Here is a 100,291-nt window from a genome sequence, read left to right as displayed (position 1 = left end):
TCGCTCCGCTGGAGCTTGTAGAAAGCTTTGGGATTGTTGCTATGAATAGTACGCTCCACTGGAGCTTTTGAAAATTAGTATTCTGCTGCCTCTTTTGAAAACGATTTGCGTGAGGGATAGCAGTGGAAAGCCCGGAGCCTGACGAAGGAAGTGCGAGGACTTGAAACGGATAGCCCGGCCCGGAGGGACACGCCCAAATTATTTTAAAAGTTAACATTTTTAATGTAAAAAGTATTTTTTTATTACAAATATTTACCTACTTTAGCATACCAGAACAGAACGGAACAGTATGCTAAACGAAGAAGAGGAAAAATTTGTATTTGTAATCAATCACGACAGTGATATTCCGAAATACCAGCAATTGGTTAACGGAATTAATAATGCCATTGCAGAGAATATTCTGCAAAAAGGAGATTTGCTTCCGTCTGTAAATTCGATTTGCAAAGAGAATCAGTTGTCGAGAGATACAGTTTTTAAAGCGTATTCAATTTTGAAAGATCAGAATGTAATTGATTCTGTTCCGAATAAAGGATATTATGTATCAGGTGAAACCAGAAAAGTGCTTTTGGTATTGGATACTTTCAAGGCATATAAAGAAGTTTTGTATCACTCGTTTGTAAATAATTTACCGGACAATGTGATTACAGATGTGCAGTTTCATCATTATAATATTGACGTTTTTAAAACAATCATTAATAACAGCGTTGGGAAGTATTACAAATATGTGGTGATGAATTTTGATCACAAAGAAGTATCACCAACATTATCGGCAATTTCGAATGATAAATTGCTTTTGATTGACTGGAATATTCATTCGAAAAAAGAGAATAATTATGTTTTTCAGGATTTCGGAAAAGCATTTTACAATTCATTGAAAGAAGCAGCTGATTTGTTTAAAAAGTATAAAAACATACAATTTATTTATCCGGATTATACGAATCATCCAAAAGAAACAGTGGAATCTTTTAAGAAATTTTGTGCTGATTTTCATTTTAAATATGACATCATAACAGATCCAAAAAAGTTCAATATCGAAAAAGGAATTGGGTATATAAGTGTTAGTGACAGGGTTTTAGGGCACTTTTTAGAACAATGCAAAGAGAAGGATTTAGAACCGGGAACCGATGTTGGTTTTTTATCGTACAATGAAACGCCTATGAAGAAATTTATTTATAAAGGAATCTCGGTGGTGTCGACAGATTTTAAAGAAATGGGAACAAAAGCAGCGGCTTTTATCACAACAGATGAAGCGGTGCAGCAATATATAGCAACAAGTTTAACAATAAGAGAATCATTATAGAGTATGTATTATATAGGATATGATATTGGAAGTTCTTCGGTCAAGGTTGCCTTGGTAGAAGCAGCAACAGGCAAAAAAATAATCGTTTTGCACGAACCGCAAAACGAAATGGAGATCGTTTCATTGCATGCTGATTGGGCAGAGCAGGATCCGGAAATCTGGTGGCAGCACATTTGCGTCGCGACAAAAAGAGCAATACGGGAAGCAAATATCGAAGCTTCTAAAATTCAGGGTGTGGGTATATCGTATCAAATGCACGGATTGGTCATTGTAGACGAAGCATGCAAACCATTGCGCAATGCAATAATTTGGTGTGATAGTAGAGCCGTTGCTATTGGCGATAAAGCTTTTGAAGAAATTGGAGCAGAAAAATGTTTCAGCCATCTCTTGAATTCTCCAGGGAATTTCACGGCTTCAAAATTAAAATGGGTTAAAGAAAACGAACCTGAAATATACAGTAAAGTCTACAAATATATGTTGCCGGGTGATTATATCGCTTACAAACTAACGGGCGATGTTACGACAACTAAAAACGGACTTTCAGAAGGAATGCTTTGGGATTACAAAGAAAACAAAGTAGCTGACTGGTTATTAGATTACTACGGAATTGATCAGTCATTAACACCTGCAATTGTGGAGAATTTCACAAATCAGGGAGTTTTGAATGAAAAAGGTGCAAAAGAATCCGGGCTTCCAACGGGAATTCCAGTAGTCTACAGAGCCGGTGATCAGCCTAATAATGCATTGGCTTTAAATGTATTAAATCCGGGTGAAGTTGCGGCGACTGGTGGTACTTCAGGAGTGTTTTATGCGGTTAGCGAAATGTCAGCTGGAAATAAAAGCACAAGAGTAAACAACTTCGTTCACGTTAATTATGAGGTAGCTAAACCAAGAATTGGGAAATTACTGAACATTAACGGTGCCGGAATTCAGTACAGATGGCTGCGAAACAATATGGGCGATGAAACCTATGAATCAATGAACCGCAAAGCATCAAAAATTGATATCGGATCTGAGGGCGTTGTCGTTATTCCGTTTGGAAATGGTGCGGAACGTATGTTCAACAATAAAAACATCGGAACTCACTTTTTGAATCTGAATTTAAATATTCACAGCAGTTCGCATTTGTTCAGGGCTTCTTTAGAAGGAATCGCTTTTTCATTTGTGTACGGAATGGAATGTTTGAAGGATGATAATGCGACGATTGGTGTAATCAGAGCAGGAAATGATAATTTATTCCGCTCAGAAATTTTCTCTAATACAGTGGCAACGCTTATTGGGCACGAAATCGAAATTTACAATACAACAGGAGCAGTCGGAGCAGCAAGAGCAGTTGGTTTGATCGATGGTGATTTTGAGAAATTTGGTTCAAGTATTACAACAAACGACCATGTAATGACCTTTTTACCGTTGCAAAATAAAGAACCATACGTTCAGGCGTACCAAAAATGGAAACAAGAATTAGAATTTATATTAACACAAAAAAAATAAAGAGATGATAGTTTTAGGCAATAAAGAATACTACAAAGGTATCGGTCAAATTAAATTTGAAGGCAAGGAGTCTGATAACCCATTGGCATTTAAATATTATAATCCAGATCAGGTTGTGGCTGGAAAAACAATGCGTGAGCACTTTAAGTTTGCAATTGCTTACTGGCATACTTTCTGCGGTCAGGGTTCAGATCCATTCGGACCAGGAACACAACATTTTCCTTGGGATCAGCCTACAGATGCTATCGCTGCCGCAAAAGAAAAAGCAGATGCAGCATTCGAATTCATTACCAAAATGGGATTTGACTACTACTGTTTTCACGATTATGACCTGGTTAATGAAGGCGCTACCTTCGCAGAATCAGAAAGCAGACTGGCTACCATAACTGAATATTTGAAAGAAAAACAAGCTGCTTCAGGAGTGAAATTACTTTGGGGAACTGCAAACTGTTTTTCTAATCCAAGATATATGAACGGTGCGGCTACTAATCCGGATTTTAATGTATTGGCAAGAGCCGGAGGTCAAATAAAACTGGCATTGGATGCTACTATTGCTTTAGGAGGAGAAAACTATGTATTCTGGGGAGGTCGTGAAGGTTATATGACTTTGCTGAACACAGATATGGGAAGAGAATTGGATCACATGGGAGAATTCCTGGCTCAGGCAAGAGATTATGCAAGAGCACAAGGATTCAAAGGAAATTTCTTCATTGAGCCAAAACCTATGGAGCCAATGAAACACCAATATGATTTTGACTCGGCTACAGCTATTGGATTTTTACATAAATACGGTTTAGAGAAAGATTTCAAGATGAACATCGAGGTGAATCACGCTACATTAGCGCAACACACTTTTCAACACGAAATGGAAGTGGCTGCCAAAGCTGGAATGTTAGGAAGTTTAGATGCCAACAGAGGTGATTACCAAAACGGATGGGATACCGATCAGTTTCCAAATAACATTCAGGAAGTTACAGAAGCAATGCTAGTTTTCTTAAAAGCAGGCGGACTACAAGGCGGAGGAGTTAATTTTGATGCTAAAATCAGAAGAAATTCTACCGATATGGAAGATGTATTCTTAGCTCACATTGGTGGAGCCGATACTTTTGCAAGAGCATTATTGACGGCTGACAAAATTATCACATCTTCTCCTTATGATAAATTAAGAACAGACCGTTACAGTTCTTTTGATTCGGGAAATGGAAAAGCTTTTGAAGAAGGAAAATTAAGTTTGACTGATTTGTATAAAATCGCCCAGGAAAATGGTGAATTGAATTTACAAAGTGGTAAACAGGAATTGTTCGAAAATATCATCAATCAGTACATTTAATTGATTGACAAAAGAAAAATAATTTTCGGTTAAGTTTAAATCGAAATCAAGATTGTTTTTTGTAGTTTTTTTGTCTCGGGCAAATATTTTGGTTAGTGTATTTGCCAGAGAAAATGAAGTGAATTATTTAGTAATTATGGCCGTTGATGTTGAAGAGATCAACGGCCATTTCACTAATTTCTTATTCAAAACAGATAGTTTTTCAAATTGTCTTCGCAGTGCTTTCTTTCACTGTTTTATTTATATTTCAAATTATATTTCAAATCATTTTACTTGTTTCTGATTCATTTGTTGAATTGGAATACAAGGCTATTATTTAATCAAAAATAAACTTAAACCAAAAACCAATGAAATTTTTTATTGACACAGCAAATTTAGAAGATATTAAAGAAGCCCAGACACTTGGCGTTTTAGATGGTGTTACAACAAATCCGTCTTTAATGGCTAAAGAAGGAATTACAGGAAAAGATAATATTTTGAAACATTATCTGGCGATCTGTACTATTGTAGATGGCGATGTTTCTGCAGAAGTTATTTCAACAGACTTTGACGGAATGGTTAGAGAAGGCGAGGAGCTTGCAGCGTTGCACGAGCAAATTGTAGTGAAACTGCCTATGATTGCAGACGGAATCAAAGCTTGTAAATATTTTTCAGATAAAGGAATCAGAACGAATGTTACTTTAGTTTTTTCAGCGGGACAAGCTTTATTGGCTGCAAAAGCCGGGGCGACTTATGTTTCTCCATTTTTAGGAAGATTAGATGATATCTCAACTGATGGAATGCATTTGATTTCAGAAATCAGGGAGATTTATGATAATTATGCTTTCAACACACAAATACTTTCAGCTTCAATAAGACATACGATGCACGTAGTGAATTGTGCCAAAGTTGGTTCTGATGTAATGACAGGACCGTTATCTTCTATTAAAGGATTGTTGAAACATCCTTTGACTGATATAGGTTTGAATCAATTTATTGAAGATGCTAAAAAGATGCAACTTTAATTAGAAAATTTAGAAGTAGTTTATAGCGCTATTTCCATACTTATTTTTAAATAAAATACTTTTCTGTTTGTAAAACTCCTTCTTTTTAGTAGGAGTTTTTTTGTTTTATAACAAACGATTGTGTAATTCCAAATTTGTAAATAAAAAATAATTTTATTGTTTCATTTCTTCCTTCTTAGTGGTTCAGTTATGAAAGTATTTGCTGCGTTTTAGTGTGTTCTGAATGAGAGAATTGAGTAATGATAACTTTTATTTTATAGTGATAGCTTCTTTATATAGCGTGCTTCATGTTGTTTTATCATTTTATTAGCTATTTTTTTGAATCAATTAATTTAAGACTATTTTTTTGTCTTTATTAGTGTATTTGTTGTGGTTTAAGCAATTTTTTAATTATAAAATTATAGTAACACTATTTTAATTCTGTATTTTTTTAGATATAAATAAAAAAATATTACGCAACCGATTGTGTGTTTTGGTTTTTTATTTATATTTGTTAAATGAATATTAAAAAAAGTGATCCAGACTGACTTATAAAGGAGTATACCAACTTCAATATTTATGCAATAAAAAAAAACTAACTCAACCATTACTATTAATTATCTAAATCAATTTTTATGACCAATTTTTTTACAATTAAAAGCAAATCAAAGCTCCTAAAGAGCTTGGGGTTTTTGTCCCTGATGTTTTTGTTTTCTTTGAGTGCCAGCGCTCAGACAACAGTTACGGGAGTGGTATCTGACGCTCAGGGACCTATTCCCGGGGCAAATGTGAATATTAAAGGAACCAAAACAGGTGTCGTTACAGGTTTTGATGGAAACTATACAATATCAAATGTTCCTTCTAACGGAGTGTTGGTATTTAGTTTTTTAGGTTTAACAACAAAAGAAGTGCCCGTTGCAGGTAAAACTAAGATTGATGCCGTATTACAGGAAAATTCTAATGCACTTCAGGAGGTTGTTGTTATTGGTTATGGAACTCAGCGAAAAGAAGCCGTAACAGGTTCTGTGGCTTCTATTAAAGGAGATATAGTTCGCGAAGTGCCATCGGCCAATATTACACAGGCTTTACAGGGGCGTTTGGCAGGAGTTCAGATGACGCAAACTTCATCTAAACCTGGTGCCGAAATGCAAATTCGTATTAGAGGTACACGTTCCTTAACAGCAGACAATAACCCACTGGTAGTATTGGACGGAATTCCTTTTGCAGGATCAATTGGTGATATCAGTCCGGACAATATTAAAAGTATTGACATCTTAAAAGATGCTTCGGCAACTGCTATCTACGGATCGCGTGGTGCTAATGGTGTTATTTTGATCTCTACCAATAAAGGTCAGAAAGGACAAAAAGCTACTTTTACTTATAATACGTACAGTGGTTTGAAAAACATTTTTGCCAAATTCCCAATGATGGACGGTCCGGAATTTGTGGCTTTGCGTAAAATAGCGACGCTACCGGGTTCTACAGCTCCACTTTATTCAAATGGTGTAGACGAAGCTGATAACGTAAATACAGATTGGCAAAAGCTGATGTTTCGATCAGGTATAGTAACCAATCATGATATAGGCGTTTCTAGCGGGACTGAAACCGGTAACTACAATTTTGGAGCTAGTTATTATAAAGAAGAAGCGGTATTGCCAGGACAGGATTACAGTCGTTTAACTTTAAGAGGTGCTGTTGATCAGGCAATTGGAAAATATTTTAAATTTGGTTTTACTACAAATAATAATTACTCTATTACAGACGGATCCAACTTAAGTTTGTACAACACATTAAGCACAACGCCAATTGCTAATCCGTATAATGCAGATGGTTCTTTGAAAAGAACGGTTAAAATGCCGTTAGATGAAAACTGGGTATATACCAGAGAAACGGTAGAAAATTTAGGAGATAAATGGATCGACCAGACAAAAGCATATAGTTCTTACAACAATTTATATGCTGAGTTAAAGATACCTGGTGTAGAAGGCTTAAAATATCATATCGATTTAGGCGGTAATTTCCGTTCTACAAGTGGAGGTCAATATACAGGTGAAGGAGTATTTAGTGTGAATCCAACAACCGTTTCTACGGCTCAAATTATTAACACGCTTAGTACGAATTGGGCAATCCAAAACTTGCTTTCTTACGATCGCAGCTTTGGAAAACATCAGTTGAATGCAGTGGCTATGTTCTCTTCAGAACAAACCAGTTATAACAAATCACAAGTTAATGCAAAAGATATTCCTTCTGATTCTTTTCAATTTTACAACTTAGGAAGAGCAGCAGGCGAAATTTCGATTAACCCGGACAATCAGGATTATTATAAAAGCGGATTGATCTCTTATATGGCGCGTGCGATGTATTCTTATGACAATCGTTATATGATTACGGCTACTATACGATCAGATGCCTCTTCAAGATTGGCAGAAGGACATAAATGGCATACTTATCCTGCTGTATCAGCTGGATGGAATGTGAAAAATGAATCTTTTATGCAAAATGTAAGCTGGTTAGATCAGTTAAAATTACGCGCAGGTTATGGAGAAACTTCTAATCAGGCAGTTGCCCCTTATTCAACACTTGGACTTTTAGCGTCCAGACCGTACAATTTTGGTGATACAACCACAACAGGATACTATGTGTCTAAGTTACCTAATCCTGAATTAGGGTGGGAATATTCTACAACTATGAACTACGGGCTAGATTTTGCTTTATTCAAAAATCGTTTAACCGGTACAGCTGAATATTATGTTACCGATACAAAAAATATTCTTCTGGATGTCAACCTGCCTCCAACAGCAGGTGTGGGCAGCTACACAGCAAATGTAGGACAAACTCAAAATAAAGGTTATGAGTTAACGCTTAACGGTGCAATAGTAGATAATGCTAATGGTTGGTCCTGGGATGTTGGGGTGAATTATTATTCAAATAAAAACAAACTGACAGCACTTTCGTCAGGACAAACCAGAGATGAAAACAACTGGTGGTTTGTAGGACATCCAATTGATGTAATTTTTGATTATCAAAAAATAGGACTTTGGCAACAGGGAGATGCAAATCTTACTAAATATGAGCCAGGAGGAAATGTAGGAATGATTAAAGTTAAATATGCAGGAGATTTTAATGCAGATGGTACACCTACAAGACAAATTGGACCTGCAGACAGACAAATAATAGATGTAAACCCTAATTTTCAGGGAGGTTTTAATACTCGTGTAGCTTACAAAAATTTAGATCTTAGCGTGGTAGGTGCTTTTCAGGATGGAGGAGTTCTTATTAGTACGCTATATTCTTCATCAGGTTACCTTAATATGTTAAGCGGACGTAGAGGAAACGTAAAAGTAGACTATTGGACACCAGAAAATACAGATGCAAAATATCCAAGACCTGGAGGTGCAACAAGTAATGACAATCCAAAATACGGATCTACGTTAGGATACTTTGATGCTTCTTACGTTAAAATTCGTACGATCACCCTTGGTTATAATGTCACAGAAAAATTTATCAAGGATTTAGGAGTTGATAGATTTCGTCTTTATTGTACCATACAAAATCCATTCGTAATCTATTCACCTTACCATAAAGAAACAGGTATGGACCCTGAAACCAACTCCTATGGTAATGAAAATGCAGCAACAACAGATTTTTACAAAAGACGTTTGCTGACATTGGGAACAAACACGCCTTCAACGCGTACTGTCTTGCTTGGCCTTAATTTAACATTTTAAAAAAAAGATAACGATGAAACCGATACAAATAAAAACTTTTATGGTAACAGCAATGATAACGCTGTTCCTGGGAGCCTGTTCTAATGTTTTAGAAGAAGAACCCCGCAGTATTTACACTCCCGAATATTTTAAAACCGAAAAAGGGGTTGTGGGAGGATTAACGTCAATGTATGCTCACTTGCGCTATATCTATGGGCAAGGTTACTATTACAATACAACCGAAACCGGAACTGATGAAGCAACTTACGCACAAAGTGCCGATGGAAACTTCAAGGATATGGACCTTTCAGGAGTAGGATCGATTACTCCTTCTTCGAGCCGTACTGATGCTTTGTGGCAACCTGCATTCATCAACATCAATACTGCCAGCGGTATTATCGAAAATGCTCAGGCAATTGGAACTATTTCAAACGCAATGATTTCAGAGGCAAGATTCTTTCGTGCATTTGATTATTTCCAGCTAGTTCAGACTTTCGGTGGAGTTCCATTAGATTTGGGTGCAGGAGAACTTAAATTCAACACAAGTCCATCAAGATTTTCTGTTAGAAACACCGTACCACAAGTTTATACAAAGGCTATTTTTCCTGATTTAGTAATAGCGGCAAATGAATTGCCTGATGTGGGAAGAGTAAAAGGAGGAGTAACTAAAACGGCTGCCAGACTTTTCTTGGCAAAGGCTTATTTAACGTATGCATGGTGGCTGAAAAATCCAAATAATATTCCAACTTACCCGGAAGCGACTCGTGTTGACCCGGACGGACATGATGCGGCCTGGTATTTTCAAAAAGCTTATGATGTTGCTGCAGCCGGAATCGATTCTCATGGTTCATTTGCTCTTCAACCAACGTATTATGACGTAAACTTAGGAAGCAATGATCGTAACAGTGAAATTTTATTGTACGCTGACCACACTGAAAAAAGCGAATTTTTTAATGCGAGTAGCTTAACTTATTCTAATGGTGCTGCACCAGAGAATTTTGCTGTCTGGATGATGACTCCTAATTATACTAATTTAAGAAGTTCAGGTGTTAGTTCTGTACAACGTGAAGCAGAACAACACTTAGGGCGTCCTTATATTCGTATGTGTCCAACAATTGGTGTAATTGCAAATACATTTGCTGACAAAACGAATGATTCGCGTTACGATGGTACGTTTACAACAGTGTACCGCGGTAACTGGAACAAAGCGGGCGTTACCAATGCAACATTGAATAATGCAAATGGCTTGCCAGTCGCTCCCGGAGGGGCAATACTTTCATTCCTTAATGCTGAAAATCCTTCGATTGTGTACAATGCATCAAATGGAGGTGTAGGAGCAGGAGTTTTGGCTGGAAGATCAGATTTTGTGATCGCACCAAGTGGTATTAGCAGAATTATATATCCTGGCTTATGGAAATTAGGTGTTTACCGTACTGATGGAGCGGGAGGATTAGGTCAGCCTAATGCTGCAAGTACGCGTCCTTACAATATCGCTAAATTGTCAGAGCTTTACTTAATAGCGGCAGAAGCTGCTGTAATGGGGGCGACTCCTCAAGGAGGGAAAAGTGCCAGAGAACTCGTAAATGTGCTACGCGCTCGTGCCGGAAAATGGAGATTTGATAATAATGGTAATGTTGCAAAATCAGCAGATAACAGTGCGGCAATGATTGCTGCAACACCTGCAACTATTGATATTAATTATATTTTGGCAGAACGTTCACGTGAATACTATGGTGAAGGATATCGTTGGTTCGATTTACTTCGTACTCAAAAATGGGCAGAGCTTTCAGGGTCTTACCAAATTTGCGGGACGGCATACGGAGATCATACTCCGGTTACTGTAGCCAGAGACATTAAACCATATCACTATTTACGTCCGATTCCTCAATCGCAATTCGATGCCATGATTATGACGGCTGAAGAAAAAGCAGCTTATCAGAATCCGGGTTATTAATATAAAACTAAATAGGGAAACAAACTTATTAGCTTTAAAGTTTAGTTAGTTAGTAAAGTGTAAGCAGTAGTTATAAGTGTTATTTTTAAACAATGCCTTATAACAGATAAGTTTGTTTCCAAAAAAAGCCGAGAGAGTTAGTCCTTTCGGCTTTTTGCCGTAAATTGATCGTTGATTCTTAAAAGAAAAAATTAAAAATGAAGAGAATAGTAATCCTTATTGCTTTGTGCTTTTGCAATGGCATTTATGCTCAAATAAAACTCCCGCGTTTAATTAGCGACGGAATGGTTTTACAGCGCGATATTCCTCTAAAAATTTGGGGTTGGGCGTCGCCGGATGAAAAGATCGAAATTAACTTCAATCAAAAAAAATATAAAGCTACAGCGGCAAAAGATGGAAATTGGATGGTTATGCTGCCGTCTCAAAAGGCGGGTGGACCCTACGGAATGACATTAACGGCAAGTAATACTATTGTGCTGAAAAACATTCTGATTGGAGATGTATGGTTGTGTTCCGGACAATCGAATATGGAACTTCCAATGGAACGTGTTAAGGATAAATACAAAGATGTAATTGCGAAAATTGATAATAGCAATATCAGACAATTTTTGGTGCCTGATCAATACGAATTTGCAAAAGAGAATGTTGATCTTTCTTCTGGAGAATGGCTTTCTGCAAATCCCGGGAACATTTTAAAATTCTCGGCGGTTGCTTATTTTTTTGCCGATGAAATCTATCAAAAATATAAAATTCCGATTGGGTTAATTAATAGCGCTTTGGGTGGTTCGCCTGCGGAATGCTGGATCAGTGCCGAAGCAGTCAAAAAGTTTCCGGAATATGATACTGAATACCAGAAGTTTAAAGATGGAACTTTAGGTAGTCAAATCGAGGAAAGTGATAAAAAAATAAGTTCAACCTGGTATTCAACAATTAATAAAGAGGACGAGGGTTTAAAGAATAAATGGTCCAATCCTGAATTGGAAGATACAGACTGGAAAAACATGAATATTCCGGGTTATTGGGCAGATACGGAATTAGGAAATGTAAATGGTGTAGTTTGGTTGCGAAAAGAATTTACTGTTTCAAATTTAAAGGAAAGTAATGCAAAACTTATTTTAGGAAGAATTGTTGATGCTGATTCGGTCTATGTAAACGGTAATTTTGTGGGTACAACATCGTATATGTATCCGCCAAGGATTTACTCTTTTGATGCTAAATTTTTAAAAGAAGGAAAAAATGAAATTGCCATTCGGGTTATTAATAATTCAGGAAAAGGAGGTTTTGTTGAAGACAAACCATACCAACTGCTTTTGGGTAATGAAGTTATCGACTTAAAAGGTTCCTGGAAATATAAATTAGGAATAAAAATGGCTGCTTTGCCTGGACAGACTTTTATTAGATGGAAACCAGTCGGATTATACAATGCAATGATTGCACCTTTGAAAAATTACGGTATAAAAGGCGTGCTTTGGTATCAGGGCGAATCAAGCACTAAAAAACCGGAAGAATATTCCGCTTTGATGACTACCCTAATTACGAATTGGAGAACAGAGTGGAAGCAAGGAGATTTTCCGTTTTTATACGTGCAGCTTACTAACTTTATGGCACCAAAGACAGAGCCGGGAGAAAGCAATTGGGCAGCCTTAAGACAACAACAAAAAAACACATTAGCTGTTTCAAATACAGGAATGGCAGTTACGATTGATCTTGGAGAGTGGAATGACATTCATCCTTTAAACAAATACGATGTTGGGAGACGACTTTCTCTATCGGCCCGAAAAATGGTTTATGGAGAAAAAAATCTTGTGGCTTCCGGACCACTTTTTAAGTCAATGGAACAAAAAGGAAATCAACTTGTTCTAAGTTTTACAGATATCGGTTCAGGTTTAATGGCTAAAGATAATCAGCCTCTTAAAGCCTTTGAAATTGCAGGAAATGATGGAAAATTTCTTTGGGCTAATGCCGTAATTCAAGGAGATAAAATTATCCTGTCAAATGAAACCATTTTAAACCCAACAAGAGTGCGATATGCCTGGGCAGATAATCCAAATCAGGCGAATTTATACAACAAAGAAAATTTGCCGGCTTCGCCTTTTGAAGGAAGCCTGTAATAATAATCAAACTAAAAGCTAAAAAAAATCGGGAGCTCTAAATGAAGCTCCCGATTTTTTATTAAATATAAGTTTTTTAGAATTTAAGTTGGAATTTGGTATCCCATTCTTGCAATTTGGAATTTATTTTTTGAAATTTTAATACTTAAGTTTTGGAATTTAATTCGTTATCGAACCGGAAGATAAATATCAAAAGTAGCCCCTTTGTTCTTTTCGCCGGTTGCTGTAATAATTCCGTTATGGTTGTCTACAATTTTTTTAACAATAGCGAGTCCGATTCCGGTTCCGGTATATTCTAATTTTCCATGTAAACGCTGAAAAACCTCAAAAATCTTAGCGCTGTATTGCTGTTCAAAACCAATTCCATTGTCAGAAATTTTAATATGACAATAGTCGGTACCTTCTTCCAATTTTTCATTATTCAAAAGTGCTCCTTTTTTAATTTCACTTTGAATCTTTATGATGATTGGTGTGTCAGGATTGGAGAATTTAAGCGAATTGCTCACTAAATTATACAAAAGCTGTCTAAATTGAAACGGAATAATATTGGCTTCGCAGTTTTCACAGTTTTCAATTGTGGCATTTTTTTGCTCAATTTCTTCTTTTAAATCGTCTTTTACTTCAGCAATAATTTTAGAGAGATCTGTTTTCTCAAAAACACGTTCCTGAACATTTGTTCTGGAGTAGGAAAGTAAATCATTAATAAGCGTTTGCATGCGCTGTGCCGCATTTTGCATGCGCTGAAACTTATCTTTTCCGCTATCAGTTAAATTTTCAAACTCTTTTTCCAGGATGAGCGTAGCAAAAGTTTGAATTTTTCTAAGAGGTTCCTGCAAATCATGACTAGAGATATAAGCAAAAGACTGTAGTTCCTGATTCATTTTCTCCAGTTCTGTATTCTTTTGTTCCAGCTCTAAGGCATTTAATTTTAATTTATCATCGGCTTTCTTTTTTTCTGAAAGATCATGCGTCACTTTTGAAAAACCAATGACATGACCTTTTTTGTTGTGAACTGCAGTAATAACGACACTTGCCCAAAAATAGGTTCCGTCTTTGCGAACGCGCCAGCCTTCTTGCGTTGCTTTTCCTTTTTCTATGGCAATATTCAGCAGTTTCTGAGGAAGATTGTTTTTTCTGTCTTCTTCGGTATAAAACTTAGAGAAATTTTTCCCTATTATTTCTTCCGCCTTGTATCCTTTAATTTTTTCGGCACCTAAATTCCAATTCTCCACAGTCCCCTGATGATCAAGATATATAATAGAATACTCTTGAACTTCTTCCACCATTAAATGATAGCGTTCTTCACTTTTTTGAAGTGATTCGTTCATTAAATTTAATTCTTTGGTTCTGGCCGCAACTTGTTGTTCCAGCTCGTGGGTAAATGCTTTTTCAGTATGAATATCGGTAAAGGCACCCACCCATTTTAAAATCTTATCCTCTATATCGAAAACAGGTTCGCCAATAACGGCATGCCATCTGTAATTGCCATCTTTTCTTCTAACGCGAACATCACAGCGGTAAGCTTCTCCTGTAGCCAAACTATGGCTCCATATTCGGGCATTTTCGTCAAAATCATCAGGATGAATCATAGCTCTCCATTCCGATTCACCGTCGGGATGAATTCCGGTATATTCGAACCATTTTCCTGATGCGAACAAGGCATTTCCTTTTTCATCCGTTTCCCAGATTAATTGTGGAATACTTTCGGTTAAAGAGCGGAATCGTTTTTCGCTTTCTTCGAGTTCGTGTTGATGGTTTTTTTCCTCAGTGATATCTCTGATAGTTCCAATTAACTTTTCAGGCGTATTTTCATCATCGTAGAAAAGTTTTCCTTTCCCTTCCATCCAATGAATAGATCCGTCAATCCAGATTGTTCTGGCTTCGTAATTTAAATAACCTGAAGCAAGAGCTTCTTTGAAAGCCTTGTTTCGAATGTGCATATCATCTGGATGAAGATGTGTGAGCAATTGTTCGTGGGTTAATTTTTCATTTTCTTTGTAACCGCCAACAATTTCCAGATAACGATGAGAATAAATTGGTTCACGGGTTTTTACATTTAATTCCCAAGTTCCTAATTCACTGGCTTCTAATATGATTTTTAGTCGTTCTTCGTTTTGTTCTATTACTTTTCGAACTTCAACTTTTTCACTAACTTCTGTAACAGTTACAATAATTCCTGAAATAGTTCCGTCTTCTTCTTTTAAAGGAGCATATAAAAAATCAAAATAAGAAGTCTCTAGTTTTCCATGACGCTTTATAGGAATCGGGACTTCGTATCCATGAAAAGGAATACCTGTAGTTAATACACCATTTAAAAGCGAGCTAACTGTTTCTTCAACTTCTGGCAAAGAATCAAATAGAGGCTTACCAACAAAAGTATTTTCTTCTCTGTCAACTAATCTCAGATAAGCTTCATTGGCCATTTCGACCATGTAGTTGGAACCACGTAAAATGGTAATTCCAACTGGAGCTTGTTTTACGGTATTTCTGAAACGTTTGTCACTTTCTTCTATTTTTTTCTTCGCAACATTCAAATCAGTCAGGTCTACTCCCGTATTCATTACACCGTATACATTACCATTTACGTCATATAAAGGCGTTAAACTGTAATTGAAATAATAGGTATGTAGTTTTCCATCAACCGTTAAATCAAGGGGCGTATTTTTTGTATGGAAAGATTGACCGGTTTCGTAAACAGTATTAATTTGTTCAAATACCAATTGATTATCAAGTTCCGGAACTACATCTTTAAAGGATCGATTTATAACATCATTTCCTTTCCCCCATATTTTGATAATAGAATCATTGGCCAATTCAACAATCATTTCTTTTCCGACATAAACGGCAATAGGGAAGGGTGCATTTTCTACTAATTGTCTTATTTTTTGCTCGCTTTCTACAATTTTTGAACGAGCTACAACTTGCGGTGTTACTTCAATTGCTACTGCTGCTACGCCAGAAATTGTGCCGTCTGAATCTTTGAGTGCTTCGTATACAAAATTAACAAAGATATCCGTTGTCTTTCCATTTCTGATTAATGCGACAGGCTGTTCGTCGGCAACAAATCTTTCGCCTGAAATAAAAACATTATTAAGTAAGTTTTCTATAGATTTTGATTGTGGTAGTACTTCAAATACAGGTTTGTTAATTACCTTTTCAAGTGTGGTTCCCCATAGCTGGATCATTTGATCGTTGGCAATTTCAACAATATGGTTTTCGCCTCTAAATACGCACATGGCCACTGGTGCCTGCATGATATTATTTATAAATCTTGCATTGCTTTCTTTTAAGGCTTCGGTTGCTTTTTTCTTTTCTGTGGTTTCAATTACGGTCACTAAGATACCGCCAACTTTTCCATCTTCTTTTTTAATTGGGCTGTAAGAGAAATCAAAATAACATTCTTCGTCAAATCCATTTCTATTTAAAACAACCATAAAGTCAGGAAAACTAACTGCTTTCCCTTCCATAACATCAGTAAACATAGGGCCAATTGTATCCCAAATTTCTGCAAATGTTTCGCGTGAACTTATGCCTAAAGCAACAGGATGTTTGGTTGCGCCTAAAATAGGGCGAAAGGCATCGTTATAGAATTGTGTATATTCATTTTCCCAGGCAATATACATTCCAAAGGGATTACTGAGCACCATCGCGACCATAGTACAAAGACTCTGTGGCCAGTTTTCAGGATCTCCTAATGTTGTTTTGCTCCAGTCTTTGGCACGAATCAATTCGCCCATTTCGCCACCACCGGCTAGAAAATAATGTTCCTTATTTGTACGGCTCATTCTAAAACTATTTAAGGTTGAAGAACAAAGTGTTCTCGTACAGGTTGTTTTAATTTATTTTTAGAAATTACATTCAGGGCATTGCCGATCACTTTTTTTAATTTAGAAAATTCGCCAGGTTTGCGAATATAGTAAGTCGCCCCTTTTTTGTACATCAAATCAACAATTTCTGTATCCAGAGATGTTGAAAAGATAATTACCGGCAGCGCATTAAGTTGATCAATTTCTTTTATTTCCTTTAAACATTCATGTCCATTTTTACGGGGCATATTAAGATCAAGAAATAACATATCCGGTAAGTTATTAGAAGAATTGCTGGCTAAATAATCCATCAGCTCGACGCCATCATTAACAACAGCAAGTGATACCGGAAGCGATAATTCGTCCAATGCTTCTTTAAAAAAAGCGCAATCGTCTTCGTCATCGTCCGCTAGTAAAAGATTGTAATGCTGTTTATTCATTTTATTATTAGTATATATCGGGGTTAATTCATTTTTCATTAAACGACCTCATCCTGTTTAAGTTAGATGCGGTCTTTACTGTTTTGATTCTGCTAAGATAATACTAATTACAAACTTAGGAATCAACAATATCGCAATAAATTTAACGATTTAAACTAGAATTTTATAATCTTTTTTTTGATTTAGCTTTTTTTTAAGTTATCAATAAAGGGATTTTTAACGCTATAAAGATTCTAAAAATAAAAACCTCCAAATCAATTGATTGGAGGCTTTTTGGTAATTATGTTTTAGAAGTAAACAGAAAGGAAAAAAAGTTTGAAATTAAACAGGCCACGATCCAGGAACGCATCCAAAAAAACAGAAAAACAGATTGATCTGTACAGTTTATAGAGGCTAATGTCAGCGTGATAAAAAATGTTGTTATACAATTTTTTAAGAATGGGGTTAACTTTTTTTTCCTGTAAAAGGGAATGGCTTTCACTTTAATTCAGATTAATCAATTGAGGACCAAATTCTTCATAAAAGATATTTTCCTGATTGATATTCAAATTAAGTAACGCTTCGTACTGTGTTTTAATAAACATTTCAGGACCATAAATATAAAATTTAGCTTCTTCCAGTAAAATGGCTTCTTTGCATTTATGAAGATCAACGCGACCTTCAATTATTTCATTTGAAAAAGCGACATCATTTTGTACTGAATCATAAAAAGTAAAGGTTTCTAACCATTCTGCTTCTTCTTTTAAAGTGGCGATTTGTTCTTTAAAGGCATGGACTGATTCGTTTCGGCAACCGTGAATCCAGACCGTTTTTTTATTTTGAAAAGCATTTAAATTAGTTTCCAGCATACTCAACATCGGCGTAAGGCCAACACCACCACTAATTAAAACCAATGGATTTGTAGCATCTTTTTCAAGGTGAAATAATCCGGCCGGAGCCGAAATTGAAATAACGTCACCTTCTGTTTTTGAATGTAAAGTATTGGAAACCAGACCGGATGGATTGGGTGCAATTCCGCTTTCTTTTTTGACTGAAATTCGATAATATTCAGGATTGAAAGCAGTAGATAAACTATATTGTCTTGGTTGTAAAAGACCTAATTCAGGAACATAAACCTGAATGCTGATGAATTGTCCTGCATGAAAATCAGTGATTTCTTTGCCATCTTCAGGATAAAGATAAAAGGATTTTATTTCTGTAGATTCTTCAACAATTTTTTTAATTACAAATTTTCTCCAATCGTTCCAGCTTCCGGCTTTGGCTGCATTTTCTTCGTATAAACCTTTTTCAAGATCGATCATTATTTTTGCCAATTGATAATAGGCAACTGTCCAGGCTTCTAACAGTTCAGGTGTTGCCGCTTCACCAACGACTTCCGCAATAGAAGCGATTAATTGCGTTCCTACAATTTTATAGTGGTCCGGTTGAATGTTCAAACTTCTGTGTTTGGTACCAATTCCTTTCAGAACACCAATTAAAACGCCTGGATCTTCAATATTTTCGGCATAAGCCAAAACAGCATTGGCCAAAGCTGATTTTTGTCTTCCGTTGGACTGATTTCCCATATTGAACATATTGCGCAATTCTGGATGTTCTCTAAACATTCGGGCATAAAAATAATTAGTCAGGTCTTCGCCACTGGCTCTTAATATTGGAATTGTAGCTTTGATCAGTTCTTTTTGATTTGAATTCATTTTGTGATATTTAGGATTTAATTTAAATAAATGCTGATACCAGAGCATTTAACGACAAATTTAAATCCCGGTCAAGTCTTCGTTTTATGACTCAAATCATAAGTGTTTAAAAAAATTATCTTTTTTATGAAATGATTCTAACTCTCCTTTTGAGAGTTAAGAATTCTAAATAAATCCTATAGTGTTGTTTTCCAATCTTTTGATGGTTGTTTGATTATGAAGTTTGATAGTAAATTTGCGCGTTCAAATTTTTTGATTCGATTTATAATCAAATACCACTTTTATGAAAATATTCCATTTAATCCTATTGCTATCCGTTTCAATTTTCAATGTTCCAAAATCTGTTGATGAAGTCCTTTCAGCTCCAGAAATAGAGCGATTTACTAATCATATGTCAGAAGTAAAAAACCTGCTTCATTCCAATCACGTTTATAATTCTAAAATTGCCTTTTTTGTTGATATGAAAATTAAGTCGGGCAAAAATCGCTTTTTTGTTTATGACTTAGTAAATAACAAAATTTTAGATGAAGGATTGGTAGCTCATGGCTCCGGGTCAGAAACAGGAATTCTGGGAGAATTAAAATTTAGCAACGAACCCAATTCTAATTGTACTTCGCTTGGTCGCTATGTCGTGGGGAAAGCCTATACAGGAATGTTTGGAAGGTCATACAAATTAACTGGCTTAGATGAAACAAATTGCAATGCTATGAAACGCGCTGTTGTGTTGCATTCGTATTCTGCAGTGCCAGAAGAAGAGCAGGATTATTATATCTCAAATAGTCACGGTTGTCCAATGGTAAATGAAAATTTCTTTAAAAGACTTCAGAAAATTATTGATAGTTCCAAATCACCTATAATCTTAAATGTTTATTATTAAAGAATATTCTTTTGGACTTAAATTTTAATCGCACAAATTTGATTTGAAGTTTTAATGAAAATTCTCAAAAACAACCAGACATACAGAAAAAAAGAATCCAAATACCGTAAAGACTCCGGCCAATTTTCCGCCGTGTTCATAAGCTTCCGGAATCATGGAGTTGGCCAACATCATTAAAATAGCGCCACCGGCAAAAGCCTGAATAAACGAAAGCCATTCCTGCGAGGCGCTGCTGAAAACGGAGAAACCGGCCAGCGTTGCCAAGGCACACAGGATTGCTATACCGGTCCATAATAATAAGATTTTTTTTGAACTCCAGCCTCCGGATTTCATTCCTGATGATCCTGCAATGGCTTCGGGTAAATTAGAAATAAAAACGGCTACCAACATGGTAAGGTTTCCTGACATTCCTTCAAAAATACCTAAACCGATAATGATGGATTCTGGAATACCATCTAATATAATAGCCAAAACCATTGGAATTATTAAACTGGAGCTTTTGCTTTCATTTAATTTTAGCCGATTCCGGGCTCCAAAATTGGCGATAAGTTTGTCTGAAAAATAAAATATAGAGGCGCCAGCAAAAAAGCCAAAAGCCGGATACATAGTGCCTCTTCCAAGTTTTACGGCCTCAAAGATTAATTCATATGATATCGCGGAAATTAATGTTCCGGCTCCAAAACCCATAATTACACCAATAGCACGATTACTTAAGGAATACCGAATTGCTAATATCCCACCAATAATGAGAGATGAAGTCGCTAATAAACCTGTAATAAAAGCCTGTAGCATAATAATGTTGTTTTAGTGCATGATCTTACTTTTGAATTGTTGACTTTAAGACTAATTGTCTTTTAGTAATATCCAATAACTCTCATCCATAAACCGCCAATTACCATGTAAATAAACAACATGACAAGTCCGGTCACCAAGCCTTTTACCCACCAACTTTTTAAGTCAACATAACCGCTACCAAAGAAAACCGGCGCTGGCCCGTGACCGTAATGTGTTAATGTACCGTATAAGGAACCTACAAATCCAAGCATGAAAGCAAGTAGTAAACCCGGAATTCCTATTGAAATTCCAACGCCTAATAATGCAGCATACATAGCCGCTACGTGTGCTGTTGCACTGGCAAAAAGATAATGACTAAAGAAATATACCAGAATAATAATTGGAAAAGCCATTTGCCAGCTTAAACCGCCAATTTCTGCTTTTACCTGATCACTAAACCAGCCAATAAAACCTAATTCGTTGAGTGAACTTGCCATCATTACCAAAACAGAAAACCAAACAATGGTATCCCAGGCACCTTTTTCGGCTTTAACATCTTCCCAGGTTAAAACGGAAGTTAATAACAGCACAACTAAACCAATAAAGGCTGTTGTTGTAGCATCGATAGAGAATAAATCACCTGTTATCCAAAGAAATAATAAAATAAAAAACGTTAATAGCATTAACCATTCGTTACGGGAAATAGGTCCCATTTCTTTTAGTTTCTGACTCGCAATTTGTGGAGCGTCGCCCGTACTTTTAAGTTCAGGAGGATAAATTTTGTACAGTACAAACGGAATCACAAAAAAAGAAACGATTCCGGGAACAATAGCCGCGGTTGCCCAGGACATCCACGAAATTTTGATTCCTAAATTGAGTGCAAATTTTTGACACATGGGGTTACTTGCCGTTCCTGTTAAAAACATTGACGATGCAATCAGGTTCATGTTGTAACTATTCAAGGTTAAAAACGCACCTAATTTTCGATGTGTTTCCGGCTGATCCGGCATCGAGCCAAAACTCATAGACATTGATTTCATGATGGGATAAATAATTCCGCCACCTCTTGCTGTATTACTTGGTACGGCCGGTGCCAAAACAACATCGGCAAGTCCTAAACCGTATGCTAATCCAAGTGAACTTTTACCGAACACTCTGATGAATAGAAAAGCAATTCTGTTTCCTAATCCGGTTTTAATAAAACCTCTCGCAATAAAGAATGAAATCCCGATTAACCAGATTACTTTATCTCCAAATCCTTTTAAGGCAAGTGTGATCGATTTACCAGCTTCTCCCGGTGCGAGAACTTGTGTAAAAGCTGTTAATGCAATCGCAATCATACACATGGTTCCCATTGGAGCGGCTTTCAGAATGATTCCAAGAATAGTAGCCACAAAAATGGCAAATAAATGCCATGCTTCAATTACAACACCTTGTGGAGCCGGAATAAACCAAATGATAAGGCCAACAGCAAATGTAATGATGGTCTGGATAATTTTTACTTCTTTCATAATCAACGAGAATTAAATTAAAACTAAAGTCGGCATTGTAGCTGAATTAAAAATAGATTACTGCTATATACTGACGTATCGGGTATGTCTTTTTCATAATTATCAAGAGTAAATCCTAACTCGATGCGGCCCGTATAGGCTTTGCCAAATTCAAGACTTATCATTGGTGTATAGGTTTGTCTTACGTTGGAATCGATTTTATAACTTGAATCAAAAGTTTCATATCGGCAGGAAATTTCTATAGAGGATAACCTGTTGTAGGCTATTGAATATCTTAAATTAGGTAAAAAATAAAAACCTCTCATTTGATAATCTGAAACACTTGCCGTTCTGCCGTCAACGGGTAACGAAAAATATAAATTGTGATTTGTTCCTTGTTTATATTCAGCCTGCAACTCTAAATGAAGTTTGTCGGCAAGTTTAAAATTGCTTGTAATATCTGCACCAACAGCAAAGACGTCCTGTGTAAAAACTACTCCCATTCCGCCGTTTAAACCCAGATTTATCTTGTTCTTTTTTGATAATCCGAAAACCCATCTTGTAAAATATTGCTTTCCGTTATCTTTATCTTTTTCCTGATCTTTTCCATTTCCATTAACAATAGTAATGGCGTAATCTATAGGTATTTTTCCGATTTCTGCTGATCCCAAAACGGAAGCTCCTAATTGAAAGCTTGTCCAGCCATTTTTTCCGAATTCATAATATTGGTTGGAGAAATCAAATGATTTGATGATATCTACAGAAACCTGATCTTCAATTCCAAATGGCGCTCTAAATTGACCACCGACCAAGGCAGCGTATTTACTAAACGTATATTTAGCATAGGCGTTTTCTAAAACTTTCCCTTTCGGATCCGATTTAAAGTCGGCTAAGTTTACTAAAACTACAACTTCCGTTTCCGGGCTGATTTTCGTATTCACACCAACACGCATTCTTTTAACATCAAACGAAGTCTTTGTGACTTCTCCTGTACTATGTTGTAAACCAAGAACATCGACATCATCTGTCATAGCAGCCAGAAACCGTCCCTGAAAAAGTCCTTTAAATTGAAACTGAGGATATTTTACTTCACTTTCAGGTTTTGGAGTTTCAGTAGTTTGGGCGTTTATTACAATCGGAAACAGTAAAAAAATAAAACCGATAATTAATGTAAGAGGCGTAGAGATACATTTCATAAATAAAAATAAGTTTTTATTATTGATCTTAATTTCAATGGTTTATAAAAGAAGTAGTATTGTAACTGTTTGTTTATCAGTGTTAATATAGTAGTACTAAAGTAGTAAAAAAAAGAATGTCTTGTAGCAAAAATAGCATTAAAATAATGTTAGCGTTTTTTTCGGAAGGAATAAATGAAATTATAAATTTTTATAATCTGTGAATCGCTTTAGGACTATCAATAGAAAGGTCTGAACATTATAAGATTGTTGTGCATTTTGAAACAGGTATTTTAAATTAAATAATATACATAAAAAAGAGGTTTACAGTTTCTTCTTAGTCATGCTCCAAAAGCGTTACGACCTTATTTTGTTTTTTTGAATAGCCAATTATTGCTCCGCCTTCGTCACAGCCAAAGCAAGTAATACTAATTAATTTAATTGTTTCGTCTGCTAACACTTCATTTAAAAAATCTTTATCAGTACTATCTTCTTCGAATTCTTGGAAATTTTCATCTTTATTATTTTCTATTGGGGAAATCTCACCAAAGAAGTTGGCAATGCTAGTATTAAAATAAGCCTGATATTGTTTTTGTGTTAAAGAGTTTCTGTATTTTTCGATATATTTTTCACGATCTTCCTGACTTCCGGCTGGTGTGGTTTCCGGCTCATCAATTTCTCTTAAAAAATAAAAAGCGTCAAAAGATTGTGTATAAATAATTTTATTGTCTGCTGTTATTATTTGCAATTTTGCTTTGGAGTTTTTAATCTCACCGGGTTCAATAATAAGCAGAAACAAGTCTTTTGAATCTGGATTTGAAAAGAAGTATGAATTTGATTTTTTTATTGTGTCTGCGATAGCGAATTTTAAATTTTTCCTGCTATTGTCATAAACCACTTCTGTGCTTGTATTTGGTAAAGTGTCAACTTGATGATTTGAAATTTTATTTTCTTTCTTGTTCGAATTGCAAGAGATCAAAGTAATTAAAACCACAAAAAAAAAATATTTAATTTCATAATCTTCAATAATTTATGTTTTAAAATTTATTATAACATTTTCCGATTTGGTGCGGTGTTGGAACTCAATTAAATTTGCTTAAATTCATTGTAATAGCTGTAAGCGACGCTTTTTTTATTCATCATCCGGTTCCATTTTTTTAATTTCAAAACTTTTAGTTTTAATATCGTAATAATGATTAAAATCAAAACAGATATCTGTTTCAGGCTTGCAGATTGTTCCCATAAAAATAAGTTTCCCATTCTCTGATTTTTCAAACCAGTAATTGTGAAAATTCGCAGTCTTGATAAATGATTGATCAATTTGATTTTTAAATAATTCTTTACGGAAAAGAGTATCAAGAATTACTTCTGATTTTTGGGTAATTTTTAAATGAATTTCATTATCCCGATACTTATCGATATGTTTGATATTCATTTCTAAAAACGCATTAATGACAAATGATTTCAATGAGGTTTTTGTTATAGCGATTTTAAAATTCCCATCAAGTATTGTATCGTGCGTTTCGGTCTCAATATTTTCGGGAAAAAATCTTTCAGCGGTTTTGGTTTTGTTACTGTGTGTTTGATCAACATTTTCTTTTTCCGCTGTTAATTTACTGTTTCTGTCAGAACAAGAAATTAAACTAATAAGCAAAATTAATCGTACTATGTTTTTCTTCATTTTAATTGAGCTAAGGCTACAAACACTGCACCTTTATTTGTTTTCAAATATATTTCAAATATTTGCTTGATTGTATTTCAAAACAAAATTCTTAACAATAAAATGTTGTTAATTTTTAGTTTTTACGCATAAACTCAAATGCGCCTTTTCGCAATTGTATTCCGTATTCAAGATAGGCTTTCATACAGGCAAGAAAATTGGCCCAGCCTTCTGTATTTCCAATGGCCCATTTCAGGTTTTTTTCATTGTATGTTTTTCCATCTTCAATTACTTTTACTACAGTACTTTTGTCGGGTTGTGTTTCCATCTCAATTTTTACTACAGTTTCAGGATCCCAAACATAGGAGATCGAACGATTCATTTCAATCTGAATATCTTTTATAGGAACTTCGTCATCGAATTCGGGAAATTTCCAAATCAATTCTTTTCCAGTTTCCATTCTTCCGCTACTTTCCGAGATGAAATAGTTTGTCATCTTTTGTGGATTTACAATTCCCTCAAAAACGTCTTCAATCGGTTTCTGAATTTGTATTGTTGCTTTGGCAATCAGCTCCATATTATTTCTTTTTTAATTTCTGTTTAAAAAAATCGATAGTTCTGGTCCAGGATAAGGTTGCTGCTGCTTCATCATATCTTGGCGTTGTATTATTATGAAAACCATGGTTAACTCCCGGATAAAAATAAGCAGTATTTTCGACCTTATTTTTTTTCAGGACTTCTTCAAAAGCCGGCCAGCCTTCATTAACACGCGTGTCTAAACCAGCGTAATGCAGCAGTAAAGGTGTTGTTATTTTTTCAGCTTCTTCTTTGGTAGGTTGTCCGCCGTAATAAGGAACGGCAGCAGCCAATGTTGGTATTTTTACCGCCATCATGTTAGAAATCCATCCACCAAAACAAAATCCGACCACGCCTACGTTACCATTACAATCTTTGTGGGCCTTTAAATATTCATATGCTGCTATAAAATCTTCCAGCATTTCTTCGCGGGTACGTTTTTTTTGCAATTCGCGTCCGGCATCATCATTTCCGGGATAACCGCCCAATGGCGATAAAGCATCAGGAGCGAGGGTAATAAAACCTTCTACTGCAGCTCTTCGGCCAACATCTTCAATATAGGGGTTTAGACCTCGATTTTCATGAACGACAATAATTCCGGGTAATTTTTTTTTGCTTTCAACAGACTGCGACAAAAGACCTTTAATAGATCCGCCGCCTTTAGGAGATTCATAAGTGATATAGTCTGATTTAATTCTTGGATCGCCCGGTTTAATAATTATACTGTCTTCATAATTAGGCATCATAAAACTTAAAAGCGATGGAAGAGTAAGCGTTCCTACTGCGAAAATGGATAATTTTTCGATGAACTGTCTTCTCTCAATTTTATTATGGGCATAATCGTCATAGAGGTCAAATACTTCTTGTGAAATATCTTCTTTGGTTAATTTCTGCATAGTATTTATTTTTTGAAACTAAATTTAGAAAATAAAATGATTCTTATTTTAGGATAATACAATTAATTGATCTTCAGTGAAAAAAAAATTAATTATTTTGAACTAATCCAATTCTCTCGATAGCCGCAACTATTTCTGTTACTAAATCTTCAGAAAGAATTAGGCCTGAAAGTAGTTGACGAATTTTGTTTGGCGAATCAGGCATTAAAGCTAAAAGTTTCGAAAGATATTTTTTTGCTTTAACATCTTCATTGATCAAAGATAATGTAGCACACTTCAGAAGCGGATCCATAAAAGTTTCTTCAGAATCCATTTTTTCGGCCCATAAAAAAGCGTTTTTATATTCTTTTTTAGACAAATAGTAGCAGCAAAAACCAATATTAATCCACCACGGAGAATACGGATTTTTTTCGATGGCATTTTTCATAATAGAATAGCCTTTATCAAAATATCCTGCAAAAACAAGCATACACCCAACTCCGCAAACGCGACCCGATGCATTAGGATTTATTTTAATGCATTGCTCAGCAGAATAGAGACACGTTTCCGGCTCTTTTTTAAATAAATTAATTGCAGTTAAAGTATGCCATGCATGTTGGCAATGAGGATCTATTTTTAAAGATTTCATTACACAACGATGAGCTTCCTCAATAGTATTTTCGTCATTGTCAATAGCAAACGCCACTCCGTAAAGATGAAATTCTCCCAACATCGCCCAGGTAGTTGCGTGATTTGGATGTAATTTTGTTGCCTCAGCTAAATTTCTGAAAGCAGACCAGTAATTCTCAAATGTACAGTCACATTGATATTTATAATAACCGTAAATTCCTTTCCAAATACTAAAATTGTCTGTAATTCTGGAAGGAGAAGTTTTAATGATTTCTTTAAAAATAATTCCATAATATCCGCCTATTTCACTTACAATACTATGTGTGATTTCATTTTGAATATGATGAATGTCTTTTATATCAATATGATCAAAAGATTTTGTCATGGCGAATTCTCCTGTTTTTGAGTTTAAAAGATTAACTCTTATTTGTAGTGTTCTGTCAATGCACAGAATGTTTCCGGTAATAATAAAATCGGCACCTAGTGACTTAGCTGCCTCCATAATATTTTGATTGATTTTTGAAATCATTTCTGAAGAAAAATTTCCTACAACAGAAATGTCATCAAATAATGAAAGTTGCGCGCTTAACTCTTCACAAAGCATTAGCGAAAAAAGATCTAAATTTTGATCAGTAGTGATTGATTTAAATGGGAATATGGCAATGATTGGATTTGTGTCGTCATGACGAGGCACGATGGGTCGCATACCTTCATTCCGATTATCATCCTTTCGAATAAACCGTGGAATATAACAGCCCTTCGGAATATCTATTATTAAAGAATTGTTTTGGCCGGTTGTTAAATAATATTCGTTGAGAATTCTCCTTAATCTTCCTGCATGAATACGCACAACGGCATCATCGTTAGAATTGAAATTAGCTGATCTGTTAAGCACATTTATGGCAATGGAATATTCCTTGATAAAATGCTGGTTTTCATTAAGTGTTTCCTCCACAATATATCTTAGAAATTTACTTAAGATAGGAGAGCTTTTTAATGATGTAAAGGTTAGAACAGATTCTAATTCGGTAAAAATTTCTTCATGGGTATTTTTTTTTACATTCTCCATGTAAGTTGCATTAAATGAGAATAATAGGATTAAAGTATGGTACTATAAAGTTAAATAATTTATTTTCATTTTATGATAAAATTAGCTTTTTTGTAAGAAAAAAGGTTTTAAAATAAGTTTTTTCCTTCATTTAACGGTTAAATTTAACGGTTTTTAACGCTTCTTCGATTATTGTGTTTTTTATATTTGACTGAATATCAGTATTTAATGAGAGGTAAAATGGCGATTCCCGAGAAATTATACAGCGAAAAACTTTTCAATTATCAAGAATCAATCAAAGTTTTGTATTTGGTTGATGATAATTTCAAAACTATATGCGATGATTATTGTTGCAGCAAAATCAATGTTGAAAAATACAGAAAAAAAATAGAGGAGGATTTTCATCTGAAAGTGGAGTACGAAAATCTGACTAAGGAACTTGAAGAGGAAATAGTACAATATATAGCAAAAAACATGGAATAAATTTTATGTAAAAGCAAGAAAACCCTTTAGAGCAAGTGGTCCATTTTAGTAAATAATCAAACAATTTTAAACCAATGTAATTATGAAAAGAATGTTTTTTCAAATGGCTAAGATTAGATATTTGGCCATTGTAATTTGTTTTCTTGCACTTAACTTAATTCAGGCTCAGGAAGACGAGGCTAAAAAAAGTATGGAGATCTATGGTTTTATCATGACCGATATTGGCTATAATTTTAATCAGATTCAGCCAGACTGGTATGATGCAGTTCGACCTACTAAATTACCGTCTTATGAAAACGAATATGGACCAGACGGCAATTATTATGCCTCTGTTCGTCAGACCAGATTTGGTATTAAAAACTATTTTGATACCGGAATTGGAGAATTGAAAACGACATTCGAATTCGAATTATATGGAACTGGTGTTGATGCAGGGCAAACCACTTTTCGTTTGCGTCACGCTTATGCCGAGTTAGGAAAATTTGGAGCCGGTCAGACGTGGAGCCCTTTTATGGATATTGATGTTTTTCCTAATACTTTAGAATATTGGGGTCCAACAGGAATGGTATTCTTCCGTAACATCCAAATACGCTATATGCCCATTCAGGGCGATACCCGTTTGACAATTGCATTGGAAAGACCGGGAGCAAGTGCTGATCAGGGAGTTTATGAAAACCGTATAGAACTTCAGGGCGTAAAAGGAAGGTTTCCGTTGCCGGATCTTTCAGCAGAATATCATCATGGATTTAACTGGGGATATCTGGAGTTAGCGGGTATTGTGAGAAAGATTGAATGGAAAGATCAAAATAACGATCAATTTGATTTATCCGGAGATGCTCTTGGCTGGGGATTGAACCTGAGTACCAATGTAAAACTTGGAAAGAGTACCGTTTTCAAAGGGCAGGTTGTGTATGGTGAAGGAATTCAGAACTATATGAACGATGCACCAGTTGATATTGGAATTGAGAATAATCCTGGAAATGCTGTAACGCCGGTAAAAGGTGTCGCACTTCCTTTGGTTGGTGTAGTTGCTTTTCTTGATCATTCGTGGAGTGAAAAATTCACCACCTCAATTGGTTATTCTATGATTGATATTGATAACTCTGATGGACAAACTCCTGATGCCTTCAAAAAAGGACAATATGTAGTTGGAAATATATTGTATTCTCCGGCAAAAAATTGTTTGGTGGGAGCTGAATTTCAATGGGGGGATCGTGAAAATTTTAGCGACGGATGGAGTACTTCTATATCAAAAGTACAATTCTCATTTAAGTATAACTTCTCGCAAGCATTCTACAGAAAAAACTAAAAAAAATAGCGCTCTAAAAGTTACCAAAAACTAAAAAACAAAATATCATGTGTAAAAAAATACATTATGTAATCCTCTTTGGATTATACATCAGCTTCCTTAGTGCTCAAACCCGAACTGAAAAAGATCTTTTGGGTGAGAAGCAAATTCCGAACAATGCTTATTATGGAGTTCAGACTGCGCGTGCTCTTGAAAATTTCCAAATCAGCGGAATGACAACACAATTTTATCCGGATTATGTAAAAGCTTTTGCGATGGTAAAATTGGCGGCTGCCCGTGCTAACGCAGAAGATGGCCGGCTTAAAAAAGACAGGCTCGCAGCTATAGAAAAAGCGTGTCAGGCTGTTATTGACGGAAAATATCACGATCAATTTCTGGTAGACTTGTATCAGGGTGGTGCAGGTACTTCGGCCAATATGAATGTCAACGAAGTGCTCGCCAATATAGGTTTAGAAATGAGCGGACATAAAAAAGGAGAATATCAATATTTAGAACCGCACGACGATTTAAATATGGGACAATCGACAAACGATGTTTATCCAACAGCGATTAAAGTGGCGCTATTATTACACAATGATAAATTGATAAAAGAAGCTGATTTGCTGGCCAAAGCATTTCATAAAAAAGGAGACGAGTTTAAAGACATTCTTAAAATGGGTCGCACCGAAGGACAGGATGCCGTACCAATGACAATGGGGCAGGAATTTCACGCTTTTGGGAATCAGCTTGACGCAGAAATTGCAGCTTTACGAAAAGTAGAAGTGTTTTTATGTGAACAAAATATGGGAGCGACAGCAATAGGAACCGGAATTACCGCTTCGCCAGGTTATGCTGAAAAGGTGGCCACGCATCTTGCTAAAATTACAGGAAAACCTATTGTGATGAGTAAAGATCTTATTGCTGCTACTTCTAGTCAACAGGGATTTGTACTTTATTCTTCAGCACTTAAAAGTATGGCAGTAGCCATGTCAAAAATAAGTAGTGACCTTATTTTTCTGGCCTCCGGACCACGTGCCGGGATATTTGAAATTAATTTGCCGGCACTTCAACCGGGATCCTCGATTATGCCGGGTAAAGTAAATCCTGTTATGCCGGAGTTAATGAATGAAGTTTGCTTTAAAGTAATAGGGAATGACCTGACTGTGACGCTTGCCGCGCATTCCGGTTTACTGCAATTGAATGCCTTTGAACCAGTCGAAGCTATAGCCATGATGGAATCACAAGGATTGTTTTTTAAAACATTTCCCTTATTCAGAAAAAATTGCATCGAAGGTATTACAGCAAATAAGTCAGTGCAAGACCATTATATGGAACGAAGTGTTGGTATTGTTACTGCTCTTAATCCGGTACTGGGTTACGAAAAAACAACAGAATTAGCAAAAGAAGCGCTTGAAACGAACAAAGGAATTCTCGAAATTATACGCGAGAAAAAATTGCTTACCGAAGATCAAATTAAAAAATTGCTTGACCCAGCTAGTTTAACCGGACAAAAATAAACCATCAACTAAAAATCTATATCATGAAATTAAACACAATTTTTTTTAAAAAAATATTGCTAATACTACTAATCTTAGTAAGTAATGCTATAATTGCCCAGGCAAAATCTAAAGTTCTAATTCTGGCAACAGGAGGAACCATTGCAGGATCTGCAGCAAGTGGTGTACAATCTGGTTATACTTCAGGACAAGTTACCATTGATGCGATGGTAAATGCAGTGCCGGATGCGATGAAGCTGGCCGATATCAAAGGCGAGCAGATTGCGAATGTAGGATCTCAGGATATGTCATTTGATATAATGATGAAAGTAGCCAACAGAATTAATGAACTGGCAAACAGCAAGGATGTCGACGGTTTTGTGATTACCCATGGAACGGATACTATGGAAGAAACAGGTTATTTTTTGAATTTGGTAGTAAAAACAGATAAACCAGTTGTACTGGTAGGTTCGATGCGACCATCGACTGCAATTAGCGCTGACGGACCTTTAAATCTTTATAATGCTATTGCTGTGGCTGCTGATCCTAAAGCAAAAGGGCATGGCGTACTTTTGGTTATGAACGACTGGATTCATTCTGCACAATCTTTAACCAAAGTGAGTACAACTGCTGTTCAGACTTTTATGTCCCCTATACGCGGACTGATAGGAACTACTTCCTACGGAGTGAATGATTTCTACCATTATCCTGATCAAAAATTTGGAAAAAGTTCTGAATTTGATGTGAAAGGGGTAACCACTTTTCCACGCGTTGATATTATCTATGCTGATGCCGATATGAAACCCGATTTAATCGATGCGTCAATTGAAAAAGGAGCAAAAGGAATTGTAATCGCAGGTGTTGGTAACGGAAATATGAATAAAGCTTCGCTTGATGCTTGTGCAAGAGCGAGTAAAAAAGGCATTATTATCGTGCGAAGTACGCGTGTTGCTACTGGATTAGTAGGGCGCAATGTAGAGTGCAATGATGACGAGTTAGGTTTTATTGCTTCTTATAATCTTAATCCGCAAAAATCCAGAATTCTATTGACGATAGCCTTACTTAAGCCTAGAAAACTGGATGAGCTTCAAAAAATATTCATGGAATATTAATACCTAAATTAATTTATTTTGAAAGCCAAAAAAGCGATATTATATTGTTTATCCCAACAGCAATTGCAGGTCGCTCTGATTGTTTTTGTAATGCTGCTTTTTCCTTGTCGTTCCTTCTGTCAGGATACACAAAAAACAGTGCCAGATGGAACCGAAGGCGACGTATTGCAAAAGGTAGATACAACCACGAAAAAAAAGTTGCCCTGGAATATGTTTGACACTAGTATTACAACAATCAAGTTGGGGGCCGGTTTTTTGTATGAATATGCTGGATATACCCAAAATGCAACAGCTAAAAGACAAATGGATTCGATTGGTAGTCCACTTAAATATGATTTTGATGTTCGTGATTTTAGGGTCCTAATAGGCGGCCAGCTCAAAACAAAAAGAACCATAACCTGGAAAGCCGGTTTTATGTATGATGGCGATGCGAAAGAATGGTACGTTCGGGAGTCAGGAGTTATGATTGCAACTCCAGAGATCTGGGGAAGTATTTTTATTGGTCGTACTAAAGAAGGTTTCTCACTTAGTAAAGTAATGAATGGTTACTCCGGAGAATCTTTAGAACGACATATGAATATTGACGCGATACCCATTCTAGGTGATGGTATAAAATGGCTTGGCTATCTTCCAAAACTAGGAATTGTGTGGAATATGGGGATTTTTGCAGACTGGCTTTCGCATAAGCAGGGATTTAGTACCTATAGTTGGCAATTTATAACGAGAGCTGCCTGGCTACCTATTCATTCAGAAGAAAAACAAACGACGCTTCACATTGGAGGTAATTTCAGAATTGGACAGCCGGAGGATAATATGATCAGACTTAAATCAAGACCCGAATCAAACACAGCTCCCATTTTTATAGATACAGGTACTTTTTCATCCAATCAGGGAACTTTTATTGGCTGGGAGATCTACTATAACAAAGGACCATGGCTATTTGGAACAGAATATAACTGGGAAATGTTTAATTCAAAAGAAAAAAACGATCCTGTTTTTCATGGGGGAGAAGTAATGATGAGTTACATTTTTACAGGAGCAAGCAGACCATATACAACGACAAGTGGTATTTATACCTTCATCCCGGTTAAAAAATCTGTTTTTCAGGGAGGAATGGGAGAAATCGAGGCTGCATTAAGATATTCGACCAATGAATTGAATGGGGGACTAATTGAAGGCGGGCGTTTCTGGAGAATAACGCCAACGGTAAACTGGTATCTCTCCGCAAACTTCAGATTTGAATTTGCTTATGGTTACGGAATATTAGACCGATATAGTTTGAAAGGGGCCACCCAGTTTTTTCAATCCAGAATTCAGATTTTATTGTAATAAATAGACATGTACTATTTAAAAATAAAGAAAAAATAAATCATTTCATTTTTAAAATTGTTTTTTAGTTGATATAGCGAAAGGGGTTTTATTGCAATAATGCTAATAAAGCCTATTTCGCTATATGTTTAGTGGTATTTGGGGATACCCTAAAACCTGTAAAGTTGCTGCTTTACAGGTTTTTTTTGGAGTTTAATAGTCCAAAAAAGCAGCTGCTATTTTTGATGTATTTTTAAAATATGGGTTTGATGAACTCTTGTGTTTAATTTCTTTCATATTTATTTATTATAAAAAAATTGAAGGATAAATTTTGAGATTACCATTTCGAAATCTTTTAAATATTTAGTAAGATTTCATACTCAAAATGTTGTGCTGCACCAAAAAATGAAAGACTACGCAACTTTTGATAAATCAGTTTTAAAGGCTGGTAAAAAATGATGATTGTGAAATTTGGCTTAACAAAATAATCTTCAATTTGAATAAAATATATTTGGCTGTTGCTTAAGATAAAACAATCAAAAAGAACTGAAGTTGTTGGTAAAGACCAAATTAAAAATATATGAATTATTTTATTATGTTTGCCGAAACATACCTTTTCAAAACAAAAACAATTGTCAAATTCGGATTTAAATTACGACTTTATTTTAATAGATCGCTTACGCAATGGTGATGAGTCAGCATTGACCGAATTGTATAATAAATTTTGGCAATCTTTATTCGTTTCTTCTTATAATGTATTAAAAGATAAGGAGCTGTGTGAAGATATCATTCAGGATATCTTTATGAATATTTGGCACAATCGCGAAAAACTTGAGATTAACATTTCCTTAAAAGGCTATATGTATGCCTGCGCCCGTTATCAGGTTTTTAATCAGTTCAAAAAGAATAAAGACAAAATTCATGTCGAATTATTTGATGATATTGATAAGCGTTTTCAGCATGCAACTCCTGAAACACAATTGATGCACGAAGAATTAGTGCAGCAGATTAATGCTATCGTGGATACACTTCCTGAAAAATGCCAATTAGTTTACAAATTAAGCAGAGAAGAGCAATTGAGTCATAAAGAAATTGCGGAACGTCTGGACATTTCTACAAAAACGGTCGAAAATCATATTACAAAAGCGCTTCACACCATTCGTTTATCAATGGGAAGTTCTGCCAGTATGGCTATGGTTTTATGGCTTTCAAAAAATCTCATTAAATAACTACAGTTTTTTAAGTTAGAAAAGGTTGGTAAAATTTAGGGTACTGTTTTTTGAATGGTAAAATGAATATTTTCCTATTTTTTTTGATGTTTTCAATAAAAAAAACAATAAAAATAAAAAAAAGTATCATCTCGACTAGGGGGTATATGCCTTTTTGTATACTTAAGTAGTATATCTCCCAGATTAATATTAAAGAAAAATGAAAAAAGAAGAATTTTTGGAATTACTAAACAGATACCTTTCTGGTGAAACCAATTTGGAGGAGAATAAAGTACTGCTGAATTTTTACGAAAGTTTCCAGACTAATGAAGAGTGGGATGAAACGTTAGGTTCTAAAGAAGAGTTGCAGAACAAAATGTTGAACCGAATTCACAATACATTGAAAGCTGAAGAGGTCAAGGTTATTCCGATGAAGCCATTCTATACCCGAACTAGTTTCAGGATTGCTGTGGCTGCTTCTGTGGCAATGCTTATTTCTATTTCTCTATTGTTTAATACAGATAAAAATGTAAAAGGAAATATACCCGCTGTTGCCAGCAAAAATATTTTGGTAGGAAGTGATAAAGCGACATTGACTTTAGAAGACGGTTCTGTTATTGCTTTGGAAAAAGGAAAATCGTATGCAACCGGAAATGTTTCAAGCAATGGAGAAAAACTAATCTATAATTCACAAAATAAAAATCAGGCAATTGCCAATAACTTTTTAACGATTCCGAGAGGAGGACAGTTTTTTGTGCAATTAGGAGATAGCACCAAAGTTTGGCTGAATTCAGAATCGCAATTAAAATATCCGGTTGCTTTTGTTGATGGAGAAACTCGACAAGTGGAACTACTTTATGGAGAAGCTTATTTTGAAGTATCACCAAGTACGAAACACAAAGGCTCAAAATTCAAAGTAAAAACACAATTGCAGAATGTTGAAGTTATTGGAACCCAGTTTAACATCAAAGCCTATAAAGACGAAACCAACATTTATACGACTTTGGTTGAAGGTAAAGTAGCGATTAGCAACGCAAAAAACAGAGAAGTTTTGGCGCCAAGCCAGCAATCAAAAATAAGTTTAAATAGTTCTGATATCAGTATTTCGACTGTAGATGTTTATAACGAAACTTCATGGCGAAAAGGTCTTTTTGTATTTAAAAGTATGACTTTAAAAGATATTTCAAAAGTATTGTCACGCTGGTATGATGTTGATATTGACTTTGCTGATCCGGCTTTAGGAAATGTAAAATTTAATGGAGTATTGAATAAAAATCAAAAACTCGAAGATATATTAACAACCATCAAGAATATTAATTTTATTACTGCCTATGAAATAAAAGACAACAAAGTAATATTGAAATAATAAGAAAAAGGGATTGAAGTTTAGACTTCCGACGGTACCGCACTTCATCCCTTTCTGTGTATTAATCAGTAAGTCAATTTTAACAACCAACCAACCAATTAACATGTAAATTTATGAAATTTAAATTAACCGACGCTCTTTTTTATTTTAGAAAAGGGCTAATTATTAACATTATGAGAACTTTTATTTTCTTGTTTTGCACTGCAATTTTTGGTTTTTCGCCGGCAAATCTTTTCTCTCAAAATGTTAAAGTTGTAATCAACGCTGATAAAACGGTAACAGTTGACGAAGTTTTTGACATTATCAAACAACAAACGAATTATACGTTTATTTATCAGGAAGATTTATTTAAAAAATTACCTAAAGTTCACCTGAAAAAAGGTAAAATCAGAGTAAACGAATTGCTTCAGGCGAGTTTTCCGAGTAAAGATTTTAATTTCAGTTTTACCAATGGGAATACCATTTTAGTAAAAGAAATTCCTGCGGAAAAAGTGGTTGTTTTTCAATCAAAATCGATCGAAATTAAAGGGATTGTGACTAATGCTAAAAAAGAACCCCTTCCGGGAGTTAACGTAAAAGTCAAAGGAACAAATGCAGTGGCTCAAACAGATTTTGATGGAAAGTATACCATTATAGCACCAAATGACGGAATTCTGTTATTTACATTTATTGGATACAAAGCTGAAATTATTGCTGTAAACAACAGACCAAATATTAACATTGTACTTGCGGAAGAAACCAAACAACTTGAAGGAGTTGTAGTAAATACGGGAGTTACAGTACGTAAAAAAGAATTAATTACCGGAGCCGTAACCATTTTTAGAGGAGAAGAATTAAGACAGGTTTCTACTCAAAATGCTGTTCAGGCTTTAAAATCTTTAGACCCTTCCTTTATTGTATTAGATAATAATTTAGTAGGTTCAAATCCGAATGTTTTGCCAACTATTGAGGTGAGAGGGCAAACGAGTTTAACTTCAAATCAGGTAGATAGCCAGTTTAGAGACGATCCGAATCAGCCTTTGTTTATTTTGGATGGTTTTCCAACAACGCTGCAGCAGGTTGTCGATTTAGATATAAATAGAATTGCGAGTATCACTTTATTGAAAGATGCGGCTTCTACAGCTTTATATGGTTCGCGTTCAGCAAATGGAGTAGTGGTTATTGAAACCAATAAGCCTATTCCGGGAAAACTGCAATTTTCATACGTATATAATTCCTCTTATGAAGTTGCAGATTTAAGTGTTTATCATTTAATGAATGCAGAACAAAAACTAGAATTTGAAAGACTTTCAGGTGCTTTTTATGCAGGCGATGGAGCGACTCCCGCTACGCAATACAAATGGGATCAAGTGTATAATAATCGTCTTGCAGATGTACGCCGTGGTGTAAATACATATTGGTTAAACGAGCCAATTCAAATGGGAATAACTTCAGGACATAGTTTGTCATTTGGCGGTGGATCAGAGGAATTTAGGTTTAATCTTGCCGGAAATTACAAAACAAAATCGGGTACAATGAAAGGCTCTGAGCATAACACCTGGGGATATAATGGTTCATTGACGTACAAGAAAAATAAACTAAGTTTTAATAATAATTTCTTTGTTTCGGGAGCAGACAATAATGAATCGCAATATGGTTCTTTTGAAACCTGGGCAAAAGCCAGTCCTTATTATCCAAAATATAATGAGAACGGAGTTATAACACGTTACATGGATGGTACTTCTTTGCCAATACCAGAGAAACAGCCAATCATTGTAAATCACGCTATTAATCCACTATATAATGTGTTTTTGCCTAGTTATGATAAATCGAATGACTTTAATTTCACGAATAATTTTGCTATTAATTATGATGTGAATTCACATATTAGAACTACAGGAGCCATATCTGTTTCTCAGCTTAATACTTATGCAACAACATTCGTGTCTCCTGATGATACTCAGTTTATTAATAACATCGCAACAGAAAAAGGAACTTACAACAGAAATGAAATCTCAAGAAAAAAATGGGAAGCTAATCTTGGAGGAACTTATTCAAACGTTTTTAATAATGTTCACTCTTTAAATTATACCATCAGAGCATCAGGGAGAGAAGCAAAAAATACGGCTTATGGTACTGATTTAATTGGATTTCCAAGTGGAGTTCAGGGGATTCCGGAGTTTGCTTTTGGATATAAACCAAACGGTAAACCATCATCCTTGTCAGAATTGGTGCGAAGTGTTGATTTAACAAACCAGGTGAATTACGCTTACGATAAAAGATTTTTGTTCGATTTCACACAAACAATGTCCGGAGCAACAAATTTTGGGACCAATAAAAAATATTCACCTTATTGGGGGATTGGTTTTGGATGGAATTTGAATAATGAATTCAAAATGAACGAGGATATTGTAAATATCTTAAAAGTACGTGCAAATATCGGTCAAACCGGAAATCAAAATTTAGTGGGGTATGCCTCTTATGATGTTTATGCCTACGATCCAAATACCAATATTTTTGGAGCAGGTTTAGGAATCTCACAAATTGCAAATCCAAATTTAGAGCCTCAAAGAACAAAGGATTTATCGTTAGGATTAGATTTGGCAATGTTCAGAAACAGGTTAACGGCTACTTTTGGCGCATACAGACGTCAGACTTCACCACAGATTGTGGCGATCGATCTTGCCGCTTCGACAGGTGTAACTGCTTATCCTTTAAATGTTGGTTATTTGACAACCAGGGGTTTAGAGATAAAAATAAATTACAATTTCATTTACGATTTAAGAAATAACTTTATTTGGGGCGTAGGTTTAATGTCCGCATCCGGAGATAATAAATTAGGCGGATTCAACAATGCATTATCATCTTTAAATGATGCAGCTCAAAAAACGACAAGTCTAACAAGATATTATGACGGAGCGAGCAGCAATGATCTTTGGGCAGTTCCATCTTTAGGAATTGATCCTGCAACCGGAAGAGAGGTTTTCTTGAAGAAAAACGGACAGACGACTTTTACTTTAGATAAAAAAGATGAAGTTGTGATGGGGAATTCAAGAGAAACTGCAACAGGCGTTGTTTCGACAAACTTGGCTTACAAAGGTTTTAGTTTTGGATTGTTCGTACGTTACAGTTTTGGTGCTGAGAGATTCAACTCCGCTTTATACAACAAAGTAGAGAACATTGCGAAGAGTAATATTTTTGATAACCAAGATGAGAGAGCCTTTACAGATCGTTGGACAACACCAGGGCAACTGGCAGAATTTAAGGCTATTGGCTTAACAAACGCCACACCAATATCATCAAGATTTATACAAAAAGACGATTATGTTTCTGGTGAATCTATCCGTTTGGGATACAGATTTACCGATCGCGCTTGGCTAAAAAGAGCAGGCTTAACTGCATTTGGATTTAATGCATTAGCAAACGAATTTTTCAGAGTTTCCTCTTTAAAAGCAGAACGTGGTATCGATTATCCTTTTTCAAGAATCTATTCAATTAGTTTAAACGTATCATTTTAATAATTATGAAAAAGCATCTATATAAAATTACATTCCTTTTTTTAGTATCCCTGGCGGCTGGCAGCTGTAGTGATTTTTTGGAAGTAGTACCACAAGATCAGATTTTAGAATCCCAAACCTATAGTTCAGAGGCGGGAGTTCAAAATGTACATAACGGGCTTTATCTTCAATTGTCTTCAAGAAGCCTTTACGGACAACAGCTTACCATGGATGCTGTCGAGATTTTGGCACAGCAATACAACATCTCCGGAACTCATTACCAAGCCTCAATGGCAACATATGCTTACGCCGAAAAAACGCCAAAAGCAACATTGTCAGGTATTTGGGAAAAAGCATATACGACCATTCTATCTTCAAATAAATTTTTAGAAAGCATAGACGAGCATGCGGGAGTTATCTCTGTCGAAAAAGCCAATCTGTTAAAAGGAGAGGCGATTGCCATTCGTGCGATGCTTCATTTTGACATGCTGCGTTTATTTGGGCCAATTTACAAAGTCGCTCCCGGAGATCCTTCAGTTCCTTATTATGATAAGCCCGTAACCACCAGTAATCCGATTTTGCCAGCTAAAGAAGTAGTCGCAAAAGTACTTGCTGATTTAGATTTGTCTTTAAGCTTGTTGACAAAAGACCCGATATTGACCGTGGGAAAATATGCGGCCTCATCAGCATTTGATGGTAATCCGTATTATGCTGCAAATCGTGGACAAAGAATGAATTATTTAGCCGTAAAATGTCTAAAAGCCCGCGTTCTTTTATATTCGGGAGATAAAGTTGGAGCATCGACGGTAGCAAATGAAGTGATTGCATTTACGAAATCAAATCAATTTTTTCCCTGGACACCATTTTTAGAAGCCACAAATGCTGCTAATCCTGACCGAACTTTTTCTTCAGAAAATTTCTTTTCATTAAGTGATTACACTCTATATACGAAACAGAAAGATTTATTCGATTCCAGCTTAGATGATTTCACCATATATGCTCCGTTATTGAGCCGATTAACAGCTGTTTTTGAATCTAATGATAATGATTACAGAAGCTTACCAAGTTGGAAAATTCCGATTGTTGGCGGAAAAACCCAGAAAACTTTTTTTAAATATGAAGATGTAACCGATAAAACAAAACTTTTCCGTTTGCAGATTCCTATGCTAAAACTTTCAGAAATGTATTTGATTGCGGCCGAAACTGCTCCGGTTCCTGCTGATGGAATTGCTTTTTTGAATACACTTCGTTTTAACCGTGGTTTGACAAATTTGGCAGCGACGGCAGTTGTAGCAACAGAAGTTACAAAAGAGTATAAAAAAGAATTTATGGGCGAAGGTCAATTGTTTTTTTACTACAAAAGAATCAATTCAGCTACGATTCCACTTGGTTCAGCTGCTTCTGGTAACGTGACAATGGGACCACTTCAATACGTTTTGCCATTGCCGGATTCTGAGATTAATTTTCAATAATTTAAAAAAGTAAACATGAAAAAAATATTCATTTTAAATATTGTTTTTTTAGCCTTTTTGAGCCTTACATCATGTAATCAGGAAGAAATACAAACATACTCAGGCACAGATAATATTTATTTTTCGCCTTCAGTGTACCCAATTACGGCACTTAGAATATTAACAGACAGCGTAGGAGTAAGTTTTGCATTAGAGAAACCCGTAATTATCGAGAAAACATATAAAATTCCGATTCGTGTTCAGGGTAAATTAAGTGATGCCGATAGAAAAGTGAAAGTGTCAATTGATCCTTCATCTACAGCTGTTCAGGGAACACATTTTAAACTTCCTGACAATATAGTAATGCATGCCGGAAGAGAAGTAGATACCATTGAAGTGAAATTCTTTAGAACTCCGGAAATGAAAAACAAAAGCTTCTTGCTTGTTTTAAATTTAGAAGAAAATGAAGCGTTTACTACTAAAATGGAAAGCACCGTTACAAATGTTTTAACAAAAAAAACAATGAGCCATGTTCGTTTTAAATTATCTATTGATGATAAATTAACACAGCCTCCTGGTTGGTTTACTACTTATTTGAGCACTTTTTCAGCCAAAAAATTCTTTTTAATGTGTGATTTGATTCATTTAGAGCCGGAGATGTTTAACCAAAAACTGGGATCACCTGGTTTGGCGATTGCAGATATTCAGTATTACGGCAATTTTATGAAACGCTACCTCGCAGATCAAAAAGCAATGGGGAATATTATTTATGACGAAAATGGTACTGAAATGTTCTTCCTATAAAAATCATTCTAATTTTAAAAATTCAACAAAATGTTAGAAAAAATAAAAATAAAATTTACAGTAATAATGCTTATTCTCTTGGGTTGCAGCTGTGCGAATGATGAAGGGAATTATGATTATACAGCTATAAACGAATTGAAAGTAACTGGAATTCAAAAAGAATACACAGCCTATAGCGGAGAAAATTTTAAAATAACACCAGAATTAAATCCAACCCAAGATGACGGAACAGATCCTGATCGTTATACTTATGAATGGGTTGCAGCAAATCCTGTTAAACTGGGAGCAGAGGCTAAAATACTGTTTGCAACAACTAAAAATTTGGATGGGCTATTAAAGTTGCCGCCAGCACAATACAATGTTTACTATTTCATTAAAGATAAAGTAACAGGTGTAAAATGGCAACAAACTCCTTTTGTATTAAACGTGGTTTCATCTATTTATGAAGGATGGCTGGTAATTGGCGATGTTAACGGAAAAGCGCGTTTAGACATGGTATCCATTATTCCGGGTGTTGCACAACCGCGCATTATTATTGATGTTTTAGATGCGTCGGGTTCAGCATTAAAGTTGACAGGAAAAGCGGTCGATGTAGAGTGTTTCAATCAGCCATTTGTTACTCCAATTATCTACGGAGTTTATGTAACGGCTTCAGAGAGTGGTACAGCCAGATTAGACCCGGATTCATTTGGATGGACATTGTCTCAAAATATTGCCTACGAAACTGTTGGAGGCGCGCTTCCAACTAATTTTGGAGTCGACTTTATGAAATCTCCGTTAGCAGGGCAAAATTTTCTTTACAGCAAAGGTGATATTTATGCTTTATACAGAACATTTCAATTTAAATATGGTTTGCCTCAAAACAAACTTGATACCGAAACTAAGAACTTTTACGCAGCCCCTTTTATAGCTGAAAATTTTGGTTCAAGCGGTGCTCCAATTTTTTATGATCGTGATAAACGCCGTTTTATACGTTACGAAATGTCAAAAGGTACTTGTTCAATGATGCCAACAGTAACACCTTCGGCAAACTCTATAGATTGGAATAATACCAATAGTGATTTGGTTTTTATGACCACTTCAGCTTTTAATTTTGGTGAAAATTTCGCAGTACTAAAAGATATTACGACTGGTAAATTTAATCTATTGCGTTTCACTACTGCACTTGCACAAGTTTATTACAAAGAAATTCTCAATGCGCCAGATTTTGATAAAGCGACCAAGTTTGCCGTAAGCCCAGATTCGGGATATTTGTTTTATGCCGTTGGAGGAAAATTATATGAGTACGATAACGGAACGCAAAAAGCCAAGTTAATGCTCGACAAAGGTGCTGATGAAATTACTTTTATAGATTTTAATGCAAGATCCAAAACCTTTGCCAAAAAGTTAATAGTTGGAAGCTACGGAACCACAGGAACATTAGAATTATATACTGTTCCGCCAGTTAACGGAAATTTAATTCTTGACAATAGTTACACCGGTTTGAGCAAAATTGTTGATGTCGCTTACCGATTACGATAACCTAAAAAAAAATAAAAGCCGAATGTTGAAAGACACATTCGGCTAAACCCAAAAAACACATTTTTATGATACGTATTTTAAAAATTGCAAGTGCATTTTTGCTGCTTGCCTGTCCTTCTATTGCCTTAAAAGCCCAGACACAATCTACAGATGAGAGCTGGGAATTGGTTAAAAAACAAGCTGTTGCCGAAAAGAAATTGATATTTGTCGATTTGTATTTTACAGGCTGCATGCCTTGTGCCAAAATGGATAAAGAAGTATTTCCGGACCCAAAAGTTACAGAAATTCTAAGCTCTGATTTTGTCACTTTCAAATCGGATATTATGAAGGAAGAAATCGGAAAAAAACTTTGCATGAAATATGGCGTAACCGGTTTTCCAACCTTCTTATTAATTAATTCCGATGGAAAAGTAATTGATATCGCAGCAGGTTTTCAGCCAGTCGATCAATTCACAGCATTGCTTCAAAATGCAAAAGATGGCGCAAAAAAGGGAAATTTCAAGAAATATAGCACTAAGATTGATGTAAAAGACTATCCGGAATTTTATGAGCAAGCGTTTATGGCTGGTAAAAGAAGCGTGCCTTTTGAAGTGTTGGATGGTTATTTGAAATCTAAATCAATATTAGATGAAGTTCCATTTGTAATTGTTACCGGATTAAGAGTAGGGAATCAATACGATGATTTATTTCTAAAAAATGCCAATCAATTATACAATGATTATGGAAAATCTAGTGTTGCCAATCACGTATTTGGCATTTTAATGAAAAAGAAAAAAGAGTTTGAAAAAACCAACGATCTGGCTTCATTCAAAAAACTAATCGATCAGTATAAAACACTTTATACTCCTGAAGAATGGACAAGATTTGAAGGTTTTTTACTGAAAGATTTTGGTGTTGTTAAAGCATCAAATAGCACCTATACATTGCAAAAATAATTTTAAATGAAAAAAATATTGATGTTTCTGATGCTGTTTATTGCTTTTTTGGCGAATGCCCAAAAGAGCGATATTCCGCAGCTTGTTAAAGCCTTCGAACAGTCATTTCAAAAGAAAGATTACAACAGTTTGAAAGATCTTTTAGCGCCGCAGTTTAATGTTGGAGCGGGAGACTCCTCTTCAAATGAATTTTATCTGACAAGTATTTTTAATGCTTTTCCGGTATTGGATTCTTTACAAATTGGAAAATCTGCTGTAGTTAAAAATGAAACCCGTGTTTCCGTCGATTTTTACTTTAAAGGACAGGAAAAAAAGGCATCAGAAATAGTTTTCAATCCAGAAAATAAAATACTGTATGTGACTTTTTTTGACCGATTATACAGAGTTGACCGAAATGCAGCTGTTCAAAAATTAGCCAGTATTCCGTTTGAAATAATCGAAAATGGAATTGCTATCAAAATAAAATTAAACAAGTCGGAACGCGAATTTTTAATGCTTTTTGATACCGGAGCCGACGGAATGGCTTTGAATCCCGACAGTGCTTACAAAGCTGGAGTTGTAGTAACAAAAAGCAAAACAGCATCGGTCGTTGGAGGAAGCAAGCAAGTACAGTATTCTGCTGATAACACCATTTATATTGGAAATCAGATTCTTAAAAATCAAGGACTTGTTATTTTTCCAAAAAGCGGTGTTTATGACGGTATATTCGGCGCCAATTTATTACGCAATTACATCACAAAAGTAAATTTTGACACCAAGACTATCGATTTATACAATTTTGGAAATTATGTGTACGACGGCAAAGTAAAACCGTTAGTTTTTGATTATAAAACCGGATTGCCAGTTGTCAAATTGAGCTTGACTCTTGAGGATAAAAAAACAGTCGAAGGCAATTTTACATTTGATACCGGCGCGGGTTACAATTTGATTGCTTTTGGACCTTTTAATCATAACAATAATTTACAGCAAAGTGTGACACCAGAATTCACGTCGACAAATTTCAGTCTAGGACATCAAACGCAAATTATTGGAGGAGAAATTCCGAAAATATCGATTGCCGGAAATGATTTTTCGAACATAACAATCGCAGTGCAGGAATATCAGGAAGAGAATAAAAACTGGGCTTCCGCGGATGGATCTCTCGGTTTCGAGTTAATCAGGCGTTTCAATTTTACAATCGATTTATTGCACAAAACGGTTTATTTAGAACCCAATAAAAGCTTTAAAAGACCTTCGTCTTTTTATCTGTCAGGACTTGATTTAGATTTTGACGAAGAAAATAATCTGATTATAAAGAAAATTATGAACACCGAAAATGAAGATTTAAAAAAGATTCAGCCAGGTGCCAAAATAACACAAATCAACGATTTTGAAATTACCGATTTGCGCAACCCCGAAACTATTAAAAAACTAAAAAACAACAAAGAAACTAAAGATTTTATCATCGAACAGAACGAACAATCTGTGAGAATCTCACTTTAATCAAAAAACAAAAAATTATGAAAAAACACACTATCTACCTACTTCTAATTGCCATTTTTATTGGGCAGTTCAGTTTTGCTTCAGCTGCTTCTGAGTATGCTGTTATTAAAGGAACAATCGATATTCCTGATGCCAAAATCAAAGAAATCACAATCTACAATGCCGAAGAAGGAAAACCCGCTGTAGCTGCAACTGCAAAAGTAAATTCCTTAGGCGAATTTGGGTTTATGCTGCCAATTACAACTTCTGGATTTTACTATGTTGATTTCGGACAAATGAAAAGCAGAAAGCAATTAATTCGTTTGTATTTAGAACCAAAATTGGATATTAATATTGCAATCAGTAAAGATACTTACGCTTTAAGCGGAAAAAATGTAGGTCAGAATGCCTTAGTTCAGAAAGCAAATGATATTTACAATGAATTTGCTGTTTTTGCACAGCTAGGAGGTAATATTACTTATTTAGATTTTTATCCGTGGATTGATGGTGGTGTGGCAAGAGCTAATGCATTTTCGAAAACCATTAATACCAAAGACGCTTCGTTTAATAAACTATTGAAATTAGCAGTTGCAACTGATGTTGAGGAATTAAGTTATTTCTTTTTTAGAATGCCACGAACTGCGTTTCCTGAAAAAAACGATCGTCCGGCAATTATAAAAACGTGGCAGACAGACAAAAAATTTACAGATCCTGATTTGTTAAAATTGGCAAATGGAGTTTCAGAAATGTCAAATTATTTCATGTATATTCATATTAATGCTGAAGGTCCAGCGAAACGTTTTGATATGACAGAAGCCATCACCCATATTACAGATCCAACTTTGAAAGATGTTTACTTGCGTGATGCAATAGCTACTTCGAGAATGAAAATCGAAGAATACGAAAATATAGCACCAGCTATCAAACCATATATGATTTCTGATGCAAGTAAATCATTCTTAGTTGAATACGAAAAAGTACTTCATAAAAGCGTAGGTCAAAAAGGATTGGAATTCAGTTATAACGACATCAACAATAAACCAGTTTCATTTTCAGATTTTAAAGGAAAATACGTTTACATCGATTTATGGGCAACTTGGTGCGGACCTTGTAAAGCAGAAATTCCATACATGAAAAAAATCGAAGAAGAATATCATGACAAAAATATTGTGTTCGTAAGTCTTTCACTAGACAAAGCAAAAGACAATCAAAAATGGAAAGATTTCGTAAAGAAAGAACAGTTGCAAGGAATTCAACTTATGGCTGATAAAGATTTTAGTTCTGATGTTGCCAAAAATTACGAAGTGAATTCCATTCCGAGATTTTTATTATTTGATCCAAAAGGAAACATCATCAATGCTGATGCTTTAAGACCTTCAAGTCCAGAATTAAAAGTACAGCTGGATAAATTATTGAAGTCATAATTAACTAAATTATTAAACACATAGAAACATAGATTTATAAGTAAGACTTAATTATGTATCTATGTGTTTGATATTCAGAAACTAAAAATTAAAAAAGAAATATATAATGTTTAAAAAACACAAATCTGCCTTTGTTTTATTGCTGGCAATTGGAAATATTTTCGTTTCAAATGCTCAAAATTTCAAAGCAAATGACGCGATTGCGGTCAATCAGAAAATAAAAAAAGGAGTATTGCCAAACGGAATGACGTATTATATTTATGCGACAACGGTAAATAAAAATACAGCCAGTTATTATATCATTCAAAACGTAGGTTCAATTTTAGAAAATGACCAACAAAAAGGTTTGGCGCATTTTCTGGAACACATGGCTTTTAACGGAACCAAACATTTTGAAGGAAAAGGAATTTTAAACACACTTGAAAAACAAGGAGCTGTTTTTGGCAAAAATATCAACGCTTACACGAGCACAGACGAAACAGTTTACAATCTGGATAATATTCCGTCAAAAGATGGAGGAGTAGTTGATACGTGTCTATTGGTTTTGCACGATTGGTCTAATTTCTTGTCTTTAACAAACGAAGAAATCGATGCTGAGCGCGGTGTAATTACAGAAGAATGGAGAACAAGACAAAATGCAGGAGCCCGTATTTACGACCAGCTTTCGCCATTTTATTACAACAACAGTTTGTATACTTATCGCAAACCAATTGGTGACATGCAAATTGTCAAAAACTTTGATTATCAGACATTAAAAGATTTTTACAAAGATTGGTATCGTCCGGACTTACAAGCGATTGCCATCGTTGGAGATATTAATGCCACAGAAATTGAAGAAAAAATAAAGAAGCTTTTTGCAGATATTCCGGCGCCTTCAAATCCTAAAAAACGTATTGAAATCGCCATTCCGGACAATGATAAAGCAACTTCTAAATTGGCTTTGGATAAAGAAATATCTTCTGCAAGTATCATTTTTATGATGCGTCGTAAAGCAGAAAAACCAGACCATAATTTTGCTGATTTTGAAAAATCTACGCAGCGTAACGTTGCATTTTCATTGATTAATAACAGATTACGTGAAATCGCACAAAAAGAGGATTGTCCTTTTAAGAGTGCGCAAATTGGAACTCAGAGTTTTAGTCGATTAAATGATATTTCATTCGCTAGTATTTCGCCTAAACCAAACCAACAGCAGGCTGCTTTTACCGCAGTTATGAACGAATGGATACGTGCTTCTAAATTTGGATTTTCTAAAGGAGAAATAGAAAGAGCCGTTGCCGATAGAATTTCAACTTATGAAAATTATGTAGAAAAGATAAACGAGATTTCGCATAAAAGCGTGATTGAAATGGTGAAAAGTGATTATTTAAAACATGAAATCATCAACGATCCTGTGCAAGAACTTGAAATGGAAAAAGCGGCTTTAAAAAATATAGATACCGCAATCCTTCAAAAACAACTTACTGAATTGTACTCGGAAAACAATAGAGTAGTTGCAGTTACAGGAGTTGAAAACGAAAATAACCTAACGCACGAGCAAGCTTACGAAATCATAAATAAAGCCGAAAACGACCCTACTTTAAAACCGTATGTAGACACTTTTGTAGCTCAAAGCTTAATGGGGGATACCGTTTTAAATCCTGGGAAAATTGTTTCAGAGCAAAAAACGACAGCAATTGATGCAACGACTTATGTGCTGAGTAATGGCGTAAAAGTGCATTATAAATTTGCAGACAAAAATAAAAAGGAGGTAGAATTAAAAGCGGAAAGTTTTGGCGGAACTTCTTTGTATGATCCTCAGGATATTCCTTCGGCAGATCGTGCAACAAGTCTTGCCATGATGTCTGGGATTGGAGTTTTCAAGAATACAGATTTAGAAAAAGTACTGAAAGGGAAAACTGCAAATACCAGCGTTTCGATCCAGTCTTTGACAGAAATGGTTTCAGGTTCTGCAAATGTGAAAGATATTGAGACCATGATGCAATTAGTTTACTTACGCTTTCAAAAACCAAGATTTGATGCTGATATGTTTTCATTGATGAAACAAAGATTAGAAAATGGCTTAAAAAACAAAGAAAAAGATCTTAATGCAAAAATGCAGGATAGTTTAACGGTTGCTATTTATGGTAAAAATAATCCAAGAGTACGTCCGGTAGATCAGAAATATATTGACGATTTGTCTTTCGATAAGATGAAATCAATTTATGAGAATCGTTTTTCGGATGTGTCTAATTTTGAATTTTATATAGTTGGAGATGTGACTCCCGAGGTTCTAAAACCTTTACTTGAGAAATATATTGCAAGTATAAATGGTATTAAACGTGATGAAAAGTTTAAAAACAATAGTCCAAAATGGATTTCTACCAAAATCGATAAGGATATTTTTATCAAAATGGAAAATCCAAAGAGTACCGTGAGAATTGTATATCAGGAGGAACGCCCTTATTCGCAAAAAAATAGAATTACTGCCGCTTTTTTAGGTGATATTTTAACGTTGAGATATACTGAAAGTCTGCGTGAAAAAGAAGGCGGAACGTATGGTGCGCAAGTAAAATGTGCGATGGAAAAATTACCGGTTCCAAAAGTAAATCTTCAGATTTCATTTGATTGTGATGCTGCCAAAGTGGAGCATTTATTACCGATAGTATATCAGGAAATTGAGAAAATTAAGAAAGGGGAAATTGTTGCAGGAGATCTGGAGAAAACCAAAACTAATTATATAAAATCAAGAGCAGACAGCAAAGATTTTAATAGTTACAGTATGGATTTGATGACCAATTATTTCAAGAACAATTACAATATGGAGGACCCTAAAAATTACTTTGATATTGTAAATAATATGAGCAAAAAAGATATTCAGGACTTCGCGATTTCTTTCTTTAGCAAAGCCGATGCTTCAGAAGTAGTGTTTAAACCGCTTCAATAGTCTTCAAATTTTTTTATAAAAGTGTTTAATTTGTTTTTCCTATCAATAAATATTTTGAATTAGTAAGCGAGATAAGCTGTATAGGAAATATAAGAGGGCTGTTTTTTGCTATTCAGCCCTCTTTTTTTTAAAATTTCACCCATGAACAAGAACCTGTTTTTAGTAAGTCTGCTATTGTTTTTTTCAATGATGGCGGAGGCTCAGATATACAATCCCATCAAGTGGAAAGCCAGTGTAAAGAAAATTTCAGACACTGAATATGAATTAAATGCTCAGGCTGTAATCGAAAACGGCTGGCATTTATACAGTCAGATTGTGGCGGATGGAGGACCAATTCCAACTCATTTTACCTTTTCTAAAACTCCTGATTTTCAATTAATTGAAAATGTAAAAGAAGAAAAGGGAAAAACGATCAATGATCCCATTTTTAAGTTGCAGATTAAATTTTTTGAAAAGGAAACTTCTTTTAAACAGCTTATAAAAGTTAATAGAAACAAACCTTTCAAAATCAAAGCTGAAGTGGAGTTTATGGTTTGCAATGACGAAAATTGTCTGCCTCCAACTTATGATGAATTGGAGTTTAATGTGAATCCAACAATTCAGCCAATTGTTGATAAAACGATTCCGGAAGCTATCACCGAAGTTGGCAGGATTGATTCTTCAGCTTCAATTGAAATTAAAGCAGATACAGTTTCGGAAAAAAAACCTGTTTTGCCAATAAAAACTGCGGCTAAAAAGAAATTGCACCAACCGAAATTAGATAGTTTGTGGACGATTTTTATATTGTCTTTTTTCTCTGGTTTTGCCGCCTTATTGACACCTTGCGTGTTTCCTATGATTCCAATGACAGTCAGCTTTTTTACCAAACAAAGTAAATCGAAGTCACAGGGAATTAGAAAAGCCATTTTTTACGGAATTTTTATTATCACAATCTACATTTTTCTTGGGGCTGTCGTAACCTGGGCTTTTGGAGCCGATTCACTAAATGCGCTTTCAACTAATGTTTGGTTCAATGTGATTTTCTTTTTGTTATTGCTGTTTTTTGCCTTTTCGTTTTTGGGCGCTTTCGAAATTATGCTTCCCAATTCATTGGCAAACAAGGTCGATAATCAGGCAGATAAAGGTGGAATTATCGGGATATTGTTTATGGCTTTAGCTTTGGCAATTGTATCCTTTTCATGCACAGGACCGATTGTAGGAACATTATTGGTCGAAGCAGCATCAAGAGGCGGAATTGCACCTTTCATGGGAATGTTTGGTTTTTCGTTGGCTTTAGCCTTGCCTTTTACTTTATTCGCAGCTTTTCCGGGTTGGTTGAATTCTTTACCAAAATCGGGTGGATGGCTGAATTCTGTAAAAGTGTTTTTAGGATTTTTGGAACTGGCTCTGGCTTTCAAATTTTTATCCAATGCCGATTTGGTTTTACAATTGCACTGGCTGGAAAGAGAAACCTTTTTAGCAATCTGGATTGGAATCTTTGCAACATTAGCCCTTTATTTATTTGGAAAAATACAATTGCCACACGATAGTCCGTTGTCGCATATTAGTGTGGGACGATTAGGGCTTGGAATTATCGTTTTATCTTTTACTGTTTATCTCATTCCCGGAATTTGGGGCGCACCGTTAAAAATGATAAGTGGTTTTCCACCTCCTTTAAATTACAGTGAAATTCCCAATGGCTTTGGAAATAATGCTGTTTCAGGTGAAACTGTAAATCTTCCGGAAGGAGCAGAGTTTGGACCTCATAATATCATAGCTTTTACAGATTATGATAAGGGAATGGCCTATGCGAGAAAAAGGAGAAAACCTGTGATGATAGATTTTACTGGTCATGCATGCGTAAATTGTCGAAAAATGGAAGATAATGTTTGGTCTGATGAACAAGTATTAAAAATTCTAAAAGGAGATCTGGTTTTGATTTCTCTGTATGTTGATGACAAAAGAGAATTACCGGAAAATGAAAAAGATGTTTCCAAACTGACCGGAAAAAAAATCAAATATATTGGACAAAAATGGAGTGAATTTCAAACAATAACTTATAAAACCAATGCACAGCCTTTTTACGTTCTAATTAATAATAATGGCGATTTATTGAGCGAACCATCAGCCTATAATTCAGATATAAATGAATATTTGGATTGGTTGAAAGAAGGAATTTTTAGTTTTAAAACAAATAATTAGAATGATAAATTAAATCTCATTTTAGTTAAAAAATAATTTTATTTAGTTTTATTAATTGTTTGCTGAGAGGTTAAATAGAAGAAGGGAATTGTAAAATACAATTCCCTTTCTTATTTTTTTATTATAAATGGGTTAAACTTAACCACTATCAGGGTTAAAAAAACATATTTAAAGCAATAGCAGAAGATAATATTGCAACTTTTTCTTCATTATTATTGTAGGTGGTCGCTATATTTACATTATAGCTATTGCCTGATCTTAAAACATTTTTCATTGATCCTTTCCAGTCATTATCAATCGTGCCTATTTGGTTTTCTGACGGATCATTAATAATAAAATTAGATTTTTTCCAGACATCACCTATTTCGGCAATGACTTCGTTTGCATTGTTTAGAATTTTGAATGCAGGTTTAAAATGATTGGATTTTTTATTAATGATTCCCACTTTTTTTCCCGTAGCATCCTGTACAATAATTTGAGATTTTGAAAAGATACCTTTTTTTAATATCGAAGCTTCTAAACCACCATTAGCACTTCTAATTTCAATAGAAAAAGGAAGTAATGTTTTGCTTATTGTTAGGCGTAATATTTTTTGTAGTACAGTTAATTTTTGTTTTATTCTGCCAATGCGTTCGCGCTTGTCATTGTATACATTATAGTGCTCCTGAAAACTATTTTTTTTGTCAACAAAATAGTTATTTGTTTCAAAGAAATCTGAGTTCATAATTTTAATGAAAAATGAATTAGTTAAAAAATATTTTTAGGGGCTTTCAAAAGTATCACATATGTTGCAAAAATAACTACGTATATATACCTGTTATTAAGAAATTTAGGGTTGTTTAACAAAAAGATAAAGGTACGGTTTCTCTTATTTTGTAATTGTAAAATTAATTTTAAGAAATACTCGTACCATGGAAATTCAGGTTATAAAATGCATTTTTGGAGCTATTTAAAAATAAAACAACAAGAGATTCTTTCCTGTATGCAGTGACACTGTTAAACATTTCGGCAAAGTTTTATTTGAAATTATTTATATTTACATTTTACTCCTCAATACAATGAATAACACCGAAGAACCTATACCACACAACGAACTGGCACGTCTTGCAGCATTAAAACGTTACAATATTCTGGACACCTTACCTGAACATGCTTTTGATGATGCAACCAAACTTGTTTCTTATATCTGCGGTGTGCCCATCGCGCATATTTCCTTTATAGATGAAAGCCGTCAGTGGTTTAAATCTGAGATAGGAATTGGAGTATCAGAGGTTCCTCGTGAAATTAGTTTTTGCAGGTATACCATTATGGATTCCCATATGGTTGAAATACCGGATACGCATCTAAACGACAGATTCAAAGATGATCCCAATGTTACCGGTGGTTTTAAAGTGAGGTTTTATGCAGGAGTGCCCTTAACAACGCCCGACGGGCATAATATCGGAACAATTTGTGCCATAGATCATGTTTGTAAAGAACTTAATGAAAGTCAGCGTAATGCACTTTCAATAGTAGCAAAACACGTCATAAACCAACTGGAATTAAGAACAAAAAACATTGAACTCGACAACCAAAAAAAAATAGCCGAACGCGCTGTATTGGCAAAAGATAGTTTTTTGGCCAATATGAGTCACGAAATTAGGACTCCGTTAAACGCTATTATTGGTTTTACAGATCTCTTGGCGCAAACAGAACTCGATACGGTTCAGCAGGATTATATTTCTAATGTACAAATTGCGGGAGAAAACCTGCTCTTGATAGTGAATGATATTTTAGATCTTTCGAAAATAGAATCAGGTAATTTGGTTATTGAAGCGCAACCCTTCAATTTAAAAAAGACACTTAAACATATTTATAAGCTGCTTAAAGTAAAGGTTCCGCAGGGAATTGAATTCAACCTTTTTCTGGACGCTGATATGCCCGACTTTGTAATTGGTGATCAGGGAAGACTAAATCAGATATTAGTGAATCTTACCGGGAACGCACTCAAATTTACAGAAGAAGGTGAGGTCACGGTTTCCGTAAAATTAGTTGATGAAACAGAGGAGCATTATTCACTTCGTTTTTCTGTTAAAGATACCGGTATTGGTATACCTGAGCATAAATTGGTCACAATTTTTGAACGATTTAAACAAGCAGAAGAAAGTACCACGAGAAGATTTGGCGGTACCGGACTTGGTCTTAATATTGTCAAACAACTAGTTGAATTACACGGAAGTGAAATTCAGGTAAAAAGTAAGCAGAATAGAGGTTCCGAATTTTTCTTTGTGTTTCATTATAAAAAAGCAAAACATACTGATAAAAAAGCAGAATCAATTTCAAAAGACAAATTGGGTAAACTTAAAATCCTACTTTGCGAGGACAATATTTTAAATCAGAAATTGGTGAGGAGCGTTATTCAAAACTTTGGTTTTGAATTGGATATTGCCGAAAATGGAGAAACAGGAATAGAATTGTTGTCTGCAAACAACTACGATCTTGTCTTAATGGATCTTCAAATGCCTGTTAAAGACGGGTATCAAACTACAACATATATCAGAAATGAAATGAATTTAACGATTCCGATTATCGCCATGACGGCGCATTCGCTAGTGGGCGAGCAGGAACGTTGTTTTGATGTTGGAATGGATGCATACGTACCAAAACCGTTTAAGCAGGCGGCACTTTTACAAGCGATTAAAACCGTAATGAACAAGGATGTTAACGCTGTGAAGAAGAGAAGAATAGATTTTTCTTATTTAGACGAAATGGCCTGTGGTGATCCGGCGTTTAAAAAAGAGATGATAACCCTTTTCATAGAAAAAATCCCGGCTGAAGTTGTACAATTAGAAGACGTATTCAAAAGTGATAACCATGACAAAGTGAAAAAATTGGCGCACAATATGAAGTCCAGTTTAGACATGTTTATGCTAACAGATCTTAGTGCTTGTTTGTCTATTATTGAAGAAGAAGCTATATCAGGGCACTTCACTTCTGAAGCTGCAAATCAAATAAACCTACTGGATTGTGGCGTTAAAGAAGTAGTTAAAATTCTAAATGAGCTATGAAAAAAGAGAAATATACTCTAGCTTTACGTTATAGCCAAAATTTATAAGACCAAATTTGCCTCAAAATTAATAACCTATGAGAATCATTTTATCTGAAGATAATGATATTCTTCGTAAATCATTATCCTTTTTCCTGGAGTCTAAGGGGTTTACTGTTGACCAGTTTTCTGATGGAAAAGAAGCACTAGATGCAATTGAAACAAATAATTATGATTTGATCCTTACAGATATCAACATGCCGGGCATAAGCGGAATGGAAATTACGCAATATGTCAGAGAAAACATAGGCTCTGATGTTCCGATTATTATATTTACTTCGTCAGGTGTAGAACAAACCGAACTCGATTCATTTGATATTGGTGCAAACGAATTTATTGCCAAACCTATTAGTCCTGCTGTGCTTTTAGTGCGAATTAATAAACTGCTAAAAACACGTGCTTAATGAAGTTTCTATATTATACAATTTTTCTGTTGTTTCTTTCTCCTGTCGTATTGGCGCAGGAAAATACTATTGATGCAGTTATGGAGCACGCAAGGCGTGAAGTGGAGAAAGGCAACTATGATGCTGCATTATCTCTCATCGAACCTTTGATTGCAAAATTTCCTGAGAATGAGGATGTAAAAATCTACTCCGGACGCATTTACAGCTGGAAAAAAGACTACACTACTTCCATTACAATTTTAGCGCCCATGGCAGACCGGACTAACCCAAGTCCAGACGCTTTATTGGCAATTATAAATGTTTACTATTGGTCAGAACAGTTCGATACGTGTATTAATTATTGTGATCGGTATTTAGCGATCGAGCCAAATTCGCTTGATGTTTTAAGAATTAAAGTAAATTGTCTTGAAAAACTAAATCGGGATGAAGAAGCTTTAGCCATTATAGAAAAAGTATCAATTACAGATAACAGTACTCAGGCCTTTAGAGGAATCAGAACACTTATTGGTAAAAAAGATAAAAATGCCGTTTCTGCTTCTTATTTAAATATTTCAACTTCTAATCCCGGACAATCGCCATTGCATTATGCGTATGTCGAATACTCTCATAAATTTACGAAATCAGCACTTGTTGGTCGTGCCAATTTGGGACATGTAAATGGTGATACACAAATGTTGTTTGAAGCAGACTATTATCAAACCTTTTCTAAAAAAAACTATTTGTATGTAAATGGAGGTCTTTCAACCGGAGAGACTGTATTTCCTGTAGCAAAAGCAGGTGTTGAATATTATTTTGTTCCACATAAAAAATTTGATTATGCATTGGGTGTTAGATACATGCATTTTGAAGCAGATGACGTAACCTTATTAACAGGACAATTAGCTTTTCATACTGGTTCGAATACAATTGCTTACAGACCTTATTACGATACAACGAACGAATTATTTTCTCATGTTTTGAGTTTTCAAAACACAAATGAAGAAAAAGAAAGAATCATAAGGTTAGAGTTGCAATATGGAAATGTTCCCTATTTATATCTTTATAATAGCCTGACTCAGCCTTTGAGCTCGTACAGAGTGGGCATACAATATCAGCACCGTTTTGGCGATTCCTTTTTTGTCAGACCTGTTTTTCTTTATGAGTACGAAGAGTACGTGCCAGATGAATACAGAAACAGGTTCAATGTTCAGGTTATCCTGACGAAACGCTTTTGATATGATGAAAGTATGGGAACTTTATAAAAGCGGAACCGGGATAGAATCTTTTTTAATGCTGTCAATAGGTGTCTTTATAATAACATCATTTATGCTGTACTTGTTGATTATTAATAGCCGAAGCAGGAATATAAGAAGAAACAAACGCCTTGCCGAATACAATAAGGTTATTGAAAATGTAATGTTTTTGGTGGTTTTTCAGGATATGGCTTTTTCAGAAATTAAGAAAGATGAAAATTTTGACAAGCTTTTTAAGACTGTTTTTTTTAGGGAGGTTATGATCGATTCGATTATCAATCTTCATAAAAACTACGAAGGGAGTTATGTACAAAAACTGGAGCAATTTTATAAAGATTCAGGATTAATAAAAGACTCCTTCAGGAAACTTAAAAGCCTGAAATGGGAAGTGAAGTGCAAAGGAATCACAGAGCTTGCAGAAATGAACTGCATGGAAGCTTTTGACAAAATAATAAAAGCGTCTAAAGCCCGAAATAAAGTTTTAAAAATTACAGCCATAAATGCTTCTATCAAGCTTGGCGGTACAAAAAGTATGGCATATCTCACAGAGCATCCTTATCCTATTGATGAGTGGACTCAGATAAACATTATAAATGCTTTTAAAAAGCATGACTTAGGTGATACTAAAGGCATTGAATTATTGCTTGAATCTCAAAACTCTACGGTAATTGCGCTTGGGCTTAAGCTTATTAAAGAGCTTAAATTGACACAAAAAATTCCGTATGTAACGAAGTTAATTGCGAATACCCCAAATACATTTATAAAGTACGAAGCCCAAAACGTACTAGAGATATTAACTGTTTAACAGAATAACAAATGACTTTTTTTACTACAGAACTATCATTGTTTTTTGAGGGATATTTGTTCCTCATAATTGGTTATGCGGTACTAATTATGTCTTCGTATCTTATATTAGCACACCTTTCTACCAGAGAGCTTAGGGAATATCTCAAAAAAAATAGTTTTGTTGATTATGATGTGCTTCTGACAAGTGATTTTGCACCAAGCCTTTCCTTAATTGCTCCTGCTTATAATGAAGGTTTTACCATTCAGGAAAATGTAAAATCGTTACTTTCTCTAAATTACAATAATTATCAGGTAATTGTGGTTAACGACGGAAGCAAGGACAATTCTATGGAAATCCTTGTCAAAACCTACGATCTTGTCCTTACAGAACTTGATATTCATCCAAAAATAGAAACAAAAAAAATAACAGGCATTTATACTTCCAGAAATGCTGCTTTCAAAAAATTGATTGTAGTAGATAAGGAAAATGGAGGTAAAGCTGATGCGTTGAATGTTGGACTTAATATTGCCCAGAATCAATATGTGGTTTGTATCGATGTTGATTGTATTCTGGATAAAGATGCGTTACTAAAGCTGTCAAAACCTTTTCTTGAATCGTATGGCAAACGTATCATTGCTACCGGTGGAGTGGTCAGGATCGCCAACCAGTGTGTTATTAAAAACGGTCGTTTGGTGGAGGTAAATATTCCGGATGTTATGCTCTCAAGAATTCAGGTTCTCGAATATTTAAGAGCGTTTCTTCTGGGAAGAATGGCCTGGAGCAGACTCGACGGCTTATTACTTATCAGTGGTGCGTTTGGTGCATTTGATAAGGAAATCGCTTTACTGGCCGGAGGTTACAGCACAAAGACAGTTGGAGAAGATATGGAACTCGTAGTAAGAATGCGCCGTTATATGCTGGAGAATAAGATACCATACGGAGTTAGTTACATACCTGATCCGCTTTGTTGGACAGAAGCACCTGAAGATTTTAAAATATTTAAGAAACAGCGCAGTCGCTGGATGAGAGGAACAATTGAAACGCTGAGTTTGCATAAGAAAATGTTTCTGAATCCGAAATACAAAATGCTGGGTATGCTGAGTGTGCCCTACTGGACATTTTTTGAATTCCTGGCTCCCGGTATAGAGTTTATAGGTTTGGTAATAACAGTTGTATTTATTCTATTGGGTTTACTCAATTGGCATTTTTTCTTGTTACTGGTACTTTTTGTTTACTTTTTTGCTGTCATGTTTTCTGTTATTGCCCTTTATAGTGAAGAACGCAGTTTTCATAAATACCCAAAACAAACCGATTTTTTCAAGCTTTTGATCGCTGCTTTCATAGAGCCTCTATATTTTCATCCGCTAACCGTTTACGCCGCCCTTATTGGTTATAAAGAAAAAATTAGGGGAACAAAAGGCTGGGGTGAAATGACAAGGAAAGGCTTTACCAAGAAATAAAAAAAGGAATTCTTACACGATAAAAGACGAGATTAGAAGGTTTTCTTTAAGTTAAGTTTAACTATAATCACTTTGAAAATTATTGAAAAAGCATTCTCAAATTAATTTTATTTCTGTTCTTTGTACCGTTGTTCAAAAACCAAAAACAAATACAGCCGGGAGTATTTTAGTATATCCTATAACTAAAACGCAGTATTATTTTGGACAGTGATCTAACACTAATTATTGTATTACGTTATGGACAACAGAAAGTTTATCTTAAGTTTAAAAAAAGGGAATGAAGCCTCTTTCAGGGAAGCCTATCTCACGTACTACGATAAACTGATCCATATTGCAAAACGATTCAACTTTACAGTTCTTACCCCACAAGACTTCGTGCACGAAACTTTTTTAAGAGTATATAATAAAAGAGAATTATTGAATGAAGATGTTTTATTCGAAAAACAACTGTTTACTATTTGCAAGAATATCATCATCAATCACGTTAACAGAGAAAATAAAATAGTTCAACTTGATCCTTCACAAGTTGAAATCCAGAACGAGGATCCGGAAACCGGAATTTTTGAAGAAAGAAGAGAAAAGTTACACACTTTTATAAATCAGCTTCCGGAACAGCAACAAAAAATATTTACTTTACATAAACTGGAAAACCTTAGCTATAAGGAGATTGCAGCAATTACGGATCTTTCTGAAAAGACCATAGCCAATCATATTTATCTTGCCAGTAAATTTATTCGAAAAAAAATAGAAAACCATTAGGAACTTTTGTGTTCCCGTTTGTTATATATAAAACGGAAACATAAAAATGAATATTGAGGCTTATAAAACAGATGTTACAACCAAAGAAGAGGCAAGATTTATTGTAGCGCTTCTTCAATTTGTTATTTCTGATTGTATAATGGATTTTGATTTGGAAGATTCAAATCATATTCTGAGAATCGAAACCAACAGAGAAATTAAAGAAATGGTTTACGGTGTTTTTAATAAGCAAGGATTTTATTGTCAGAAACTTTAATGCCCCAAAGTCATGGATGAGAAAAAAATAGAAGAAGAATTAAAAAAGATCTGGGATGAAACTCCCATTTCACATTCAGATAATGTGAAAGAGGCTTCATGGGAGGATTTTCAATCTAAAGCCTTTTCGCCCAAAAAACAGAAATTTAAAATTTGGCGTTATACAGCGGCAGCGTCCGTTTTACTTTTAATGGGTATTGGTGTTGGGATTTATTTTAATAGAAGTCCATTGCAAAATAATAGGCAGCTTTCTTCAAATGTAATTGAAATTGAAAACTCAACTTTAAAAGTAAAAACTGTTTTCTTGCCAGATAGTTCGAAGGTAGAATTAAATCCAAACTCGAAAATTAGTTATGTCAATAATTTTGAAACCAACAGAAAGATTGAAGTAATTGGTGAGGCTTATTTTAAAGTAAAAAAAGATAAAAAACATCCTTTTCAGGTTTTTTGCCATGAAACTACAACTACTGTTTTAGGTACTTCTTTTACTGTAAAAGGAAATAAGCAAAGTGAGGTACGTGTATCTCTTTATGAAGGAAGCGTTGAGATGAGCATAAAAAATCAGTCCAAAAAATGGATTCTCGTACCAGGAGAAACCTTTACTTACGGAAAAGATAATGAAACTACAGTTACCGAATTCAACAGGTTTACCGATTTTGACAACGCAAAACTAACTGAGGTTTGTACTTATATTAAGGAAAATTATGGTTATAAAACGACACTTCCGCAGGAATTTGATAATCAGCGAATTACAATAAGAATAAACAAAAAAGAAGATTTAAAAATAATTGTGCAATTAATATCAGAAATGTATAACCTAAACTTTGAAATAAATGAAGAATTAAAAGTAATTGCTTTTCAGTAGAAAAGAAAAGGATGCCCTAGCCGCGAAACTAAACATCCTTCCTCATCGTCAGGATAGTATAGCACTATCCCATTTAATAATATTCAAAAATACGAAATTTCATGAAGCATATAATTTCAGCATGCTTTTTTTTACTCAGTTTTAGTATGTTTTCTCAAAATATTACGATAACTGTTGATAATACGGTAACGCTAAAAGAATTATTTAAACAAATTGAGAATCAGACGGATTTTAAATTTGCGTTTACCGACCAAATTGATACAAATCAAAAGTATTTTACTAAAAAAAGGACGTACAGCCGCATCGAAATAAAAGAACTTGTTAACGAACTAAACAAGACTACTCCAATTCAGTTTTCAATCGTAGGCAATAATATTTTTGTCAAACAAAAATCTGCAAAATCGCCTAAAAAAAAAATAAAGCTAACGGGACAGGTTTTTGATGATAACAGAGAACCCGTTATTGGAGCAAATGTTTTTATAAAAGAACTTTCAACGGGTGCAACTACAGATAGCGAGGGAAAGTTTTCAATGGAATTGGCTAAAGGAAATTACACTGTTCAGATTAGTTATGTTGGCTTAAAAGACAAAGAAACACAAATCACCGTTTCTGATGATGCCCGAATCAATTTCACGATGGATGCTGACAGTCAGGAATTAGAACAGGTAATCATAACCAGTAATAAAGCTGTTGATGTGAGAAACACTCAAATGAGTGTTAATAAACTTTCAATGGCCGAGATTAAAAGACTACCAACTGCTATGGGGGAAGCGGATCCCTTAAAATCGTTACTAACATTACCAGGCGTTACCAATGCCGGAGAAGCTTCATCGGGTTTTAACGTTCGCGGAGGTGCAGCTGATCAGAATTTAATTCTGTTAGATGGCGCTCCGGTGTACGGTGACTCGCATATGTTTGGATTTTTCTCTATTTTTAATGCTGATGTGGTTAGCGGCCTGGATTTATACAAAGGGGGAATTCCTTCCAAATTTGGAGGGCGCGTTTCTTCTGTTTTAGATGTAAGCCAGCAAACAGGTGATCTTACTGATTATAAAGTAAGTGGAGGTATTGGTCTTATATCGAGCCGTCTTTTAGTGCAAGGTCCTATTAAAAAAGATGTAGGTTCATTTATAGTTGCAGGTCGCGCTTCGTATGCACATTTGTTTTTAAAACTCACTGATATTACCAGTTCTGCGATGTTTTACGATATAAATGCTAAGTTCAATTATCGTTTGGGCGCCAATAATACAATTTCTTTTTCCGGATATATGGGAAATGATTTATTTGATATTAGTAATTTTTTTGTTACCACTTATGGAAATACTATGGGAACCTTTAGCTGGAAACATAAATTTTCGGATAATTTAAACACGAATCTTTCTGTTTTTTACAGTGATTATAAATTTAATCTGGAAGTGCCATTTCAAAGTTTTCAATGGGATAATAAAATTACCAATTACGGACTTAAGTACAACTGGAATCAAACTATAACAGAAAATTTTAAACTTAACTACGGTCTAGATGGTTTGTATTATGATTTTAATCCGGGAACAGTACGCCCTTTAGGTGCAAATTCGCAGTTTAATTACAATCAGTTAGACAAAAAATACGCTTTAGAAACTTCAGCATATCTTGATTTTGAACATCAGGTTACAGAAAAACTGAATCTTCGTTACGGACTTCGTTATAGTATGTTTTATCGTTTAGGTGATGAAAATATCAGTACTTACGAAAACGGGCAGGCAGTAGTCTACAATCCAATATTTCATATTTATGAAGAAGGAACCCCAACCGGAAGTAAATACTATGGGAAAGGAAAAACGATAAGCAGTTTTAATAATTTTGAACCACGATTAGCATTGTCATATGCTTTTAATGATGACGCCTCTGTTAAGGCAAGCTACAACAGAATGGCGCAATATATCCATATGTTGTCGAATACCCGCGCTCCTTTGCCTATGACGATCTGGACACCAAGCGGACCCTTTACAAAACCACAAATGCTGGATCAATATGCAGTAGGATATTTCAAAAATTTTAAGGAACGTGACTACTCTTTTGAAGGAGAATTATTTTATAAAAATATTAAAAACCGAATCGATTATATTGATGGTGCAAATTTATTAGGTAACAATAATATTGAACAGGACATCCTGAATGGAAAAGCCAGATCGTATGGTATGGAATTATTATTCAGAAAAAACACAGGCAGGTTTACCGGATGGGTTTCGTATACCTTGTCTAAAGCAGAACAAAAAACTCCGGGAAGAACTCCTGGAGAACCCGGTATTGCCAATGGCGAATGGTATTTATCAGGATATGATAAATTGCATAATCTAAATGTCACCGCAAATTATGAATTCACTCCTAAATGGTCTTTTAATGCTAATTTCTCTTTGCAATCAGGTCAGCCGGTAACGTATCCAAATGGTTATTATGAATTTGGTGGAATAAATATACCGAATTATACATTGAGAAATGCCAACAGGCTTCCTGTATATCATCACCTGGACATTGGTGCAACTTATACGCCTAAACCTGATAAAAAGAAGGGATGGCAAAGCTACTGGGTATTTAGTATTTATAATATTTATAACAGGCAAAATGCAGCATCGATGACGTTTTCAACAAATGATAATACAGGAATGAATGAGTCCAGACAACTGTCTATTTACGGATTAGTGCCTGGCGTTTCTTATAATTTTAAATTTTAATAGTATGCTAATTTTAAAAAAATACAATTTTAAAAGCAAAACAATTACTTTATTTAGCCTCTTTTTTGTTTTACTTTTTTTATCCTGCGATAAGGTTGTTGATCTTGATTTAGAAACAGGAGATCCTAAAATAGTGATCGACGCTGAGATAATTTGGGAAAAAGGGACTACAGGCAGCGAACAGACCATAAAAATAAGCAGAATGGCTCCTTATTATAGTGCTGATACACCAAAGGTTTCAGGCGCACAGGTTAGAGTGGAGAATAGTGAAGGAACGGTTTTTACTTTCAACGAATCTGCACCGGGATTATATGTCTGTACTAATTTTGTACCTGTAATTAATATGGAATATAAATTATACGTAAACGTAGACGGACAAAATTTAACAGCTGTCGAAAAGTTAATGCCCGTAGTGCCAATTGAGAAAATAGACCAGGAGTTTATGCCTGATATAACAGGACCTGATCTTATTGTTGTTTCCTTTTATTATAAAGATCCGGCTGATCAGGCCAATTATTATATGACAGATTATAAAAGTGATTTTCTGGTTTTTCCGCAGTATGGAACAAGTAATGATGAATTTACTAATGGGAATGAAGTAGTCGAAAAGTTTGCAGATACGGATTTACAGCCGGGAAAAATTCTTAATATTACACATCGTGGTATTTCTAAGAACTTTTTTAATTATATGAATTTACTTTTAGAGGCGTCAGGCTCAAATCCGTTTGCCGCAACTCCGGGAAATATTAGAGGAAATATTATAAATACAACTGATGCCAACAATTTCGCACTTGGTTATTTCAGACTTTATGAGGCAAATAAAATTTCGTACTTGGTAAAATAATAAGAATACTTTATTTCACAGAGTACCAGAAATCATATTATTCCATTATTTTAAATTGCGATTAACCCTAATTAACTATGAAATTTTTATTCTTCAATTCCTTGATCTTTCTTTTAAGTTTCAATATTCAAAATAAGGAAGAAAAACTGATAGTCAATTTTCTCAATTCTTGCCAGGATAAAAATATTAAAATGACCTCCATAAAGGAGCAATACATTTGCCAGACAGAAAATAATAAAGAACTTAAAACCGACTTAGATAAATTTATCAACGATCAGATTTTGGAGCTAAGAAAGGAATTACAGACAAAAGATATTTCTAACTTAAAAATAGTAAATGCGGCAAATGATGCAGAAGTTAAAAAAGAATTTTTAACCGAAGATGCTTCAAATATTTTTGTTTTAAAGGAAGGACAAAAAAACAGCCATTATTTTTTAATTGAAAATGGGAAAATAGCATCCTTTAGCGTTATGAACAAAGGAAGAATTAAAATTTTTCTGCTATTGTGCAGATGAGTTAATTATGTTGATAAAATATAAAAAAGCCTGTAAACTTAAACGTTTACAGGCTTTTTTTTAAATTGAAAGAATCGTTTTTAAAGAGATACTTAATGAAAGGATGAAATTGTTAAATAATAAAGAATCTGATTAGTTTATCTATTTTAACTTCTAAATTCGTTATGAATTGTACTTCTAAAAGCCTTTAAAAATTGATGTCATAAAAATTAATATTAATGTAAAATATACATTAATTTAAGTTTGGCATTATGTTTTTTTTATATAAATTGGTAAAATCTTAATAGCAATTATATTAAATAATTTAATTTTTAAAACAAATTTAACATCAAAGTTTTTATTATCCTCAATCCTACTGCGAGGCCCAATTTCTTATAACCTACGGCCTAAAAAGCTATAAAAGAATTAAAATGACTATCCCAAATTGCAACCCAAAACATGAAACAAGAAATTGATGCTTTAGAACACTCCATGCACATTAAAGATTTTCTTTTAGCAATTAAAAAAAAATCTGACCACATAACTAATTTTTTCCTTATCACTTTTTATATCGTTGGCTTGCTGCTCTCTTTTTTTTATGATACGTGGCAAATCGGAGTTGGAGTTGGTGGATTATTACTTATTGCCTATTACTCCACAAAAATTATCCTTCCTGAATCGAATCTGTATCAATATGTCCTCAGTGTCGTATTGGGAATCTTCATGGCTCAATTTATTTATCAGATGCACGGAATGTTTGAAATGCACTTTATGGCATTCATAGCAAGTGCAATACTTATTACGTATCAAAACTGGAAACTACAAATACCGCTTATGTTGGTTGTAGGAATTCATCATGGCCTTTTTGGCTATTATCAATACCTTGGTTTTGATAAAGTTTATTTCTCTCAGTTAGATTATATGTCGTTGCAGGCATTTGTTATTCATATGATACTGGCAGGTTGTATTTTTTCTATTTGCGGGTTGTGGGCTTATCAGTTTAAAAAATATAGCGAAACCCATATGGAGCTAATTTTTAATAAAAGGGAAATTGAAAATCAGGAATTAAAAACAGCTAATTATGAACTTGACCGTTTTGTTTACAGTACTTCTCATGATTTACGAGCGCCACTGAATTCAATGTTAGGTCTGATTGAAATAGCTAAAGAAGATACTACTGAAGAATTGATGCTTGAATATTTTAAAATGTTACAAGGAAGCGCAAAAAAGCTAGATGGTTTTATATGTGACATTCTTGATTATTCCCGAAACTCTCGTATGGAAGTTAATACGGAGCTAATTAATTTCAGAGAACTTATAAATGGCGTGACAGAAAATTTAAAATTCATTGGAGATAATAACAGAACGGTCGAGTTTAAAATTGAGATTTCTGATGACAATTCTTTTTACACGGATAAAAATCGTCTTATTACTATTCTTAGCAATCTGATTTCAAATGCCATACGTTATCAAAATTCCCAAATTCCCAATCCCTTTGTTTGTATTAAAATAGAAACCTCTCAAACGGAAACGAATATCTTCATTAAAGATAACGGAATTGGTATCGACGAAGAATCACAGTCAAAAATATTTGGTATGTTCTACAGAGTATCACAGGAATCTGTTGGTTCAGGATTAGGACTATATATTGTAAAAGAAGCAGTTAATAAACTGATGGGCAATATAAAAGTGCAATCTGAACTAGGTACAGGAACAACTTTCATAATTAAAATTCCAAATCAACAAACCAAAACTTAAAATGGACCAGGAAATAGCAAAACCAACTTTTAAAAAAATTCTTGTGATAGATGACAATCCAACAGATCGTTACATTGCAAAACGAATGGCTGAAAAATATCTTTTTGCCGAAGAAATAATTTTACAGGAATCAGCTCTTGAAGCCCTCAATTATATTAAATCATTAGAAAGTACACCCGAATTATTACCTCAATTCATTTTTTTAGATATCAACATGCCCGGAATGAACGGTTATGAATTTCTGGATGAGTATACAAAGCTTTCTGAAACCATCAAAACAAATTGCATTATTTTGATGATAACAACCTCAATACATCCAGACGATTTTAAACGGGCAGAAAATAATCCTTCTGTATTTCGTTTTCTTAATAAACCTTTAGATCGCGAGAAATTTAGGCTAATTGAAGATGAGTTTTTGTTGCAAAAATAATATTCCGCTTTTCTAATGTTTGTTTTAAAAAGCAACAAAAATCGCCTATTTGGAGATTCTGAATTTTAGTAAAAAACAATAAATCTTTTATCTTTGGTTTGTAAAAGGATATTTATGGAAAAACTCAGAAAGCATATTGAAGAAATTATACCAATTACGGATGAAGAGTTTGAATCTATAAAACCGTTTTTTACCATAAGAAGGGTATTAAAGAACCAATATTTAGTGCAACAAGGTGATGATGCCAAGTACGAATACATCATCATGAGTGGAATTTTCAGGGTTTTTTATCTGGATGAAGACGGAAAAGAACATATCGTGCAATTCGCAACCGAAAATTGGTGGATGTCTGATTATATTGCGTATTTCAATCAAAAGCCGGCAAGCATGTATGTAGTGTGTATGGAACCCGGAGAAGTTTTGTGCCTGACACTTGAAGGAAGAGAAAAACTATCTGTTACACTTCATAAAATGGAGCATTTTTTCAGAATGAAACTTACTAAAGGTTTTATTGCACTTCAGCAAAGAGTAATCTCTTTATTATCCAATAATCCAGAACAGCGATATAAAGAATTTGCAGCTCTTTATCCAAATCTAATGCAAAAAATACCCAAAAAATATATTGCCGAATATCTGGGAGTCAGCCGCGAAACCCTTAGCAGGCTTTACTCTGGCAACAAATAACAGAAACTATTAATTCTCAAGTGTGATTTTCATCACACTTTTTTTGTGACTTTTCTCCTCGTATTGAGGTGGAGAGCTGGTATAAATTTGCCCTATAAATAATCATTAACCAATAAAATTTATAGACATGAAAAAACGTATGCTTTTAACCCTGGCCATTGCCTTTTTTTCTTCTAATGCACAAACGAAGAAAGAAAACACAGCAGTAAAACAACAAACAAACCTTAAAAATGAATCTACAATGAAAAAGAAAATTTTAATTATTGTGTCTAATGCCAATGCAATTGGGCCAAATAACAGAAGAACAGGAACCTTTCTTCCTGAGGTAGCACATCCTTATGCAGCATTCGAAAAAGCAAATTATCAAATAGATTTTGCCAGTTTAACTGGAGATACTCCTTATTTAGATGCCCTTAATTTAGCAAATGATCCTGATAACCTTGCTTTTCTAACCGGAAAAGGATGGGAAACGATGCAAAAAGCAGTAAAACTAGCAACTGTTGAGGTAAGTAAATACGATGCCGTTTTTGTTCCCGGTGGTTTAGCTCCAATGGTTGATATGCCGGAAAACGAACTTCTAAAAAAAGTAATTAAAGAAACCTACGAACGAAATGCAGTTGTAGGAGCTGTATGTCACGGTCCTGTATCGTTGTTAAATGTAAAACTAAGCAACGGATCGTATCTGGTAAATGGCAAAAACATTACATCATTTACAGATGAAGAAGAAAGAGGTTACGCTATCGCAGATGTTCCTTTCTTACTGGAAACTGCCCTAACAAAACAAGGAGCAAAATTTCATGCCGCCGCAGTATGGTCAGCGCACAGTATAGCAGATGGTAACTTAGTTACAGGACAAAATCCTGCTTCGGCTAAAGGTGTCGCTGAAAAAATGATTGCCATTCTGGAATCTCCTAAAAAGTAAATGATGTAATTATATCGACCTTCTCTAAAAAAAAGATGAAGGTCAATATAATTTATCCCTAAAAATTGAACTTATATTAATTAAAAGAAATCAAAAATGGAAAATCAAAATCCAGTTCATGTTTTCGCTACATGGAAAGTAAAAGAAGGTCAGATAGAAAACGTTTTACATTTACTAAAAACGGTACATAAAGAAAGTATTAAAGAAGATGGTAATTTGTTCTATAAAATTCATCAAAGTAATTCAGATCGTAATACAATCGTTTTATTTGAAGGGTATAAAGATGAATCCTCAATTGCAGAACACCGAAATTCTAAACATTTTCAGGATTTGGTTTTAGGTAAAATAGTTCCACTTTTAGAAAATAGAGAGATTGTTTTAACAACTCCTATAGAATATTAACTTCAAATTGTGGTTTAAGCCATTGTAATCAGTTATAATTTGATTAAATTTAAAGTACCTATCATGAAATTGCTTTAAAAAGTAAAGTTCATGTCTTAAAAAAGTAATTATGGAAAACACCACAAAAATACTATTCCCATACGATCAAAGTTTTGTAAAAGAGTTGCCGATGATCAATAAAAAGGATATTGAAAAGATAGTAAGCACTGCTCAGAATTTATTTAATGATCAATCAAATTGGCTTCCTGCTTATAAGAGAATTGAGATATTAGAAAAGGCAGCTTTGATCATGAATGAAAAAAGCGAAGAACTGATACACTTGGCTATTAGCGAAGGCGGAAAACCTTATAAGGATTCGAAAGCAGAAATACTCCGAGCCATCAAAGGAGTGAAATTAGCAGCTGAACATATAGCCCAAATAAAAGGAGAACAGATTCCTATGGGGCTTACCGAAGCTTCTTTGAACAGAATTGCTTTTACTTCAAAAGAACCAATCGGAATTGTTGTTGCCGTTAGTGCCTTTAATCATCCATTAAATTTAGCCGTACATCAAATTGCTACCGCTGTTGCGGCTGGTTGTCCGGTTATTTTTAAACCATCAAGCAGTACGCCACTATCAGGCCTTGCTTTGGCTGCTATCTTAAAAGAAGCCGGTTTACCCGAAGCATGGTTACAAGTAGTTTTATGTGATAATGAAACGGCAGAATTGCTGGTTACAGATTCGAGGATTCATTTTTTCTCTTTCATCGGTTCAGCAAAAGTAGGTTGGTCTTTAAAAAATAAACTAGCTCCCGGAACCAGATGCGCATTAGAGCATGGAGGCGCGGCGCCGGTAATTGTAGAAAGCGATGCCGATTTTAGTGAAATGATTCCTGATTTGGTAAAAGGAGGATTTTATCACGCAGGTCAGGTTTGTGTCTCCGTTCAGAAAGTTTACGTGAATCAGGAAATTTGTGACCGTTTTCTCGAACAGTTTTCTGAGGCAACCAGTAAATTAATTGTTGGAAACCCGTTTGATAAAACAACTGATGTAGGTTCGCTTATTACACCCAAAGAAGTTAACCGTGTTGAAGAATGGGTTAACGAAGCTATTGAAGGAGGTGCTAAAGTAATTACCGGAGGAAAAAGAATCTCGGATACTTGTTTTGAGCCTACAATTTTGTTCAATCCATCAGAAGATGCTAAAGTATCAACTAATGAAATTTTCGGTCCCGTGGTGTGTGTGTATCCTTTTACAGATAGGGAAGAAGCCATAAAAAAAGCAAACAGCCTCGATGTACATTTTCAGGCAGCTGTTTTTACAAAAAATGTTGATATTGCTTTGGATGCAGCCAAAAAACTAAATGCTACTGCTGTTATGATTAATGACAATACTGCCTTTAGAGTAGATTGGATGCCGTTTGGAGGCAGAGATGCTTCAGGTTTAGGAATGGGCGGAATATCCTATACAATAAATGATATGACACGTGAAAAATTAACTGTTTTTAAAAGTAAATTTTTATAAACATCAAAAAGGTTAAAAGGTATAATGAGATGTTGACGAATAAAAAAAGGGAAGATATTTAACTATCTTCCCTTTTTTTGTGGAACTGATGGGATTAAAATCGAACACCTAATTCCGATATTAATGTTTATTGATAGGCTTGGGAAAAAGACTTGAAGCCCTTTAAATATAGGATATTTTCCTTGTTTTTATTTTATTTAAACCCCGCTATTCTTTTTTTCTTTTGGAATGTTTTTTTTTCAAAATGCTACTATTTTTGCTTAAAAACATACAAAAGGATCAACTTAAGGTGTTCGATAATTGAACACCTTAAAAAAGTTAAGAATTAGGGCTTGCAATAAATATAAACACCATCTACTCCTGCTTCTTTGCAACCATTAATGAATGAAGAAATAAACCACAAGATCTGTATAACTTCATTTCTTTCTGCAAAAGCTTCAGCATCTCGTAATTGCTGAAGCTTAATTTCTAAACCGCTTTTTGAAATAAAATTTAAGACAAGATAAACTTCTCTTTGATGATTAGGTTCTAATATAGTACTCTTAAATCTGTCTGTGAAATCAAGTATTGAATTACCTTTGCGTAACCTTCTAATTTGTGTTTGAATGCCATCTTTATTGTAATTATTATTCCAGAATGCTTGTTTTGAATCTAATTGAAAATCCTGTGGCATTAGATTACCTAAATTTTTTAGAGCTTGTCCAACAATATCTTGAAAAGCAGAGGCTGAATAATTTACGTCTTTATATTTTGAATGAATGAACTGTATTTTATTACTACTGATACTAATATGATCAGCCCACTCTTTTCCAAGATCATCACAAACTAAATATTCTGATTCCTGCAAAAATATCTCTTCGACAATACTAAAAACTGATGAAGGGCTAAAATTGATGGAAGCTGCTGCAAATGTACCTTTTTCACTATTTGCATTTTGAAGTTGTGCATTAGGAATGAATATCTTTAGAAAGTTATCAATATTGCCTAAGAGTCTATTATCTTTAAACAACTTTCGATTTGTATAGATAAGTTCACAATTGTCAAAATTTACTATGAATTGATTTGATGAATTAATGTAATCCACTAGATTTTGAATCCTTCCATTATCTTTAAATAAAATTACATTTTTTAATTTTTGAGATCTTACTGAAATAGATTTTTCATTCATTCTTACTTCTAAATCATTTACATACGGATTCTGGATATCATAAGTTGTAAGACCAACAGTGTTATGGTTTGTTATCTGAAGCAAGGTTTCCACCTTTGAGATATGTTTAATTAAATCTATTTGTCTTTGGCTGCCATCTTCCGAAACAATTCGGGTTTCGTGAATTACATTTTGTTCCAAATCCTCATATAATTTTGAGAATACAAATAAGATCGCAATTGGCATTAAATCACTTTTATGATCTTTAAAATCTATTGATTCAGAAAAAATTGACAAGAAGGTTTCCCTGTCTGCATGTGCTTTTAATCTCTCAACTTGTAAAAATCCCCATTTTGAAATTTCTTTTATTGAGCACTTTTTGCCGAATTTATTTATTCTGGAAGTATTTAATGAAAGGGAAGTTTTTTCTTCATCATTTTTGACCCTTATATTATTTACTACGTAGTTACTTGTGCCGAGTGGAGAAAGATTTTGTTTTAGATTTAGAGATTCAAGTGACTTTTGGCGCATAGCACGATCAGAAACATTCATATTTTGCATATTTATTTTTTCAATTAGTGTATCCTCATCAACATACAGAGTTGAAAGGATCTTATAATCGATCGGCTCAAATTTTTCGAGAAATTCTCTAAGTTTACCAACATTTCTTCTAATTGTCACCATATAGTCTTTAAAGTCTATTATCAGTATGTATGCTAATTTTATTTCTTCCCAATTTTCTAAATATTCTTCCAGAATAGAGGGTATAGCTGTATAACGATAGATGCAAATGGAATAATTAAAACTCTGCTCATCGATTATAATTTCTTTGTTTATAACTTTCAAGAGATAGTTTCCCGTTTTTCCGCTTGAAATCTTTCTAAAAAGGTTTGTAATAAGGTATCTAGATAGGTTTACTTCATCAGGGTTTGAATAAAAATAGGCATTCTCATTCAAAACAATTTGATTTAAAATTTCATCTTCGGTTAGTTGCATAGCTATGGTTTTATAATTTAAAAGTTTTTCAAATGTAGGATAGGTTTTATAAATACATTTACGGTTTTCCATAAAGCATTAATAATCAGATTGAATGTTTTATGGTTTTTAAATTAGAAGAAGAATTGAATTTAATAGCGAGGATTTTGAAATAATGAAAACTAGATATTAATTGTTTTTTGAAAAATTATAATTAACAAAAACTAAAAACAAAAATGTAAGTTTTCAAGTAGAACAACCGAAAACGATACATTATTGAAAGATAAATTTTGATATTTCTAAAGCAATAAAGAAACTTGGAATTGAATTGAGAAATAACTATTATAATTTTGAGAGAGATTATATTTGGAATTGTTGAATAAAAAAGACAGCCCGATTAAGCTGTCTTTTTATTTATCCTACGGTGTAAATATCTCCAGTATTTACTTCGTCTTCAATCATATCATGAATTCTTAAAACTTTCAATTTTGAGTTTATTCTCGGACCACCGTTTCGTATTGTTTCGGTCATATATTTTAAATCATCTTCACTATAGTTTACATTAACAACTAATATTTTTCCATATTTATGATAACTTTCAGTTCCTGGATAAAATTCTAAAGTTAAAGTTGGATTAAAACCTTTGAATTGAAATAAACTAGGTAAAGACCATGCATACCCCTTTGACCTTATTTTCGCTGTATATGCTTCAATTGAGTGCATAGCTGCTCTTGCACCTTCTAATTCTAAAACTTGCGAATCGTTTAAATTAGGTTTAGATTCCAAATCTTTAACTGTTGTATAATGTAAAAAATACATTACGTAAACTGATTTTTCTGGGAAACTTGATAAGTCTATAGGCATAGTGAAATATTTATGATTTTATCAAATATATGAAAATTCTTAGAGTAGAATCGATTTCTTTTTATCCAACTGTCATTATAATATTTGTTTTTTTGGATGTTCTTTGAAATGCTAAAAAGAAGATAATAATAAATATAAGAATGATAATGATATTAAAATATCTAATGTTTCCATTTCGTAAACTTATTTGAAATATTCAATGACGGCTAAATAATAAAATAAAAAATCGCAACCACTAGTAATATATAGTGATTGCGATTTTTATTTTGTGGAATTGAGGGGTCTCAATTGAACACTTAATTCCTATAATAATGTTTATAGACAAGGTTGTGAAAAAGCACTAAACACCTGTTTTTATTAGAAAAATTGATGGAATTGATATTTGTTCTGAATTTGATTAGTTCTTTTTTTTATTAATATTAATCTTTTTAAAATGAAAATAAAAGTTTTTTAAATAGTTAATATATTGAAATGCATAATGTTAGAAAAAAAAATCACTCAACAATAAATTGGCTTTAATATTTATGAATACAGTTTTAAATTATAATTTATTTATTAATGTGATTATATCTTGGTTATTTGAGAAATCTAAAGTGACGGCTTGAAGTAGAGATTTTGCCGTGATACTTCCACCTCCGCCTCTAAAAATTACACGTGTAGCTTCTACCCATTGACCTTTACCGCTTTGAGATAGATTGATTAGGGCTAAATTTCCTCCGGCATTTTCCCATATCCCATTTTCTCTAAGGCCTGCTGGATAAAGTTTACACATTACTTCAATTACTTGATCTTTCAGTTTATCTTTTCCTTCATTTGATGTTTCTAGAGATTTATCTGTGCTTAATGGTAAGATTTCCAATAAACCAAAAAGAAATGCTGATACATTTTTTGAAGCGTACGGTTGTGAGCCTTTATTATCCATTACTTCTTTGTCTTCTACCAAATCTGAAATCCCACGTAATAAAAGGCTTTTGGTTAAAGGTCGAGCACGACAAACTTCAAGAAACCCTAAGCCTTCCATTTCAATTGCTAAAGCATGACTTGCATTTTGTTTAATATGTTGATGGAGACTAGATTTGATTGATGCGTCTACTTTTTCACCAGATGCAATTGTTCCAGTTAAAACTTTAATTTCAGTTTGAAATGATAAATCATTTAGTGATCTTGCTAAAGTTTTCCATTCGTCGCTAATTGAATAAGCAGAGGCAAGTCTGTCTAGATCATATGACGATGCACCAAACTGTGGTCTTGCTTTAAAATTTTCATCTTCAGCTTTTCCTCTTTCATATCCTATTACTGTTGTACCAATTACTATATCTCCGACTGAAACATCTTTTAGCCCACCTGCAACTCCTACAAAAAAGATGTAATCTGGTTTAAAAAACTCCAATGCGCGTTCGGTTTCTAATGCAGCATTCACATTTGTTTGGTCTGTTCTACATATGACTATATCAATTTCAATTTCATTTGCAAGTTTATATTTCCCTTTGATATAATCTGTTCCTGTGGTGGGATGAAAAATTGTTTCTTTGCTACTAATGTATTTTAAAACTTCCGCTCTTTCTACTTCTAGTGCGGTTAATACAACTACTGTTTTCATATAATATTTTTAAGTGTTTTTAAAGATTCATCACAAGAAAAATCATCTATCATTTTTTGAAGAAGATCTTTTGAAGAAGGTCTTCCTCCGCTCTTCATATGGGAAATTGCATAGCTCCAAATCTGTTTTCCTGAACCAGTGATGTGTAAATCAGATCTTTGTCCACCTGAGTTTTCCCATAATCCATTTTGATTTGGACCATCAGGATACAGTTCTGTAGCCTTCTCTAGTAGTGCATTCCAAAACTCATCAATAAATGTTGATGACTTGTGTAAGTCATTATTGGGTAAGCTCAGACGATCCCAAAACGATAATAAGTGATAACAATATTTTAATGCTATTGCTAAATCATTTCTCGAATGGCGTAGATTAAAAATACTATTGGCTAGTTCTCTCCAATGCTTAGTTGATGCAATAGAGCCTAGGGTGATAGCATTCTCGGGAGAAAGTTTGAAGTTTGTCAAAACTAATCTTGCATCTATTTCATTGAAATCAGTACAAATTTGAACTAAGTTAAGTTTTAAGGAAGTTGAAAAGAGCGAACTTGAAAGTATCTTAGTTCTTATTATCGATGACTTCATAGTATCTTTTAATGATTTTTCTAAATCATTAAAATTGCTTTTGTTTGAATCAATATCTTTCAAACAGTCAAAAAGGGTAGCTTCTATAAATTGTTCTTTGCACGTGGAAGGGAGGATATCCCAAAGTAAAATTCTTTTCTCAAAATTCTTTAAACTATTAAAATCACTGGAACTTATTTTTGATAGAAGCACTTCATCAAACGGCGAATTTTTAATTAACAAATTCATTATCTCAAACAATATTTTATTAGGATTAGAAACTCCTTTCCAGACGTTAAGCCCCATATCTATTGATTGTAGCCATAACTTCTGCGATACATTATCTGATACAATCAACTTTGCTTTTAAATCAGGTTTTTCTATGATCATCTTGGTAGCTAGTGAAGTTAATCTATCATCACATAATGCTAAAGAATCTGTAATTATTTGATGATCATGTACTTTTGAGCTCATTTTCTCTAGCACAATATCATGTTGTAAATCGGGAATTGCGAGTATTTTGGTAAATGCTTCTTTGGAACCATACAATTCTATGGAGATGATTCCGTATAATGAATACCACTTTTTATTCTTGATTGTTTGAAGTACAATTTCACCATTAACTTTGTTTAATTTAGGTAGTTCTTCAATCAAATCTTTTTCTGCAGAATCATTTAACAGAGGCACTAGTACGTTGGTAATCGAGGGCTCCTTTTCGATGCAGCTCCACAATATTTTTGAATAATCAGAGTGCCAATTTATCAACTTTTCAGTGATAAAATCATAAATAAAATCATGCCACCAATATTTAAGTTTTGCTGTTAAGCCAGTCGTTAAAATACTAGATATTTTCTTTATGTCACAACCAAATTGAATATGACTGTTTAACCATTTTTTTAAAGATTGACCAAGCGATTTTTCTAAATAAGTAAGCTCGTAACCTTTCCATGTTTGGTATTGTAAAAACAAAATATCTTCATATGATGCAGTTAAAAGGTTACTTGCCAATGTATCAATAATCTTCTTTTTGCCTAATATTGCTATTTTTGGCTCTGGACAATATTTGGAAACTAGGTCGCAAAAGATTAGTAATTCTGTAAAAGATTTTTTTTTATTTAAATTTTGATATAGTTCGGTATATTCATTAAGAATTTTCAGGTCATCAATTTCTTCAATTGTGGGATCTAATTCCTTTAAAAGTATGTTCAAACCAGAGCCAATATTCTCAACATTATTAAAGTACCTGATAAGGCTGGTTTCAAGTACTACAATATTTTCTACATCAATAATTGCGCAACATTCTTTAAGCCAGTTTGGCTTAAGTCCCTCAGGAATATAAACTAGATTTAAATTTTCAACATTTAAAAATTTCGAATTAAAGGCAGCTCCGATCCTGCTGTTAATTTTAACCTTATCTGGAATTTTCGACCAGATGAGACTTATCCATAACCAATATTCTTCATTTTCAATCCATGCGATAGTATTATTATTGTCTATGTGGTTAATCATAGCATTTGTGGCAACGATCATCCGTTCACTTTGTAAAACATTGGGTAACGATATATAATTTGTATATTGAATTACATTTAAATTGGCAGACTTGTTGATTTCCTTTAAATGAAATTGTAAAAGGTCTGTTATATCTTTGACTTTTAAAAAATTTTCTAAACTCAAAACCAACGCATGTGAAAAGACTCGTCCAGGCCTACCTTCATGATCTGGAAAAGATTTAATCAACAAAAAGTTATCCTTTACCACAAATCCCCTGATTATTGCTGTTTGAAGTTTGCCATTAGTAGGTCGATCAACCAAATCAGTATATCCTGAAATTTGATTTGTAATTAAGTCTGTTTGATAAGAGGAATTCAAAACAGCATGACCAAGATCCCTTCCTTCGCCAAATATTGCTTGATGTATTTCAATCATAATGATAATGAAATTTCAATTAGTCTTGTAAGATCTTTATCAATCTGCCCATTTTCTAATACAATATATCCAAATGATTCAGGAAGCTCATCTAAGTACTTGTCTTTGGCTGCAATATTATCCAAACGGAATTCCTGGGGTGCTGCACCTAATACCGTAAAGCTATCTTTTTTCCATAATGTTGTAATGAAATTATAGAATAGGGGTAATTTTTCTAGTAAGATTTCAAGTGGTGTATTTGTCGTATTCAGTTCATCCCAGCATGTCATTACAATTATGAGTTTTGGAACACTTATAGAGGTTTTTATCCCTGTACCACGAGCATGTAGCAGGGCTTGTATTAATTCTATAAAATTATACTGGTGTGATAATTCATTGTGGCTTACTTCCTTAACTTTGGACTTGTCAACATCTGCATAACCTGTGATACTCAAGTCATAATGATGATATATCTGACCAGGACGGATGAATAAAATCCAACGATCATTTTCTTTGGCACGAGTTTCCCATGTTTTATCATATTCCAATAGTGCCGTTATGTCCCTTACTTGTTCACCTCCATAATCTTTAAATGTGAGCTCTAGTTCATTTTCCTTCCATTTTACTGGAATGCTAACTTCAGCATTAATTGATGCCGGAGTTGCTTCTGTTTCGAGCCCATCAGCTAACCGGTTATAAGCATTTTTTATTCCTGTAATGTTCATAGGAGTTTTACTTAATTTTATACAACCTTTTTTTGCTTGTATACGGCCGTAAAGTTGTGTAAGGAAAGTTGTTTTTGAAGAGTTTGGAGGGCCAATAATAAGTATGTTATCGTTTACTGTAGTTTCGTCCATGGTAGTTTATAAAAAAATCGTTTGACATCGGTAAGGTTGGAATGAGATATATCTGTTTTGTTTTAGTCATAGCTTCTAGTACATCTTGTGCTAAAGCTAGATTGTTTACAAAGCAGCGCTCATCCTTTGAGTCGACAGAAAAGTTACTTATGTAAAATGTTTTTGCTAAAGGAAAGCTTTCGGCAAGGGATTGTTCTATCGCTTCTTTTATCGTTGGAGGAATATCATCAATTTTATCTGATTTTGACCATGCAATAGCTACATATCTATTACCTAGGTTAGAAGCAATCTGTCCTGCAAGTTGGGTTATTTTTCTTTTGGCCCTTCCTCTTTCTTTTATAATTGCTTCACAGTCTACAAAAAAAATAAAGCCATCAGAGTTTTCGTAAATCCATTTAGCATTGTCAGACTCAATGTCTTCAGTATCATCTGCCCATTTAGTAAAGACTTCTCCGGAGGAATCTGCAAAAACAATATCGTGTAAACTTTCATCTGCTTTTAATGCCATATGATATAGGCTGTAATAATCAGGTGTAGATGGTGTAGCTGCTGGAAAAGATACCTTTCCGTTAGAGCCTATTTTTAGTCCCTTTGCCTGCGCTTCCCATGCAATAAGGGTATAGCTTCCTGCAAAATTCCATTTTGTAAATTTATGACCATTGAAGAGAAGGGTATATAACATACCAAGATAGGATGTCTTGCCTGCGTTTGCAGCACCAATTATACCAATAATTAGAGGGGTAGACCGATGTGAAATCAGATCTAATTTATCAGGAGTAAGTTCCATACCCGACCATGGAATTACCGTATTTTGATCTGCTGATATTTTAGCAGATCCTGAACTAGCCAATTCTTTATTTGAATCAATCCAATTTTGACATTCCTGATAATTAGGACTTAAAAGTATTTTACACAAAGATTTAGGTGCATTGCATCCCTCAGAATCACACTTTTGTCGCATATTTAACTATTTTTGGTTAGATATTTTGACAGCCTGTAAATCATGTAATAACCAAACAACAAGATCTGATAGTGAAACTTCATGGTTAGGATCAAGCCCAGTTTGTAGAAGAAATTCATTTTCTGAACCCTCATTGATTGCATTTGCAAACGCAGATCCCAATGAAATTCTACTTGGCGAGATAGTTTTCAATGAATCCAATGTTTTTAACGAAGGGTTACTAAATTCTAGAGCTTGTTTCAACCAAAACGAAAAAGTCTCTTTCTTTTCTAAATCCTGATGAATTTCCCGTAGTGCTTCTCTCAATAAGTAATTCGCACTCTCAGGATATATTGTGCCTATCAGAAGTGAAAGGTCATTTGCCATCGTTATGGCCATTTCGATTGGTTTTAGATTTCGATAAGAATCGTTTAAAGTAGGTGAATACAATGTCTGTCTCCACCAAAGCAATTCTGACCGTTTATTTGCTGCTGTGGCACTTTGATTAAATGATTTTGAAGCGGCAAGAAAAAATTCTGTGAACTGAGAAAAATATTCATTAATATCCTCTTCAACAGTATTTGTTAAATTACTTATCGCTGTGTTCTGTTCTAAAAGCGCCTTGTCAAATATTGCTGCAAGTCCGGGAGCTGCACGTTCGGAAAAATATTTAGCCCACTCCCAATTTCCTGCTGCAGGATGAGATGGGTTCTCACCACCACCACCTTGTGATACCCACCCGCTATGTATAGATGCTGCTTTTAAAAGTGCCAAAAGCTCTACTTTATTTACTTGCGTTGAAATTTTGGCAGTAGTTGTAACGTTCAACTTTTTGATATCTGTAATTACAGGCGTATTCACGCTCCATATTTTTCTGCTTTCATTTTCAAAGGCATTTCCCATATCTACTATTAAACTGGAAAGAGCGTTTTGTTCCTTTTTTACTTGATAATAAGAGATTACATTACGACCAGTTAACCATATGATAGCACCGATTTGCTCATCTGATTTCGCTAATTCAGACAAAGCTTGTAAAATTACAATTCTCACATAGGTAGTTGGTTTATCTTTAGTGGAAGTACTATTTTTAAATGTCGGCCAATTCTTTATTATTATAGCTTCAACTTCGGAGACAGCAGGATTTGTCTCATCAATTAGAGGATCAAGAGAAATTAGTGTATATGGTATAATTAATTGTTTTTTCTTTGCCAAGTAGGTTTTTAATGCTGTAACTGCTTTGGTCAAGCTCTCAATATTGCCTGCATCTGAGGTCTTAATAAATTGATTATTTAGAAAAATTTGGAGTATAGTTTCGGTCATAATGGTTAGTTTCTATTAATTTAATAAATTATTATTCCATCTGTTAGTGTCAAATTGTTGGCTCGAAATATAAGAAAAATAAAACGAATTACTTTTATTTTCATTGTTTCTATTTTAAAAGAGTTTTTAAGAAAACGATTTTAGAATAATTGTTAATTACGGTAAGTGATTAAGTTAATCTTATTAGTTTTTTTATAGAATAGCATTAATCTTAAATCTGAATGTTTCAAAAATATCAATTATGAGATATAAAACTGCAGGTATAAATACCTATTTGACCTTTTTATTTAGGTTTTAATTGATTTAAAAACCCCGCTCCGCAAAGTCTTCCTTATGAAAAGCTGCGCAAATGTCTCTGACTTTGCGCAATTTTTTTGTTTCTTAGAAATTGTAAACCTCATAAAAGTCTCCCGACTTTTTACGTTTAGTTCTATATTATCTTGATTTTTTTACATTCAGGGAACAATATTCTAAGAAAATTAGTTTTCAAGTCGGAGACTTTGAGAGGTTTTCGTTTTTTAATTACATTTGTTTAAAATGGCGCAAAGTCAGAGACATTTGCGCAGCGTGAATAAGGAACACTTCGTGGAGCGGGGGGTGGAAACTTGAAATAAAATAATTTCTTTTATTCAAGTAAGCAAATAGAGTTGGAAATTTATAAAGGATTTTTTTTCTTAAAAAATCTACGATCCTGACACAAAAACGTGGAATAGTGAAATATCTTTATAGATTACTATTATGATGTTTAATGTTATTTGTGTTGAAATTACTAAGATTTAATTAGAACAGTGACATTATTAGGTTATGCTCAGTTTGGTTATTACAAGATTTTGATAGACCATTTAGCACTACTATTGATAAGAAGCTGCCTGTTTAAGAGGCAGGGGTACTATAAATTCAGCACAATTATCTTTCTATCCATTGGAAGCTATAGTATCATTATGTCTTTTTGCTATTTTTCTGCAAAGTGCAAGGCCAAGACCGTTTCCTTCAAACTCATCCTTGAAGTGCAGTCTTTCAAATGCATTAAATATCTTCTCGGCATAAATAGGATCCAGTCCAATACCATTGTCCTTGATTTTTATTTCTAATATTTTAGTAAATTCTATAAAATCCCTATTATAAAATTTCTTACATTTTTTTCATATTGATAAATTAAAAATATGTAATTTTATGATTCAATCTGCTGAAAAACAACCGTTATCCATATTTTTTTTTTTTAACTAATAAACAATCTGTTTTAATTATGAAAAAGATTTTTTTACTCACAGGATTAATTTCTATATTTTCTTTTAGCATTTTAAATGCCCAGGAAAATTCTTCTACAGGAAGCTGGCCAGACAGAACAGTTTTGCCTGTTGAACCTTATCAAAAAGTAGGCAAAGTAGCGCCAACAATTAAAGATTCGGATAAAATTGATTGGCCAAAGGAAATTAGTGCTCCAGAAGGTGCTCCTAATGTCTTGCTAATTATGATTGATGATGTTGGTTTTGGCGCAAGTTCAACCTTTGGTGGTCCAATTCCAACTCCAAATTTTGATGCTCTTGCCAAAAACGGATTAAGATACAATCGTTTTCATACAACAGCGGTTTGTTCGCCTTCCAGAGCTGCATTAATTACAGGAAGAAATCATCATACAGCTGCAACAGGAATTATTATGGAATTTTCAACCCCTTATCCGGGTTATAACAGTTTAGTACCACGAAGCGTTGCTACTATTGGTAAAATATTGACGGATAATGGATACGGAACTTCATGGTTTGGTAAAAATCATAACGTACCAGATTGGATGACTACTCCGGCAGGACCCTTTAATTTATGGCCAACTGGTTTAGGATTTGAATATTTTTACGGATTTCTTGGTGCCGATGCGCATCAATTCAGACCAGCTTTGTATGAAGGTACAAAAGCAATTGATCCCTATTTAAAAGATGAAAAAGTCGATAATAATTACATATTAGACGAAGATTTGGCCAATCATGCTATACATTGGATACAAACACAAAAAAATGTTTCACCTAACAAACCTTTCTTTGCTTATTACACTCCTGGAACAGCCCATGCTCCTCACCAGGCACCAAAAGAATGGATTGCCAAATTTAAAGGAAAATTTGATCAGGGATTTGACAAGCAACGTATTGCAACTTACGAAAATCAAAAGAAATTGGGCATTATACCATCTGATGCATTATTAGCTGCGACACCCGCGGAGTATCAAAAATGGGATGCGCTTACTCCGGGAATGAAAAAAGTAGCTGCCAGAGAAATGGAAGTTTACGCTGCTATGTTGGCTTACTGCGATTATCAAATTGGAAGAGTTATTCAGTCTGTTAAAGATTTGGGAGAATTAGACAATACGATGATTATCTTTATAATGGGGGATAATGGCGCCAGTGCAGAAGATCCAACAGGTCACGGAATGACCAGTGAGATTGGTATGTTGGTAAACGGTGAAGTTGATACAGAAGAATATATGTTAAAACACCTGGACGATTTTGGCGGGCCATGGATGGGAGAACATTATTCTCATGGTTGGGCTCACGCCATGAATACTCCTTTTCAATGGGATAAAAAGATCGCCTCTCATTTAGGAGGCAGCCGCACCGGTATGGTTATTTCATGGCCTGCAAGAATTAAACAAACAGGTCAGATCAGAAGCCAGTTTGCTCATATTACAGATATTGTACCTACTATTTTAGAAGCAGCCAATATTCCACAGCCTAAAAAGGTAGACGGTTTTGAACAAACACCAATTGCGGGAAAAAGTCTTGTGTATTCATTTGATAATGCAAATGCGCCTGAAACCCATAAAACACAGTATTTTGAAGTTATTGCCAATAGAGGTTTTTATAAAGATGGCTGGCTGGCAAGTACAACTCCTAAAAATCTTCCTTGGCAAGGTCATCCTGTACCGTCTGAAGATCCTGTAAAAGATTATAAATGGGAATTATACGATCTTACAAAAGATTATAGCCAGGCGAATGATATTGCAGCACAAAATCCGGAAAAATTAAAAGAAATGCAAAAAGCTTTTATGGAAGAAGCTGAAAAATATAAAGTCTTTCCATTTGATGATCGATACATTGACAGAGTAAATCCTGAGAATCGACCAAAATTTAACGTAGGCAGAACGAAATTTGTTTTTTATCAGGGAGGTTCACGTATAACGGAAGGAATGGCACCCAATATGAAAAATACATCGTTTAGTATAACTGCAGAAATTGAAGTTAAGGCGGGACAGGAAGGAATGATTATTACACAAGGAGGTTATTTTGCCGGCTTAGCATTGATGCTTCAAAAAGGAAAACCAACATTTGCCTATGCATTTTCCCATTATCCTGAACATAAATGGAGTATTCAATCGCCTACCGCCTTAACAGCAGGTAAACATACTATTGTTTTGAATTTTGATTATGCTGGTGGCGGAGTTGGAAAAGCAGCAAAAGCTACATTAATGGTCGATGGTAAAAAAGTAGCAAGTGGTGATATTTCTAAAACAGTTCCGAGTAGATTCTCTTCTGATGAAACTTTAGATGTGGGGGAAGATTTTGGTACACCAGTAAACAGAACTTACGATGCTCCTTTTACTTTTCAGGGAAAAATAGAGAAAGTTACAGTGGATTTGAAGCCATGATAAAAGTTAGCTTTAGAATAAAACTAAGCTACTTTAAATCATGTTAAAAAACATTTTGTAAATTTCGCAATCATTACTAAAAATTACAAAACTCCAAAGTTATTTGATTTTGGAGTTTTTTGATTAATGATTTTTGTCTTTCAGGTAGTTATAATATATTCAAATCCTACCGTTATATATTTTTATTAATAGTGGATTTGTAATTTTAAAGAAACTTTTTATTCCATGATATTGACAGAAAATTTAAATTTGAATTAAGTTAGATTATGAACTTTCGAAAATTAACTGCGGAAAACAAGCAATTTTATTTAGCATAAATAGAAGATAGTGTAATTTCCAAAATGCTCTTTTTAAAAACTGATTTTACGCTTTCGGCTCTTGCAAAAGAAACCGGAATTCAACTCCATTCGCTTTCGTATCTAATTAATTCAGAAATTAATTGTCATTTTAAGGATTATCTAAATTTGAAGAGAATAGAATATTTCAAAGAAAAGGTAAATAATTATGAATGGAATGATTTGACAATAGAAAGAATGGCTATGGCCTCTGGATTTAGGTGTTATAGAGCATTTTTAAAACACGTCGGTATGTCTCCTTTAGAATATTTAAAATCACATAGAATAGAATTTGAGCCTCGCAAAGTTTCCAAAGCTAGCAGTTATAACTATGGTTAATTGAAAAGTTAATCTTTTGTAGAATCAATGTCATCCAAAACTGCGTTTTTACACCCTTTATTAATGGTCGCCTTCCAGATTTACAAAAAATGCTGATGTATAGCTGTATTCTGAATCCTATAATTTTAATTCCCATTTTCACTTCGTAATAATGTATCTTAATAGTACCCCCACAATTCTTTATTTTAATTGATTATGGAATCTTAATTTCTGGAGTTGAAATTAACTTAATGCATATTTTTTTGTATTAAAAGATAGCTTCTATTGATTAATACTGTAAAGAGATGTTCTTAATTTGTAAGAGCGAGAGTTCTCGAATTGTTTTTATAATTTTTATTAACAATAAAAACATCAACTAAATTGTCAACTAAAAATAAAAAAGCCCGTAAACAAGGGGTTTACAGACTTTTTTGTGGAGTCGCCGGGAATCGAACCCGGGTCCAAACAAGCAACTAAAGAGCTTTCTACACGTTTATTTCCTGATTGGATTTTCGTTGTTAAGCTAGGTCAGGAACAACCACTCAACACTTATCTTCTTAATTTCGATCTCCACCCGAAGCTCATGGAAATCTAGGTTTATTTTTACGGTTCCCCTAAACTGACCGCCACAAACCAAGGCTTTCAAGGAGAATCCAGCTTCCCTATCTTATAGGGACGTGGCTAATCTTACTATAATTCAGATTATGCAGCTAAAGCGTAGTTATTTTCGCCGTGTAAAATTGTAAGATCTTATATTTACGAGCAAGGTCTCAATGCTCGACGTGCTTACTTTCCAATTCGACTTGCTGTCAAAACCAGTCGACCCCAAAAATGAGTTTGCAAATTTATACTATTTGAAGTTAGTTTGGTAATAAAATTTTCAGAAAAATTGTATTATTCTATGTAGTCGAAAGTCAAATGTCATAAAGTTTTTAAAGTCAAATACTTTCGTGCTCTTTTTATCCAATTGGTGTATTTTAAAGAAGAGCGAAGTCAATATGATAATACATTTGTGACCTTAGGACTTTTGACTTTCGACTTTCGACTATTGTATTATTCTTCATCCTTAAAATTAAAAGGATAATCTCCAAAAATGGGTGCCAGTTTGCGAACGGCATATGTTTTAGTAGTCATTTTGTTGGACAAAGCTATAATCGTCACATTTTCCTTTTGAAGCGGTATATAAGATGAGGTATTCCCATGCCACCAACCGTTATGGAAATAGAAATTTTGACCTGTTTCCCAATTGATCATTCGGATACCCAAACCATAATTTTTTGTTCCTTTTCTTTCGTTGCTATAACCTGTATATACCTCTTTTAATAAAGCCGGTTTCAAAAAGTCAGGTGAATTTCTGGCTCGGTCAAATTTTAAAAGATCTCGGGCAGTCGAAAATACGTTTTTATCTCCGTAAACATTATCCAGATAATCAAAACCTATTTCTGCGCCATTCCCTTTATAGGATGGAACAATTTTTTTTCTGTCTTTGTCATCGTCAAAAACATAAGTATGTGTCATTCCTAAAGGTTTGAAAATGATTTCAGACATTGCTTCTTTATACTTCAAACCGGTAATTTTTTCGATAATCAGAGCTAACATGGCATAGTTGGTATTGCAATATCCAAAACGTGTTCCCGTTTTTGATTCCAGTCCAATATCTTTTGTTGCCAGAATATTTAAAATATCTGCATTGGTAAGCTGATTATGTCGATCCCAAATTGATTTATCATGATCTGTAAAATAGGCGTAATTACGCATACCGCTACGATGGCTTAACAACATTCGAACGGTACAATCTTCGTAAGGAAATGTTTTTAAGATTGTATTTACTTTTTGATCTAAATCAAGTTTACCGGCATTAACCAATTTTAAGACTGTAGTCGCAGTCAAAACTTTGCTTACAGAAGCAATTTGTACAGGTGTATCTGCAGTTATTTTTGTGCCTTCATTTTTATTGGCATAACCGTTATATCTTTCAAAGATAATCTGACCATTTCTGGCAACAAGAAAGCTTCCATTCATGCTGTTGTTTGGCCAGTTTTTAGTGTAAAAATGATTTATTCTCCCTTTTACTGAATTTATATAGGCCTGGCTTAATCTCTTTTCAGGAGCATGAGGTTTCATCCTGGGCATTGTATCCTCTACCGCTGAAACAGTATCTGTAGTTGTTTTTTTATCTTTTCCACATGAACTTAAAACTAGGATTAGGAAAAGTATTTGTGGTATATTTGTTTTTTTTAGGAGACTCATTTTCATCATTCTTTAAAAACAAATATATAGAATTCAATATTTATGTTTTGGTTTTTTGACGTTGTCAAAAATTTAATTTTAACATTGTTTTAACTTCTTTTTTTGTTAGTCGATTGTACATCAGCTCTTAGCGTTATAAAAATGTTTCAAATAAGAAAATAACAACAAAATTTTAACTAATTTTGTTATATTTGAAACAAATTGAATCTAAAAAGTTATATTAATACTTATCTTAATCTCGTATAAATGAAATTTGGAATTATAAAAGAAAGAAAATCCCCACCAGACAGACGGGTAGTGTTCTCACCAAATGAACTTGCTAAATTAAAACAGCTTTATCATGATGCAACTGTTGAAGTTGAAACTTCTGATATCCGAATTTTTACTGATCTGCAATATAAAAGCATGGGCATAACTGTGACCGATAATGTCTCAGATTGCGATGTTTTGTTTGGTGTAAAAGAAGTTCCTGTTGAAAATTTGATTCCAAATAAGGCTTATTTCTTTTTTTCTCATACAATAAAGAAACAACCTTATAATAGAAAATTGTTAAAAGCAATTTTAGAAAATAATATCGATTTATACGACCACGAAACTATTGTTGATGCTGAAAATCGTCGTTTGATTGGTTTTGGAAAATATGCCGGAATGGTTGGTGTATACAATGGAATTCGTGCTTTCGGAATAAAATTTGAATTGTTTAAATTACCAAAAGCAGAAACGCTGGCAGGAAAAGAAGCTTTAATCGCGCACTTAAAACGTATTACCTTACCATCGTTGAAATTTGTCGTTACCGGAACCGGAAAAGTAGGAAGCGGTGTAAAAGAAATTTTAGATGCTATTAAAGTTAAAGAAGTTACAGTAGATAACTATTTAACTAAAAAGTATACGCAGTCAGTTTATGTTCAATTGGATGTTTTAGAATACAACAAACGAATTGACGGACAGGTTCTGGATTTCAATGATTTTACTTCACATCCTGAAGCCTATGTGTCAGATTTCGAAAAATTCACAAAAGTTTCAGATATCTATTATGCAGGTCACTTTTATGATAATGCAGCGCCAATGATCTTAACTCAGGAGATGCTGAATGCCAGTGATTGCAAATTGAGGGTTGTTGCAGATATTTCGTGTGATGTTAATGGGCCAATCGCCTGTACATTACGTTCGTCGACAATTGAAGAACCTATTTACGGTTATTTCCCATTAGAAAATAAAGAAGTTGATGTTTTTCACCCCGCTGCAATTGTAGTAATGGCGGTTGATAATTTGCCATGCGAAATTCCGAAAGATGCAAGTGAAGGTTTCGGAGAACAATTTATGGAACATGTTATTCCGGCATTTTTTAACGGAGATAAAGACGGAATTCTACAAAGAGCCAAAATTACTGAAAAAGGAAAATTGACTCCAAGATTTGCTTATTTACAAGAGTATGTCAATGGTTAATTGTGAATGGTAAATTGTAAATTAATGATTTGATCTAATAAAAAGGGTTTTATAAAAGTCTAGACTTTTATAAAACCCTTTTTATTAAAAACTAACATTTTTGTTCGAGATCAAAGAGTGACTTTTCGTTGGTTGAAGTGACGCAAACCAAATTAATTAATAATTTACCATTCACAATTAACAATTAAATCAAACCATCTCTTCCGGTTTTACCCAGGCATCAAAATCTTCCGGAGTAACATAACCCAAACGAACAGCTTCTTCTTTAAGAGTTGTTCCGTTTTTATGGGCAGTTTGTGCTATTTCTGCGGCTTTATAATACCCAATTTTAGTATTTAAAGCCGTAACCAACATTAGAGAATTGTCTACTAATTCTTTGATACGTTTGTAATTGGGTTCGATTCCCTGAGCGCAATGTTCATCGAAGGAAACACAGGCATCTCCTAATAATCGTGCTGATTGTAAAAAGTTAGCAGCCATAACCGGTTTAAAAACATTTAATTCATAATGTCCCTGCATTCCGCCAATGGCAATTGCCATATCATTTCCGATAACCTGAGCGCAAACCATCGTTAAGGCCTCGCATTGTGTTGGATTTACTTTTCCAGGCATGATGGAAGAACCTGGTTCGTTTTCAGGAATATGAATTTCACCAATTCCGGATCGTGGGCCTGAAGCCAGCATTCTAACGTCATTTGCTATTTTGTTTAAAGAAACGGCCAATTGTTTTAGAGCACCATGCGTCTCTACAATAGCATCATGTGCTGCCAGAGCTTCAAATTTATTTTCGGCTGTAATGAAAGGCAGGTTGGTGAATTTAGCGATGTAGTCGGCAACTTTTACGTCGTAACCTTTTGGTGTATTTAGTCCGGTGCCTACTGCGGTTCCTCCAAGAGCAATTTCTGAAAGATGTGCTAAAGTGTTTTTAAGCGCTTTTAAACCAAAAGATAATTGAGCGACATATCCTGAAATTTCTTGTCCTAATGTTAGAGGAGTAGCATCCATAAGATGGGTACGGCCAATTTTTACAACATCTTTGAATTCAGTTGCTTTTGCGGCTAAAGTTGCCTGTAATTTCTCAACTCCCGGAATAGTAGTTTCTACAACAATTTTATAAGCTGCAATATGCATTGCGGTTGGGAAAGTATCGTTTGATGATTGTGATTTATTGACATCATCATTGGCTTTAATAAACGGTTCGCCTTCGCCAATATTAAATCCCTTTAAAACTTGTGCGCGATTGGCAATTACTTCGTTAACGTTCATGTTACTTTGTGTTCCCGAACCTGTTTGCCAAATTACTAACGGAAATTCATCTTTTAATTGGCCTGCTAAAATTTCGTCGCAAACGGCTGCAATCGCATCCCTTTTTTCGGCTGGTAAAACTCCTAAATCTGCATTGGCGTATGCAGCTGCTTTTTTTAGATAGGCGAAACCTTCGATGATTTCTGACGGCATTGAAGCAGATGGTCCAATTTTGAAATTGTTGCGGGAACGTTCTGTTTGTGCACCCCAATATTTATCAGCAGGGACTTGTACTTCGCCCATGGTGTCTTTCTCTATTCTGTATTTCATTTGTATATATAGTTTGTTGTAAAATGTTGCTGGTGAATTGAACGCGGATAACACGGATTTACTTCGTAAAAAACGCGGATTAAAAACGGATTTTTTTCTCTGATGTTTAAAATTTCTTTTGAAAATGAATGCCTAGCCCCGATAGTAGAGGAAATCCTTTTATATTTTTTCTTTAAAAATATAAAAGATTGTAACGAATAGCGGGAACCAGCTCCTGTAAATACTCATAATCTTCAAATTTAGACAGTTAGATGATAATTGAAAAAATTTCTTATTTAAAATGAGTTTAAATATACGGATAATTGTGTTTTTATAAAAATTGATTTGGATTTTATTGCTAAGGAAAAATATAAAACTTACATTTGTCCTTACATTCAAAAATTCCGGAAAACATGTTTGAATTTTCACAGTACTTAGGCTTTTTACTTTTCTTGACCATACTAACTATAGGGTTTTGGTTGATGTTTTTCTTAGTTGGTTTCGTATCTTATTGGGTTACGGGAGCAAGCTGGGAAATGTTCAAAGAGAAAAGAGCAAAAAAGAGACAAGAAGAGCAATCAATTTAATTTTAAATTGACTTCATAAAAAAAGGACCCGTTTTTACGAGTCCTTTTTTTTATGGCATAAGGTTAGAAATTCCAATATTTAAAATTCCAAATTCCAATAAAAAAAATTCCAAATTCCAATAAAAAAAATCCAAATTCCAATTTTAAAAACTTAGTTATTGAGTCTTAAATTGGAATTTGGAATTTTTAATATTGGAATTTAACTAATATTATCCCGGATAATCTCCGCCGCCGTCACCTTCGTTTTTAGGCTGTGCATTCTTATCTCTTTCACTTTTAGGTTTGTTGAAACGATAGGTAAACGATAAATTGAATTGACGTTTACGGAATTGCATTTCACCATAAGAGGTTTGACTCTCAAGAGTTGTGTCATTTTGAAGGTACGTATACGATCTCATGATTCTTGAGTTGAAAATATCGCTAATATTGAAAGCAATTGTTCCTTTGTCTTTCATTACGTCTTTACTTAACGCGGTATTCATAGCAAATTGACCTAAGTTTTTACCTTGTGCTGTTTTTTGCTCACCGTTATAAGTACCGTTTAATTGCCAGTCTATTTTGTATGGCAACGTTATTTTTGAGCTAACTCTGGCAAACCAGGTATTGGCCTGGTTGTCCAGATTTTGAACAACATTGTTTCCATTTGTGTCTGTATACGTGTTTGAACCTGTAGTTTTGACATTATAAAGATTGAAGTTACTGTTGATTCTCCACCATTTGTATGGGTTGTAATTAAAGGTAAATTCAAAACCAAATTTTTGTTCTTTTCCTAAGTTGATCGGTCTGCTTAAAATAACCGGAATTCCGTTTACTTCTTCACCGTTTGGTGTTCTCACAAAACTAAAAACGTCTTTTGTGTCTTCAAAATAAGCAGATGTTGTAAACGTTACTTTGTCCCAACGTTTGATATATCCAACATCATATTTGTCAGTCAATGAAGGATCTAGATCCGGATTTCCCTGAAAGATATTAACGTTACTTGAATAGTTTACGGCTGGGTTCATGAAACGTCCTCTTGGTCTTGTTAAACGTTTACTGTAGCTGGCCGTGAAGTTGCTTTGATCTGAGATTTCATAACTTACAAAAGCACTTGGAAACAAGTTGTTGTATTTTTTAGTATTAAAATCTTTAGTATCCAATAAGTTAACCTGTATGTTAGTGTCTTCCCAACGCAAACCAAATAAATAAGAAAATTTGTTTACTTTAAATCCGTACGAAGTATAAAGTGCATTGATGTTTTCTTTGTATTCTAAAGTGTTTGATAAGTTTGAAATAGGAGCATCATTCTCATCCTTAACAAAATATTCATTGTTCAGGTCACCGAAACTTCCTTTATATCCTGCTTCAAATTGACTTCCTTTTCCTAAAGGCAAAACGTAATCAGCCTGTACCTGAATTTGTTTCTGAACCTGATCGTTTAAGGTAGTATTGAAATTTGGAGATGCCGTAATGTAACTGTTACTATCGTCTGTATTTCTTGAAATCGATAAATCGGCAGTAAGTTTATGTCCTTTATCGTTGAAGTTTTTAATTAAATTAGAAGTATATTCTACATTCGCGCTTCCGGTATCACCATTATTTAAACGATAAGAAGATCCTGTAAAAGCATGATTAGCATCGTAATTATTGTAATTGATTAAGTCCGTTGTGTTCCCTGAACTTTTTTGGTAATTAATGGCATTGGTCCAAAAAGTATTTTTCGCCACTGTCCATTCTATCCCGGCTCTTCCATTGAATCCATCGTTTGTTCTTTTTGTGTCACGATCTTCATCTAAAAAGCCTTTTGGTGTTCCATCAGCATTGTAATAAGATGTGTTAGTTTCACCACCACCTTCGTTCGTTCTGTAGTTATAACCTGCAGTCGTAAAGTAGTTTAGCTTTTCTGTTTTATAGTTTAAATTGGCACTTAAGCCATAAGTTTCCGGAAGTCCGGTAGAGGCTATGAAAGTCCCGTTGAAACCTTGATTTTTACCTTTCTTAAGAATAATATTAATTAATCCTGAACCACCTTCAGCATCATAACGAGCTGATGGATTGGTAATAACTTCGACTTTATCAATAGCATCTGCAGGAAGCTGACGTAAAGCTTCTGCAACATTTATCGCATTTGAAGGTCTTCCATCAATTAAAATTCGGATATTATCACTTCCTCTTAGACTTACATTTCCTTCTGTATCAACAGAAACAGATGGTACGTTGTCTAAAACGTCGCTTACAGTTCCTCCTTTTACCATCATATCCTGACCAACATTGTAAACTTTTTTGTCCAGTTTTATTTCGACTGTAGATTTTTCAGCACGAACAACAACTTCATTCAATTGTGCTGCATCTTCTGATAAATTTACAACTCCTAAACTAGTGTCTCCGGAAATGATTTTTCCTTTGATTTCGGTTGATTTAAATGAAATAAATTCAACTTTTATATCATAAGTACCAGGGGCAACAGCTACTTCAAATTCACCTTTAGGGTTGGTAATTCCGCCTGCAATAACTTTGGTGTCGTTTGGAGCCATTAGCGAAATAGTAGCATATTCAAGCGGTTGTTTGCTTACTTTTTCGAATACTTTTCCGGTAACTTTTACCTTGTTTTTACCAGGAGGTGCCTGCTGTGCATAGTTGTAAAAACTTGTTAAGAAAAGAACAAGTAATACAGCAAATTTGATTTTTTTCATTGTTATTTTTGGTTTCATTTATTCTTAGACGGCAAAAGTAGCTTTTGGTTTAAAGAGTAAAATCACAAAAAAATGTTAATTTGGTACTTTAGATCGAGTCTAAAAAGGATGCCACATTGTCTAAATCTCTACCAATAATGGCTTTCCCGTCTTTTATTACAATTGGTCGCTCAATCAAAATTGGATTGTCAACCATCGATTGAATGATTTCGTCATTGGACATTGTTTTTCCTTTGTAATTTTCAATCCAGACTTTTTCTTTAGTTCTGACTAATTGGAGTGGTTCGAGGTCTAATTTTCCTAGTAAAACTTTTAAATCATCAAATGTTGGCGTATTGGTTAAATAAGGAATAATTTCATATTCCTGATTAGCCTGATCCATAAAAGCAAGGCAAGTTCTTGATTTTCCGCAACGTGGATTATGATAAATTTGTATCATTTTGTTATATATTAAAATGTTGTAAGATAGTTAATGCAAAAATGGGTATTTTAGCGACATCAAAAGTAAGATTTACTTATTAAATCCAATTCTCATTTTTTAAATTTTAAGTTATGTTTCTAGAACAAGGAATTAAGCCACAAAATAAATTTTGGTTGTATCTTATTGGATCAGTTTTAATTATTATAGCATCGTTTATTGGACAAATTCCTTTTTCTGCAGCTGTTTTGTATTCCAGCTTTGTCAACAAAAAAGCTTTTCCGACGGATAATGCAGAGGTAATGCAGATTTTTGATCCCAATATTACTTTGTTTCTCGTGATGATTTCTTTTGCTTTTGCTTTTGCCGGAGTTTATTATGTTATAAAATATCTACATAATCAAACTCTTTTATCAGTAACAACATCAAGAAAAAAAGTAGACTGGAGCCGTATTTTATTTTCATTCGTAGTTTGGTCTATTTTTTCAGCGTTGAGTTTTTGGGTGGTTTATCTAAGATCTCCGGAAAATTTTGTCTGGAATTTCAAACTGGTTCCCTTTCTTATTTTGGTATTAATTGGAATACTATTAATTCCTATTCAAACGAGTACAGAAGAATATGTTTTTAGAGGTTATTTGATGCAGGGATTTGCCAATTTAGCCATGAATAAATGGTTTCCTCTTCTGATGACTTCTTTAATATTTGGCTCGATGCATATTCTTAATCCGGAAGTTACAAAAATGGGCTACATCATTATGGTTTATTATATCGGTACAGGTCTGTTTTTAGGTATTATTACTTTAATGGACGAAGGAATGGAGCTGGCTTTAGGATTTCATGCTGCAAACAATTTGGTTGGGGCTATACTGGTAACATCAGATTGGACTGTTTTTCAAACCTATTCTATTTTTAAAGATATGTCGGAGCCTTCTGCAGGATTAGACGTTATCCTTCCAATTTTTGTGGTTTATCCGATTTTGCTTTTTATTTTCAGTAAAAAATACAATTGGACAAATTGGAAAGAAAAATTAACAGGGAAAATTGCTATCTTAGAGTCACCAAACTAAATACTTATGTTAGAATTAACACACAAAAACGTTCACAACCATTTTAGGATAAATGGATACCATTTAAACGCAATTGATTTGTGTAGGGTGGCTTATGATTATATTAAAGAAGGAGATGCTAATGAACAGGCAATAGGAGAATTTTTGTTGGATTGGTTCGATAACAAGGAGTATATCGAAATGAGAACTTCAGGAACAACCGGTCTTCCTAAGATAGTGAAATTAGAAAAACAAGCCATGATTCAATCGGCACTGGCTACGGGAGATTTCTTTGAATTGGAACCTCGTAATAAAGCTTTACTTTGTTTACCGGTAAAATTTGTTGCAGGCAAAATGATGTTGGTGCGAAGTTTAATTTTAGGTCTCGATTTAGATATTGTAACACCCAGTACAGAACCCTTAGCTTTAAATGATACCAAATATGATTTTGTTGCCATGGTGCCTTTACAGGTCCAGAATTCGATTGAAGCTTTAGAAAATGTAAAAAAGTTGATTATCGGAGGAGCAAAATTAGATTCAGCACTTGAAGCTAAATTATTGCCTTTAAAAACGGAAATTTACGAAACCTATGGCATGACCGAAACCATTACTCATATTGCTGCAAAGAAATTAGGAGCAAGTGTTTTTACGGTTTTACCAAATGTAAAAATTGCACAGGATGATAGAGGTTGTCTGGTGATTACGGTTCCATCTATTTCTGATGAGCCTATTGTTACAAACGATTTGGTTGAAGTGATAAGAGAGAATCAATTTATTTTTTTAGGAAGAATTGATAATGTAATTAATAGTGGAGGAGTGAAGCTAATTCCTGAACAGATAGAAGCAAAGCTAATTGAAAAACTAGATTCCAGATTTTTTGTAACCGGTATACCGGATGCTACTTTAGGAGAGAAATTAATCCTGGTTATTGAAGGTGAAAAACAAGATTTTGCTTCTGATTTTTTTGATGTCTTAGATAAATTTGAAAGACCAAAAGAAATCGTTTTTGTTCCGAAATTCAAGGAAAATGAAAATGGAAAGTTATTAAGAAAGCCAAGCCTGATTTGATAAAATCCAAATAAAAAATTCCAATTTGATACTGTCCAAAGAGATAATGATCCTTTATATTAAATCACTACAAGATTACTCCGTTAGAAGTTTAATGTTGGTAGAAAAAAAATGTGACAACGAGAAAAAATGTCCCACCGGGACTAAATGTTTTAAAAATAAAAAAACAAAAATCCCAAATTCCAATTTTAAAGTTGGAATTTGGAATTTTTTATTTGGAATTTATTTTTTATGCTTTTCGCTCCATAAGTGCCATATAAAATCCATCAAAACCAGACTCAGAAGCCAAAATTTTACGATCTTTTATAAAAGTAAATTGTTTTCCGATTTCAGTTTTTAAGAATTTTTCGACTTGTTCCTGATTCTCTGATGGTAATACAGAACAGGTTGCGTAAACTAATTTTCCGCCTGGTTTTACAATTTTAGAATAACTCTCTAAAACTTCAGACTGAACTTTACGAATGTTGTCAATAAATTCAGGTTGTAATTTCCATTTCGCATCAGGATTTCTTTTTAAAACTCCTAAACCGCTACATGGTGCATCAATTAAAACACGGTCTGCTTTTTCGTGTAATTTTTTGATCACTTTTGTAGTGTCAATGATACGATATTCAATATTAAAAGCACCATTTCTTTTTGCTCTTAATTTTAATTGTTTCAATTTGCTTTCGTACAAATCCATCGCAATTAATTGTCCTTTATTTTCCATTAAAGAAGCAATATGCAACGTTTTTCCTCCGGCTCCTGCACAAGTATCCACTACACGCATTCCTGGTTTTACATCAAGAAAACCAGCAACCAATTGTGAGTTGGCATCCTGAACTTCAAAAAGTCCTTGTTTAAAAGCATCTGTTAAAAATACGTTTGCTCTTTCTTTCAAAACTAAAGCTTCAGGCTGATCTTTTAAATATTCTGTTTCAATATTTAAATCCATCAAAGTGTTTCTTAAGTTTTCTTTAGTTCCTTTAAGTGTATTGGTTCTTAAAATAACTTTTGCGGGTTGGTTTTGAGCCGTAATTTCTTTAGACCAAACTGCTTCGCCTAATTCTTTTACTCCCAATTCATCCATCCAGTCCGGAATAGATTCTTTAAGTGCTCTGGTTTTTGAAAGTTCGTCAAAACGACCTTTGATTTTTCTTTCAGGAGTTCCTTCCAATTGTCTCCAATCCGGAATAGGGTATCCTCTTAAAACTGCCCAAACAGCAAACATTCTCCATAAATTGTCTCTGTCAAAAGGTTCTTTAACTTCGGCAATTTCAGCGTATAATCTTTTCCAACGAACAATTTCGTATATTGTTTCAGCAACAAACTTCCTGTCAGAACTTCCCCAACGTTTGTCTTTTTTTAATGCTCTTGCTACCACTTTGTCTGCATATTCTCCTTCATTGAAGATAGCATTTAAAGAATCGATGGTAGTATAAACTAAATTTCTGTGTAATCTCATTTTAATTATTTGAGTTGCAAAGGTACTATTAATTGATTGAAAGTTAAATTTTTAATTGTGATTGTTGTTTTTCGACTTTCATTTAAAAGAAAAAAAACACTCTGATAAAGTTTAAAAGAGTGTTTTCTAAGTTATTTATAACTGATTTATTTTATAATTCTCGTCAATCCGATGTTTTCCGGAGCGTGAAGCACCATTGGGAATTTCTCAATTTTTACAGAACTACTGTCTAAACCAAAAGCTCTTTCTTCAGACAAACTTAATTTTTTGATGAAGAAATAAGAGTTCATAATAATATTTTCATGCCATCTTAAATCATTGTCATTGGATAAAAACTTCTCAGACAATACAAATTTAAAGTCACCAATAATATTGTTTTTGTTCAATGATTCGTAACGGCTGGTGATATCCACTTCGCCACGTTTTACCATGTCGCGAATTACTTCTCTAAACATCAAATTGATTTTGGTAGGTTCTCTAAATCCTAAATTAAAGTCAATTCTGTAGATATCGTCTTTCGCTATTTCGGTAACTTTATATTGCGTTTTATAAGGTTCAGTCAAAATGTTTACATGAACAAACCAATAGATATCAGCTCTTTTTGGACGTTTTTGCAAAATAGAGTAAATTACTTTTTCCTCTAATTCATCAACACGATTTGCATTAGTCATATATACTAAGTGCGTTGCGTATTTTGGGATAGAAAGATCTTCGCTCAACTCCATTAAAACTTTTTTGTAATCATCAATCTTGATAATCTTAGTGTAGCTTTTGTTAATTTTCTTAGCCAAATACCAAATTGTCATGATCGAAATCAGCATTATTGCAATGATTAAAGTCACATAACCACCTTCGGCAAATTTGGTAATATTAGCAAAAAGGAAACTGAATTCAATTAATAAATAAATTGTGATCAGGGGAACCATAAAGTATAGTTTCACACGTTTCATAATTAGGTAATAATTCAGCAAAATGGTAGTCATGATCATACATAAAATAATGGCAAGACCATAAGCATGCTCCATATTTCCTGATTTTTGAAAGTGTAATACGATGCCCACACATCCAAAAAACAACAACCAGTTAATCGATGGAATATACAATTGTCCTTTTACTTCAGTCGGATATTTAATTTTTACTTTCGGCCAGAAATTCAGACGCATTGCTTCATTTATCAAAGTAAATGAACCACTAATAAGGGCCTGAGAAGCAATTACAGCTGCTAAAGTAGCGACTACAATTCCGAATGGCAGAAACCAGTGTGGCATGATAAGATAAAACGGATTTCCGTTTTCTCCACCTAATTGTTGTAGCGTACTTCCTTCGTGGTGAATTAAATAAGCAGCCTGACCAAAATAATTTAAAACTAATGTTGTTTTTACAAATATCCAGCTGATTCTGATGTTTTTTCTTCCACAGTGTCCCATGTCAGAATAAAGCGCTTCAGCTCCGGTAGTACATAAAAATACAAAACCTAAGACGAAGAAACCATCAGGGTGTATCGATAATAAATGATAAGCGTAATAAGGATTAACGGCTTTTATAACCTCTGGATGATTCATTATTTGAATTGCTCCCAGTGTTCCCAGCATCGCGAACCAGATTAACATCATTGGGGCGAAAAACTTCCCAACTAGTTTTGTTCCAAATTGTTGAATGGTAAATAGTACAAATAAGATTCCGATAACAATATAAACTATTGTTTCCGTTTCCATAGTAGGATAAAATGCCCTGATTCCTTCTACAGCAGAGGAAATCGAAATAGGCGGCGTAATAATTCCATCGGCAAGTAACGCACTACCTCCAATAATGGCGGGCACAATGAGCCACTGAATTTTGGTTTTTTTTACTAAGGCGTATAAAGCAAAAATACCACCTTCGCCATGATTATCAGCACTTAGTGTAATAAGAACATATTTTATGGTAGTTTGTAAGGTCAGGGTCCAGAAGACACAAGAGATTCCACCTAAAACAATATCCGCATTAATTGCATATTCACCAAGTATGGCTTTCATTACATACAATGGAGAAGTACCAATATCTCCATAAATAATTCCTAATGTGATCAATAAACCCCCAATAGACAACTTACTGTGTAAGTTTTTATGCGCTGCGCTCATGTATATTTTTATAAAAGACGGTTGCAAATTTACTGTTTTAAAATATATTAGCGTCAATTAATAGTAAAAAGATAAAAAAAAGCACAATCGTTAGATTGTGCTTATGATTTATTTATAAATGAGATTTTTTAAATTCTTCTGCCACCGCCTCTTGAGCCTGAGTTGTTCTCTCTTTGCGATTGATTTCCTCTTGATTCCTGACTTACCCTTGGAGCTTCAGACCTTTGAGCACTTTGAGTGTTTTGTGGTCTTGCGGCATTTGCTCTGTTTT

General features: G+C 34.2%; 73 protein-coding genes and 1 other RNA gene (1 of these 74 running past the window's edge). 46 read left to right on the top strand and 28 right to left on the bottom strand.

Annotation, left to right across the window (positions count from 1 at the left end):
• Positions 1–289: 289 nt before the first annotated feature.
• The 7 genes from B0A65_RS11255 to B0A65_RS11220 all read left to right on the top strand — a co-directional run bounded on the left by B0A65_RS11255 (position 290) and on the right by B0A65_RS11220 (position 12,876).
• The gene (locus B0A65_RS11255; protein WP_074658927.1) at positions 290–1,300 is read left to right on the top strand and encodes a GntR family transcriptional regulator; all 1,011 of its coding nucleotides are present in this window, start codon (positions 290–292) and stop codon (positions 1,298–1,300) included.
• Positions 1,301–1,303: 3 nt separating this feature from the next.
• Complete coding sequence (locus tag B0A65_RS11250) at positions 1,304–2,791, top strand: xylulokinase (protein ID WP_074658925.1); 1,488 nt, start codon at positions 1,304–1,306, stop codon at positions 2,789–2,791.
• A 4-nt stretch (positions 2,792–2,795) separates the two neighbouring features.
• A complete protein-coding gene (gene xylA / locus B0A65_RS11245; RefSeq protein WP_074658923.1) occupies positions 2,796–4,121 on the top strand; it encodes a xylose isomerase in 1,326 nt (441 codons plus the stop codon).
• Positions 4,122–4,468: 347 nt separating this feature from the next.
• A complete protein-coding gene (gene fsa / locus B0A65_RS11235; RefSeq protein WP_074658919.1) occupies positions 4,469–5,125 on the top strand; it encodes a fructose-6-phosphate aldolase in 657 nt (218 codons plus the stop codon).
• Between the two features lie 614 nt (positions 5,126–5,739).
• The gene (locus tag B0A65_RS11230; RefSeq protein ID WP_074658917.1) at positions 5,740–8,832 is read left to right on the top strand and encodes a SusC/RagA family TonB-linked outer membrane protein; all 3,093 of its coding nucleotides are present in this window, start codon (positions 5,740–5,742) and stop codon (positions 8,830–8,832) included.
• A 13-nt stretch (positions 8,833–8,845) separates the two neighbouring features.
• Positions 8,846–10,765 carry a RagB/SusD family nutrient uptake outer membrane protein gene (locus tag B0A65_RS11225; protein ID WP_074658915.1) on the top strand — a complete coding sequence of 640 codons (1,920 nt, stop codon included), beginning with the start codon at positions 8,846–8,848 and terminating at the stop codon, positions 10,763–10,765.
• 197 nt (positions 10,766–10,962) lie between these two features.
• Entirely contained in the window at positions 10,963–12,876 is a 1,914-nt protein-coding gene (locus B0A65_RS11220; RefSeq protein ID WP_074658913.1) for a sialate O-acetylesterase, read from the top strand.
• A 167-nt stretch (positions 12,877–13,043) separates the two neighbouring features.
• On the opposite strand, the gene B0A65_RS11215 is transcribed toward B0A65_RS11220, so the two are convergent.
• The 3 genes from B0A65_RS11215 to hmpA form a co-directional block, all read right to left on the bottom strand.
• On the bottom strand, positions 13,044–16,661 hold the full coding sequence (locus tag B0A65_RS11215; RefSeq protein ID WP_074658911.1) for a PAS domain-containing sensor histidine kinase: 3,618 nt from the start codon (positions 16,659–16,661) through the stop codon (positions 13,044–13,046).
• 11 nt (positions 16,662–16,672) lie between these two features.
• Complete coding sequence (locus B0A65_RS11210) at positions 16,673–17,122, bottom strand: response regulator (RefSeq protein ID WP_074659233.1); 450 nt, start codon at positions 17,120–17,122, stop codon at positions 16,673–16,675.
• Positions 17,123–17,604: 482 nt separating this feature from the next.
• Positions 17,605–18,816 (bottom strand): NO-inducible flavohemoprotein, encoded by a 1,212-nt coding sequence (hmpA, locus tag B0A65_RS11205; RefSeq protein WP_074659232.1) that lies wholly within the window; start codon positions 18,814–18,816, stop codon positions 17,605–17,607.
• Between the two features lie 283 nt (positions 18,817–19,099).
• Between hmpA and B0A65_RS11200 the strand changes: the two genes are divergently transcribed.
• A complete protein-coding gene (locus B0A65_RS11200) occupies positions 19,100–19,693 on the top strand; it encodes a murein L,D-transpeptidase catalytic domain-containing protein (RefSeq protein WP_074658909.1) in 594 nt (197 codons plus the stop codon).
• 51 nt (positions 19,694–19,744) lie between these two features.
• Here the strand turns inward: B0A65_RS11200 and B0A65_RS11195 are convergent, their stop codons facing one another.
• The 8 genes from B0A65_RS11195 to B0A65_RS11160 form a co-directional block, all read right to left on the bottom strand.
• Entirely contained in the window at positions 19,745–20,485 is a 741-nt protein-coding gene (locus B0A65_RS11195) for a ZIP family metal transporter (RefSeq protein WP_074658907.1), read from the bottom strand.
• A gap of 62 nt (positions 20,486–20,547) precedes the next feature.
• Positions 20,548–21,978, bottom strand: a complete 1,431-nt coding sequence (locus tag B0A65_RS11190; RefSeq protein ID WP_074658904.1) for an anion permease — start codon at positions 21,976–21,978, stop codon at positions 20,548–20,550.
• 23 nt (positions 21,979–22,001) lie between these two features.
• Positions 22,002–23,153, bottom strand: a complete 1,152-nt coding sequence (locus B0A65_RS11185) for a porin family protein (protein WP_074658901.1) — start codon at positions 23,151–23,153, stop codon at positions 22,002–22,004.
• Positions 23,154–23,469: 316 nt separating this feature from the next.
• Positions 23,470–24,126, bottom strand: a complete 657-nt coding sequence (locus B0A65_RS11180; protein WP_123890324.1) for a hypothetical protein — start codon at positions 24,124–24,126, stop codon at positions 23,470–23,472.
• A 138-nt stretch (positions 24,127–24,264) separates the two neighbouring features.
• On the bottom strand, positions 24,265–24,813 hold the full coding sequence (locus tag B0A65_RS11175) for a DUF4738 domain-containing protein (protein ID WP_074658896.1): 549 nt from the start codon (positions 24,811–24,813) through the stop codon (positions 24,265–24,267).
• A gap of 115 nt (positions 24,814–24,928) precedes the next feature.
• Positions 24,929–25,369 (bottom strand): SRPBCC domain-containing protein, encoded by a 441-nt coding sequence (locus B0A65_RS11170; protein WP_074658894.1) that lies wholly within the window; start codon positions 25,367–25,369, stop codon positions 24,929–24,931.
• Between the two features lies 1 nt (position 25,370).
• Positions 25,371–26,264, bottom strand: a complete 894-nt coding sequence (locus B0A65_RS11165) for a dienelactone hydrolase family protein (RefSeq protein WP_074658891.1) — start codon at positions 26,262–26,264, stop codon at positions 25,371–25,373.
• Positions 26,265–26,352: 88 nt separating this feature from the next.
• Positions 26,353–27,942 carry a tetratricopeptide repeat protein gene (locus B0A65_RS11160; RefSeq protein WP_074658889.1) on the bottom strand — a complete coding sequence of 530 codons (1,590 nt, stop codon included), beginning with the start codon at positions 27,940–27,942 and terminating at the stop codon, positions 26,353–26,355.
• Positions 27,943–28,149: 207 nt separating this feature from the next.
• On the opposite strand from B0A65_RS11160, the gene B0A65_RS11155 reads away from it, so the two are divergent.
• From B0A65_RS11155 to B0A65_RS11080, 16 genes are all read left to right on the top strand, one after another.
• Positions 28,150–28,404: a hypothetical protein gene (locus tag B0A65_RS11155; RefSeq protein ID WP_074658887.1), complete on the top strand. Its 255-nt coding sequence runs from the start codon at positions 28,150–28,152 to the stop codon at positions 28,402–28,404.
• Between the two features lie 82 nt (positions 28,405–28,486).
• The gene (locus tag B0A65_RS11150) at positions 28,487–29,713 is read left to right on the top strand and encodes a DcaP family trimeric outer membrane transporter (RefSeq protein ID WP_074658885.1); all 1,227 of its coding nucleotides are present in this window, start codon (positions 28,487–28,489) and stop codon (positions 29,711–29,713) included.
• 47 nt (positions 29,714–29,760) lie between these two features.
• Positions 29,761–31,209: an aspartate ammonia-lyase gene (locus B0A65_RS11145; RefSeq protein WP_074658883.1), complete on the top strand. Its 1,449-nt coding sequence runs from the start codon at positions 29,761–29,763 to the stop codon at positions 31,207–31,209.
• 23 nt (positions 31,210–31,232) lie between these two features.
• A complete protein-coding gene (locus B0A65_RS11140) occupies positions 31,233–32,300 on the top strand; it encodes a type II asparaginase (protein WP_074658881.1) in 1,068 nt (355 codons plus the stop codon).
• 18 nt (positions 32,301–32,318) lie between these two features.
• Positions 32,319–33,629 carry an OprO/OprP family phosphate-selective porin gene (locus B0A65_RS11135; RefSeq protein ID WP_123890322.1) on the top strand — a complete coding sequence of 437 codons (1,311 nt, stop codon included), beginning with the start codon at positions 32,319–32,321 and terminating at the stop codon, positions 33,627–33,629.
• Between the two features lie 611 nt (positions 33,630–34,240).
• The gene (locus B0A65_RS11130; RefSeq protein ID WP_074658877.1) at positions 34,241–34,837 is read left to right on the top strand and encodes an RNA polymerase sigma factor; all 597 of its coding nucleotides are present in this window, start codon (positions 34,241–34,243) and stop codon (positions 34,835–34,837) included.
• A 199-nt stretch (positions 34,838–35,036) separates the two neighbouring features.
• On the top strand, positions 35,037–36,182 hold the full coding sequence (locus B0A65_RS11125; RefSeq protein WP_074658875.1) for a FecR family protein: 1,146 nt from the start codon (positions 35,037–35,039) through the stop codon (positions 36,180–36,182).
• A 173-nt stretch (positions 36,183–36,355) separates the two neighbouring features.
• A complete protein-coding gene (locus B0A65_RS11120) occupies positions 36,356–39,679 on the top strand; it encodes a SusC/RagA family TonB-linked outer membrane protein (protein ID WP_207556422.1) in 3,324 nt (1,107 codons plus the stop codon).
• A gap of 5 nt (positions 39,680–39,684) precedes the next feature.
• The gene (locus B0A65_RS11115) at positions 39,685–41,130 is read left to right on the top strand and encodes a RagB/SusD family nutrient uptake outer membrane protein (protein WP_074658871.1); all 1,446 of its coding nucleotides are present in this window, start codon (positions 39,685–39,687) and stop codon (positions 41,128–41,130) included.
• A 15-nt stretch (positions 41,131–41,145) separates the two neighbouring features.
• On the top strand, positions 41,146–41,913 hold the full coding sequence (locus B0A65_RS11110; protein ID WP_074658869.1) for a DUF4843 domain-containing protein: 768 nt from the start codon (positions 41,146–41,148) through the stop codon (positions 41,911–41,913).
• Between the two features lie 30 nt (positions 41,914–41,943).
• The gene (locus B0A65_RS11105) at positions 41,944–43,434 is read left to right on the top strand and encodes a PKD-like family lipoprotein (RefSeq protein WP_074658867.1); all 1,491 of its coding nucleotides are present in this window, start codon (positions 41,944–41,946) and stop codon (positions 43,432–43,434) included.
• Between the two features lie 65 nt (positions 43,435–43,499).
• Positions 43,500–44,369 (top strand): thioredoxin family protein, encoded by an 870-nt coding sequence (locus tag B0A65_RS11100; RefSeq protein WP_074658865.1) that lies wholly within the window; start codon positions 43,500–43,502, stop codon positions 44,367–44,369.
• Positions 44,370–44,375: 6 nt separating this feature from the next.
• Positions 44,376–45,851 (top strand): retropepsin-like aspartic protease, encoded by a 1,476-nt coding sequence (locus tag B0A65_RS11095; protein ID WP_083370406.1) that lies wholly within the window; start codon positions 44,376–44,378, stop codon positions 45,849–45,851.
• 17 nt (positions 45,852–45,868) lie between these two features.
• Positions 45,869–47,254: a TlpA family protein disulfide reductase gene (locus B0A65_RS23525; protein ID WP_074658861.1), complete on the top strand. Its 1,386-nt coding sequence runs from the start codon at positions 45,869–45,871 to the stop codon at positions 47,252–47,254.
• Between the two features lie 106 nt (positions 47,255–47,360).
• Positions 47,361–50,180 (top strand): M16 family metallopeptidase, encoded by a 2,820-nt coding sequence (locus B0A65_RS11085; RefSeq protein ID WP_074658859.1) that lies wholly within the window; start codon positions 47,361–47,363, stop codon positions 50,178–50,180.
• A 141-nt stretch (positions 50,181–50,321) separates the two neighbouring features.
• Positions 50,322–52,361: a protein-disulfide reductase DsbD family protein gene (locus tag B0A65_RS11080; protein WP_074658857.1), complete on the top strand. Its 2,040-nt coding sequence runs from the start codon at positions 50,322–50,324 to the stop codon at positions 52,359–52,361.
• 154 nt (positions 52,362–52,515) lie between these two features.
• Here B0A65_RS11080 and B0A65_RS11075 read toward each other — a convergent pair whose 3' ends face one another.
• Entirely contained in the window at positions 52,516–53,085 is a 570-nt protein-coding gene (locus tag B0A65_RS11075) for a phospholipid scramblase-related protein (RefSeq protein WP_074658855.1), read from the bottom strand.
• A 334-nt stretch (positions 53,086–53,419) separates the two neighbouring features.
• Between B0A65_RS11075 and B0A65_RS11070 the strand changes: the two genes are divergently transcribed.
• The 17 genes from B0A65_RS11070 to B0A65_RS10990 all read left to right on the top strand — a co-directional run bounded on the left by B0A65_RS11070 (position 53,420) and on the right by B0A65_RS10990 (position 70,960).
• Positions 53,420–55,408, top strand: a complete 1,989-nt coding sequence (locus tag B0A65_RS11070; protein WP_074658853.1) for a GAF domain-containing hybrid sensor histidine kinase/response regulator — start codon at positions 53,420–53,422, stop codon at positions 55,406–55,408.
• Positions 55,409–55,484: 76 nt separating this feature from the next.
• Positions 55,485–55,850, top strand: a complete 366-nt coding sequence (locus tag B0A65_RS11065) for a response regulator transcription factor (protein WP_074658851.1) — start codon at positions 55,485–55,487, stop codon at positions 55,848–55,850.
• On the top strand, positions 55,850–57,064 hold the full coding sequence (locus tag B0A65_RS11060) for a YaiO family outer membrane beta-barrel protein (protein WP_074658849.1): 1,215 nt from the start codon (positions 55,850–55,852) through the stop codon (positions 57,062–57,064). Before B0A65_RS11065 ends, B0A65_RS11060 begins: the two co-directional genes overlap by 1 nt.
• A gap of 1 nt (position 57,065) precedes the next feature.
• Entirely contained in the window at positions 57,066–57,887 is an 822-nt protein-coding gene (locus B0A65_RS11055) for a hypothetical protein (protein ID WP_074658847.1), read from the top strand.
• Positions 57,888–57,898: 11 nt separating this feature from the next.
• Entirely contained in the window at positions 57,899–59,329 is a 1,431-nt protein-coding gene (locus B0A65_RS11050; protein ID WP_074658845.1) for a glycosyltransferase family 2 protein, read from the top strand.
• A 237-nt stretch (positions 59,330–59,566) separates the two neighbouring features.
• Positions 59,567–60,088 (top strand): RNA polymerase sigma factor, encoded by a 522-nt coding sequence (locus B0A65_RS11045; RefSeq protein WP_074658843.1) that lies wholly within the window; start codon positions 59,567–59,569, stop codon positions 60,086–60,088.
• Between the two features lie 46 nt (positions 60,089–60,134).
• On the top strand, positions 60,135–60,344 hold the full coding sequence (locus B0A65_RS11040; protein ID WP_074658841.1) for a hypothetical protein: 210 nt from the start codon (positions 60,135–60,137) through the stop codon (positions 60,342–60,344).
• A 12-nt stretch (positions 60,345–60,356) separates the two neighbouring features.
• Positions 60,357–61,208, top strand: coding sequence for a FecR family protein (locus tag B0A65_RS11035; protein ID WP_074658839.1), 852 nt, complete (start codon positions 60,357–60,359; stop codon positions 61,206–61,208).
• A gap of 101 nt (positions 61,209–61,309) precedes the next feature.
• Complete coding sequence (locus B0A65_RS11030) at positions 61,310–63,922, top strand: TonB-dependent receptor domain-containing protein (RefSeq protein WP_074658837.1); 2,613 nt, start codon at positions 61,310–61,312, stop codon at positions 63,920–63,922.
• 4 nt (positions 63,923–63,926) lie between these two features.
• A complete protein-coding gene (locus B0A65_RS11025) occupies positions 63,927–64,766 on the top strand; it encodes a DUF4249 domain-containing protein (protein ID WP_074658835.1) in 840 nt (279 codons plus the stop codon).
• 191 nt (positions 64,767–64,957) lie between these two features.
• Positions 64,958–65,281 carry a hypothetical protein gene (locus B0A65_RS11020; protein ID WP_123890320.1) on the top strand — a complete coding sequence of 108 codons (324 nt, stop codon included), beginning with the start codon at positions 64,958–64,960 and terminating at the stop codon, positions 65,279–65,281.
• 438 nt (positions 65,282–65,719) lie between these two features.
• Positions 65,720–67,018 (top strand): sensor histidine kinase, encoded by a 1,299-nt coding sequence (locus B0A65_RS11015; RefSeq protein ID WP_074658831.1) that lies wholly within the window; start codon positions 65,720–65,722, stop codon positions 67,016–67,018.
• Between the two features lies 1 nt (position 67,019).
• A complete protein-coding gene (locus B0A65_RS11010) occupies positions 67,020–67,448 on the top strand; it encodes a response regulator (RefSeq protein ID WP_074658829.1) in 429 nt (142 codons plus the stop codon).
• 114 nt (positions 67,449–67,562) lie between these two features.
• Positions 67,563–68,132 carry a Crp/Fnr family transcriptional regulator gene (locus B0A65_RS11005; RefSeq protein WP_074658827.1) on the top strand — a complete coding sequence of 190 codons (570 nt, stop codon included), beginning with the start codon at positions 67,563–67,565 and terminating at the stop codon, positions 68,130–68,132.
• 127 nt (positions 68,133–68,259) lie between these two features.
• A complete protein-coding gene (locus B0A65_RS11000) occupies positions 68,260–69,054 on the top strand; it encodes a type 1 glutamine amidotransferase domain-containing protein (RefSeq protein ID WP_207556421.1) in 795 nt (264 codons plus the stop codon).
• Positions 69,055–69,150: 96 nt separating this feature from the next.
• A complete protein-coding gene (locus tag B0A65_RS10995) occupies positions 69,151–69,456 on the top strand; it encodes a putative quinol monooxygenase (protein WP_074658825.1) in 306 nt (101 codons plus the stop codon).
• Between the two features lie 109 nt (positions 69,457–69,565).
• Positions 69,566–70,960, top strand: a complete 1,395-nt coding sequence (locus B0A65_RS10990; protein ID WP_074658823.1) for an aldehyde dehydrogenase family protein — start codon at positions 69,566–69,568, stop codon at positions 70,958–70,960.
• A 325-nt stretch (positions 70,961–71,285) separates the two neighbouring features.
• Here the strand turns inward: B0A65_RS10990 and B0A65_RS10985 are convergent, their stop codons facing one another.
• The 8 genes from B0A65_RS10985 to B0A65_RS23520 all read right to left on the bottom strand — a co-directional run bounded on the left by B0A65_RS10985 (position 71,286) and on the right by B0A65_RS23520 (position 82,213).
• Positions 71,286–73,175, bottom strand: a complete 1,890-nt coding sequence (locus B0A65_RS10985) for a hypothetical protein (protein ID WP_074658821.1) — start codon at positions 73,173–73,175, stop codon at positions 71,286–71,288.
• A 321-nt stretch (positions 73,176–73,496) separates the two neighbouring features.
• A complete protein-coding gene (locus B0A65_RS10980) occupies positions 73,497–73,946 on the bottom strand; it encodes a hypothetical protein (protein ID WP_074658820.1) in 450 nt (149 codons plus the stop codon).
• 541 nt (positions 73,947–74,487) lie between these two features.
• Positions 74,488–75,546 carry a 5'-methylthioadenosine/S-adenosylhomocysteine nucleosidase family protein gene (locus tag B0A65_RS10975; protein ID WP_074658818.1) on the bottom strand — a complete coding sequence of 353 codons (1,059 nt, stop codon included), beginning with the start codon at positions 75,544–75,546 and terminating at the stop codon, positions 74,488–74,490.
• A complete protein-coding gene (locus tag B0A65_RS10970; protein ID WP_074658816.1) occupies positions 75,543–78,032 on the bottom strand; it encodes a GAP1-N1 domain-containing protein in 2,490 nt (829 codons plus the stop codon). Before B0A65_RS10970 ends, B0A65_RS10975 begins: the two co-directional genes overlap by 4 nt.
• Positions 78,029–78,868, bottom strand: a complete 840-nt coding sequence (locus B0A65_RS10965; RefSeq protein ID WP_074658814.1) for a TRAFAC clade GTPase domain-containing protein — start codon at positions 78,866–78,868, stop codon at positions 78,029–78,031. Before B0A65_RS10965 ends, B0A65_RS10970 begins: the two co-directional genes overlap by 4 nt.
• Positions 78,843–79,829 carry a TRAFAC clade GTPase domain-containing protein gene (locus B0A65_RS10960; protein ID WP_074658812.1) on the bottom strand — a complete coding sequence of 329 codons (987 nt, stop codon included), beginning with the start codon at positions 79,827–79,829 and terminating at the stop codon, positions 78,843–78,845. Before B0A65_RS10960 ends, B0A65_RS10965 begins: the two co-directional genes overlap by 26 nt.
• Positions 79,830–79,835: 6 nt before the next feature.
• Positions 79,836–81,128, bottom strand: coding sequence for a GTPase-associated system all-helical protein GASH (locus B0A65_RS10955; RefSeq protein WP_074658810.1), 1,293 nt, complete (start codon positions 81,126–81,128; stop codon positions 79,836–79,838).
• 914 nt (positions 81,129–82,042) lie between these two features.
• The gene (locus B0A65_RS23520) at positions 82,043–82,213 is read right to left on the bottom strand and encodes an ATP-binding protein (protein ID WP_262490026.1); all 171 of its coding nucleotides are present in this window, start codon (positions 82,211–82,213) and stop codon (positions 82,043–82,045) included.
• A gap of 161 nt (positions 82,214–82,374) precedes the next feature.
• On the opposite strand from B0A65_RS23520, the gene B0A65_RS10945 reads away from it, so the two are divergent.
• Together B0A65_RS10945 and B0A65_RS10940 are read left to right on the top strand one after the other, a co-directional pair.
• Positions 82,375–84,762: an arylsulfatase gene (locus B0A65_RS10945; protein ID WP_074658808.1), complete on the top strand. Its 2,388-nt coding sequence runs from the start codon at positions 82,375–82,377 to the stop codon at positions 84,760–84,762.
• A gap of 341 nt (positions 84,763–85,103) precedes the next feature.
• Positions 85,104–85,436, top strand: coding sequence for a helix-turn-helix domain-containing protein (locus tag B0A65_RS10940; RefSeq protein ID WP_074658806.1), 333 nt, complete (start codon positions 85,104–85,106; stop codon positions 85,434–85,436).
• 410 nt (positions 85,437–85,846) lie between these two features.
• On the opposite strand, the gene ssrA is transcribed toward B0A65_RS10940, so the two are convergent.
• Positions 85,847–86,242, bottom strand: a transfer-messenger RNA (tmRNA) gene (gene ssrA, locus B0A65_RS10935).
• Between the two features lie 226 nt (positions 86,243–86,468).
• The gene (locus B0A65_RS10930; RefSeq protein ID WP_074658804.1) at positions 86,469–87,671 is read right to left on the bottom strand and encodes a serine hydrolase domain-containing protein; all 1,203 of its coding nucleotides are present in this window, start codon (positions 87,669–87,671) and stop codon (positions 86,469–86,471) included.
• 240 nt (positions 87,672–87,911) lie between these two features.
• On the opposite strand from B0A65_RS10930, the gene B0A65_RS10925 reads away from it, so the two are divergent.
• Positions 87,912–89,111, top strand: coding sequence for an NAD(P)-dependent oxidoreductase (locus B0A65_RS10925; protein WP_074658802.1), 1,200 nt, complete (start codon positions 87,912–87,914; stop codon positions 89,109–89,111).
• Positions 89,112–89,300: 189 nt separating this feature from the next.
• Here B0A65_RS10925 and fumC read toward each other — a convergent pair whose 3' ends face one another.
• The 3 genes from fumC to B0A65_RS10905 form a co-directional block, all read right to left on the bottom strand.
• On the bottom strand, positions 89,301–90,686 hold the full coding sequence (gene fumC, locus B0A65_RS10920) for a class II fumarate hydratase (protein WP_074658800.1): 1,386 nt from the start codon (positions 90,684–90,686) through the stop codon (positions 89,301–89,303).
• Between the two features lie 775 nt (positions 90,687–91,461).
• Positions 91,462–93,924 (bottom strand): outer membrane beta-barrel family protein, encoded by a 2,463-nt coding sequence (locus B0A65_RS10910; protein WP_074659230.1) that lies wholly within the window; start codon positions 93,922–93,924, stop codon positions 91,462–91,464.
• Positions 93,925–94,012: 88 nt separating this feature from the next.
• Entirely contained in the window at positions 94,013–94,363 is a 351-nt protein-coding gene (locus tag B0A65_RS10905) for an arsenate reductase family protein (RefSeq protein WP_074658798.1), read from the bottom strand.
• A 113-nt stretch (positions 94,364–94,476) separates the two neighbouring features.
• On the opposite strand from B0A65_RS10905, the gene B0A65_RS10900 reads away from it, so the two are divergent.
• Both B0A65_RS10900 and B0A65_RS10895 read left to right on the top strand, forming a co-directional pair.
• Positions 94,477–95,409 (top strand): CPBP family intramembrane glutamic endopeptidase, encoded by a 933-nt coding sequence (locus B0A65_RS10900; protein ID WP_074658796.1) that lies wholly within the window; start codon positions 94,477–94,479, stop codon positions 95,407–95,409.
• 6 nt (positions 95,410–95,415) lie between these two features.
• Positions 95,416–96,456 (top strand): AMP-binding protein, encoded by a 1,041-nt coding sequence (locus B0A65_RS10895; protein WP_074658794.1) that lies wholly within the window; start codon positions 95,416–95,418, stop codon positions 96,454–96,456.
• Positions 96,457–96,685: 229 nt separating this feature from the next.
• On the opposite strand, the gene B0A65_RS10890 is transcribed toward B0A65_RS10895, so the two are convergent.
• The 3 genes from B0A65_RS10890 to B0A65_RS10880 form a co-directional block, all read right to left on the bottom strand.
• Positions 96,686–97,900: an RsmB/NOP family class I SAM-dependent RNA methyltransferase gene (locus B0A65_RS10890; protein ID WP_074658792.1), complete on the bottom strand. Its 1,215-nt coding sequence runs from the start codon at positions 97,898–97,900 to the stop codon at positions 96,686–96,688.
• Positions 97,901–98,046: 146 nt separating this feature from the next.
• The gene (locus tag B0A65_RS10885) at positions 98,047–100,020 is read right to left on the bottom strand and encodes a KUP/HAK/KT family potassium transporter (RefSeq protein WP_074658790.1); all 1,974 of its coding nucleotides are present in this window, start codon (positions 100,018–100,020) and stop codon (positions 98,047–98,049) included.
• Between the two features lie 128 nt (positions 100,021–100,148).
• Positions 100,149–100,291, bottom strand: the final stretch of a protein-coding gene (locus tag B0A65_RS10880) for a hypothetical protein (RefSeq protein WP_074658788.1). The gene runs 1,177 nt beyond the window's last position; 143 of the gene's 1,320 nt are visible here — the last part of the coding sequence; the start codon falls outside the window, past its right edge — the gene reads right to left on this strand; its stop codon occupies positions 100,149–100,151.

The sequence above is a fragment of the Flavobacterium frigidimaris genome (assembly GCF_002217275.1).
GTDB classification, from domain to species: Bacteria; Bacteroidota; Bacteroidia; order Flavobacteriales; family Flavobacteriaceae; genus Flavobacterium; species Flavobacterium aquidurense.
This window is presented reverse-complemented; position numbering and strand designations above follow the sequence as displayed.

Bases quoted from the DNA above. Each gene is read 5' to 3' on its own strand.
- B0A65_RS11200 (WP_074658909.1), top strand. From the start codon at position 19,100: ATGAAAATATTCCATTTAATCCTATTGCTATCCGTTTCAATTTTCAAT.
- B0A65_RS10905 (WP_074658798.1), bottom strand. From the start codon at position 94,363: ATGATACAAATTTATCATAATCCACGTTGCGGAAAATCAAGAACTTGC.
- B0A65_RS10995 (WP_074658825.1), top strand. From the start codon at position 69,151: ATGGAAAATCAAAATCCAGTTCATGTTTTCGCTACATGGAAAGTAAAA.
- B0A65_RS11040 (WP_074658841.1), top strand. From the start codon at position 60,135: ATGAATATTGAGGCTTATAAAACAGATGTTACAACCAAAGAAGAGGCA.
- B0A65_RS11050 (WP_074658845.1), top strand. From the start codon at position 57,899: ATGACTTTTTTTACTACAGAACTATCATTGTTTTTTGAGGGATATTTG.
- B0A65_RS11020 (WP_123890320.1), top strand. From the start codon at position 64,958: ATGACCTCCATAAAGGAGCAATACATTTGCCAGACAGAAAATAATAAA.
- B0A65_RS11070 (WP_074658853.1), top strand. From the start codon at position 53,420: ATGAATAACACCGAAGAACCTATACCACACAACGAACTGGCACGTCTT.
- B0A65_RS11080 (WP_074658857.1), top strand. From the start codon at position 50,322: ATGAACAAGAACCTGTTTTTAGTAAGTCTGCTATTGTTTTTTTCAATG.
- B0A65_RS11055 (WP_074658847.1), top strand. From the start codon at position 57,066: ATGATGAAAGTATGGGAACTTTATAAAAGCGGAACCGGGATAGAATCT.
- B0A65_RS11185 (WP_074658901.1), bottom strand. From the start codon at position 23,153: ATGAAATGTATCTCTACGCCTCTTACATTAATTATCGGTTTTATTTTT.
- hmpA (WP_074659232.1), bottom strand. From the start codon at position 18,816: ATGAATTCAAATCAAAAAGAACTGATCAAAGCTACAATTCCAATATTA.
- B0A65_RS10885 (WP_074658790.1), bottom strand. From the start codon at position 100,020: ATGAGCGCAGCGCATAAAAACTTACACAGTAAGTTGTCTATTGGGGGT.
- B0A65_RS11075 (WP_074658855.1), bottom strand. From the start codon at position 53,085: ATGAACTCAGATTTCTTTGAAACAAATAACTATTTTGTTGACAAAAAA.
- B0A65_RS10930 (WP_074658804.1), bottom strand. From the start codon at position 87,671: ATGAAAATGAGTCTCCTAAAAAAAACAAATATACCACAAATACTTTTC.
- B0A65_RS11060 (WP_074658849.1), top strand. From the start codon at position 55,850: ATGAAGTTTCTATATTATACAATTTTTCTGTTGTTTCTTTCTCCTGTC.
- B0A65_RS11170 (WP_074658894.1), bottom strand. From the start codon at position 25,369: ATGGAGCTGATTGCCAAAGCAACAATACAAATTCAGAAACCGATTGAA.
- B0A65_RS11025 (WP_074658835.1), top strand. From the start codon at position 63,927: ATGCTAATTTTAAAAAAATACAATTTTAAAAGCAAAACAATTACTTTA.
- B0A65_RS11030 (WP_074658837.1), top strand. From the start codon at position 61,310: ATGAAGCATATAATTTCAGCATGCTTTTTTTTACTCAGTTTTAGTATG.
- B0A65_RS11100 (WP_074658865.1), top strand. From the start codon at position 43,500: ATGATACGTATTTTAAAAATTGCAAGTGCATTTTTGCTGCTTGCCTGT.
- B0A65_RS11115 (WP_074658871.1), top strand. From the start codon at position 39,685: ATGAAAAAGCATCTATATAAAATTACATTCCTTTTTTTAGTATCCCTG.
- B0A65_RS11000 (WP_207556421.1), top strand. From the start codon at position 68,260: ATGAAAAAACGTATGCTTTTAACCCTGGCCATTGCCTTTTTTTCTTCT.
- B0A65_RS10980 (WP_074658820.1), bottom strand. From the start codon at position 73,946: ATGCCTATAGACTTATCAAGTTTCCCAGAAAAATCAGTTTACGTAATG.
- B0A65_RS11035 (WP_074658839.1), top strand. From the start codon at position 60,357: ATGGATGAGAAAAAAATAGAAGAAGAATTAAAAAAGATCTGGGATGAA.
- B0A65_RS11160 (WP_074658889.1), bottom strand. From the start codon at position 27,942: ATGGAGAATGTAAAAAAAAATACCCATGAAGAAATTTTTACCGAATTA.
- B0A65_RS11250 (WP_074658925.1), top strand. From the start codon at position 1,304: ATGTATTATATAGGATATGATATTGGAAGTTCTTCGGTCAAGGTTGCC.
- B0A65_RS10925 (WP_074658802.1), top strand. From the start codon at position 87,912: ATGAAATTTGGAATTATAAAAGAAAGAAAATCCCCACCAGACAGACGG.
- B0A65_RS10960 (WP_074658812.1), bottom strand. From the start codon at position 79,829: ATGCGACAAAAGTGTGATTCTGAGGGATGCAATGCACCTAAATCTTTG.
- B0A65_RS10975 (WP_074658818.1), bottom strand. From the start codon at position 75,546: ATGAAAACAGTAGTTGTATTAACCGCACTAGAAGTAGAAAGAGCGGAA.
- B0A65_RS11225 (WP_074658915.1), top strand. From the start codon at position 8,846: ATGAAACCGATACAAATAAAAACTTTTATGGTAACAGCAATGATAACG.
- B0A65_RS11120 (WP_207556422.1), top strand. From the start codon at position 36,356: ATGAGAACTTTTATTTTCTTGTTTTGCACTGCAATTTTTGGTTTTTCG.
- B0A65_RS11150 (WP_074658885.1), top strand. From the start codon at position 28,487: ATGAAAAGAATGTTTTTTCAAATGGCTAAGATTAGATATTTGGCCATT.
- B0A65_RS11095 (WP_083370406.1), top strand. From the start codon at position 44,376: ATGAAAAAAATATTGATGTTTCTGATGCTGTTTATTGCTTTTTTGGCG.
- B0A65_RS11220 (WP_074658913.1), top strand. From the start codon at position 10,963: ATGAAGAGAATAGTAATCCTTATTGCTTTGTGCTTTTGCAATGGCATT.
- B0A65_RS11195 (WP_074658907.1), bottom strand. From the start codon at position 20,485: ATGCTACAGGCTTTTATTACAGGTTTATTAGCGACTTCATCTCTCATT.
- B0A65_RS23525 (WP_074658861.1), top strand. From the start codon at position 45,869: ATGAAAAAACACACTATCTACCTACTTCTAATTGCCATTTTTATTGGG.
- B0A65_RS11125 (WP_074658875.1), top strand. From the start codon at position 35,037: ATGAAAAAAGAAGAATTTTTGGAATTACTAAACAGATACCTTTCTGGT.
- B0A65_RS10985 (WP_074658821.1), bottom strand. From the start codon at position 73,175: ATGGAAAACCGTAAATGTATTTATAAAACCTATCCTACATTTGAAAAA.
- B0A65_RS10895 (WP_074658794.1), top strand. From the start codon at position 95,416: ATGTTAGAATTAACACACAAAAACGTTCACAACCATTTTAGGATAAAT.
- B0A65_RS11145 (WP_074658883.1), top strand. From the start codon at position 29,761: ATGTGTAAAAAAATACATTATGTAATCCTCTTTGGATTATACATCAGC.
- B0A65_RS11110 (WP_074658869.1), top strand. From the start codon at position 41,146: ATGAAAAAAATATTCATTTTAAATATTGTTTTTTTAGCCTTTTTGAGC.
- B0A65_RS11230 (WP_074658917.1), top strand. From the start codon at position 5,740: ATGACCAATTTTTTTACAATTAAAAGCAAATCAAAGCTCCTAAAGAGC.
- B0A65_RS10990 (WP_074658823.1), top strand. From the start codon at position 69,566: ATGGAAAACACCACAAAAATACTATTCCCATACGATCAAAGTTTTGTA.
- B0A65_RS10955 (WP_074658810.1), bottom strand. From the start codon at position 81,128: ATGACCGAAACTATACTCCAAATTTTTCTAAATAATCAATTTATTAAG.
- B0A65_RS10940 (WP_074658806.1), top strand. From the start codon at position 85,104: ATGCTCTTTTTAAAAACTGATTTTACGCTTTCGGCTCTTGCAAAAGAA.
- B0A65_RS10900 (WP_074658796.1), top strand. From the start codon at position 94,477: ATGTTTCTAGAACAAGGAATTAAGCCACAAAATAAATTTTGGTTGTAT.
- B0A65_RS11105 (WP_074658867.1), top strand. From the start codon at position 41,944: ATGTTAGAAAAAATAAAAATAAAATTTACAGTAATAATGCTTATTCTC.
- B0A65_RS11015 (WP_074658831.1), top strand. From the start codon at position 65,720: ATGAAACAAGAAATTGATGCTTTAGAACACTCCATGCACATTAAAGAT.
- B0A65_RS11045 (WP_074658843.1), top strand. From the start codon at position 59,567: ATGGACAACAGAAAGTTTATCTTAAGTTTAAAAAAAGGGAATGAAGCC.
- fsa (WP_074658919.1), top strand. From the start codon at position 4,469: ATGAAATTTTTTATTGACACAGCAAATTTAGAAGATATTAAAGAAGCC.
- B0A65_RS10970 (WP_074658816.1), bottom strand. From the start codon at position 78,032: ATGATTGAAATACATCAAGCAATATTTGGCGAAGGAAGGGATCTTGGT.
- fumC (WP_074658800.1), bottom strand. From the start codon at position 90,686: ATGAAATACAGAATAGAGAAAGACACCATGGGCGAAGTACAAGTCCCT.
- B0A65_RS10965 (WP_074658814.1), bottom strand. From the start codon at position 78,868: ATGGACGAAACTACAGTAAACGATAACATACTTATTATTGGCCCTCCA.
- B0A65_RS11140 (WP_074658881.1), top strand. From the start codon at position 31,233: ATGAAATTAAACACAATTTTTTTTAAAAAAATATTGCTAATACTACTA.
- B0A65_RS11065 (WP_074658851.1), top strand. From the start codon at position 55,485: ATGAGAATCATTTTATCTGAAGATAATGATATTCTTCGTAAATCATTA.
- B0A65_RS11190 (WP_074658904.1), bottom strand. From the start codon at position 21,978: ATGAAAGAAGTAAAAATTATCCAGACCATCATTACATTTGCTGTTGGC.
- B0A65_RS10910 (WP_074659230.1), bottom strand. From the start codon at position 93,924: ATGAAAAAAATCAAATTTGCTGTATTACTTGTTCTTTTCTTAACAAGT.
- B0A65_RS10945 (WP_074658808.1), top strand. From the start codon at position 82,375: ATGAAAAAGATTTTTTTACTCACAGGATTAATTTCTATATTTTCTTTT.
- B0A65_RS11005 (WP_074658827.1), top strand. From the start codon at position 67,563: ATGGAAAAACTCAGAAAGCATATTGAAGAAATTATACCAATTACGGAT.
- B0A65_RS11155 (WP_074658887.1), top strand. From the start codon at position 28,150: ATGAGAGGTAAAATGGCGATTCCCGAGAAATTATACAGCGAAAAACTT.
- xylA (WP_074658923.1), top strand. From the start codon at position 2,796: ATGATAGTTTTAGGCAATAAAGAATACTACAAAGGTATCGGTCAAATT.
- B0A65_RS11010 (WP_074658829.1), top strand. From the start codon at position 67,020: ATGGACCAGGAAATAGCAAAACCAACTTTTAAAAAAATTCTTGTGATA.
- B0A65_RS11215 (WP_074658911.1), bottom strand. From the start codon at position 16,661: ATGAGCCGTACAAATAAGGAACATTATTTTCTAGCCGGTGGTGGCGAA.
- B0A65_RS11210 (WP_074659233.1), bottom strand. From the start codon at position 17,122: ATGAATAAACAGCATTACAATCTTTTACTAGCGGACGATGACGAAGAC.
- B0A65_RS10890 (WP_074658792.1), bottom strand. From the start codon at position 97,900: ATGAGATTACACAGAAATTTAGTTTATACTACCATCGATTCTTTAAAT.
- B0A65_RS11175 (WP_074658896.1), bottom strand. From the start codon at position 24,813: ATGAAGAAAAACATAGTACGATTAATTTTGCTTATTAGTTTAATTTCT.
- B0A65_RS11165 (WP_074658891.1), bottom strand. From the start codon at position 26,264: ATGCAGAAATTAACCAAAGAAGATATTTCACAAGAAGTATTTGACCTC.
- B0A65_RS11085 (WP_074658859.1), top strand. From the start codon at position 47,361: ATGTTTAAAAAACACAAATCTGCCTTTGTTTTATTGCTGGCAATTGGA.
- B0A65_RS11255 (WP_074658927.1), top strand. From the start codon at position 290: ATGCTAAACGAAGAAGAGGAAAAATTTGTATTTGTAATCAATCACGAC.